The sequence below is a fragment of the Paenibacillus sp. GQ49 genome, assembly GCF_059759055.1.
Map to the genome: position 1 here is coordinate 173,015 of NZ_JCAXEL010000004.1, position 115,343 is coordinate 288,357.

At 45.8% G+C, this 115,343-nt stretch carries 97 protein-coding genes and 1 other annotated feature (2 of these 98 running past the window's edge); of the genes, 19 read left to right on the forward strand and 78 right to left on the reverse strand.

What is annotated here, in order from left to right; all coding sequences use genetic code 11:
- The 3 genes from AC6CIF_RS10130 to AC6CIF_RS10140 all read left to right on the forward strand — a co-directional run.
- Positions 1-61 carry the 3' end of an ABC transporter ATP-binding protein gene (locus AC6CIF_RS10130; protein WP_498199423.1) on the forward strand. The gene continues 845 nt to the left of window position 1, outside the view, so the window shows 61 of its 906 coding nt (coding positions 846-906); its start codon lies beyond the left edge, outside the window; it ends in the stop codon at positions 59-61.
- Complete coding sequence (locus AC6CIF_RS10135) at positions 54-887, forward strand: ABC transporter permease subunit (protein ID WP_498199425.1); 834 nt, start codon at positions 54-56, stop codon at positions 885-887. The genes AC6CIF_RS10130 and AC6CIF_RS10135 overlap by 8 nt, the downstream gene beginning before the upstream one ends.
- A 136-nt stretch (positions 888-1,023) precedes the next feature.
- Complete coding sequence (locus AC6CIF_RS10140) at positions 1,024-1,821, forward strand: MurR/RpiR family transcriptional regulator (RefSeq protein WP_498199427.1); 798 nt, start codon at positions 1,024-1,026, stop codon at positions 1,819-1,821.
- 3 nt (positions 1,822-1,824) lie between these two features.
- On the opposite strand, the gene AC6CIF_RS10145 is transcribed toward AC6CIF_RS10140, so the two are convergent.
- Entirely contained in the window at positions 1,825-2,811 is a 987-nt protein-coding gene (locus AC6CIF_RS10145; protein ID WP_498199693.1) for a Gfo/Idh/MocA family protein, read from the reverse strand.
- Positions 2,812-3,078: 267 nt separating this feature from the next.
- Between AC6CIF_RS10145 and AC6CIF_RS10150 the strand changes: the two genes are divergently transcribed.
- Both AC6CIF_RS10150 and AC6CIF_RS10155 read left to right on the forward strand, forming a co-directional pair.
- Positions 3,079-4,365 (forward strand): DUF5050 domain-containing protein, encoded by a 1,287-nt coding sequence (locus AC6CIF_RS10150; RefSeq protein WP_498199429.1) that lies wholly within the window; start codon positions 3,079-3,081, stop codon positions 4,363-4,365.
- Between the two features lie 185 nt (positions 4,366-4,550).
- On the forward strand, positions 4,551-6,182 hold the full coding sequence (locus tag AC6CIF_RS10155; protein ID WP_498199431.1) for a helix-turn-helix domain-containing protein: 1,632 nt from the start codon (positions 4,551-4,553) through the stop codon (positions 6,180-6,182).
- Between the two features lie 128 nt (positions 6,183-6,310).
- Here the strand turns inward: AC6CIF_RS10155 and AC6CIF_RS10160 are convergent, their stop codons facing one another.
- Positions 6,311-6,886 carry a GbsR/MarR family transcriptional regulator gene (locus tag AC6CIF_RS10160; RefSeq protein WP_221819156.1) on the reverse strand — a complete coding sequence of 192 codons (576 nt, stop codon included), beginning with the start codon at positions 6,884-6,886 and terminating at the stop codon, positions 6,311-6,313.
- Between the two features lie 501 nt (positions 6,887-7,387).
- Between AC6CIF_RS10160 and AC6CIF_RS10165 the strand changes: the two genes are divergently transcribed.
- Positions 7,388-8,617, forward strand: a complete 1,230-nt coding sequence (locus AC6CIF_RS10165) for a quaternary amine ABC transporter ATP-binding protein (RefSeq protein ID WP_105597692.1) — start codon at positions 7,388-7,390, stop codon at positions 8,615-8,617.
- Positions 8,583-11,171, forward strand: coding sequence for a glycine betaine ABC transporter substrate-binding protein (locus tag AC6CIF_RS10170; RefSeq protein WP_498199433.1), 2,589 nt, complete (start codon positions 8,583-8,585; stop codon positions 11,169-11,171). Before AC6CIF_RS10165 ends, AC6CIF_RS10170 begins: the two co-directional genes overlap by 35 nt.
- 253 nt (positions 11,172-11,424) lie before the next feature.
- Here AC6CIF_RS10170 and AC6CIF_RS10175 read toward each other — a convergent pair whose 3' ends face one another.
- The 8 genes from AC6CIF_RS10175 to rhaD all read right to left on the reverse strand — a co-directional run bounded on the left by AC6CIF_RS10175 (position 11,425) and on the right by rhaD (position 26,094).
- A complete protein-coding gene (locus AC6CIF_RS10175) occupies positions 11,425-11,637 on the reverse strand; it encodes an immunity 17 family protein (protein ID WP_047842001.1) in 213 nt (70 codons plus the stop codon).
- Positions 11,638-11,770: 133 nt separating this feature from the next.
- On the reverse strand, positions 11,771-17,338 hold the full coding sequence (locus AC6CIF_RS10180; RefSeq protein ID WP_498199435.1) for an S-layer homology domain-containing protein: 5,568 nt from the start codon (positions 17,336-17,338) through the stop codon (positions 11,771-11,773).
- Between the two features lie 571 nt (positions 17,339-17,909).
- Positions 17,910-19,064 (reverse strand): copper amine oxidase N-terminal domain-containing protein, encoded by a 1,155-nt coding sequence (locus AC6CIF_RS10185; protein ID WP_498199436.1) that lies wholly within the window; start codon positions 19,062-19,064, stop codon positions 17,910-17,912.
- A gap of 188 nt (positions 19,065-19,252) precedes the next feature.
- Complete coding sequence (locus AC6CIF_RS10190; RefSeq protein WP_498199438.1) at positions 19,253-20,611, reverse strand: ABC transporter substrate-binding protein; 1,359 nt, start codon at positions 20,609-20,611, stop codon at positions 19,253-19,255.
- A gap of 370 nt (positions 20,612-20,981) precedes the next feature.
- A complete protein-coding gene (locus AC6CIF_RS10195; protein ID WP_036669010.1) occupies positions 20,982-21,803 on the reverse strand; it encodes a carbohydrate ABC transporter permease in 822 nt (273 codons plus the stop codon).
- Entirely contained in the window at positions 21,800-22,762 is a 963-nt protein-coding gene (locus AC6CIF_RS10200; protein ID WP_498199440.1) for a carbohydrate ABC transporter permease, read from the reverse strand. The genes AC6CIF_RS10195 and AC6CIF_RS10200 overlap by 4 nt, the downstream gene beginning before the upstream one ends.
- 343 nt (positions 22,763-23,105) lie before the next feature.
- Entirely contained in the window at positions 23,106-24,923 is a 1,818-nt protein-coding gene (gene kimA / locus AC6CIF_RS10205) for a potassium transporter KimA (RefSeq protein WP_498199442.1), read from the reverse strand.
- A gap of 325 nt (positions 24,924-25,248) precedes the next feature.
- Positions 25,249-26,094, reverse strand: coding sequence for a rhamnulose-1-phosphate aldolase (gene rhaD, locus AC6CIF_RS10210; RefSeq protein ID WP_498199444.1), 846 nt, complete (start codon positions 26,092-26,094; stop codon positions 25,249-25,251).
- A gap of 437 nt (positions 26,095-26,531) precedes the next feature.
- Between rhaD and AC6CIF_RS10215 the strand changes: the two genes are divergently transcribed.
- Entirely contained in the window at positions 26,532-26,882 is a 351-nt protein-coding gene (locus AC6CIF_RS10215) for a hypothetical protein (RefSeq protein WP_498199445.1), read from the forward strand.
- A gap of 207 nt (positions 26,883-27,089) precedes the next feature.
- On the opposite strand, the gene AC6CIF_RS10220 is transcribed toward AC6CIF_RS10215, so the two are convergent.
- The 7 genes from AC6CIF_RS10220 to AC6CIF_RS10250 all read right to left on the reverse strand — a co-directional run bounded on the left by AC6CIF_RS10220 (position 27,090) and on the right by AC6CIF_RS10250 (position 31,899).
- A complete protein-coding gene (locus AC6CIF_RS10220) occupies positions 27,090-27,611 on the reverse strand; it encodes a GNAT family N-acetyltransferase (protein ID WP_498199447.1) in 522 nt (173 codons plus the stop codon).
- 348 nt (positions 27,612-27,959) lie between these two features.
- Complete coding sequence (locus tag AC6CIF_RS10225) at positions 27,960-28,175, reverse strand: hypothetical protein (protein ID WP_498199449.1); 216 nt, start codon at positions 28,173-28,175, stop codon at positions 27,960-27,962.
- 27 nt (positions 28,176-28,202) lie between these two features.
- Positions 28,203-28,406 (reverse strand): hypothetical protein, encoded by a 204-nt coding sequence (locus tag AC6CIF_RS10230; RefSeq protein WP_498199451.1) that lies wholly within the window; start codon positions 28,404-28,406, stop codon positions 28,203-28,205.
- Between the two features lie 491 nt (positions 28,407-28,897).
- Complete coding sequence (locus AC6CIF_RS10235) at positions 28,898-29,185, reverse strand: hypothetical protein (RefSeq protein WP_091015368.1); 288 nt, start codon at positions 29,183-29,185, stop codon at positions 28,898-28,900.
- A 188-nt stretch (positions 29,186-29,373) separates the two neighbouring features.
- On the reverse strand, positions 29,374-29,862 hold the full coding sequence (locus tag AC6CIF_RS10240) for a DinB family protein (protein WP_498199453.1): 489 nt from the start codon (positions 29,860-29,862) through the stop codon (positions 29,374-29,376).
- Positions 29,863-29,889: 27 nt separating this feature from the next.
- On the reverse strand, positions 29,890-30,825 hold the full coding sequence (locus AC6CIF_RS10245) for a helix-turn-helix domain-containing protein (protein ID WP_498199455.1): 936 nt from the start codon (positions 30,823-30,825) through the stop codon (positions 29,890-29,892).
- Positions 30,826-31,065: 240 nt separating this feature from the next.
- Positions 31,066-31,899, reverse strand: a complete 834-nt coding sequence (locus tag AC6CIF_RS10250; RefSeq protein ID WP_124117374.1) for an AraC family transcriptional regulator — start codon at positions 31,897-31,899, stop codon at positions 31,066-31,068.
- 126 nt (positions 31,900-32,025) lie between these two features.
- On the opposite strand from AC6CIF_RS10250, the gene lacZ reads away from it, so the two are divergent.
- Together lacZ and AC6CIF_RS10260 are read left to right on the forward strand one after the other, a co-directional pair.
- Positions 32,026-35,145: a beta-galactosidase, LacZ type gene (lacZ, locus tag AC6CIF_RS10255; RefSeq protein ID WP_498199457.1), complete on the forward strand. Its 3,120-nt coding sequence runs from the start codon at positions 32,026-32,028 to the stop codon at positions 35,143-35,145.
- A gap of 95 nt (positions 35,146-35,240) precedes the next feature.
- Positions 35,241-35,975: a hypothetical protein gene (locus AC6CIF_RS10260; protein WP_498199459.1), complete on the forward strand. Its 735-nt coding sequence runs from the start codon at positions 35,241-35,243 to the stop codon at positions 35,973-35,975.
- Between the two features lie 296 nt (positions 35,976-36,271).
- Here the strand turns inward: AC6CIF_RS10260 and AC6CIF_RS10265 are convergent, their stop codons facing one another.
- The 11 genes from AC6CIF_RS10265 to AC6CIF_RS10315 all read right to left on the reverse strand — a co-directional run bounded on the left by AC6CIF_RS10265 (position 36,272) and on the right by AC6CIF_RS10315 (position 44,286).
- A complete protein-coding gene (locus tag AC6CIF_RS10265) occupies positions 36,272-36,619 on the reverse strand; it encodes a hypothetical protein (protein ID WP_498199461.1) in 348 nt (115 codons plus the stop codon).
- An 87-nt stretch (positions 36,620-36,706) separates the two neighbouring features.
- Positions 36,707-37,759 (reverse strand): flavin-containing monooxygenase, encoded by a 1,053-nt coding sequence (locus tag AC6CIF_RS10270; protein ID WP_498199463.1) that lies wholly within the window; start codon positions 37,757-37,759, stop codon positions 36,707-36,709.
- A 217-nt stretch (positions 37,760-37,976) separates the two neighbouring features.
- Entirely contained in the window at positions 37,977-38,213 is a 237-nt protein-coding gene (locus tag AC6CIF_RS10275) for a hypothetical protein (protein WP_017690072.1), read from the reverse strand.
- Positions 38,214-38,248: 35 nt separating this feature from the next.
- On the reverse strand, positions 38,249-38,692 hold the full coding sequence (locus AC6CIF_RS10280) for a hypothetical protein (protein WP_498199465.1): 444 nt from the start codon (positions 38,690-38,692) through the stop codon (positions 38,249-38,251).
- A 204-nt stretch (positions 38,693-38,896) separates the two neighbouring features.
- A complete protein-coding gene (gene groL / locus AC6CIF_RS10285; protein WP_036611259.1) occupies positions 38,897-40,531 on the reverse strand; it encodes a chaperonin GroEL in 1,635 nt (544 codons plus the stop codon).
- A gap of 73 nt (positions 40,532-40,604) precedes the next feature.
- Positions 40,605-40,886, reverse strand: coding sequence for a co-chaperone GroES (gene groES / locus AC6CIF_RS10290; RefSeq protein WP_017690077.1), 282 nt, complete (start codon positions 40,884-40,886; stop codon positions 40,605-40,607).
- A gap of 401 nt (positions 40,887-41,287) precedes the next feature.
- Complete coding sequence (tatC, locus tag AC6CIF_RS10295; RefSeq protein ID WP_076209636.1) at positions 41,288-42,070, reverse strand: twin-arginine translocase subunit TatC; 783 nt, start codon at positions 42,068-42,070, stop codon at positions 41,288-41,290.
- A gap of 78 nt (positions 42,071-42,148) precedes the next feature.
- A complete protein-coding gene (gene tatA / locus AC6CIF_RS10300; RefSeq protein WP_036611264.1) occupies positions 42,149-42,397 on the reverse strand; it encodes a twin-arginine translocase TatA/TatE family subunit in 249 nt (82 codons plus the stop codon).
- Positions 42,398-42,605: 208 nt separating this feature from the next.
- Positions 42,606-43,091 (reverse strand): MogA/MoaB family molybdenum cofactor biosynthesis protein, encoded by a 486-nt coding sequence (locus AC6CIF_RS10305; protein WP_017690080.1) that lies wholly within the window; start codon positions 43,089-43,091, stop codon positions 42,606-42,608.
- 37 nt (positions 43,092-43,128) lie between these two features.
- Entirely contained in the window at positions 43,129-43,632 is a 504-nt protein-coding gene (gene moaC, locus AC6CIF_RS10310) for a cyclic pyranopterin monophosphate synthase MoaC (RefSeq protein WP_223869015.1), read from the reverse strand.
- 15 nt (positions 43,633-43,647) lie between these two features.
- Positions 43,648-44,286, reverse strand: a complete 639-nt coding sequence (locus AC6CIF_RS10315) for a 5-formyltetrahydrofolate cyclo-ligase (protein WP_498199468.1) — start codon at positions 44,284-44,286, stop codon at positions 43,648-43,650.
- Between the two features lie 280 nt (positions 44,287-44,566).
- On the opposite strand from AC6CIF_RS10315, the gene AC6CIF_RS10320 reads away from it, so the two are divergent.
- Positions 44,567-46,525 (forward strand): ABC-F family ATP-binding cassette domain-containing protein, encoded by a 1,959-nt coding sequence (locus AC6CIF_RS10320; RefSeq protein WP_498199470.1) that lies wholly within the window; start codon positions 44,567-44,569, stop codon positions 46,523-46,525.
- 650 nt (positions 46,526-47,175) lie between these two features.
- Here AC6CIF_RS10320 and AC6CIF_RS10325 read toward each other — a convergent pair.
- The 7 genes from AC6CIF_RS10325 to AC6CIF_RS10355 form a co-directional block, all read right to left on the reverse strand.
- Positions 47,176-48,735, reverse strand: coding sequence for a 2-isopropylmalate synthase (locus AC6CIF_RS10325; protein WP_498199471.1), 1,560 nt, complete (start codon positions 48,733-48,735; stop codon positions 47,176-47,178).
- Positions 48,736-49,070: 335 nt separating this feature from the next.
- Positions 49,071-49,409 (reverse strand) — a binding site (T-box leader).
- Positions 49,410-49,926: 517 nt separating this feature from the next.
- The gene (gene tsaD / locus AC6CIF_RS10330) at positions 49,927-50,982 is read right to left on the reverse strand and encodes a tRNA (adenosine(37)-N6)-threonylcarbamoyltransferase complex transferase subunit TsaD (RefSeq protein WP_076209632.1); all 1,056 of its coding nucleotides are present in this window, start codon (positions 50,980-50,982) and stop codon (positions 49,927-49,929) included.
- Entirely contained in the window at positions 50,979-51,500 is a 522-nt protein-coding gene (rimI, locus tag AC6CIF_RS10335; RefSeq protein WP_036668955.1) for a ribosomal protein S18-alanine N-acetyltransferase, read from the reverse strand. Before rimI ends, tsaD begins: the two co-directional genes overlap by 4 nt.
- 240 nt (positions 51,501-51,740) lie before the next feature.
- The gene (gene tsaB, locus AC6CIF_RS10340) at positions 51,741-52,589 is read right to left on the reverse strand and encodes a tRNA (adenosine(37)-N6)-threonylcarbamoyltransferase complex dimerization subunit type 1 TsaB (RefSeq protein WP_498199694.1); all 849 of its coding nucleotides are present in this window, start codon (positions 52,587-52,589) and stop codon (positions 51,741-51,743) included.
- 2 nt (positions 52,590-52,591) lie between these two features.
- Positions 52,592-53,074 carry a tRNA (adenosine(37)-N6)-threonylcarbamoyltransferase complex ATPase subunit type 1 TsaE gene (tsaE, locus tag AC6CIF_RS10345; protein ID WP_339299786.1) on the reverse strand — a complete coding sequence of 161 codons (483 nt, stop codon included), beginning with the start codon at positions 53,072-53,074 and terminating at the stop codon, positions 52,592-52,594.
- A 266-nt stretch (positions 53,075-53,340) separates the two neighbouring features.
- The gene (locus AC6CIF_RS10350; RefSeq protein WP_026081228.1) at positions 53,341-53,517 is read right to left on the reverse strand and encodes an H-type small acid-soluble spore protein; all 177 of its coding nucleotides are present in this window, start codon (positions 53,515-53,517) and stop codon (positions 53,341-53,343) included.
- Between the two features lie 4 nt (positions 53,518-53,521).
- A complete protein-coding gene (locus tag AC6CIF_RS10355) occupies positions 53,522-53,818 on the reverse strand; it encodes a hypothetical protein (RefSeq protein WP_076209630.1) in 297 nt (98 codons plus the stop codon).
- Between the two features lie 250 nt (positions 53,819-54,068).
- Between AC6CIF_RS10355 and ku the strand changes: the two genes are divergently transcribed.
- From ku to ligD, 4 genes are all read left to right on the forward strand, one after another.
- Complete coding sequence (gene ku, locus AC6CIF_RS10360; protein WP_498199474.1) at positions 54,069-54,983, forward strand: non-homologous end joining protein Ku; 915 nt, start codon at positions 54,069-54,071, stop codon at positions 54,981-54,983.
- 319 nt (positions 54,984-55,302) lie between these two features.
- Positions 55,303-56,172 carry a VOC family protein gene (locus AC6CIF_RS10365; protein ID WP_498199476.1) on the forward strand — a complete coding sequence of 290 codons (870 nt, stop codon included), beginning with the start codon at positions 55,303-55,305 and terminating at the stop codon, positions 56,170-56,172.
- Between the two features lie 257 nt (positions 56,173-56,429).
- A complete protein-coding gene (locus AC6CIF_RS10370) occupies positions 56,430-57,380 on the forward strand; it encodes an ATP-dependent DNA ligase (RefSeq protein WP_498199478.1) in 951 nt (316 codons plus the stop codon).
- Positions 57,381-57,418: 38 nt separating this feature from the next.
- Positions 57,419-58,309, forward strand: a complete 891-nt coding sequence (ligD, locus tag AC6CIF_RS10375; protein WP_498199480.1) for a non-homologous end-joining DNA ligase — start codon at positions 57,419-57,421, stop codon at positions 58,307-58,309.
- 57 nt (positions 58,310-58,366) lie between these two features.
- Here ligD and AC6CIF_RS10380 read toward each other — a convergent pair whose 3' ends face one another.
- Both AC6CIF_RS10380 and cls read right to left on the reverse strand, forming a co-directional pair.
- Positions 58,367-59,278, reverse strand: a complete 912-nt coding sequence (locus tag AC6CIF_RS10380) for a YitT family protein (protein WP_498199481.1) — start codon at positions 59,276-59,278, stop codon at positions 58,367-58,369.
- A gap of 349 nt (positions 59,279-59,627) precedes the next feature.
- Positions 59,628-61,067, reverse strand: a complete 1,440-nt coding sequence (cls, locus tag AC6CIF_RS10385; protein ID WP_498199483.1) for a cardiolipin synthase — start codon at positions 61,065-61,067, stop codon at positions 59,628-59,630.
- Between the two features lie 376 nt (positions 61,068-61,443).
- On the opposite strand from cls, the gene AC6CIF_RS10390 reads away from it, so the two are divergent.
- Positions 61,444-62,802 (forward strand): hemolysin family protein, encoded by a 1,359-nt coding sequence (locus AC6CIF_RS10390; protein WP_498199485.1) that lies wholly within the window; start codon positions 61,444-61,446, stop codon positions 62,800-62,802.
- A 123-nt stretch (positions 62,803-62,925) separates the two neighbouring features.
- Here AC6CIF_RS10390 and AC6CIF_RS10395 read toward each other — a convergent pair whose 3' ends face one another.
- The 28 genes from AC6CIF_RS10395 to AC6CIF_RS10530 form a co-directional block, all read right to left on the reverse strand.
- Entirely contained in the window at positions 62,926-64,515 is a 1,590-nt protein-coding gene (locus AC6CIF_RS10395) for an alpha/beta hydrolase family protein (protein ID WP_498199487.1), read from the reverse strand.
- A gap of 58 nt (positions 64,516-64,573) precedes the next feature.
- Entirely contained in the window at positions 64,574-65,674 is a 1,101-nt protein-coding gene (locus tag AC6CIF_RS10400) for a DUF1648 domain-containing protein (protein ID WP_498199488.1), read from the reverse strand.
- 23 nt (positions 65,675-65,697) lie between these two features.
- Entirely contained in the window at positions 65,698-66,093 is a 396-nt protein-coding gene (locus tag AC6CIF_RS10405) for a GntR family transcriptional regulator (protein ID WP_498199490.1), read from the reverse strand.
- Between the two features lie 215 nt (positions 66,094-66,308).
- Positions 66,309-67,382, reverse strand: coding sequence for an AI-2E family transporter (locus AC6CIF_RS10410; protein ID WP_498199492.1), 1,074 nt, complete (start codon positions 67,380-67,382; stop codon positions 66,309-66,311).
- A 167-nt stretch (positions 67,383-67,549) separates the two neighbouring features.
- On the reverse strand, positions 67,550-68,341 hold the full coding sequence (locus tag AC6CIF_RS10415; RefSeq protein ID WP_036668933.1) for an ABC transporter permease: 792 nt from the start codon (positions 68,339-68,341) through the stop codon (positions 67,550-67,552).
- Entirely contained in the window at positions 68,334-69,242 is a 909-nt protein-coding gene (locus AC6CIF_RS10420; RefSeq protein WP_498199494.1) for an ABC transporter ATP-binding protein, read from the reverse strand. The genes AC6CIF_RS10415 and AC6CIF_RS10420 overlap by 8 nt, the downstream gene beginning before the upstream one ends.
- A gap of 32 nt (positions 69,243-69,274) precedes the next feature.
- On the reverse strand, positions 69,275-69,526 hold the full coding sequence (locus AC6CIF_RS10425; protein ID WP_157116067.1) for a hypothetical protein: 252 nt from the start codon (positions 69,524-69,526) through the stop codon (positions 69,275-69,277).
- A 251-nt stretch (positions 69,527-69,777) separates the two neighbouring features.
- On the reverse strand, positions 69,778-70,299 hold the full coding sequence (locus tag AC6CIF_RS10430; protein ID WP_498199496.1) for a hypothetical protein: 522 nt from the start codon (positions 70,297-70,299) through the stop codon (positions 69,778-69,780).
- Positions 70,300-70,391: 92 nt separating this feature from the next.
- The gene (locus AC6CIF_RS10435; RefSeq protein WP_498199498.1) at positions 70,392-70,955 is read right to left on the reverse strand and encodes a VanZ family protein; all 564 of its coding nucleotides are present in this window, start codon (positions 70,953-70,955) and stop codon (positions 70,392-70,394) included.
- A 31-nt stretch (positions 70,956-70,986) separates the two neighbouring features.
- Complete coding sequence (locus tag AC6CIF_RS10440) at positions 70,987-73,146, reverse strand: WD40/YVTN/BNR-like repeat-containing protein (RefSeq protein ID WP_498199500.1); 2,160 nt, start codon at positions 73,144-73,146, stop codon at positions 70,987-70,989.
- A 21-nt stretch (positions 73,147-73,167) separates the two neighbouring features.
- Positions 73,168-74,088, reverse strand: a complete 921-nt coding sequence (locus AC6CIF_RS10445; RefSeq protein ID WP_498199502.1) for an LCP family glycopolymer transferase — start codon at positions 74,086-74,088, stop codon at positions 73,168-73,170.
- Positions 74,089-74,101: 13 nt separating this feature from the next.
- Positions 74,102-75,433 carry a UDP-glucose dehydrogenase family protein gene (locus tag AC6CIF_RS10450; RefSeq protein ID WP_047841972.1) on the reverse strand — a complete coding sequence of 444 codons (1,332 nt, stop codon included), beginning with the start codon at positions 75,431-75,433 and terminating at the stop codon, positions 74,102-74,104.
- A 32-nt stretch (positions 75,434-75,465) separates the two neighbouring features.
- Entirely contained in the window at positions 75,466-76,848 is a 1,383-nt protein-coding gene (locus AC6CIF_RS10455) for a sugar phosphate nucleotidyltransferase (protein WP_498199504.1), read from the reverse strand.
- The gene (locus tag AC6CIF_RS10460) at positions 76,845-77,873 is read right to left on the reverse strand and encodes a polysaccharide pyruvyl transferase family protein (protein WP_498199506.1); all 1,029 of its coding nucleotides are present in this window, start codon (positions 77,871-77,873) and stop codon (positions 76,845-76,847) included. The genes AC6CIF_RS10455 and AC6CIF_RS10460 overlap by 4 nt, the downstream gene beginning before the upstream one ends.
- The gene (locus AC6CIF_RS10465; protein ID WP_498199508.1) at positions 77,860-79,236 is read right to left on the reverse strand and encodes a lipopolysaccharide biosynthesis protein; all 1,377 of its coding nucleotides are present in this window, start codon (positions 79,234-79,236) and stop codon (positions 77,860-77,862) included. Before AC6CIF_RS10465 ends, AC6CIF_RS10460 begins: the two co-directional genes overlap by 14 nt.
- A gap of 8 nt (positions 79,237-79,244) precedes the next feature.
- On the reverse strand, positions 79,245-80,150 hold the full coding sequence (locus tag AC6CIF_RS10470) for a glycosyltransferase (protein WP_498199510.1): 906 nt from the start codon (positions 80,148-80,150) through the stop codon (positions 79,245-79,247).
- Positions 80,151-80,193: 43 nt separating this feature from the next.
- Positions 80,194-81,216: a glycosyltransferase gene (locus tag AC6CIF_RS10475; RefSeq protein WP_498199511.1), complete on the reverse strand. Its 1,023-nt coding sequence runs from the start codon at positions 81,214-81,216 to the stop codon at positions 80,194-80,196.
- Between the two features lie 11 nt (positions 81,217-81,227).
- Positions 81,228-82,172: a glycosyltransferase family 2 protein gene (locus tag AC6CIF_RS10480; protein ID WP_498199513.1), complete on the reverse strand. Its 945-nt coding sequence runs from the start codon at positions 82,170-82,172 to the stop codon at positions 81,228-81,230.
- A gap of 21 nt (positions 82,173-82,193) precedes the next feature.
- The gene (locus AC6CIF_RS10485; protein ID WP_340032141.1) at positions 82,194-83,261 is read right to left on the reverse strand and encodes a glycosyltransferase family 4 protein; all 1,068 of its coding nucleotides are present in this window, start codon (positions 83,259-83,261) and stop codon (positions 82,194-82,196) included.
- A 37-nt stretch (positions 83,262-83,298) separates the two neighbouring features.
- Positions 83,299-83,778, reverse strand: coding sequence for a PssE/Cps14G family polysaccharide biosynthesis glycosyltransferase (gene pssE / locus AC6CIF_RS10490; RefSeq protein ID WP_498199515.1), 480 nt, complete (start codon positions 83,776-83,778; stop codon positions 83,299-83,301).
- Entirely contained in the window at positions 83,775-84,233 is a 459-nt protein-coding gene (pssD, locus tag AC6CIF_RS10495) for a PssD/Cps14F family polysaccharide biosynthesis glycosyltransferase (protein ID WP_498199516.1), read from the reverse strand. Before pssD ends, pssE begins: the two co-directional genes overlap by 4 nt.
- Positions 84,230-85,606, reverse strand: coding sequence for an O-antigen ligase family protein (locus tag AC6CIF_RS10500; RefSeq protein ID WP_498199518.1), 1,377 nt, complete (start codon positions 85,604-85,606; stop codon positions 84,230-84,232). The genes pssD and AC6CIF_RS10500 overlap by 4 nt, the downstream gene beginning before the upstream one ends.
- Positions 85,607-85,640: 34 nt before the next feature.
- Positions 85,641-86,339 carry a sugar transferase gene (locus AC6CIF_RS10505; RefSeq protein ID WP_036611331.1) on the reverse strand — a complete coding sequence of 233 codons (699 nt, stop codon included), beginning with the start codon at positions 86,337-86,339 and terminating at the stop codon, positions 85,641-85,643.
- Entirely contained in the window at positions 86,336-87,238 is a 903-nt protein-coding gene (gene galU / locus AC6CIF_RS10510) for a UTP--glucose-1-phosphate uridylyltransferase GalU (RefSeq protein WP_498199519.1), read from the reverse strand. Before galU ends, AC6CIF_RS10505 begins: the two co-directional genes overlap by 4 nt.
- 188 nt (positions 87,239-87,426) lie before the next feature.
- The gene (locus AC6CIF_RS10515; protein WP_498199521.1) at positions 87,427-88,104 is read right to left on the reverse strand and encodes a CpsD/CapB family tyrosine-protein kinase; all 678 of its coding nucleotides are present in this window, start codon (positions 88,102-88,104) and stop codon (positions 87,427-87,429) included.
- Positions 88,085-88,834 (reverse strand): YveK family protein, encoded by a 750-nt coding sequence (locus tag AC6CIF_RS10520; protein ID WP_036611336.1) that lies wholly within the window; start codon positions 88,832-88,834, stop codon positions 88,085-88,087. The genes AC6CIF_RS10515 and AC6CIF_RS10520 overlap by 20 nt, the downstream gene beginning before the upstream one ends.
- 38 nt (positions 88,835-88,872) lie before the next feature.
- A complete protein-coding gene (locus AC6CIF_RS10525; protein ID WP_498199523.1) occupies positions 88,873-89,631 on the reverse strand; it encodes a tyrosine-protein phosphatase in 759 nt (252 codons plus the stop codon).
- Between the two features lie 155 nt (positions 89,632-89,786).
- A complete protein-coding gene (locus AC6CIF_RS10530) occupies positions 89,787-90,191 on the reverse strand; it encodes a hypothetical protein (RefSeq protein WP_498199525.1) in 405 nt (134 codons plus the stop codon).
- 378 nt (positions 90,192-90,569) lie between these two features.
- Between AC6CIF_RS10530 and AC6CIF_RS10535 the strand changes: the two genes are divergently transcribed.
- Positions 90,570-90,938, forward strand: coding sequence for a helix-turn-helix domain-containing protein (locus AC6CIF_RS10535; protein ID WP_017690127.1), 369 nt, complete (start codon positions 90,570-90,572; stop codon positions 90,936-90,938).
- A gap of 97 nt (positions 90,939-91,035) precedes the next feature.
- Here AC6CIF_RS10535 and AC6CIF_RS10540 read toward each other — a convergent pair whose 3' ends face one another.
- From AC6CIF_RS10540 to AC6CIF_RS10555, 4 genes are all read right to left on the reverse strand, one after another.
- The gene (locus AC6CIF_RS10540) at positions 91,036-91,191 is read right to left on the reverse strand and encodes a hypothetical protein (RefSeq protein ID WP_017690128.1); all 156 of its coding nucleotides are present in this window, start codon (positions 91,189-91,191) and stop codon (positions 91,036-91,038) included.
- A gap of 230 nt (positions 91,192-91,421) precedes the next feature.
- The gene (gltB, locus tag AC6CIF_RS10545) at positions 91,422-96,020 is read right to left on the reverse strand and encodes a glutamate synthase large subunit (RefSeq protein WP_498199527.1); all 4,599 of its coding nucleotides are present in this window, start codon (positions 96,018-96,020) and stop codon (positions 91,422-91,424) included.
- Between the two features lie 672 nt (positions 96,021-96,692).
- Positions 96,693-98,975 carry a YhgE/Pip family protein gene (locus AC6CIF_RS10550; protein WP_498199529.1) on the reverse strand — a complete coding sequence of 761 codons (2,283 nt, stop codon included), beginning with the start codon at positions 98,973-98,975 and terminating at the stop codon, positions 96,693-96,695.
- A gap of 206 nt (positions 98,976-99,181) precedes the next feature.
- Complete coding sequence (locus tag AC6CIF_RS10555; RefSeq protein ID WP_076209603.1) at positions 99,182-99,763, reverse strand: TetR/AcrR family transcriptional regulator; 582 nt, start codon at positions 99,761-99,763, stop codon at positions 99,182-99,184.
- 382 nt (positions 99,764-100,145) lie between these two features.
- On the opposite strand from AC6CIF_RS10555, the gene AC6CIF_RS10560 reads away from it, so the two are divergent.
- Positions 100,146-101,360, forward strand: a complete 1,215-nt coding sequence (locus tag AC6CIF_RS10560) for an MGDG synthase family glycosyltransferase (protein ID WP_076209602.1) — start codon at positions 100,146-100,148, stop codon at positions 101,358-101,360.
- A gap of 275 nt (positions 101,361-101,635) precedes the next feature.
- On the opposite strand, the gene AC6CIF_RS10565 is transcribed toward AC6CIF_RS10560, so the two are convergent.
- Positions 101,636-102,493 (reverse strand): cell wall hydrolase, encoded by an 858-nt coding sequence (locus tag AC6CIF_RS10565; RefSeq protein WP_076209601.1) that lies wholly within the window; start codon positions 102,491-102,493, stop codon positions 101,636-101,638.
- Positions 102,494-102,623: 130 nt separating this feature from the next.
- Positions 102,624-103,226: an RNA 2',3'-cyclic phosphodiesterase gene (gene thpR / locus AC6CIF_RS10570; RefSeq protein WP_076209600.1), complete on the reverse strand. Its 603-nt coding sequence runs from the start codon at positions 103,224-103,226 to the stop codon at positions 102,624-102,626.
- A 207-nt stretch (positions 103,227-103,433) separates the two neighbouring features.
- Between thpR and AC6CIF_RS10575 the strand changes: the two genes are divergently transcribed.
- The gene (locus AC6CIF_RS10575) at positions 103,434-104,390 is read left to right on the forward strand and encodes a D-2-hydroxyacid dehydrogenase (protein ID WP_498199532.1); all 957 of its coding nucleotides are present in this window, start codon (positions 103,434-103,436) and stop codon (positions 104,388-104,390) included.
- A gap of 300 nt (positions 104,391-104,690) precedes the next feature.
- Here the strand turns inward: AC6CIF_RS10575 and AC6CIF_RS10580 are convergent, their stop codons facing one another.
- The 7 genes from AC6CIF_RS10580 to AC6CIF_RS10610 form a co-directional block, all read right to left on the reverse strand.
- A complete protein-coding gene (locus tag AC6CIF_RS10580) occupies positions 104,691-105,668 on the reverse strand; it encodes a TRM11 family SAM-dependent methyltransferase (protein WP_498199534.1) in 978 nt (325 codons plus the stop codon).
- 340 nt (positions 105,669-106,008) lie between these two features.
- Positions 106,009-107,721 (reverse strand): methyl-accepting chemotaxis protein, encoded by a 1,713-nt coding sequence (locus tag AC6CIF_RS10585; protein ID WP_076209598.1) that lies wholly within the window; start codon positions 107,719-107,721, stop codon positions 106,009-106,011.
- Between the two features lie 285 nt (positions 107,722-108,006).
- Positions 108,007-109,032 (reverse strand): MsnO8 family LLM class oxidoreductase, encoded by a 1,026-nt coding sequence (locus AC6CIF_RS10590; RefSeq protein WP_498199536.1) that lies wholly within the window; start codon positions 109,030-109,032, stop codon positions 108,007-108,009.
- Between the two features lie 21 nt (positions 109,033-109,053).
- Positions 109,054-110,469, reverse strand: coding sequence for a deoxyguanosinetriphosphate triphosphohydrolase family protein (locus AC6CIF_RS10595; protein ID WP_076209597.1), 1,416 nt, complete (start codon positions 110,467-110,469; stop codon positions 109,054-109,056).
- A gap of 684 nt (positions 110,470-111,153) precedes the next feature.
- Positions 111,154-113,034 (reverse strand): molecular chaperone HtpG, encoded by a 1,881-nt coding sequence (htpG, locus tag AC6CIF_RS10600; RefSeq protein ID WP_074093900.1) that lies wholly within the window; start codon positions 113,032-113,034, stop codon positions 111,154-111,156.
- Positions 113,035-113,859: 825 nt separating this feature from the next.
- The gene (gene nikC / locus AC6CIF_RS10605) at positions 113,860-114,759 is read right to left on the reverse strand and encodes a nickel transporter permease (protein ID WP_036611363.1); all 900 of its coding nucleotides are present in this window, start codon (positions 114,757-114,759) and stop codon (positions 113,860-113,862) included.
- 37 nt (positions 114,760-114,796) lie between these two features.
- Positions 114,797-115,343, reverse strand: the 3' portion of a protein-coding gene (locus AC6CIF_RS10610) for an ABC transporter permease (RefSeq protein WP_498199538.1). It continues 458 nt past the right edge of the window; 547 of the gene's 1,005 nt are visible here — the last part of the coding sequence; its start codon lies beyond the right edge, outside the window; its stop codon occupies positions 114,797-114,799.

Sequence of the window (115,343 nt, forward strand, 5' to 3'; positions counted from 1 at the left end):
CACGGGCAGTGATCTGGAAAGTATCTATTTTGCCATAAGGGAGGCACACCACCATGAATAACCGCCAAGCCATACGTGCACTGGTACGTAAAGATATCCGGTCCGTCACCGCCAGTGTTCAGCTCTGGTTGCCCATGTTGATTGTCCCACTGATTATCGGAATCATTATGCCCTCTGCCCTCCTGTGGGCGGCCTCCAGAATGGAGCTTCGTTCTCTGGGCAACATCAGCTTTCTGCTCGAATCATTGGATGCGTTAACCCATGGTGGACAGATTCCTCAGCTTGCTTCCATGCCTACAGATAATCATCGTATTGTCTATTACTTGGCCATGTATATGTTCGCTCCCTTGTTCCTCATCATTCCGGTGATGGCCTCCAGCATTCTGACGGCCAATAGTTTCGCTGGTGAGAAAGAACGCAAGACGCTGGAAGGGTTGTTATTCACACCGATCAGTATGAGCACTCTTTTTAAAGGCAAAGTGCTAGCTGCCCTGATCCCTTCCATTCTATTATCCTGGGTTACTTTCCTGATCTATGGAATCATTGCCAATATTCTGATGTACCCCATGTTTGGAACGTTGATGTTTCCCAATCTGAACTGGATCATACTTGTGGTGTGGGTTGTTCCCGCTTGCAGTCTTATGGTCATTTTACTAAACGTGCTGATCTCGGCCAAGGTCCGTGGGTTCCAGGAAGCCTATCAGCTCGGCGGATTAATTGTCCTTCCCCTCATCGCCTTAGTCGCTGGTCAAGCCAGTGGCATGCTGCTGATTGGGCCTTGGATGTTACTCATGATTGGAGCTGTGCTCCTGCTCATAAGTGTGGTTCTTCTTCGCCTGGTCACGTCGTGGAATAGTCGTCAGCAACTGGCGGAAAGTCAGATCTGAATGATGTGGAGTGTAGCGACGAAATTCAACAGATTACACTGTCGCTCCGCTACACAGATTGAGAAATAAATATACGCGGGTTATGATGTGGAGATATATGTTATGGGATGATTTTAGAGAGGAATGGAACAACCGCATGGAATCCAAACTACTTCAAAAATTAAAATATGCTTCACAATTAACGGCACAGGAGAAACATATTGTGGACTTTATCCTGAACAATCCCGAAGTTGTATTTGATTCTACAGCCCATGAACTGGCTCAGCAGACCTATACAAGCTCATCCACCATTGTTCGCTTATGCAAAAAGCTGGGTACCAAGGGGTACCCAGACTTTCAGCTCAAGCTTGCTCTTGAATATCAACAGATACCTTCCGCGTTGCAGACGCAGGATGATCATGCAATTGCAGAACAAGGCAACGTGCTGGCTGCCATCGACTCGGTTCCTTACCTGTACCAGCAGGCGCTGGAGGATACCCGCCGGATGTTAAACGCTCCTGTTTTGTTACGAATCGCGAACTGGGTCAAAGAATCCGTACGCATTGATGTCTATGGCAGTGATATGAATTATTATCTGGCGCAACAGGCTTGTGCCAAGTGGAATGAACTCGGCATATCTGCCATTGCTCATAATAGTCCGAACATGCATTATTTGAACACGATGAATCCCAATAACCTGACGCTCTCTTTTGTTATATCACACACAGGTGAGAACCAATCCATGATTGAAGCCGCCAAAGTGCTGAGCAACAAACAGATGAAAGTCATCGCGGTCACGGGCAACAACCATTCAACCCTGTCCAGACATTGTGATGAAACGTTACTGGCTTACGGATACAATGAACAATTAAGGCTGTCCAAAATGTCTTCGATGGTCTCGGTACTCTATCTTTTCGACATGTTATACATGGGCAGCATTAGCGATACGTATTAACGATTAACGCTGGTCCGCTGCAAATACGATCCCGGCATCCTTACGTGCACTCATAAGTACACTCATCACAGACTGGCTGTGTTCGAGCAGTTCGTAACATCTTTTGTAATCCCCATTTCCATGGATGTCCCTGAACGCTTCCCACTCATAGTACAGCCAATTGGATTGGCTCTGGGCATTATACGCCTCAGCAAGCTCGTTCCCGATCTGAAGCTTGATCTCCCGGCAACCGTTTGCTCCTCCCACAACCTGAAGATAACCTTTCTCACCCTGAATGAGCACAAAGTTCATACTGTTTGTGTCTTTGGCACCTACACATTCCGCAATAAACTCCGGATACTGGAGAACCACAACACCTGACGTATCAATGCCGTTTGCATGCTTGTTCGCGGTATACGATACGGTATTCGGACTGCCAAATAGATTCATGACCAGATGCAGATTATAAATATTGATATCCATCAGCGCGCCACCAGAGAAATGTGGATTGAATACGTTCGGCGTTTCCCCTGCAAGCAGATCATTGTATTTGCGCGAGTATTGACTGTAGTTACACTGGATGAGTTTAATCGGACCAAGCTTTGGTAGGTGCTCCTGTATGACTTTAACATTGGGCAGATGAATGTTGGAGATGGCTTCAAACAACAACAGATTCTTTTCTTTTGCAAGTGCAATCAGCGTTTCTGCTTCCTGAAGCGTGGACGTGAACGGTTTTTCGCAGACAACATGTTTGCCATGTTGAAGTGCCTGATAGGCCTGTTCGTAGTGCATGCTGTTTGGTGAAGCAATATATACGAGATCTACATTTGCATCTGAAAATAGGGATTCCAGGTCCGTATAGATTGTACCGACCCCATACTTACCCGCAAGCTCCTGTGCTGTCTCTCTCTTCCGAGAGTACATCGCTGTACACGTAACATCATCCAATTCATTGATCGCAGACAAAATGGCATCCACAATGGACCCTGTACCAATCGTTGCTATATTCATCATATCGTTTCTCTCCTGTCGTTGGTTTGTCCGTTGGCCTCGCTCTGGTTGAGTGTAATGTTATCACGATCATGTCAGGCGGAGAATGCTTTGGGACGGGATTGGCAGCATCATGCGAAATTTGATTTCAGGTTTGAATGACTATGAAATTCAATTTCATCCTCTTCTTTATTCATGTTTGAGATCTAACATATCTTCCATAGTTTACCGATATAACATAAGGAATTAACGACATACATATAGAAGAATGAAGGGGACGATGAACGAATGAAAACAGGGTATACATACGTACAACGCACCATCTGTACATTGCTGTTATTTACACTCATTGCAGCAGTGACATTGGGAGGTGGAACCGCAGCCGAGGCAGCTTCACTTAGCCAATCCACAGTGTATTATGAGTCCGACGGCGTTTTGTACAAAGTATCCGCGGATGGCAGCAATACAACAGAAGTATTAATTGATTTCCAAGGTGTGGACTTACACGCGGCAGGCTCTTATCTCTACTACACGCAGACGGCTTCTTCCACAACACTGCTTCGGGTTCCGAATGACGGGTCCAGCGATGCGGCAGAGACATTTGCTACAGATGTACTCAGCTATTATACGGATAACGGATTCATCTATTATCTGGATGCTACAGGTACCATTTATCGCGCGAATGGCAATAGTGACGCTTCAGCTGTCACCAAGATTGCTGACAAGGCCGATACCGACTTCCCATTCCTCCTGGTAACCAAAGGGCGTGCCTACTATAATGCGTTGGTTAATGGAAACACGTGGATCGTGTCCAAAACGTCCAACGGTTCTGGCGCTGTGCAGCGGATTGCCGCAGGTGCAGTCGAAGGACGTTATTTTACAAATCAATCCAAAAACGAACTGCAACTGATGGTAAATACAGACCCCTACGAGGATTTCTATTCCACCAATGCTGTTGTCATGTATAAGGTGAACTACAACACTGGCAAAGCAACTGCCGTTAATCCCAAAGCCAAACTGGATGTGAATGCTGTATATTCCGGTGGTTGGGGAAACAATCTTTACGTGTATAACAAAGGAATCGTTCTCGACAGCAATAAGGATTACAATTATGCCAAAGGCAAAGCGTTTGCGTTAACGACTTCAGCCAAAACACTTCAGCTTCATAACAAAAGCGTTCGTGAAGTAAGTGCCTTAGGTACAGACAAGGTTGTCCTTATTGATGCAGACAAAAAGGCTTATGCCAAAACGGTCTCGGGCAACAAAGTGACCAAGTCCGCCAACCTGAACCTGACAAATGTAACGTATGTGGCGAATCAGTTGACCAATGGTACATCTACGGCTGCATACATCTCGGGCAACAACGGACTCTATTCGGTTAATACAGCTCTCAAGGTAACGAAACTTACCGGGGACGAATGGGATGCATTCCATATCAGAGATGATGTTGCGGGCCTCTTCTACATCAATGCCAAAGATCAATATCGCTTGTATCACGTGCAAACGGGTGGAACAGGGAAAAAAGTAATGAGTGACGTTTTCCTAGACAATATTCTATTGGTGACACCGTACTAACATATATGTTGATTCAGGCGTACAGCCCATTCAACGGACTTGTCCGTAACAAAAAGGATTACCTTGCAGCCATAATGGCTCCTGGTAGTCCTTTTTTGGTTGTCGAAAACTATTTTTCAAAAACATCTTCCATATGAGAATGATAATTGTTATCATTAAGAAAATAAGACAAAAGGATGGTCCGTATGACTGAACAGTTTCCCTTCATTGCTGAAACCTCATCTCTACCGCTCCTCTCCTCCATGTGCCGTGTGCGTCGTGGGGAGAATTTCCGTGTGCAAGGCAAGACGGTGTCACGGCCCATGCTCTGTCTTATTTTACAAGGAGACGGTGTTCTGGTCCTGAATGATACAGCCTATACGGCGCAAGCAGGCAGCTTGTTTGTACTAAAGGCAGGAACAACCATCGAGGCCGCTGCACGCTCGAATGTGACCGAATGTATATTGCTAAGCATGGATACAGTTCGTTTGCAGCAAGTGCGCGGTGAATGGAAAATGACCTCTTCACCCGCCTTCCCGCTGGATTGGCAGACAGGCAGATTGCTGGTTCGTCATGAGCAGCAGGCTGTATTACGTTTGGAACAACTGTATGAAACCTATCGCGGTCTTCAACCGGATCACTTTATCAGCATACATAGCCAGCTGCATGAGCTGCTGCAGTTTCTCTCGGAGAACAGGCTGGAAGCCAATCATGAGAAAGTGGACCCTGCCTTGGAACGCAGTATTATGTATATGCGACGTTACATGAGTGAAGGAATTAGCATGGATCAGCTTGCCAAGATCGCTGGACTGACACCTAGCTCCTATTCACGCAGTTTCAAGAAGGCCAAAGGCATGTCACCCACCGATTACCTGAATCGTTTACGTATAAACGAAGCCAAAAAACAGCTGACAGAGGAATCCTGTGTCCTCAAAGACGTCGCGGTATCTGTCGGGTATGGCAATGAGTATTATTTTAGCCGCAAATTCAAACAAACCTTGGGGATTGCTCCCAGCGTATATATGAAAAGAGATCAACTTCGCGTAGCTACGGCATCCATTATGGGATTCCATGAGAACTTGGCCTCGCTTGGACTGCGTCCGGTAGCTGTGTTGGAAGGTGAAGGTGTGTTTGACCGAGAAGCGGATGAATATGAACAAGAACGCCGGTTAACCAGACAATTCGATCAACTTCGGCAGGCGAAGCCAGACTTGATCATCGGTGACTTTTACCACAAGCCCTATTACGATCGTCTGAAAAGTATTGCACCCACCATCATCTTGGAGTCCACTGATGACTGGAAAGAGAACCATATTCGCATCGCCGAACTGGTCGCACGTGAGAAACAAGCGTTGCTGAATTTCAAAGAACTTGCGTTTCGCAAGCTTGAAGCAAGCCTGAACCTGCAACCGCATTTCGGACAAAACAGGTTGGCTCTGATGGAGGTTACGAATCAGTTCATTAGCTTACAAGGGACTGGCGAGCATCCATTAAATCACTTGTTGTATGCTGAATTGGGACTTCAGCCTGCTGAGCTTGTATCTCCCGAAAGTTCCAGAAATGAGTATGTTGCGGATAGTATCCCGGTGCTGGACACAGATTACCTGTTGATCCATCGTGCTTCGCTTCAGCCTGCCAATGAAAAGCTGTTCCGACGCATGAAACAAACGGCTTCATGGAATCGATCCCCTGCTGTATTGTATGGTAACGTTCACGATATTTCGAACTGGCAACGGTTATGCTGGACCCCGGCTGGCCGGTTGCAGATTCTGAACGAACTGGAACAGATTGCTCAGCAATCTGTAGTCTTTCCTCAGGCAGGTCTGATCGGACATTAGACGGTGAGCATAGGTCGATACGATGGACAAGATTATCTTTTACATCGTGTTCCTTCATTATAAATCAGTAAGATATTGCACAGACCAAAGGGCCCTCTCCTATAACGGAAAGGGCCCTTTGCATGTAATTATGAATGTTCCTTAATCTCTTCCTTCGGAACCAGCTTGTATATCTCTTCATCTTCCATGGTATCAATCAACCGATCCAACCATTTGTAATATGCTTCCGCTTGCAAAACCTTGTGTTTGTCTTCCATCAGGATGTGGATAAGTTCAGCATCCGCCTCTTCATCCAGATCTTCGACTAATCGATTCAGTTCATCAATTGATTTGCGTAGAACCTGAAGGTTACTCTCCACGGCTTTTCTCCACTTAATTGCAAAATAATCCGTAAACGTCTGATGCCAGTCATATTCGACTTCATATAGGTCTTTTCTGGAGCCCTTGCTCCACACTTTATTTACCATTTTCAAATCCAGCAGTGTTCGTACACCTGTACTCATACTCGTTTTGCTCATTTCCATTTCCCGTCCCATATCGTCAAGGGTCATTGGTTTGTCTGCAAAAAATAGCAATCCATATAAGTGTCCCGTTGACAGCGTAACGCCGTAAAGATCCATATTACGTCCAATGGCTTCAATGACGCGTTTACGAATCTTCAGCACGGTTGCCTGCTGTTCCTCTTGTAAATGGTCCAAGCCCATGCTTGCAACCTCCATTCTGAACATTCCACAGTCTTTGGCGAAATCATTGCAACACTTTAAAAGTCCTGCTTACATGGGAAAGCTCTCGGCCGGACATCATATATGCCAGAGGGCTTTCATTCACCCAATGTATGAAAATGGGAACTTTACCAGGCTACAATTGCCTATGACTATCTTTTAACCAAAAAATTCAGCTTCAATTCAGCTCATTTTCTATTGTAGGAAAAGCAATGTCAAATGTAAAGCTGCCTTATTAGCCAGAATAAGGAGAATGACGGAGTATTTGGACGAAAAACTTTGTACAGTTTTTACTGTACAAACATTATGTACTGTTTATTCGGTTGATATACTGGTTAAGTATTGTTAGTATTAAACTCGTTACCCAGAAAGACGGGAAGCGAAGCAACAACTACCGGATTTCGTGGCTGGGCGCATAAGTGTATGGGCTTATGGATGCTGAAAGCCGTTCGAAGTGCACAACACATCAGAAGGGGTGAAAACATGACCATACTTGAAGTGAAAAACGTAAGTAAATTGTTTGGACCCCAAACCGAGCAAGGTCTGCAATTACTGGAGCAAGGTTGGGGTAAAGAAAAGTTGGCCAAAGAAAAACAGATAACGGTTGGTGTCAACCGGGTCAACATGGACATTAAGGAAGGCGAGATTTTCGTTATTATGGGACTGTCCGGGAGTGGTAAATCCACACTGGTTCGGATGTTCAATCGTCTGATTGAACCAACATCCGGAGAAATTCTGGTCCATGGTAAGGATCTACGCAAGATGAACAAAGAACAATTGCGCGAAGTGCGCCGGAAAACGATTAGCATGGTCTTCCAGAAGTTTGCGTTATTCCCGCACCGTACCGTTCTTGATAATGTGGAGTATGGATTGGAAATACAAAAAGTAGATAAGGAAGTACGCCGGGAGAAGGCAAAAACCTCACTTGAGCTGGTTGGCCTGAAAGGCTGGGAAGACAAAATGCCAGATGAACTCAGTGGCGGGATGCAGCAACGTGTCGGCTTGGCGCGTGCACTTGCCAATGACCCGGAAGTACTACTGATGGATGAAGCCTTCAGTGCACTTGATCCATTGATTCGTCGTGATATGCAAGATGAGTTGATCGAGCTTCAGGATAAAATGAAAAAGACCATTATTTTCATTACCCATGACTTGGACGAAGCGCTGCGCATCGGCGATCGTATTGCCCTCATGAAAGACGGCGCAGTTGTGCAGATCGGTACACCGGAAGAAATCATGATTCAACCGGCCAACTCATATGTGGCCCGCTTCGTCGAAGACGTGGATCTGTCCAAGGTCCTTACAGCATCTCACGTAATGCGTCGCCCTGAAACAATCACGCTTGACCGCGGACCTCGCGTTGCCCTCGAATTAATGCGCGAAAGTGGCGTTTCCAACCTGTTTGTCATTGACCGTTCGAAGAAGCTGCTTGGTGTCATTACAGCAGAAGACGCTTCTCGTGCGATGCGTGAAAACAAAGTATTAAAAGACATTCTGATCACGGACGGGCCTACTGTGTCACCTGAGACCCTGATTCATGAATTGTTCGAAATTGTAAGTTCAGCCCATGTGCCTCTCGCTGTTGTTGGTGAGAATGGCCGTCTGCAAGGTGTTATCGTCCGCGGTGCCCTGCTGGGTGCACTTAGCGGTGAAGTTGCAGTAAAGGAGGAACTTGTGAATGATTCCCAAAATACCACTAGCGTCGTGGATTGAATCCATCGTTGACTGGATGAGCTCCTCGCTCTCCGGATTGTTTAATGTAATTTCCACCGTTATTCAAGCGGTTGTCGGATATTTCTCCGGGCTGTTCTTGCTGCCCCATCCACTCCTGTTCATTGCCATATTGGGTGTTCTTGCGTTCCTCGTAGGACGACTCCCACTGACACTATTTACGGTTATCGGGTTCTTGCTCGTAGATAACTTGGGATACTGGTCCCAATCGATGGACACACTCGGTCTGGTTATCACTTCAGGATTGGTTTCGATCCTGCTTGGTGTGCCTGTCGGAATCTGGCTTGCATACAGTAAAACTGCGGCGCGTATCATTACACCGCTGCTTGACTTCATGCAGACAATGCCTGCATTTGTCTACTTGCTGCCTGCGGTTACATTCTTTAGTCTAGGTGTCGTTCCAGGTGTTATCGCGTCTGTTATATTTGCGATTCCCCCAACGATTCGTCTGACTCACCTGGGTATCAGACAGGTATCTGGTGAATTGGTTGAAGCAGCCGATGCATTCGGCTCAACTTCCATGCAAAAGTTGTTCAAAGTACAACTTCCACTCGCTTTGCCTACCGTGATGTCCGGTATTAACCAGACCATCATGTTGTCACTATCCATGGTTGTTATTGCATCCATGATCGGTGCACAAGGTATTGGTGCGGAAGTCTATCGTGCTGTAACACAACTACAAATCGGTAAAGGTTTCGAAGCCGGTCTGGCCGTTGTTGTACTCGCGATTGTTCTGGACCGTTTTACACAAAATGTGTTTATGCCAGGTCGCAAAAAGACCTCACGTATTACAGCCAAGCAAAAAGCATGGATCACTGCTGCGGCAACATTCCTTGTGCTTGTAGCTGGTTTCTCACAATACTTCGTTGGTGGCACAACTTCGGCTGGTGGCAACAATTCAGCAGCCAATGCTGTAGGTCAAGAAGTGAACTACCAGATTATTGGTATCGATCCAGGGGCTGGTATCATGAAGTCTGCTGCAAAAGCGATCGAAGACTATAAATTGACTGACTGGACTCTGATTGAAGGATCTGGTGCAGCCATGACGGCCACACTGGACAAAGCGATCAAAAATGAAGATCCAATCATTATTACAGGTTGGACTCCACACTGGATGTTCAACAAGTATGATCTGAAATATCTGGAAGACCCTGAGAAATCTTTCGGTGATGCTGAAGAAATTCATACCATCGCCCGTAAAGGTCTGAAAGAAGATCACCCTGTTGCGTTTGAATTCCTGTCCCGTTTCCAATGGACCTCGGATGAAATGGGTGAAATGATGACTGCTATCCAGGGTGGCACATCCGCAGAAGAAGCAGCTAAAGCTTATGCGGAGAAACATGCCGATCAGATTGCTGAGTGGACCAAAGGTCTGACTCCAGTGAACGGTGATGCATTCAAACTGAGCTATGTGGCTTGGGATTCCGAAATCGCAAGTACCAACTTGCTGAAATATGTGATGGAAAACGAATTAGGTTATAAAGTTAACGCTCTGCAAGTCGAAGCCGGACCGATGTGGACGGGTGTTGCCTCAGGCGACGTAGATGCCTCTCCAGCAGCTTGGCTGCCATTGACACACGCAGACTACTGGGAACGTTACAAAGATCAGGTGGACGATCTGGGGGCCAATATGACAGGTGTACGCACAGGCCTCGTGGTTCCTAGTTACATGACTGAAGTCAATTCGATTGCAGATCTGGAGACAGGTGCCGCTTCTTCCACTCCATCGGCAAGTGCTAATGTGGGCGAAGAGGTTAATCACCAAATCGTTGGTATTGATCCAGGTGCAGGTCTGATGAAGGCCACAGCAAACGCCATTAAGCATTATGATTTGTCTAACTGGAATCTGATTGAAGGCTCTGGAGCCGCGATGACTGCATCGCTGGATAAAGCTTATAAAAATGAAGAACCAATCATCGTTACGGGTTGGACTCCGCACTGGATGTTCAATCAGTATGATCTGAAGTATTTGGATGATCCCGACTTGATTTTCGGCGATGCAGAGGAAGTTCACACGGTTGGACGTAAGGGAATCAAAGAAGATCATCCCGTTGCCTATGAGTTCTTCTCTCGTTTTAATTGGACTGCGGATCAAATGAGTGAAATCATGGTAGACATTCAAAAGGGCGTTTCGCCTGAAGAAGCTGCCAAAACTTATGCAGAAAAACATCCGGACCAAATTGAAGAGTGGACCAAAGGGTTAACCCCTGTTAAAGGTGACAATTTGCGTCTCGGTTATGTTGCATGGGACTCTGAAATTGCGAGTACCAACCTGATGAAGTATGTGCTGGAGACGGATCTGGGTTATACAGTCAAAGCACTGCAAGTCGAAGCTGGACCCATGTGGGCAGGCTTGGCAGCAGGTGATATCGATGCTTCTCCAGCCGTATGGCTCCCGCTTACACATGGAGACTACTGGAAAACATATGGAGACAAGATTGAAGATATCGCTGTCAGTATGACTGGAGTCAAACAAGGTCTGGTTGTTCCAACGTATATGGATATCAACTCTGTTGAAGACTTAAAAGATAATTAAACCAGATTGAGATGGATAAACCTGAATTTGGTAAAAAGACCACCGAAATTTTTCGGTGGTCTTTTTGTTATGGCTATGATTTTTTCAGGCATGCTATTTGATTTGATATTCTATCCTGGTCATACTGCATACTGCTACTTTAAGCATTCACACGCTTTTTCCATTTGACTCTTCTCACATATCCTCTTACTTCGCCTTCGCTCATGAACATCGTATGTAGATGATACTTGGTGAGTTCGTTTATTTCCAATATCTATCCGATCAGTAACAGTAGTACACCAATGACAATCATGACAACACCGAGAATACCATATACCACTCTTGCGCCCTGTCTTCCAATAGTCTTCACAAAAATCCCTGCTCTGAAACTCTTCATAAACCAATCCCAATTGTTGATACCACCGAGTAAACTAAAAATTCCTGCCGCTATGGCAAATAGTGCGATTAAAACGGGTTGATCTTGCATTTCGTCAACACTCCTTCAATATAATCCTGTCTACTATACCTTCACTTGGTGAAAATTAACAGGCATTAATTAGAAAAAAGAAGCATGCAGATGGGAGTCTGCATGCTGTTCTAAACCGTCTGTATCATGCGTTTTATTGCTTTTGCAACTCGCTTGCCGCCAATAGCAAGGTTACCACTTCAGCACGTGTTGCTTCAGCGAGGGGGTTAAACCTATTTTTGCCTGTCCCCTTTACCAGTCCTGCATCATATGCAGCAGCGATATATGGAACGGCCCATGCAGGTACTTTATCTGCATCCGCGAAACTTAGTGCCGGATCGGACTCCACTGGAAGGCCGAGTGCTCTGACGAGCATAACCGTCATCTCTACCCGCGATACTTTACCCGATGAACGAAACGTATCATCCGTGTACCCACTAATGATGCCTTGATCCACTGCCTGTGCAATAAAAGATTGTGCCCATGCAGGTATCCCATCAGCATCCTTGAACGTCAATGCCTTGTTGCTGGCTGGAAGTTCAAATGCTCTTCCCAACATAACAATGAATTCGGCGCGTGTCGCTGGTGCATTCGGACGGAAATGACCATCCTGATACCCGTTCACAATTCCCCGGGAAATGGCCTGTTCAATGGCAGCAGCCGCCCAGTGATTCCCGATGTCCTTCAGGTCCACAACGGGAGGGGTTGGATTAGGACTTCCTCCATTACCCGGAACGGTTGGCGTAGTTGGGTCCGTAGTATTGGTTGGTGTAGTTGGAGTTACAGGCGGGGTAGGTGTTGTAGAACCTCCTCCACTGTTACCACTACCGGGATTACTTCCATTATTACCGCCACCATTACCAGGGTTGCTTCCATTTCCATCCCCAGGAAGTGGCTTGCCCTTCAGATCCGTACTGCGTCCTTCCGTTTTTTGATCAACTGTACCTACACGGTCCAGATGTTCATGGAAGATTTCATAATCGACCAGATTTAATTCGTAGAATCGATTGTCATCTTTCGCCATTCTCATCGCACGATAGAAGTCTCCACCGTTAGCCATGAATGAATTGGTAGCAACGATATAGTATCCGTTCGGATCGATATCCGAGTACGTACCATCTGCATTCTTAATCTGAACTTTGACCACGCGTTGACCCACTTGGGTTACGGTGTTGGTCGTGGAATCGATTTTTTCCCCTGGTTTCGTGGAATCGTAGTAGAACCGCATGCCTGCCACTTGCGGGAAGCGCCCTTCTCCCGTTTCCACACCACTAACCCCATTTTCCAGTGCGGCTGTGATTTCCTTACCTGTCATTTTCAATGCAGACAGGTTATTACCGAATGGCATCACAGTCAGGAGATTGCCCAGCGTAATATCACCTGTCTGGAATGAGGCTCGAATGCCACCGCCATTCTGGATCGCCACGTATCCTTTGACGTCGTTTTCCTGCACAATGGATTTCACTTTCTCCAGCATACCGTCTGTCATCAGGTTTCCTAAATTGGTTTCCTGTTTCCGCACAGTGCCACGTTCTCCATCCAGGAAGACATTTGTTTTACCGATAACCGTTTTCTTGAACTGTTCCAACTGAGGCGCATATTCTTTCAACTTGTTCGCGGCTTCCACATCATCAGCATAGATGAATTGGTTGGCAGCATCTTTCGCATCCAGACTCAACAATTTGCCGTTCCACTTCTTCAATACGCCTGCTTCATCAAATGTAACATCCAATTGACCAAGAGAAACGTCATATTCCCCAGTTTGCACAACCAAAGTTGGGTCCGCATGGGTCTCCACCAAAACGGGTGCGTTCAGAATGGTGTGTGAATGACCACCTACCACAATATCGATCCCTGCTACGGCTTCTGCCAATTTGAGATCCTCTGAGTAGCCAAGATGAGTCAAAGCAATAATTTTATTGATACCTTCATTTTGCAGCATCTCTACAGTTGCCTGTGCACTTGCTTTGTAATCCGCAAACTTCAGGTCATCCCCCGGTGAAGAAAGAGATACCGTGTCCGGTGTTGTCAGTCCGAAAATACCGACTCGCTCACCATTCACTTCTGTAATAATCGTCGGATAGATTTCGGCTTTCTCACCCGGATTCCCGATGCTATTGTTATACAAACCACTCAAATTTGCATCTTTTGTATAATCAATATTGGCGCTCACAAACGGGAACTCCGCTTTTTCAATAAATGCTTTCAGTACGCTCGGACCTTTATCAAACTCATGGTTACCGAAGGTCATCGCATCATATCCAATCATGTTCATGAACTCCAGATCAGCCAGACCATTAAACAGATTGAAGTACAATGTGCCTGAGAAAACGTCCCCTGCATCCAGCACCAAAGTGTTATCATTGCGCGCTTCCTTAATTGCCGTCACTCGGCGCGGGATGTTATCCAGATGCGCGTGCGTATCATTCGTGTGAAGAACACGCAGGTTGAAATCCCCTTCTTCCACCGGATCTCCAATACTTAATTGTGCGAGCAGTGGATCATGGTCGCTCACCCGTCCATCCGCTGTCTCAAAATCGGCATTCACATGTACCACTTCGATGGCTGCCGTCTGCGTCAGGTTTTTACTCACCAGAATGTGATCCAGTGTCTGAGAGTTACCGTCATAGATATAGGAGTAGCGCTGATTTTCTGGCAGTTCGTTTACCAGATTATCCAATTCATTACCCTCAACAATGTTCAAGGTATTCGAGAATTGGAAATCATTGAAATCACCGAGAACAGCCACATTTACCTCAGGGTCTTTGTTCAGTAACTCTTTCGCAAAGCCATTGACCAGCGCAGCTTGCTTCGCACGTTGAACTTCACTGCTTCGAGTTGCAGGCTGTATACTTCCAAAAGGTTTCAGGTCCCCACCTTTGGAATTGAAGTGATTGGCAATCACCACTACACGTTCACCATTGAATTCAAATTCAGCGGCAAGCGGTTTGCGAGAGCTGGCGAACGCCTCATTCCCTGGTGCAATACGCCCCGGATTATTGGAGAGACTGCCGTCAGCGCCTACCTGAATTGCTGTTGTAGCACTTCCTTTAATTCCTGTCTTCAGGGACACACGTGATTCATTATACAGAAACCCTACACGAATATTGGCACCTGGTGCTCCGCCATCCTTGTTATTTTCCGGAGCGATATCTGTGTATTTATACGCAGGACCACCTTTAGTTGCAATGGCATCAATTAGGGTTTGGAAACTAGCATCTGCAGCTGTTGCTCCACTGTCTGTTGCTCCATCATTATCTTGCACTTCCATAATGCCGATAATATCTGGATTTTTCAGATTATTGACGACAATGCCGCCAATTTTAACAGCTCTAGCCGTATCCTTTTGACTGAAATTCTCTACATTGAAAGTTGCAATCGTCAATCTGTCATCGGTGGGTTGAATTTTTGTTATTGCTTGTTCAAGTGGACTCGGTGTGATTGCTGGAAGATTACCTTCAGGAATCACTTTAAAATTCCCATTGGAGTATGTCATAACCCCTTTAATGGAGCCACCTAGCTTGTCTCCCGTTTTGACGGCTTGGGATGGTTTTTTATTGATGAACAGCCGTTGCGGATTAAGTGAACTCTCAAAAGGCTCTGCACCATCCCCTGTCAGAATGACACCGCCCGCAGGAGTGCGCAACGGATTGTTCGGACCATTATCTACAACAACAGCGAGACCAGGTTCACTGGAATACGGACCGATAATGGTAGCATTATCGAGTTGCACCCTCATCCCTTCAAGACTCTCATAAAAGTCAATGGCATCCTTATCCGGATTAAACTCGCCGAATTGATCGGAATCAATTACGGTAGGAATCATTCGACCATTAGCACCCAAAACCACAGGTTCGGGCAGATCTTTATTACTGTCTTCAACCGTAATTACTGTTGCCACAATTTCTGTTATCGCCAGCTCCGTTGTTGCTGTTGCATATTCTTTCACCTGTCCAGATACGCTCACCTTGTTACCTACTGTCATTCCATGAGAAGACTTATAGACCAGAATACCTTCAGATGTTCTGTCATCGTTATCTTCCATGCCAGGAATCTCCTGCATGTAGAAGGAAGTTGCATTTACAACATGAGTCACAATGCCTTCCACATTTTGCACAGCCAAACCATCGTACAAGGAGTTATGGGTTGCCCCTTGAATATCGTGGATTCTAAGATTGTTCAGTTCCTGAAGAACCTTGTAAGTATAGGTATATACATTACTTGTATTCCCACCAGACACTGCAATAGCTTTAATAGCAGTATCTTCATCTACTTCAATCGGCCCAGTGTACCGCGTAGATGTTGGTGTAGGGTTAGTGCCATTAATCGTATAATAAATTTCTGCTCCCGCCATTGGTGAGGATAAAGTCACCGTAGATCCTTTCACAATCCCCCCTGAAGGAACACTAGCTGTAACAGAAAGCAGATTTTCGACAACATCCGCTGCTGTGCGCGGGATTAATTCGAGACCATAACTTGTGTGATAAGTCAGGACGCCTGTCACTTTTTCGTATGTTTTGCCTACTGCCAGTGCAGTGGGGCTATTTTTGGCATAGATCGTGATCTCTCGACCATCCACATCTGTCGCAAAAAAGGTGGAACTGCTACTTCTTGTCACTGTGACCCCATTAACTTCGACAAGCATCCCTTCATAGATGCCGCCCGTACCCTTGCCTCCGCCTTCAGCAGGCGCAAAGTCTTTGGATGTCAACGTAAGCGGTTCAGGAATTTCTTGTGTTTTATCCAAGATCTTAATATAACCGCCTGGAAATCCTGCTTTATCCTTCTCTACCTGGAGTAGACCGTTATAAATGGTGAGCGGACCATACGCTTCAATCCGGTCACCTGGCTCCACGGTTGAATCTGTACCACGAATGACGATTCCAGCATTCTCATCCTGAATATATAGATTCGCCATTCCTCCAGATTCCTCTCGGTAGGTTACAATCCCTTGAACGGTAACCGGAGAGTTTTCAGGCTTGTTTCTGGCATCAGATATTGAAATTGGAGTATTGTCAACAATCGTATAATTAAATAAAGCAATTGCACTATCCAGTAAGCCTTCTTTGTGTGCATAAGCTTCAATGTGCATAGCATCATTTACCGTGATGGGAACTGTGTAAGGAAGAAACGCATTTTCATCATTTAACTTGTAGTATACGGCAGCACCGACTGTAGTCGTTCCCAAAGTAACCTGTGTTCCTGACGGAACGGCCCCTGGGGACGGATTAGCTATGACATTAGCCACTTCCGTTTCCAGTGTCTCATCAATCAGTTGAAAAGTTGTTGATGTAACGGATCGTATACCTTTAGAAGTGAAATATTGAGATAACGTACCGTTGTTAATACGTACTTTGGATTGATATAAGGAGGGATTGCTTTGTAGTCCGAACGTGCTGCGAGGAGCAGTTGTGGGTACTTGAACAGGCATCATCTTACTAAGATTTGTTTCGGTTGGACTATCAGCAATTGCAAAATTAGTGTCTACAGTAAAGGGTGGATTCAAATTTACACTTGGACCGTTGCTGTAGGTCCCGACAACATAACCTTCAACCGTGGCGGTTGAATCATCCGAACCAAGAGCGAGCGCCTCTGCAACTGTTAGCGGTTCATCCGCCGCTGCAACTTTGTTGTTGAATAAGCCAGCAGGTATGGCACCCGTAATCAGCAGGACCACAGCTAAGAATAACCTGAGCCAGCTCTTTATTTGCTTACTTTGCATCTTTTTCCTACCCCCATGTTTTGAATTTCCAATCATTTGTTCAGGCAGCTTGTACATTAGTTCAAATATAAGATAACTGAATAACAGACTGGTGTAAACAATAATTCTTCGATATGAAAGAAAACAGAACACTTATATCACATTTTCTAAACAAATCTCTATAATAATGAATAAATAGTACTAAATTTTAACTAAAAACACGTTATTAAGCCAATTAAAGTTATATAAGTGTTAGATATACGGCTATTTAACGTCAATTAAATTAACATTTTAATAAATATATATACGAATTCGACATTTAGTGACAGTCCTCATTTCTTTAAACTCACTAATACCTGAGTCTTCAGACATTCATTTTGACATGATAAAACGGTATGTACGGATCACATTAAATCACCACATTAACTGAGTATAAAAGAGAACTATTAAGCGCAAAATCAGTATGAGTTAATAGAATGTTAAAAAAAACCACAAGAACATCTCCAATTACTCTCAGAGACTTTCTTGTGGGATAATATTAAATATGAAAAATGATAATGATTTCACTTTTTCGAAATGTTACAGACGGTCTTCAATATACTTCTGTGTCTGGTGTCAATGTAATATTACTTCCATAGGGTTCAATTAATCCTTGTTGCTCCAAATACTGATCAACGTATCGATCTGCATTGAGTGAAGTTGACCCGATCCAGTCTGAATATGTTTTTCCAAACATTTTATATAGTATGTCACTAGTATATTCATTGCTTAATTCCCCAAAAACAGTATACAACTGTTTTACTGTATTTGTGTGTTTTTTTCCCTCTAAATCGGTCCATGTTACTTTTTTATTCAGATCTACCTTCCTTATATCCTTAGTATATATTTGTACATTTGACCCATTGATTTTGAAGTATACACGGATGCTTTTTTCGTAAGGATGACCTTTGAGAATGCTCCACCCTTTCATATCTTCAGTAGCTGGCACAGCATAAAGTTTCCCTTTTGTTGGAGTTGTTCCTGTTACACTGTTTTGTTTTTGAGGTTGTTCAATATTAATAGTCATTTTACCTTTACCAATGGATACTTGCATCTGCTTAGCTTTAGAGTTATAAGTCACAGTTCCACCCAGAGCATCTGAGAGAACAGAAGCAGGAAACAAAGTTACGCCATTTTGAACAAGCAGCGGGGACTTGAGAGTTAATGGCTCTCCATTTAACGTTGCTTTTGTTCCCGTTTTCGGGAGAGTTAGTTTCGTAGAACCAACTTTAATCTCGAAGGCGTCCTGTTGAGCAATGTAACTAACACTCCCTCCCAGTGCCTTGAATACCTCTTTCATCGGAACAAGAGTCACACCATTTTTTATGTATCCTCCATCAATTGCTTCATCCAAGCTACCTGAAATAGTAACTGATCTTTCAACATTTTCGACTTTAACCGTAATTGTTGAAGAACCTACACCTATTACCTTTACCATCCCAGTGCTCAGCACTTGAAGTATATGAGGTTCACTGATCGTATAATCTGTTTTTGTAAGACCTGTATTTCTTCTGTAGTATGGATCGTTATCGCTATGTATTGAATTTTCGTCATCATACACAACAACTATATTAAGATTAATCTTACCACCGACCGAAACTGTAGTATTAGGGATGAGTTCAATATCTTTAACTTTAAGTTCCTCCGCATAAACACTTGAAACAAACAACAACATAAATGCCATCATTAGAACCGTTACTCTTTTCATTCACTTGTACTCCTTCTTATTTTTAATATTGTCCATTGCTTTTCATGAATCCATGTATTGGGATACCCCTTTCAGCTTCCTATTCTATTTTCGGATGCATTAACAAAAAATGTTAGTCTTTCTTTTTAGTAAAACAAAAAAAATTGAATGCAGCTTAATCACTGCATTCAACACTGATATGAATTAAATTATTTCTTCACCGTGCTGTTATATTGCGCAATCTTGTCTGTAATTTGTTTGGCTGCTGCATCCAATGCTTCCTGTGGTGTACCTTGTCCATTCAGGACCGTTTCAATCGCTCCTTCGACAAGTTGTCTCGCTTCCGGGAATACACCCATTAATGCCCCGGATGTTGCTGTCGAATCGGCGGAAGCGTGCAATTGATCGACTGCTGTCTGGAATTGCGGGTACTTCGCCATATTATCCTTTAATACTTGCTCATTGTAGGCTGCTGTCGTAATAGGGAAGTATCCTGTCGCAACACTCCAGTTCGCTTGCACCTCTGGTGTAGCCAAGTACTTGATGAATTCCCATGCCGCTTGTTGTTGTGCTTCCGATTTGTTGTTCATGATGTACAAGCTTGCTCCACCCACCACAACGCCGCCTTCTTTGGCATCCGCTGGACGAGGCAGGAAGCCTGTTCCCAGTTCAAACTTGCCACCTGAACCTTCTACGATTTTACGCAGGCCAGCAGTGGAATCGAGGGTCATACCGATTTGCTGAGCGGTAAATGCTGCTGTTGTATCGTCTGTGCTACGTCCCAGATTGGAGAGGGTTTTCTCGTCAATCATCTTTTTCCACCATGTTAATGTCTTCACTCCAGCTTCGGAGTTCAGCAGAGACTCTGTAGCTGTTTCGGTTCTTCCGTTTCCATTGTTTACATAATCTGCATTCTGGTTCGCAAAGAATTGTTCCATGAACCAGCCGTAGATCGCCATGGATGCACCTGGCTTACCGTCTTTCGCCAATGCTTTCGCCGCTTGCTCAAACTCTTCATACGTCTTCGGCGGGTTCTCCGGGTCCAAACCTGCTGCTTTGAACATATCCTTGTTGTAGTACAGAATCGGGTTCGATGTGTTAAACGGCATCGCGTTCAACTTACCATCGATGGTGTAGTATCGGATGATGTTTGGCTCCAGTTGGGACAGGTCGAACTGATCCTTGTCGATGAACTGTTGTACTGGCGTAATCATGCCCGAATCGATCATGAACTTGCTACCGATCTCATAGACCTGGATAATGTCAGGACCGCTGTCTGAGCCCATGGATGCTTTGAGTTTGTTCAGACTCTCATCGTACTTCCCTTGATAGATGGGCTTTACCTGAATGTCGGGATGGCTAGCATTAAAGTCGGAAGCGAGTTGATTAATGGCTTTCTCCCCAGCGCCAGACATGGAGTGCCACCACGTCAATTGTGTTGTTTCAGCTGCGGCCGCTTCTGCTTGTGCTCCACTTGCCGGGCTGCTTGTTTCAGCTTTTGTTCCGCAAGCGGAAATGACCAACATGAGTGCAGCCAGCATTAATGCAAATGTTCCTCTTTTTTTCAAACGAAATCGCTCTCCTTTTATATGGCTCGCTTCAACATAAGTGCTTTGGGTGCTGCGAGGTGGCCGTTCCGGATATGAATCGTTCTTTTGATCGCTGTTACCCCCGGATTTTTTTCATTCTCCCCTTAAAAGGGGAAAATCCGGGGATAAAGGCGAACGCTTCGCTTCTTCAGAATCGATTCTTCTCCTTCACTACTACCGTCGTTCATTTCAACATCTTATTTGAAGCACGAGCCTCATTTTATTCGCTCCTGGTATCCAGACCTTGAGACCTGATACATGGTTTATTCAAAACCTCTAAATCAAAAATCTTTAGATCAAAACCTTCAGAGCTTCCACTTCAATTAAATAGTTGTAAAACTTTCATTGCCTACCCCTTCAGCGCGCCTGCGGCCATTCCGCGGACAAGCTGTTTCAACCCGAAGATCAATAACAGTAAGGATGGTAGAATGACCATGGCTGTTCCGGCAAATACAAGATTCCACGCTGTGGATTCCTGGAACTCCAGCATCGAGATTCCGATCTGTGCGGTTCTCATTTCCGGTGTGTTTGTCACCAGCAGCGGCCAGAGATACGAATTGTACATGCTTAAGAATGAATAGATTGCCAGTGTTCCAAGTGCCGGACGGGACAATGGCAAGACATGCGATATGAAATAGCGAATATGACCACAACCGTCGATCCTAGCTGCCTCGAATAGTTCCTTGGGTAGCTGCATGAAGAACTGTCTCAGTAGGAATGTACCAAACGCCGTTGCCAGAAACGGCACGGTAAGCCCCTGGTAACTATCTAGCCAGCCCCAACTGCGAACTGTCAGGTAGTTGGGGATCATCGTCACTTCCCACGGAATCATCATCGTTGCGACAAACATGCTGAAGATGACGTTTTTGCCTTTGAACTGCATTTTCGCAAAAGCATAGGCTGCCATACTCGCTGTAATCAATTGACCAAGCGTTGTCAGTCCTGCGACAAGAAAGGTATTGCCGATAAATCGACCGATCGGAACAATATCAAATACTTCGCTAAAGTTGGACAGATCGATTGAATTTGGAATGATATGCGGCGGATAAGCACTCGCATCTTCCGGCGTCATCACGGCCATGAAAAAGGTGTACATCACCGGATACAGCACAAGCGCTGCACAGATCGTCAGTAATACATACAACAGCGTTTTGGTCCATGTCGCACTCATTGGTAATGCACTTTCCTTTCTACCCATTTGAACTGGATCAGGGTCAGCAACATAATCACCACGAACAGGATCAGTGCCTGTGCACTACCTGTACCAAAGCGGAAATTAACGAAGGCTTCCTGATAGATGGAATATACAAAAACATTTGTACTGTCCATCGGACCACCCCGGGTTAGAATGTTGATCTGACCGAACGATTGAAAAGCACCAATGATCGATACAACCGTGACAAAGAACAACGTTGGTGACAGTAGCGGCATCGAAATTTTGCGAAACGTCAGCAATGGTCCTGCACCGTCAATCTTGGCGCTCTCGTAGATCTCATCGGGGATGCCCGCCAAACCACTGGATAGAATAATGTAGTTGAATCCCAGGTTCATCCAAATTGTCATGATGGAAATTGAGATCAATGCCCAATCCGGGCTGGTGAGCCAGGGAATTGGATCCATACCTACTTTGCCAAGCAGATAATTCAGCATGCCCAGGGTCGGGTGGAATAGAAACTTCCAGATCACCGCTGACGAACCAACGGATAACACCACAGGCAGAGAGAATACAAATTGGAACACACGCATTCCCTTGAACCGGTTGTGAGTCAGTGCAGCCAGAATCAGAGCAGCCAACATACCTGTGGGGACTGTAAACAGCACAAATAGTAACGTCACTTTCATCCCTTGCATAAACAGTCCTGATTGGAACACAGCCTTGAAGTTATCCAGTCCTACATAAGCCGCAATCTGTCCCGTCGGATCTGTGGAATGCAGACTGAGGTACACGGACTTAAACATCGGGTAAAACAGAAACACTGCAAACAAAAGCAGCGATGGTGCCAGGAAACCATAGGCCAGCATATTCTCCCGCATTCGCTGCACACGCAGCGAGGCTGTCCGGCGCGCACTCGTACCGGATACACGCCGTTTGGCGGCGGGCAAGCTGATCCGGTTATCAAGCTCACTCATCGGATTTTCTTCCCCCTTGTTTCACGCATTCAGTGTGTGTGAAATGTTACATCAACTTCAGCACCACGTTATCTAGTGTACGAGTCGAATGTCACAGCAAAATTCATTCTGAATCAACGTAACGTTAATCATGGACAAGGGACTTTACGGAAATGTGTATCCATTCGAAAGCGGTATCCAGACCGGATTTCATGACAAAAAACCGCAAGAACTCCCCTGTTTGGAGATGTCCCTGCAGTTGGATGTGTAAATGGAATATGAACGTTTGCCTATTAATAAAAGCGACTCATTTTACAATAATCTGTAAATCTTACAAACGAGGTGAAGCGATTAACCGTTTGAGTTAACGATTAAGATGATATGGCACCGTGGTGACAATCACGTCTTTGTAATTGATCAGATAAGCACGAATCATGAAGCTGGTCTGGTTGTGCAGTACATTTTGCCACCAGTGCTTGGTGATGAATTGTGGAATCAATATGGTGATGTGATCGGTCTCAGCCGTTTTCCACTCTACGGTATCAATGAATTTCTTGAGCGGCCCCATAATGCTACGGTATCTCGATTTGATCACGACCAGACGAACACCTGGATTCCACTCCTCCCACTTATGCTCCATCTTGCGTATCGCCTCATCATCGAAGCCAATGTAGAGTGCGACCACGTGATCCGACATCGTCTGGGCGTAACTGATCGTATTCATGACGACCCGGGTAATGCCCGCAACAGGAATGACTATCGTATTGCCTTTCTTGGCTGGCTTATCTACCTGAATATCAATCCGCAGCTCATCGGCGATGTTGCAATAATGACGGTGAATACGCATGAACACATAAACAACGAGTGGCAAAAAGATAAAGATGACCCATGTCTGCGTGAACTTGGTGAAAATAAAGATCAGGGTAATCGATAATGTAGTCAGCATACCGACGGTATTGACCAGCAACTTCATCTGCCAGCCAGACGGTTTCACTTTGATCCAGCGAATCATCATACCGAGCTGTGACAGAGTAAATGGAATGAACACCCCTACCGCATAGAGCGGAATCAGGCTTTCCGTATTTCCTTTGAACCCGACCACCAGCAGCGCAGACATCACACTGAGAAAAATGATCCCGTTTGAGAAACCAAGCCGGTCTCCTCTGACCATAAATGCATGCGGCATGTATTTATCCTTTGCCATCATGAAGGATAACAGCGGAAAAGCGGAATAAGCTGTGTTGGCTGCCAGGAATAGGATCAGTGCCGTTACACCCTGGATGATAAAATACATCGTGCCCCTGCCAAATGTTGCTTCAGCAATCTGGGAAATGACCGTTGCTTTGGGGTCAGGCTTCACTCCGTACCCATAAGCCAGTAAGGTGATGCCAATGAACATGGCTCCCAATATACAACCCATGAGCAGTAATGTACCTGCGGCATTTTTCTCGGCAGGCTGCTTGAAGTTTGGGATCGCGTTACTTACCGCTTCCACACCAGTCAAGGCCGAACAACCGGAGCTGAATGCTTTTAATAACAGGAACATACTCACATGGGATAGACTTGTTCCGAATTCAGGTGCAGCTGCTTCCATCCCCCCGGCAAGAAATTTGATTCCGCCCGAGATAATCAGAACCGCAATTGAAAAGATAAATAGATAGATCGGGATCGCCAGCACAGACGCTGACTCCGTGACTCCCCGCAAATTCATAATGGTTAGAAAAACAATCATAATCAGAGCAATCACAACACTGTAGTCATGCAGCATAGGAAAAGCCGACGTAATCGCATCCGTCCCTGCGGACGAACTTACCGCAACGGTCAGTATATAATCGACCAGCAGAGATCCTCCGGCAATCAGACTGGATGTTGTACCCAGGTTATCCTTGGCTACGATATAAGCGCCGCCCCCTGTTGGATAAGCAAATATCGTCTGGCGATAGGAAAAAATTAAAATGACGAGTAATCCCAGCACGGCGATGGAAATCGGAACAGAGTACCACAGGGCGGCGAATCCGGCCGCAACGAGCACCAGCAAAATCTGTTCCGTACCGTAGGCAACGGACGATAGGGCATCCGAGGACAGGATGGCGAGTGCCTTCCATTTCCCCAATTTTTCTCCATCCAGTTCAGCCGATTTCATGGGCTTGCCTATTAAGATTCTCTTCATTTTGCCAAGCATGATCATAACTTCCTTCCGTCTCTCATCTGTGAAGCATTGTTATTATGCAAAATCGCAGAGCCATTGACAATACGTCATTTCACCCGAAATTCGCCAGCGCGTGATAATGCATTCTACGATTCAATAATCGATAACAAAGCCATTCTTGTTCAGCAATTTGAACTTTTTTGAACCAAAATGACGATTGTTCGTCAAAAAAAAAGGAAATGGCCTTTGGTTCAATGAACCAAAGGCCATTTCCTTGATCTATGCGTTAACTGTAATGCAATGCAACATCCTGTATCTAACTTGCCCAAATACGTGCAGCTTCCTTCTTCAGCTTATATTAACTGCCCAGAATTCCGGGACGAGGAGTAACACCAAACGCTTGCGCCAGTGTGGTCAGCTGCTCATCCGTAATTCTCTGCCGGATCTCGTGACCAGCAACCAGCATATACACCTGGGCTGCCTTCTCGATCGTCTCAATCAGACCAAAAGCCTCGTCAATCGTTGTGCCCGTTCCGAAGATGCCATGTTGCGGCCAGATGACCGCGTGGTATTCTTTCATTTTCTCAGCCGTTTCGCGGCCAATCTCGTTTGATCCAGGAATCATCCATGGAATAATGCCAATCCCATCCGGGAATACAACCACACACTCCGTGCACATCTGCCAGAGGGTCTTGGTGAATTTTGCTTCATCCAATTCGTGGATAAACGTCATGGCCAATACATGAGTGGCATGGTTATGCATGACAACCCGGTGGTTCGGGTCCAATTTCAAACGTTCGATATGGCTCATGAAATGCGTAGGCAACTCACTTGTTGGATTCGCCCCCGTCTTCAATCCCCAGAGTACTTCCAGCTCCTGTCCATCTTGCGATACACGTAGCAACCCCAGATTACTCTCCGGATCAGCGAGTACATTTTTGAAATATTTGCCCGATGCGGTCACGATAAAATACTTGCCTGCCAGCTCCTGCACCGAAAATGCCGGTTTGATCTTGCGAATCACATGCTGGATATCGATATATTGGGCAACTTCCTCTTCCTCCAGCAGATAGCTGACATTACCGCCATTACGCTCATCCCAGCCATTTTTCCACATATGTTGTGTAATCTCAGCCATCTCACGGACAAATGGGATATGGAAACCTGCAGCCTGCGTTGTTTCATTGGTAAGGGTCACGTTCATGATCAATCTCTCCTTATATTGAAAATCATATGGCTTGCCACGTACATAGTAAGTTCCTTATTTCACATTCATTATATCTTTGTTTATCTTTGATAGTCAATAACAAACACAGAAATAAACTTTTATTTACTTTTGTTAAGTTTTGTTTATTTGAAAATCAAACAAAAAAATACCCCACCGGCGCCCGGCGGGGTCAGTCACACATCTATTTAACACGAGAAGGGGTTTACAAGACTTATCTTACCTCTGCTACCTTAATAGAAGCTGAAAGCGAAATAAAAAAAACATGAAAACATATATCCCCTTTGGACAGAAGATTCAGTGACTTCTTTTCTTTCAGTACATATATCTCTCTGTCCAAACGCTTTCGTCAATTCTAACATATGCTATTCTAGCTTTTCTCAGGAAAAGAAATTCATAAAAAAGGAGATGGACCTATGGCAGTCCTTTCTACAGGCCCGATCGAGAACAACCTCTCCGGTGGCAGCAGGCCTACACAACAAGTCACTATCAAAATGGTCAACACCGATTCCATCAATACGTCCAATGTACTCATTGAAGGTTATTTCCTGAATGGAACCCGAACCTTATACGTGCTTCAATCCGTTGATCTGAATCCCGGGCAAGTCTTCTCTCAAACCTACTATGCCAATTTGGATGGATACGAATATGTATTCACAACGAGTGGAGACGCAGCCGCATTGACTGAAATTTCGGTGTGGGGAAAAGACAGCACCGGGCAAATCGTCACGGCACACCGCATTGTTTCAAATGAACTAGCTCTATAAAAGGGGGGAAATAAGATGGCCTCAATCTCATCTGTTCCCATTGAGAACAACATGATATTCGGATCAAGACTCACCCACTCGGTTACTGTCAAAATGGATAATAACGATCCCGTCAACGCCTCAAAGTTACACTCGCCTTGAGTGACGTCCCTCTAACAAGCATAATCGCCTAACACGCAATCCCTGTCCTTCATTGGTCGGGGTTTCTTATTTTCGCAGCATATACGATGGATGCATCTTTCCTGTTGTTTCATAGTGTTCATCACCTGTATACTCAAATCCAAGCTTGATCAAGATGTGACATGACACTTCATTATCCGGATGATGCCCGGCAAACAGTGCCTTCACGTTCATTTTGTCAAAGGCATAACCAATTACCGCCCGCGCCGCTTCCTGCGCATACCCTTTGCCCCAGTGATCCCGGGTTAGATGAAATCCCAATTCATAGATATCCTCTTCTGGAGAATACGGACGCAGGCCACAACAACCGACAAACACCTCCGACTCTTTCTCAAAAAGGGGCCAATATTGCACACCCGCTTCCTTCTGCCTTTGAATCTCCTGTGTCAATCGCGCCTCTACTTCATCCTCGCTCAAAAATCCCTTGCTGCTAATCCATTTGGCAACCTCATGATCGCCCCACAATGCAAACGCCAGCGCACGATCTCCTTCGTTCCAAGTCGCACATTCCAACCGTTCGGTTTCAAATAAGATTGTTCTGTTCATCATCCACTAACCTCCTGTATGCCAACACCAATCTGCGTGCCGCCTATACCTTAAATTAATCGAATGAACGCCAAAGTAAACAAACCTATATAAAGAGGTCACTAAAGTTTAAAGGTAATACGCATTTATTATTTACTCAACTTTCGCACTTAAAATAATGAGTCAACCCCTTGTGGGCGTTAGAAGATTTAAACAGTACTGTTTCTAGTGACAAAAAAACACCTCTCTTGTTTGGTATCATGGAAGTGTCGATCAACCATAAACAAGAAAGGTGTGTAAATGGGCTGTTTTTTGTCAACTACAAGAATGGATTTCTGGTTTACCCAGCTATATCAAGGTTTTTTTGGTGATTTAGTAATTGTCATATTGAACTAATGTAGAACCATCTGTAAAAGTTACAGAATTACTGGTTGTGCTTTCAACTAAATCTAAGAGGCTTTTGTCCACTTGTGACACTGGCAAAGAAGATGGTAAATCTACCTGATCCTGAGCAAAGGCTGGTAGTGAGATAGATGTAGAGAGCAGAACTCCTGCAAAAAATGTTTTAGAAATTTTTGATCCTATCATTTTTTATCCTTCATTCATTCTTTACTTCTATTTCTTCTTTTTCCTGAAGAAATCGAACTTGATCACATAATCAAAAAGAGACGTAATTAAAATAGCTCCAATTGGAATCAATAAATAAATCCATAACGGATTATTTGGAGCTTCACCAGGGGGGGCATCAGTTAAAAAAACATAAAGAACAACACAATAAATTATGGCCACTACAATACCTGTTATGTTTCTATTCTTCATAGTTGTTTTCCACCTCTTGTTCATAGAAATTCAAAATATTGTATTTTCCACCCAAATATACTATAACACATATTTGGAATAATTTATCTCTTTTATCTATTACTCTATAATATCGATTGTAAAAATAATAGATTTTGTGAAGCCAGGTCTCCACTCCATACGGCAACCTATGGCGGGTTATTTCTTTTATAATTTTAATTTTTTCTTATGAAAGGCTCGCTTTGTTCTGTTCGTTATAGTAATCTATAGGTTCGCATTTATGTGGTTATTAGTTGTTACTTCTACTTCCTCTTCAGAAAGAATTTACCCTTCTACGTACGCTATCGTTGTTCCAACGAATTTAACGTTTTCATCTACTGCCTCACCATAATAGGAAGGTATTAACTTTTATTATCTCAAAATACCCCTTTAAACCTATGTATATCCACAAAAAAAGAAAAACCCCTGCCGACAACATGTCCGGCAGAGGTCAATTAGACCCGCAACAACAATTAGAAATCAGATGTTGCCACTTGAATCGTACCTGTTGAAGCACCAGCTGCACTAGTCAATAAGGCAGCTACGAGCAGCAAGTGTACAGACAGTGTAAGGCTGTTGCCGGCAGGAATTAAATACGTGATGACAGGTGCATTCACGCGAGTAACAACCAATTCGACTGCAAACGGACCAAAGTTGTTAACCGTGATGCTGGCATTAGTGCCCCCAGCCAAATTCTCATAGTAGGATTTGCCCACACCTGCAGCCAAATTATAAAACTGTTGTGGTAAAAGGATGGCCATTGAAATCACCTCCTTTTGCTTTGATACGGTATTCTATGCTTGAAATCTATTAAAGCAACGGTGAATTACCAGCGTCATAATGTCCAATTTTGATAGACTCCATAGTTTGATAGACGAATGTACGCAAAAAAGCCCCACCGGACCATCCGGTGGAGCCAACTAAGCTTACTTTAATATTACAGGTTTAATTACGCATACAGCATGAAAAAGTTCAGTTCATGGCCCTGCTGCTTGAGATAGTTATACAGCTGCGAACGGTGATGGAATACATGCGTTACCGTTTCAATCTGCCATTGAACCTGCAAGTGACCATGTTCCATATAAAAAGCTTTTGTTGAACGATTCAAAAAGTCGTCTTCGCTCAATCCCGTGATATAAGCTTTGTAGGATTCGAAATTGCTCCATAACGTTGCTTCAAGCTTCTCGATATCTTCAACCCCCGACAGGCTATCCTCCACCAGCCCAACCTCAGCTTCACCTTTTTCCTGCATAATGGCAAGATCCGATGCCGTGATCTGGATAAAATGATGCACTAGCTCCACCAATGAACGCATATTCTCCTGTGGACGATAAGACCAATCCTCCGAACGGATCAAGCGAATTAACGAAGCCCCCGTCCGTACGCCTGTTTCTAATTCATTTAACAAGTGATCCCGAATCTGCAATGTTCCATTCATATATGATGTCTCCCTTATCTTTTATTCTCACGACTTCAGTATAACCGAAGGTGCTGCAGATCTATTGTACAAATCGGACAACATTCTGCCATGCTCCCTGGCTGCCGTCAACGGAGTCTCTCCATAAAACTTGCGAAATTGCCGAATCAGATGGGCTTGGTCAAAAAATCCATGATTCTGGGCAAGCATTGCCCAGTCTGCCGTGTTCCCCTGATGAATATCACTCAGCACACGATGAAAACGAACCACCTCACTGAATCGCTTGGGGCTGATTCCGACCCATTCCGAGAACTTGCGATGCAACTGCCGTTCACTGATCACTTCACGCATCGCCAGCTCTTGGACACTCATACGTCCCCCATCTACAAAGATGCGGTGCAGCACGTTTTTCATCAAATTGTTCTCCGATGTGCTTGCCTGCACGGGCAACGGACTCAAGTACGCATTCATGACCTCCACTCGCTCTGCAAAATGATTCGTTTCGGCCATCCGTTCCTGAAGCTCGTTCAGCTTCTCCGGCCAACATTCCTGAAGTGTAATTCGCTTATCCGTAAACCACTCCAGAGGCATGCCATGGAAGACATGCGCTCCACCCGGGAAGAACCGGACACCAAAGGTGTAGTCTCCAGCAGGGGAACCATCATCGGATGGCTCAGGTACAGCGAACGGCTGTGTATAATTGCCACAGTAAGCATAGGAGTGCTTTGAAAAGACCGGGTCGTATGTAATCAGCATGTCCGTGCAACCATCCGGCAATACCCGGGCAGGTACCGTCGTCATCGATCGCTCTGGACCTTCTCTCTTAGCAACATCCGCATATGTGTTCGGAAGAGATCCTGATTCCCAATAACAGGCCACATAAGCCATCAGACCGGCAGCAGGTATTTTCTCAACATAATAACTGTTAGAATACGTTCCATTCATCTGAATAGGTTTAAACAACGGGTGCAAGCTGTGATCCACAATTCCATCCTCCGGTCACTAGAGTTGGTTACACATTATGTATTCATCTATCATACCACCAACCGAAGAAATGAAGAAAAAAAGTGCCCTACCGGAGGACAATCCGATAGGGCCAGTCACACATCTATTTAACACGAGAAGGGGTTTACAAGACTTATCTTACCTTCGTAACCTTAATGGAAACTGAAATTGGGATGAATAACAGATCAAAATTCAAAATGAATATTAACATGCAGACTTTCAATTCAGCCCGTGCAGTTTGCGAAAACGCTCTGGACTCATGCCTGTATGCCTTTTGAACATCGCACAGAAATAACTGGCGTTCTCGTAACCCACCCGATCAGCCACTTCATATATTCGAAGCTCTCTCTCACTGAACATGAGTTGTTTGCTCCGATTGATCCGTTCCTGGTTCACGTAAAATACAGGTCTGGTATGGAGCGCCCTCTGAAACAGCCTGCACAAATATTGGGGAGAGACCACAGCCACATCGGCCAGTTCCTTCAGCGACAGTGAACGATCCAGATGCTCTGCGATATAACGCAGCACAGGCTTCAAGCGCTCCAGTTCATCATTATAATTAGCGGATGCGATGAGCAGTGGCTTCAGATCCAGCAGCAGGGCATATAATTGTTTGGAGCATTCCACATCGTAATCTGCGTAATCCGTATCACCGCCATTCTCTCCTCTAACCAGAAGTTGCTCCAGGCCATGCAGCAGCGTGGCTGTCCTGAGTCTGCATACGCGTGAACCGGTTATCCCCGCATAAGATAATAACTGGCTGGCCTCTCTGCCCTGAAACGAGACCCACGCCAGCTCCCAGCGGTCACTGATGGGCATATATCGATGCGGAACATCGGGATACAGAAAGAAAACGTCACCCGGTCCAACGATATACTCGTCTTCTTGTATAATCAGTCTCCCCTGACCATGAATAATCTGGTGGATCTGATAATCCGGGAATCCCTCTGGACGCTCAGTTTCATATTGGTGTTCCCAGTAACCAACCGTGGTCATATAGATCGGCAGGCGAGCAGCTTCTTCTGTTTTACCAAAAAAAATCCGGGTATCCATCCAGTACACCACTTTCTCTATCGTTAGTTTCATATTGTGATATATATGGGCAATATTCTTTATTCTCTAAGTCATCATTCAATTCTATAATGACAATATTATAACATTTCAGAAGGAGTTGCTGTTATGCGAAAGAAACTGGTACACACCCCTCCAGCAAATGGATACCCGGAATGGAACAATAATCCCGAGACTTTTCAAGTAAACCGTCTACCCGCACATGCTTCTATGGTAGCGTTTCCATCTATAACAGAAGCATTGTCCAATGATTCCAGCGCATCGCCATGGTACCAATCACTGAATGGTCAGTGGAAGTTTGCCTTTGCGGAGACACCAGAGCAACGGATTACATCCTTTTATGAGAACAACTATGATGCCAGTGAATGGGATGAGATCGCCGTTCCTTCCAACTGGCAGTTGCAAGGTTACGATTATCCCCAATATACAAATATGACGTACCCGTGGGTCGAGCGTGAGCCTGAACTGAAGCCACCATTTGCACCAACAACTTATAATCCCGTGGGTTCGTACATCCGCACGTTTACTGTTCCTGCTGACTGGAAAGACCGTCCTGTCCTGCTGCACTTCGAGGGTGTTGAATCCGCCTTTTATGTATGGGTCAACGGGGAGCTGGTCGGTTATAGTGAAGACACGTTCACGCCCGCAGAATTTGATATCACTCCTTATCTAACGGAAGGTGAGAACAAGCTGGCTGTGGAGGTATATCGCTGGTGTGATGCGAGCTGGCTGGAGAATCAGGATTTCTGGCGGTTAAGTGGAATCTTCCGTGGTGTATATTTGCATTCACCTTCACCGGTTCAGATCGCCGATTTCTTTGTTCGTACTGAACTGGATGACGCGTATCAGGATGCGGAGCTACTGCTGGACCTGAAGTTATTTAATCATAATGCTGCGCAGACCCCTACCGGATTGTCCTTTCAGGCGCAGCTCTATGATGCACAACAGCAAACTGTACTGAAGCAACCACTTACTGCGGCGGTTACTTTCCAGGGTGACGATGAACTTTCATTTAATTTGTCAGCAGAGGTTATGAAGCCGCTTCTATGGAGCGCTGAGTCCCCTCATCTGTATACACTTGTGCTGTCCATTCAGAACGAATCAGGCGAAACACTGGAAGCGGTCCGCAGCCGGATCGGATTCCGCAAGTTTGAACTGAAGGACGGCCTGATGCAAATCAATGGCAAACGCATTGTGTTCAAAGGCGTGAATCGTCATGAATTTTCCCCGGATAAGGGTCGAGCCATTGGACGGGAAGACATGATCCGTGACATCGAGTTGATGAAGTCCTATAACGTTAACGCGGTGCGTACATCCCATTATCCGAATCAGTCACTCTGGTACGAACTGTGTGATGAATATGGCCTTTATGTCATTGACGAAACGAATCTGGAAACTCACGGCACCTGGGATTATGGGCAAAAGGAAATGAATGAAAACAATATTCCCGCGAGCAAGCCGGAATGGCGTAATAACGTAATAGATCGCTGTAACTCGATGTTCCAGCGGGACAAAAACCATCCATCTGTTATTATCTGGTCTCTGGGTAACGAGTCCTTCGGCGGCGATAACTTCATCGCCATGTACGATTATCTGAAACAAGTCGATCCAACTCGTCTCGTTCATTATGAAGGGACTTTCCATTATCGCCCTTCCGATTCGGCAAGTGATATTGAATCGACAATGTATATCAGCCCACAAGATGTGGAGCAATACGCGCGTATGAAGGGTCCGAAGAAACCTTATATTATCTGCGAATACAGCCATGCCATGGGTAACTCTTGTGGAGGTCTGCATCTGTATTGGGATTTGTTCGATAAATATGATGTGTTGCAGGGTGCATTCATCTGGGACTGGGTTGATCAGTCCATTCGTACCACTACGGCAGACGGTGTAGAATATTTTGCTTATGGCGGCGATTTCGGTGAATCTCCTCATGATGGCAATTTCTGCGGGAACGGACTGATTCTGGCGGATAAGACGGTTACACCGAAGCTGGAAGAAGTGAAGAAATGTTATCAGAACGTTCGTATGGAAACTGTTGATGTCAAAGACGGCCTGATGCGCATAAAAAACCAGTTCCTGTTCACGGATCTGAGCGATTATTCACTCGTATGGACAGTAACACACGATGGCAAGTCCGTAGAGAACGGTACGTTGGATATCGCGGTACCTCCTGGCGAATCGGTTGAAGTCCGAATCCCTTATACGCCATCTTCCGATCTGTTCCAGGAAGCGGTGCTGACTGTATCTCTGGTCACCAAAGTGGCAACCAAATGGGCAGGAGTAGGTCACGAGATTGCCTGGGATCAATTCGTGGTATCTCCGCGATTGCGTCCAATCCAAGCGGTACACCAAGGACAAGGCAATGCACCGCAGGTACAGGAGCTGCAAGATGAATTGAAAGTGACTACAGGCCAAGTCACGTTGAGCTTCAATCCAGCCACTGGCGCGTTAACATCCTATCAGATTAACAATCAGGAGCAATTGCTCGCACCTGTCCGGCCGAATTTCTGGAGAGCCATGACAGACAATGATATGGGGAACCGCCTGAATGAGCGTTCTGCCTTCTGGAGAGATGCTCACGCTACCAGCAGATTAATTCGCTTCGAGCACCATGCAGACGAGCAAGGTATTCTCGTGACGACCGATTATACGTGGGATCAACATCCGGAATGTACGCTGTCCATCACATACCGAATTGATGCGGATGGTGTATTGGAAATCAGTCAAACCCTTATTCCAGGCGTAGGCTTACCTGATCTACCGGAATTTGGTATGCTGCTGCAACTGAATAACCGCTTGGATACAATCTCTTGGTACGGCAGAGGCCCGCATGACAACTACGCAGACCGTCTGACCAGTGCACGTCTCGGTTATTACACAGGTACGGTTCGAGATCAATTTGTTCCATATCTGAAACCACAAGAGTGTGGTAACAAAACGGATGTACGCTTTGCTGAAGTTACGTCAGCGGATGGTCAGCTTGGCCTTCATGTTGAAGCCACCATACCATTTGAAATCAATGCGTTGCCGTGGACACCGGAGGAACTGGAAGCAAACGACCATGTGTACAAATTACCTCAGAGCACACAGACTGTCGCACGCATCAATTACAAACAAATGGGTGTTGGCGGAGATGACAGCTGGGGCGCACGTACCCATGCCGAATACACCTTGCCAGCCAACCGCGCGTATCACTTCACCTTTACGCTAAGACCTGTATAACATCAAGCAAGCACTGCTGGCAGCATGCCGGCAGTGCTTTTTTTTGTTGGGGCAGTGAATAGTGGGAGTTTGAACTTTGTCATGGGAACATTATAATGAATGAGGTGCAAGAAAGATTTGTACCAGCTATTACTCTATTACGAGGTGAGACTTTGCAATATCTGTTTACCACTCTCTTTATTCTTGGATTTATCGCTTTTTTGGGATTTCTTATTCTCATGATCTTATCTATTCGGAAAGGCAATAGGTTGCCGATCAGATATATTTTTCTAACGACGGCCTGTTTTACGATTGCTTCAATAGGAATGTATGGCATGTTGACTTTATCTTCGAACTCTACTCAATCTGAAATAGATCAGACCCCTTCATCCCAAATCGAACTTTCGGGCCTCCATATGACTACCGATGAATTTAAAAACAAGTTTAATGGCGCCGTGGGCAAATACCGACTGAATGGGTTGAATATTACCCGCTTGAATATACAAGGCTCTCCCGAGCAGGGCATTGGCACTTTCGAGTATGTATTCAATGACGAGTTGCGTTTGGTTGGTGCAGTGAATGCAGATGAAAGTGTACATGAAGTTAGGTTATACGCAACTGGTGATACGCGTAAACCAACAGGTGGAATTTTTTTGACTGCTATCGCCACACTCATTCTCACAACTAATAGTGAGTACTCGTATAACGATGCAAAAGATGTCATCCAGGATATCGGTCTATTGGATCGCGATGTGAATCAGTCTGATTTTGATGGAGCGACTATTCGCAACGGATTGGAATATCGCTTCAGCGTACAGGATTCTGAGCACTCAACTTTTGAAATAAAATAACTGTTGCGAAGTGAGATGCGATTGTGCAAAAAGGCCGCTCCATGAAGGAACGGCCTAACCTGTGGTATGTACTTTTTTTGGATAATTTAGTAGTCACAGTCTCTGATCTAACATTTTCCTATTTTATTAATTAGTAAGCCAAAAAATTAAAGTAATCACTATACAAAAAAGCGATACAGGGTACAGTATCCATTTACTGATCTTATCTTTGTAAGTGACAATCCAACAAACAATGCATACCCAGGCGATTAATAGTTGCCATAAGTCCAATGATGAACACCTCCCGCATGCGAGAGTTACTCAAAAGTTACAATCTCGCTCTGATTGTTCCAACTCATTTTAAAGGTAATTGGATCTTTCGTATTCTCCGCCTCAGTAGCCGTTCCCGACATACTGAACGGGACCTCTTGTTCTTCCAGCGCTTTCCCCTGCTGGTCTATATTATTGCCGGTAAGGTCAAACACAAAATCCTTTATGTGCGTTTCATCACCAATGTAGGTGATACTATAGCTCCCTGTTGATCTCTGAAGAGACACATCCCAGTTATCGCTTTTTCCATGTAGCCTATCATCCGCACCACAAGCTGACAAAATAGATAAAAGTAATATAGTACAAAAAATCAATGGCAATTTAAATAATTTCATAAAATCCCTCCTTTTAGTAATATACCCAAAAATGTGAGTTGTGATATCCGCTAATCATCCCTAGCATCTATTTTAGTATAATGTGTCTTACCTTTGAATGATATGATTAACGATTTTCTGAGCATCGTATTTAACCCATCCCAACAGTGCTGAACCCCGTGATGTTTGCCAAGGTAGCCCTACAAAGTACAGTCCAGCAACCGGTGATACGCCTCTCTCGTGTATAATTACACCTTGGGCATCAAAAGCAGTATTGATATCGATCCACCTATCATTTCGCTTAAACCCAGTCGCCCATATAATATTGTCTATTCGTGTCTCACTACCATCCTCATATAGGATGCGGTCATCTATTGCATTAATGGCACGTGGGCGCATGTTAACTTTTCCCTGGGTCATCAATTCTTTTAACTCATAGCCATATACGTACTCAGGCTGACTTCTCAACCATTTTCCAACCATACGATCTGCACTTGCACGTAACACTCCGAGCTTTTCAAAATACCAGAATATACTTCTTTTCATAATATGCAAAGGCCTAAAGGTTATATTTCGAGCTATCGATGTGTATACGGTTTGTTGTTCATCTGATGTTAACTCTGCGGCGATTTGAGCACCTGAATTCCCTCCGCCTACAACTACTGTTGTTCCAGGGATCAATTGAGAGGTATTTTTATATTCTGATGAGTGAAGCTGAATCACATTCTCGGATAATGATTTCGCAAAATGAGGAACATTCTTGGTCTGGAAAGGCCCCGTCGCAACGATAATATTGCGCGCTTCAATCGTTCCATCATTGGTTTCAGCATAGTACACCTCATCTTGCTTCGAGAGACGGGAGATTTCACAGTTTAACTTTATTGGAAGCTCCATTTGTTTAGCATAGTTTTCAAAATAATCTGCAATTTCATCTTTGCTTGGCAAGCTATTTTCATTTCCACTAAGAGGCATTCCCGGTAAGCCATCATACATGCGTGGGGTAAAAAGACGCAAGGAATCGTACCGTTTACGCCAAGATTCCCCGATAGATGAGGCAGCATCAACGATTAAAAAGGTTAACCCCGACTGTTGAAGATAGTAACCTGCTGCCAAGCCTGCTTGCCCAGCTCCTATAATCAATACATCGTACATATGTATCATCCCCAATATCGTTTTATGTATTAATATATGAGTACTTATTCATATGTTTATTTTACTTAACAACTCTCTGTTTAGCAATAGAAAAACATCACTACTTCCTTTTACAAAATCATCCATTAAAAAGACTCCCTCACGGGAGCCTTTTAATCATTTCAGTGCAAGTTTCTTATACCTTCTCATGTATGCTACGTGCTAAGTATGATAGGTTGGTTGAATTCTACCTGGTGTATCTATCGATGTCATCGTTCGCAGACTGATGCTCTCTTCTATGGTAATCTTCATGCTGCCGAACGTCGTTCTTTAACTTTGCTAAGAATCCCCATCCCATAAAGGCAAGTATAAGCACGGTAATCAGTGCATAAGCAAAGCTATATAGATTCATAAAAAAGTTGATAAATATTGCAGCGAGCATCAAGCCCAGAATCCATAATGTCCACTTTGTACCCTTTCTCAAAATCGTTTCCTCCTCCTTTAGAGTAAATTCCCGAATCATTTATAAGCAGCAGTTCCCAGAGAAACATCTAATGTGCCAGACATCCCTTGCGCAGAAGAGGTACTCACATAATACCAACCCGTCGACAACGCTTTGTCAATAAAATATGTATGCTCTTCTCCATCTGCTGGGACACTGCCAGACGTTATCTCGGTTCCACTAGTAGATCCTTTGTTGATTGTAAATGTGAAGTGTTTCGAACCCGTGTTTTTAAAACTCACTTTAACATAACTAAATCCTGCCGGAATATCAAACCGATGCATATTTGTAGTACCTGCGAAATCTTCATTATTGATTACTGTTAATGTCGTTGCTGGAGTACTTCTAGGCTCATTTGCTTTTACTAATCTCTCTTCAGAATTGGAAGTGAAATTATAGATTAAGATGATAACAGCAGCAGACACTAAACCTGCCACTATCATTTTTCTAATATGTTTCATGATATATGCCCTCCATATCTCTTGATACTAACTTTGATTATAAAATACTCAATAATACAAAAACCACTCCTTAATAATTTCTAAGAAGTGGTTTTTGTATTTATTTATAATTTCTAGCAGTGGCCGCCTCACAAATTCTTGTCACATCGTAACGAGAATTCACTCTGCCAGGCACATGATGCTTTAAAGGTTTTTACACCTTTATTACATCATGCCGCCCATTCCACCCATACCGCCCATGTCAGGCATTCCGCCGCCAGCACCTGCTGGTTCTGGTTTGTCAGCGATAACTGCTTCAGTAGTCAGGAACATTGCTGCTACGGAAGCAGCGTTTTGCAATGCATAACGAGTTACTTTCGCAGGGTCAACGATACCAGCTTCGATCATGTTAACCCACTCGCCAGTTGCAGCGTTGAAGCCGATTCCTGTTTGTTCTTTTTTCAGACGTTCCACGATTACGGAACCTTCTTCGCCAGCGTTAGCTGCGATTGTGCGGATTGGTGCTTCCAGAGCACGCAGGACGATGTTTACGCCTGTTTGCTCGTCACCGGACAGAGCTACAGCCGCAACCGCGCTATATACGTTCATGAGCGCTGTACCACCACCGGATACGATACCTTCTTCAACCGCAGCGCGAGTTGCGTTCAGGGCATCTTCGATGCGAAGTTTGCGTTCTTTCAATTCTGTTTCAGTAGCCGCACCAACTTTGATTACTGCTACACCGCCGGACAATTTAGCCAGACGCTCTTGCAGTTTCTCTTTGTCGAACTCGGAAGTTGTTTCTTCCAGTTGTGTACGGATTTGGCTAACACGTGCATCGATATCGGATTTGTTACCAGCACCGTCAACGATGATTGTGTTTTCTTTGGTTACGCGGATTTGACGAGCTGTACCCAGTTGTTCCACAACAGCGGATTTCAGGTCCAGACCCAGTTCTTCCGTGATCAATTGGCCACCAGTGAGGGCAGCGATGTCTTGCAGCATTGCTTTACGACGGTCACCGAATCCTGGAGCTTTAACAGCTACAGCATTGAATGTACCACGCAATTTGTTCACAACCAGCATAGCCAGTGCTTCGCCTTCGATATCTTCAGCGATCAATACCAGCGGTTTGCCTTGTTGAACGATTTTCTCAAGCAATGGCAAGATGTCTTGCGTGCTGGAGATTTTTTTGTCTGTGATCAAGATGTACGGATTGTCCAAAACAGCTTCCATTTTGTCCGTATCAGTGATCATGTAAGGAGAGATGTATCCACGGTCGAATTGCATACCTTCAACCACTTCAAGCTCTGTAGCGAATCCTTTGGATTCTTCTACAGTGATTACGCCATCTTTACCTACTTTTTCCATAGCTTCAGCGATCAGTTCGCCTACTTCTTCGTCAGCTGCAGAGATTGCCGCAACTTGTGCGATGGATTGTTTGGAATCGATTGGTTTGGAGATGGATTGCAATTCAGCAACCGCAGCTTTAACCGCTTTGTCGATCCCTTTACGGATACCGATTGGGCTAGCGCCTGCAGTTACGTTTTTCAGACCTTCTGTGATCAGCGCTTGCGCCAATACAGTTGCTGTTGTAGTACCGTCACCGGCAACATCGTTGGTTTTCGTTGCTACTTCTTTAACCAGTTGTGCACCCATGTTCTCGAATGCATCTTCCAGTTCGATTTCTTTAGCAATGGTTACACCATCGTTAGTGATGAGCGGGCTTCCGAATTTTTTCTCCAGAACCACGTTGCGGCCTTTAGGACCGAGTGTTACTTTTACTGCATTAGCCAATGCGTCCACACCACGAAGCATGGAGCGACGAGCGTCTTCACTGAATTTAATGTCTTTAGCCATGTTAAGAAAACCTCCCTAGTTTTTGTTGGAAAATGGTCGTGCTATATGGTTCGGTTATCCGATTAAATTTGAATTAGTCGAGAATCGCGTGAATATCGCTTTCTTTCATAATCAAATATTCTTTACCTTCGAATTTGATTTCTGTACCGGCATATTTGGAGAAAATAACGCGATCTCCTTCTTTCACTTCCAGAGCTACACGTACGCCGTCTTTCAATACTCCAGCACCAACTGCAATGATTCTACCCTCTTGCGGTTTTTCTTTAGCGGAGTCCGGGAGTACGATCCCGAAAGAAGTTGTTTGTTCTTGCTCCAGTGGTTCTACCAATACGCGTTCACCTAAAGGTCTGATCATGAAAAATAGCCTCCTTTTGAAATTATATAACGTTACATTGTAGGTTGTAGCCATATGTATTAGCACTCGACAGTGTTCAGTGCTAACAACCAACTTTATGATACTCAACTTGAAGCATGATTTCAAGTCCTTTTGACGAATTCCTGCGAGAATTTACGTTGAATTTACACAAACATAGCCAAATTACACCCGCTGTGCCTGGTTCTATGTTGCAATTCACTAATCTTATTCTACGAAATTGTTTAGCCCTTCTGCAACGTTAACAGACAGTCCCTTCCCCATTGTATCCATTGTTGAACATAATATGCCTGCTTGTCCTGTCGTGTTGGTCGGCAGTCTACAGAAATAGCCCGGATAAGAACATTACCGTCTTTTCCGGGCACATTACAGCTTATCCTCATTCAGCCCACATGTTTCTTATCCTCGGCACGAACGTAACGGGATTCGATCTCTTCATCGGCTGCAAGCTGCTTGCGATATACGATTGCGGATAATAACACACTGATCTCATATAACAGGAGCAAGGGAATCATCACCAGCAGATCGGAAATAAAGTCTGGAGGTGTAATAACCACTGCAATGAAGATCAGAACAAAATAAGCAACTCTGCGCATTTTGCGAAGGCGAATTGGATTCAGAATCCGCAGTCCTGTCAGAAACATAATAAGTAAAGGAAGTTCGAATAACAGGGACACAGGCAGCACAATGCCAAACAGGAAGCTGAAGTACTGTTTCATCCCGTAGGTCTCCACAAGCCCCATCTTCTCCGTTATCGCTGTTGTGAAGGCAAGTGCCATCGGAAAAATAACATAATACGAGAAAGCCATACCTGTCAGAAATAAAAGAAACACATAGGGTACATACTTCAGCGTTGCTTTTCGTTCGCGCGGCTTTAGCCCTGGACTAACAAACTTCCAGATCTGATACACCGTAAACGGCAACGTAATAATAAGTGAAAACAACCCTGCAATCTTCATGTAGATGCCTATCCCATCCCAGAACGAGAAGGCATGTAAAACAAAACCTTTTGCCGACTCTGCCTTGGTCAGATATTGGTATACCGGGTCCGCCACAAAAAATCCTGCAATCAGGCCCAGCACAAATATACTTAATACGTAGATCAGCCGCTTCCGCAGCTCACTCAGATGTTCCGTAATCGACATTTCTTCCATTTGCTGCGCCATGCCTGCCCCCCATTATTGCCAGCTTAAAATACAAAACCCTTCCGGCAGGAAGGGATTTCTCTTTCATTGCCGTCAAGATTATTCCGGCAGGCGTTTATCAGCAGGCTTGTCTGCAGGTGTGCTCTCAGCCGCCAGCGGTTTCGCCTTCTCCTGCTCTTTGCGATTGGACGAGTCATCCTCAGAGATAATCTCGCGAGCTCCCTCTTTGAATTCACGGAAGGTACGCCCAACTGCACGTCCCAGTTCCGGAAGTTTGTTAGGTCCAAACAACAACAATGCAATCACGGCCAGCAAAATAAAACCCGTTGGTCCAATGGAACTTAACATTGATAATCCTCCTCGTCTCAAGCTTCGAAGATGCGCATACTCGGCCAGATGTTCATAGATGTCTCTGCTGCGTTCTTAATTTAAGCCCATCATACCATAGATGTAACCACTTACATAACCCGCAAAATTCACAAATAAGAGATGTCACTAGAACAATCTAACAACGGTCATGGCTAATCGGATATCTTGCCCCAGAGTCCATGCTCGATTATTGCTTGAACTGACCCGTAACCATCAGCAGCGCTTCCGGAAGCTGATCCATAATGGCAGCCAGATGTTCATGCACACCCTTTGGTGTACCTGGCAGATTAACAATCAGCGTGCGTCCACGAATGCCACATACCCCACGGAACAGCATTGCAGAACGGTTTTTGCTCATTACACTGTACCGCATGGCCTCTGCCATCCCGGGAACTTCCCGCTCAATTACGCGCCGGGTCGCTTCCGGAGTAATATCACGAATGGCCAGCTCCGTGCCACCGGTAGTCAGCACCAGATCGGCGTGAAAATAATCCGTCATCTCAATCAAAGCCGCAATAATCTCATCGGGTTCATCCGGAACGATACGGTACTCCACGATTTGACCACCCAGCTCTTCTTCCACCAGCTCCCGAATGACTTGTGCACTCGTATCCTCACGTTCCCCGCGGGCTCCTTTGTCACTGGCTGTCAGGATTGCTGTTCTCCACACCATAAAGATCACCCTTCTCCTCTATGAAAATAAATATTGCCTATCGGCTGTAATCACCGTTTTTGCCACCACTCTTGGAATTCAACATGGTTGGACCGATAATCATATCTTTTTGCATGGCCTTGCACATGTCATAAACCGTCAGTGCTGCAGCTGAGGCAGCCGTGAGCGCCTCCATCTCAACACCCGTTTTGCCTTCGGTTTTGACAGTAACTTCAATGTGTAATTCATCCACTCCGTTATCATGAAAACGAATATCCACACCCGTCAATGCCAAAGGATGGCACATCGGAATCCAGTCCGACGTTTTCTTCGCGCCTTGAATCCCGGCAATCTGAGCCACAGCCAGAACATCACCTTTGCCGATTCGGCCCTCCCGAATCGCTTCCAGTGTATCTGGATTCATCGTCACTTTGGTTACGGCCACAGCCGTACGTACGGTAATTTCCTTACCTGAAATATCAACCATCCGGGCCCGCCCCTGTTCATTAAAATGGGTCAGTTTGCCACCGGAAGCCTGGCCGTTGTTCACTTCTGAACTCAATCACATCACAACCCTTTATTCGATATGTAATATACCTTCGGTTGTTATCAACAGATCAATCCGCAGATCGAGCAGGTCCATCGGGATCTCCTCTTGTAGCTGACCCGGCAATACCATCGCAGCCATCAACGGTTTCTTGCCCGTCATCGCACATGTTGCTGCAAGCGTCTCGGCAAAACGATCATAATAACCGCCACCATAACCAATACGCCCTCCATGAAGATCATAACCAAGCCCAGGTACCAGAATGAGATCGATATCAGGCCAATCTTCAGGCGTCAGGACTTCACAGGAATCCTTAGGTTCGGGTATCCCCCATATGCCTGGCTCCAGATCCTGTTCTCCGGTCACTCGCCGTAGCTCCATTCGGGGTGGATTCGCCAACACTTTAGGTGCAAACATCATATCTCCATGATTCCAGCCCTCTTGAAACAGAAAAGCTGTGGACGCTTCACTTCCATAGGACAAATAACTGAATATGACCAGTGGTCTGTTCACAACCTTGCTCTTGGTCTGTCTAAGGCGCTCCAGCTCCCGCTTCACTCCAGCGTTAATCTTAGTCATCGCCTGCTGATGCATGCTTGCATCCATCAGATCACGGCTCTGTCTCAGTCTGGATCGAAGCTGGCTTTTCAGTTCCGCATGATCCTGCATATCCTTGAATAACCTCCTGTTGATAGGGAAGGTAGAAAAAAGCTCTCATTAAAAAACAATTTATATGTTATGACCAGTTGTCATCTTGTTGAAATGGTTAAAATGATTCATTTTCTGCAAAATCCTCATGTAATAACATGCCTTCTTTCAGTTTATCATTGATTGATCAAAAAGACTACATGCCCCATGCGTTCCCAATCGGTGCAATTGCTCTGTATTTCATGTAAACTGGGATATAGTTGTCATATCAAGAACTGGACCTATGGAGGAACTTAATTTTATGCTGCTGCAAGTATCCGGAATTATCAAACGTTTTGGTGTCGATCCAATCCTGGACGGCGTGAACTTACAAATATTAGAACGCGAGCGCATCGGCCTCGTTGGTGTAAATGGTGCAGGAAAATCCACTTTGCTCAAAATTGTAGCCGGTGAAATGTCCTATGACGGGGGACAGATTTTCAAATCCAAAGAAACAACGCTTGGCTACCTTGCTCAGAACAGCGGGCTGCAATCCGATCGCACCATCTGGGAAGAAATGATGAACGTCTTCGCTCACCTGACACAGGCTGAAGCTGATTTGCGTCAGATGGAACGCGATATTGCCGACCCTGCCCAGATGGAAGACGAGAAAAAGTATGCGGACCTGCTGGAACGTTATGCGAAACGATCCGACTGGTTCAAGGACCATGGCGGTTATGAGATGGAAACCCGCATTCGCAGCGTACTGCACGGGATGGGATTCGGCGAATTTTCGCCAGACACCCCCATTGCTACTCTGAGCGGCGGGCAGAAGACACGCCTTGCGCTTGCTCGTATTTTGCTTCAGGCACCCGATCTGCTCATGCTAGACGAGCCTACCAACTATCTCGATATCGCCACCCTTACTTGGTTGGAAGATTATCTGAGAGGTTATTCAGGCGCACTGCTCGTGGTATCCCATGACCGGTACTTCCTTGATCGACTCGTAACAACCATCGTTGAGATCGAACGTCACCGCTCCAAAAAATATACGGGCAATTACAGCCGTTATATGGAACTCAAAGCTGCCGAATATGAAACTCAGATGAAGCAATATGAGAAACAGCAAGGCGAAATCTCCAAGATGGAAGATTTTGTTCAGAAAAACATCGTACGTGCGTCGACGACCAAACGCGCTCAAAGTCGGCGCAAAGCCCTCGACAAAATGGATCGGCTTGATAAACCGATGGGAGATTTGAAAAAAGCCCATTTTTCCTTCGAAACCGCCGTTATGTCCGGCAAGGAAGTGCTTCGAGTGGATCAGCTGTCCGTCGCTTATGACGAGGCTTCTCCATTGTTCCGCAACGTATCCTTCGATCTTCGGCGTGGGGAAACGGTTGCTTTGATTGGACCAAACGGTATTGGTAAATCCACCATGCTGAAGTGTCTTACGGGAAGTTTACGTCCGGTAACCGGGGAGATCCAATGGGGAACAAAAGTGCAGATCGGCTATTACGATCAGGAACAGACGGGGCTCAATCCGTCCAACACGGTTCTGGAAGAACTGTGGAGTGCCTATCCTGGGATGGAAGAAGCACGCATTCGGACTGTACTGGGGAACTTTTTGTTCAGCGGTGACGATGTGCTCAAGAAGATCTCCTCCCTCAGCGGCGGTGAGAAAGCACGTGTCTCTCTCTCCAAGCTGATGCTGAAGGAAGCCAACATGCTCATTCTGGATGAGCCTACGAACCATCTCGACCTGTTTGCCAAAGAAGTGCTGGAAGCGGCATTAATGGATTATGAAGGCACCCTGCTGTTCATCTCCCATGACCGGTATTTCCTCAATAAAATGGCTGAACGCATTGTTGAACTTCATCCAGGCGGCACAGAACAATATCTCGGTAATTATGATGATTATGTGGAGAAAAAACAGGAGCTTGAGGACATCGCACGTGAAGCTGCTGAGGCACGTCAGGCTTCGTCCAAGAACTCGTCCAAATCCGATCTGAACACAGCCACAACCGAAAAATCCGGAGCGGCTTCATTCGAAGCGGAAAAACAGGCGAAGCGTGAAGAGCGTAACCGGCAACGCAAGCAGGAAGCTCTGGAACAACAGATTGCGGAGTTGGAAACGAAGATTACCGAACTTGAGGCACAGATGGCTCTGCCTGAAATCTATCAGGATTATATGAAGTTGCAAGAACTCCAGCAACAATCGGAGGAACACAAAGCAGAACTCACCAAGGCATACGAGGACTGGGAAGAACTAGCTATGGAATAGTACGAATAGTACAGACTCAGACCATGGCTTGATGGCGTCCATACAAGAATAGTTGTACCACCGGCTGATTCCTTATTGGGATCAGCTTTTTGTTTGTTACGTATGAGTATTGAAGGTATGCATCTTATCTTCTTTATGTTCCTTGAGATTGAACTCTAACATACGGAGGTTAGGGAACTGTTTTGACTTTTGTCGAATTTACTCGAATGAAGAGAAATATTTTTATCCCCCCGCCCCTCACACTTATCCACAAGAAAGCAAGATAGCAAGCACAATAATAAGCTTAATTATACAGCGGTAGAATAGCCTTTTACACACAAAAACCATATTTATCCACCAAGTTATCCACTTTATCCACAACTTTGTGGATAGCAGGGTATCATTCTATCCCCTAAACCCTTTTCGTTTCGAAAACTATACTGGTTTGGCTTTGGGATAGTTACCCACAAATTACACTGGATATGTGGATAACTATAATAACACCTTGACAAATGCATCCTTCCACTCCTCAATGTTCCTCCATAATAAGACAAAAGCAGACCTTTGTCGTTCAAGGCCTGCCCGTCATTTTTTACTATATGCCATGCATATTTACATCGAATTGCAATTGCTACTATTGCCGCTTTAGATGCGATCTGGAAAAAGATGTTTTAAACATGCGCTTCTTGTTCATGATGTTCGGAAGACTCGGCTTTCAGTCCAGCAGCATTACAAGCCGCTACATAAGCCAAACCGGCAGCCATGACGATATCATTATGTGTTGCTGTTCCCCGGAACTCACGTCCTGCACGCTCCACGGTAACTACAGCTTCCGCACTTGCACCCTCTCCACCACTCAAGGCATGCATCTCCATATCTACAAATGCAATATCATCGGAAATGCTCTGACCAATCGCACGGATGGTTGCATCCACGGGTCCACCGCCAACAGCGGAGTAAGATTGTTCTCCAGCGCTTGTGCGAATGCGAACGGCGGCCATTCGATCCGTCATACTGCCCGCCGTCACCTGCAATTCAACCAGTTCATAGTCCTGTGCAGGAATATTCATGGTCTGGCTAACCATCTGTAATAACTGGTCGTCACTGACCACTTTTTGCTGGTCTGCGGTTTCTTTGAACACCTCATACAACTGCTCCATCTGTTGCTCATCCGGCTCAAAACCATATTTGCGAACCCGATCCTTCAGGGCGTGACGACCGGAGTGTTTCCCCAAAATAATCATGCTGCGCGGAATACCCAGCGCTTCCGGGTCCATAATCTCATAAGTGTTCCGATTCTTCAGCAGACCATCCTGATGAATGCCAGATTCATGCTGGAATGCATTACGTCCCACCACCGGTTTGTTGTACGCAATCGGGAAATGCATCGCCCGGCTAATCTGACGTGAAGTCTCATACAGCTGGTTCAGTTTAATGTTCGTCGTTGCCCCAATTGCGTCTCCCCGAGTCTCCAACGCCATAATCAACTCTTCCAGTGCACAGTTCCCCGTCCGTTCTCCGATACCATTGATGGTCACTTCAATCTGGCTAGCTCCATTGGCAATTGCAGCCAAGCTATTGGCTACGGCCAGGCCCAGATCATTATGACAGTGGGCACTATAGCGAACCTGATCGCCGCCTCTTGCACCCTCACGCACCCGGCGGAACATCTCGCCATACTCATGTGGCAGGGCATATCCGACCGTATCCGGCAGATTGATAATGCTCGCTCCAGCTTCAATGGCGACTTCAACCATTTCAATCAAATCATCCATCTTGGTGCGGGCAGCGTCCATCGCTGTGAACTCTACGATGTCCGTAAACTGGCGTGCATAAGATACCATCTCACGAGCGGTAGCCACCACTTCACTGCGTGGACGGCGCAGTTGATGCTCGATATGAATATCCGAAGAAGAGATAAACAGGTGAATTCGGCGCCGTGCTGCATCCGCTGTTGCTTGAACAGCTGCATCAATATCACCTTTGACCGCACGCGCGAATCCGCAGATCTCCACGTTCTGCAACTGTCTCGAAATCGCCTGAACCGCCGCGAACTCACCTGGACTGGAGATCGGGAATCCAGGCTCAATGACGTCGATACCCAGAGAAGCCAGTTGGTGTGCCAGTTCAATTTTTTGCTCGGGTTGCAGACTTGCCCCTGGTGCCTGTTCTCCATCACGCAGCGTTGTATCAAAAATCTCAATCATGCGTTTGTTATTAGTTGTTGTCATATCCATCAACCTCCATCAAATTTTTATAAACATTCTCGTTGCGATCCATGAGCCACAGAACACCCGCTAATCGCCGTCACTGTTGTTATATATTTTGTTTGTAAACGCGTATGTTGTTTGCAGCTTAGTCCTTGGTGATCACTAATACCTGTTGAATGTTTCGTGCCTATACTTGTTGTTCAATGTTCATTACTCGTTCGTTGTATATCCTGCTTACCTTCATGACAGAGTGTACGTCGACTTACACCCTGACCTTCTGATTCTTCAATCTCCATATGGTTCTTCCAATGCCCACCCTGCTGCCGGCAGCAAACACAAATAACCCGCCATCTCATATAAGAGACGGCGGGTTATTATCCCCTCCGCGGTACCACTCTCGCTTGATGGGCCGGGCTTGCGCCGGACTCCATCCACCTCGTCGTCTCCGAGATCCGCTGGATGTGCGTGCAAGCACGACATCACTGGAATTCGGAGAAACACCCTATAACGGGGGTTAACCGTTGCTGTGTAACACATGTTGTTGTCTATCAGGACAACTGGACGATCGATATCGTCCCCACGCTTCCACAACTCTGTTCCCGGGCGAGATTCGAATGATTCCAGCCACTGCGTCGCACCACCCCGCAGCTCTCTGAGCGCTTTATCATTCTACTGCTCCCGTTCATCACATGTATAATATGACCTAACTTCATTCATCCTTATTTTGAAAATCAAAAAAAGCCTGCCACCTCATGCAATAATGCAAGAGACGACAGGCTGTTCACCTTCGCGGTACCACTCTTGTTGACTTCCTTCCTGTTCATTCAAGACACCCCCTGAATGCTTTCGCATATCCGGATCACTTGAAGCAGCCTGAAAGCCCCCTCAGTTATCGTCAGTTGATCCTTGTAATAACGGTCCTACCAACAACGGCCCATTCACGGAGGCAAACCGTAACCATGTACTTTCGGCCATGATCGGCCTTCGGATTCTCCCGGGGAGTCACCGTGTTCCATCGTTCCGCTTCCAGGTGAGTTTCAGGTTTCCTTCGACTGCGTTGCACCATACCGCAGCTCTCTATAACCGGGAATGACCTTACTATTCCTGTTCATCGCGTTTATCAGTTCAGGAATCTGAATTCCTGTTTAAATTTGTAACTAAATATACATTCTTTACATCCCTGCTGTCAACTCTTAATCTCAAACTGCTTGCCTATACGGACTGAACGGACCATTGCTCCAGAGAAAGTCCCGGATCTGCCTTCGCATCAAATTCAGCAATTTCTCCCCGCTGCCATTTCAGATATGCAGCTGCTCCTATCATGGCCGCGTTATCCGTACAATATTCCATTGGCGGGATTAACAGTTCAAGCCCTTCCTTCGTGCATCGCTCCTGTAAAGCCGAGCGCAATCCCCGGTTTGCTGCAACACCACCGCATAATAACAGTTGACGTGAACCATACTCACGAACTGCTCTAACAGCTTTCTCTACCAGTACTTCAACAACAGCTTCCTGGAAACCACGCGCAACCGCAGACGGCTCCACGGTTTCTCCGCGCATTTTAGCCTGGTTGAGCACATTCAGTACAGCAGACTTCAGACCACTGAGACTGAAATCGTACGAACCTGCTTCCAGCCATACCCGTGGTAATGGCACTACATCCTCCGCTTCAGACGCCATCCGGTCCACATGCGGGCCTCCCGGATAAGGACAACCCAGTGCACGTGCTACTTTGTCATACGCTTCGCCTACGGCATCATCACGTGTACGACCAATCAGTTTGAACTTACCCTCGGATTCCATATGCACGAGTTCTGTATGTCCACCAGATACGACCAGTGCCATAGCCGGATATTGCAGTTCATGAGTAAGTCGGTTGGCATAGATATGCCCCGCAATATGATGTGTACCAATGAGCGGTTTGCCCAGTGCCATCGCCATCGTTTTGGCTGCAACGATACCCACCAGTAGTGCTCCGACCAGCCCAGGTCCCTGTGTTACGGCAATTGCACTTAGATCACGTGGACGAATGCCGGACTGTTCGATCGCTTGTTCCAGCATCAACGTAATGACTTCAACGTGTTTGCGTGAAGCCACTTCAGGTACAACGCCACCAAATGCCTTATGCGTCTCAATCTGACTTGAGATCAGATTGGACAACACTTCCCGTCCATCTTTGACTACTGCTACCGATGTTTCATCACAGCTTGTCTCCACCGCCAAAATGTAGGATGGTGCAGAATTTATTTTTTCATTAAGTTCGTTCATGAATCCAGTACGCTTCCTTCCTCTTCGCCGCTCCGGCCTGCAGACGGCAAGTTCGCCCACATAATCATCGCATCTTCCCCATTATCGGAGTAATACCCTTTACGAAGACCCGCCGATTCAAACCCTTTTTTCTGATATAAACGCTGAGCAATGCTGTTCGAGACTCTGACCTCCAGCGTCATTCGTTCCATCCCGAGATAAGCCGCTGTGCTCATTAATTCATCCAGTAACTTTTCACCAAGCTTGCGTCCACGATACGCGCCTCTGACTGCAATATTGGTAATATGGGCTTCATCCATGATCGTCCACATACCTGCATAGCCAATGGCCTTGCCTTCCAATTCCATCACCATATATTTAGCAAAATGATTGTGTGTCAATTCATTTTGAAATGCTTCTTCCGTCCAGGGCAGGGTAAAGGCCTCATGTTCAATCTCCATCACATCGGGAATATCCGCGAGTGTCATGAACCTGAACTGAAGCGTTGCTTCCTGCTTATTATTCGCCACATTGTCCATCTGCTTCCCCTCCCCCTTTAGTGCGTGTTCAAAAAGACCGGTTTTCAGTACCGAGAAGATGGGATGAAGCTAGAAATGGAGTAGCGGAGCGTAGGGTAAACTACGTGAGCAACTACAATGTTTCCAAAGGAAACATACTTCGTAAGCCTCCCGCTTATTTCGGCTGAATTCCATATTCGATGCTGATGATGCCACCAGGTATCCTTCGTAATCAAAAGCAGACTTTTTGAACAACCTCTTTTAGCCTTTGCGCAGCAGATTGGCTTCCGCTTCAGACAGCTGGGTGTAGTTCGGTACCAGCGCATGCACGTCATCACGCTGACCTGCAAGCAGCGCGGCGGCGCCAAGGCGCCCAACCCAGCGGCCTTCCAGCTCATAAGGTACGAGCTGGAGCGCCGTCCCTTCGGGGCAGCGAAGCTCCGCCGCTGCCGCAGCATGAGGGCCCGTCTCGCCGACGATCCAGACGGCTACGGGCCGCTCTTCCGGCGCCGTCTCCGCCATGCGGGCGGCGAGGGCTTCCAGCCATCCGTCCATCTTGCGGATGGCATCAGGCGCCAGACGCCGGGGCGCATCGCTCCCGGCGGAGGCAAACAGCGCGGTGCACGCTTGACCGCGCCGTGCATCCACAAGCGGAACAATCCAGTGGACAGGGGCAGCACTTGTGCTGCCCTGGTCCGCGGATGGCGTTCCGCCAGCCCCTGCTGCGGCATCCTCTGCCGCAGCTTCTGCCTTAGCGGCGAGGCCGCTGTGCCAGCCGCCCCAGGCGATGGCTTGAAGGCTGGACACCCCGGCTACGGGGATGTCCCACGCCCAGGCCAGTGTCTTCGCCGCGGTCACCGCAATGCGGATGCCCGTGTACGAGCCTGGGCCAACGCCAACGGCAATGCCGTCCAGTTGCCCAGGCTGTGTGTTGCTGGCGGCCAGCAGCTGCTCCATCACCGGTACAACGTGTACCGAATGGTTACGCTCAGCCCGTTCATTGCGTTCTTCCAGAAGCGCATGATCTTCCATCATCGCAGCTGCCATCACTGCGGTGGATGTATCCAACGCCAAAAACCGCTGACGCGGCTCTTTTTGTAAATCTTCCATCATCATTTGACTCCATTCTGTCTGAACTGTCGGCATATGGCTGCATAAGTCTCGCCGTACCCATCCAGTGTAATCGTTCGATCCTCCAGGCCGGTTGTTTCAATCTGCACATGCAAATGCTCTTGCGGCAGCAATTCGGGAATGATACTCGACCATTCCACCAGACTGACTCCGGCTCCATAGAAATATTCATCAAGTCCAAGCTCATCCGCTTCTTCCAGCGATATGCGATATACATCCATGTGATATAAAGGCAGACGCCCTTCATACTCCTTGATTAGTGTGAATGTGGGACTGCTTACCACATCACGTACACCCAAATGCCAGGCAAATTTCTGTGAAAATGCCGTTTTCCCCGCGCCCAGATCACCATCCAAAGCAACCACCATGCCGGCGTTTGCCTGTCTGGCTAGTGCGGAAGCGAGTGCTTCTGTATCTGCAATGCCATGGGATTGGTACACCCACTGCTCGTGCGTCTGATTCAATATTCGCCCCACCTTTGGCGGTCCAGCCGCCTGAGTTCACTTTGAACCTTATTATATCGGTCCCTTTCTTCCCCCGCAACATCCAAGGAGGCAAGCTGAAATATAACATGCATTATTAGACGTGTCACAAAACTCGCTTCCTTCGAAGTTTCAGACACCCACTAGGAAAAACCAAAAACCGGCACCTCTCGGTACCGGCCGTGTTATGCATAAATTTCAGCTTTTATTCATTCTCGAATCCCTCAATAACTATATGCTACTTGTATCTACTCCTCCAATCGATCCACACGAACCGTCTGGGTATTTCCCGGCCTGCTGCCAACCTGAACGGTTGCCATACCATTGGCTTCATCCACATTCTCGATCCAGACTGGATCTCCCTCCAATGTAACGGCAATGGTATCCTTGGAATCATAGATCGCTTTGGCGCGCTTTGCATCCATCATCTTATTCATACTCCCCTTCTGGATCATCATGTGACTCTCGAACCATGCTATCTGTTGTACTTTCACCAATATACCCGTTATCTTCCGTAACCTGCCCCCCGCCTAACCCTTCATTCACCATCCGGTCAATGTCGAGCATGAACGACTCCCGATCAAGGGGCAATTCTTCCGAAGTGACCGCTTCCCAGTTTACAGCTGTAGCAGGTGTATAGAATTCTTCAGCACTTTCGGCTTTGGCAAGTGGATACGGAGAAAATGCATGCTTGTGTGCTTCTTCCTCATCACGTCTGTTCTTCAATATTGCACCTCCCGGCATATGTGCTGCGAGAATAACTACCTATCCCATGCTCGTCTTCCTGTCGGAATCCAAGCATGTTTCTGTTATCATCCCCGAGTCTCGCCGAACCATACGAATTCGTTCGTCTACAAGACGATTATCCCTCGCACCAGATGCCCATACTATTAAATATAAATCCGTGTTCAAAAAGTCCGGTTTTCATTACCGAGAAGATGGAATTTTTGAACAACCTTTTGAAAGGAGCCGATCTATGCATACCGTCTGGAAAGGTGCAATCAGTTTTGGCCTTGTGCACGTCCCTGTCAAAATGTTCTCGGCTACCGAAGACAAAGACATCTCCATGCGCTATATCCATAAAGTCTGCGGCAGCCCGCTCGCTTATGTTCGTCAATGCCCCTCCTGTGAAGTGGACGTAAAGTGGGAAGAGATCACCAAAGGCTATGAATATGAAAAAGGAAAGTTTGTACTCTTCGAGAAAGATGAATTGGAAGCGTTAAATGATTCCACCAGCAAAACCATTACCATACTGGATTTTGTCGACTTGACTGAGATTGATCCGATCTATTTTCAGAAAACATATTACCTATCGCCCGATCAGGCTGGGGGAAATGCCTACCAGTTGTTGATGAACGCGATGCGGGATACCGGCAAAATTGGCATCGCCAAAATCTCCATTCGCTCGAAGAGCAGCCTGGCTGCCATACGCGTGCTGGAAGATTGCCTCTCCATGGAGACGATTTTCTATCCTGACGAGATTCGTCCTGTCTCCCAGGTGCCCAACTTGCCGGAAGTGCAGAACGTGAATGAAAAGGAACTCACGATGGCAAAGTTGCTGATTGATCAATTGTCCACGCCTTTTGAACCCGGTAAATACACCGATGACTATCGCAGCAAACTGCTGGATCTTATTCAGCACAAAGTGGCAGGCGAAGAAATCAAGATTGCTCCAGCCAAACCTGAAGCCAATGTGATGGATTTGATGGCTGCCTTGCAAGCAAGTATCGAGGCCGTGAAGCCCATTCCGGCTGACCCTGGGACAACAACGGCTAAGCCTAAGAAACGTGCACCGCGAAAAACACCTGCTCAAGCGGTTGCCGGAGGAGAATCCGATACACCTGCTGCACCAGCCAAAAGAAAAAAGGACACCCCCAAACCAAAAGTTTAAATGTCACCCAAACAAGACCGATTCCGTTATGTAACTCAATGTAATGATGTTTACTCCGATCCGGCTTCACAGTCGGATTTTTTTTGGTTTTACAGAACTATTGGAACAATTCATTCCACTAAAACTCCAGCTAAAATTGCAAAATACGATTGACGAAAGCTGATTTATATTTTATATTAACTTATGAAAAGTAACTTATTTATGAATATACAGTCACCCTGTAATTTTGTTTCAACAGTATGCAATTTAATAATCCGTTTTCAACCATATACACAATCAAACGAGAACCCATATTATCTATTCTCAGGAGGAAACCATCATGAATACAACGTATCAAATCCCTGCCACAACCCATCTGGGTGAAGTGAGTCTGCGAATTATGAACCTAGACCGTTCAATTAAGTTCTATACCGATGTGGTTGGATTAAAATTACTGGAGCGTAGTGGCAAAGTGGCCACGTTGACAGCCGACGGAAAACAGTCCCTGCTGCGATTGGAAGAGCTCACGGATGGAATTACCCTGCCGGAACGCTCACACGCTGGCTTGTATCATTTCGCCATCCTGCTGCCTGACCGCAAGTCCCTGGGTCTTGCTCTTCGTAATCTGGCTGCATCCGGCATCGATATCGGCCAAGGCGATCACTTGGTCAGCGAAGCCTTCTATATCTCCGATCCCGATCAGAACGGGATTGAGATCTATGCCGACCGTGCACGTGATACCTGGAAACGGGATAGCGACAATAACTACGTGATGGCAAGTGATCCTGTTGATGTGGAAAGCTTGTTTGCCATCTCGGAGAATGAACCTTGGCAGGGTCTGCCTGCTGGCACCGTTATTGGTCATGTACATTTCCACGTCCGCAGCCTGGAAGAAGCCCGCAACTATTACACCGGCATACTTGGTTTTGATATCGTGGGCAACTTCGCCAACATGTCAGCACTATTTGTATCCGCTGGCGGTTATCATCACCATCTGGGACTTAATATCTGGGCAGGAGTGAATGCACCTGTCAATCCGGATAACGCTACAGGAATTGACTACTTCACCATTGTGTACGCCACAAAGGAACAATTGGATCAGGCACTTGAACAATTGCGTCATTCCGGTGCAGTCGTTACACAAGTGGAGGGTACCTGGTTTACGGTTGACCCACAGAACATCCGTGTACGTCTAACCGCTGCCAATTGATTTTGTTAGGACACACACGATCATTATGGATAATTTCATAACACAAGCCCGAGTACCTGATTTCTCCACATCACAGAGAGATCGGATACCCGGGCTTTTTCATTCGCTTTTTCATTCGCTTTTTATAAGACCGTCCATATTAGTGCATCCTAACGACTACTCCGACAAGTTAAATTCAAAAAATATGGAGATCGAAAAGATGCATGATGTTTAGGGCGTTCGTTTCTCTAATGCTCCGGACAAGAAAGGAGTACCCCATGTTCAAACCGTTGATTCCATTCGAACCCATCTCCAGAGATACCTTACCAACAGGACCGCAATGGATTGCCCAGGTCAAGTGGGATGGAGTCCGCATGCTTGCCTATGAGGACGGGCATGAGCTGCGCCTGGTGAATCGCAGATTACATGATCGGACCGCACAGTATCCCGAGCTGGTAACACCACGCAATTTATGTTCAGGCTCCTCTTATATTTTGGATGGAGAAGTTATTGCGCTGGACCCAGACACCGGAAAACCTTCGTTTTATCATGTTCTTCGGCGGGATCGGATGAGCAGACCCGAAGGTATCGCCCAAGCCATACATCAGATTCCGGTCACATATATGGTATTTGATATCCTGTTCTATGAGGGGAAATGGGTGACGGAGCAGCCTTTGGCAGATCGACAGCGCCTGTTGCACGAGGTCCTTAACACCGCTCCCCATGTTCAGGAGGCCACCAATACGCTTGATGCCGCTTCCCTGCTTACGGTCATGAGACAACATCAGATGGAAGGCATTGTCTGCAAGGATCTCACCAGCAGTTATGGCATACAGGGTAAGGACCAGCGCTGGCAGAAAGTCAAAATCATGCATGATGTATATGCCATGATCGGAGGAGTCACCTACCGAAGCGGTATTGTGAACGCCGTCGCGGTTGGTGTATATGATGGGCCTAACTTTGTCTATATTGGTCATGTCGGGACTGGCAAGCTGAACTCCAATACTTGGCGTGAACTCACCCACCAAGTTGAGCCTCTGATTAGACAGGACAGACCATTCCATAATATACCTGAGCGCAGTGCGGAGACCACTTGGGTCGAACCACGAATAGGTGTCAAAGTGCAATATATGGAACTGACACATCATCGCACACTACGGCATCCCAGTATTCAGACCTTCGCGGATGTAACCCGTGAGGATTGCCTGGCGAACCAGCTTCTTCAATGAGTAGGTCCACAATTGATTACGTATAGGAGGTGTTCCGTATGGCCCCCAAGATCCAGGGAACCATCATAATAGAAGGCGCAGAGCTGACGGTCACGAACCCGGACAAGCTGTTGTGGCCGGAAGCGGGTGTTACCAAAGCCATCTATCTGCAAAAGCTGGCCGCTCTGGCTCCGTATCTGCTCACATATACAAGCAATCGACTACTCACCACCATAAGATACCCCCACGGGGCTGGAGGGACATTTTTCTATCAAAAGAATGCCCCTGAACCTGTCCCGGATTATGTTCGGACTGAATTACATGACGGCATTCGTTATGTCGTTATGAACGGACTGCCTGAATTGTTGTGGCTTGGCAATCTTGCTGCCCTTGAATTTCATCCTTCTCTTCATGCTGTGGGAAGCCATCTGCCCAGTGAATGGATGATTGATCTGGACCCCTCTCAGGAGCATGAACCCCGGATTATGCAAGCTGCACTCATCGTTGGCGAAACCCTGACTTCCCTTGGTCTGAGATCCATCCCCAAAACTTCAGGGGCAACAGGAGTTCAGATTATTGTTCCGATAGTGCAAGGCGTTACCTTTGATGAACTACGGGATATCGGTTATTTTGTTGGCAAATATGTGACTCAGAAACACCCGGATCTATTCACACTGGAACGACTTAAAAAGGACCGTGGGGACCGCATTTATTTTGACTATCTTCAGCATTATGGAGGCAAGACCCTTGCCGCTCCCTATACACCACGTGCCAAAGCAGGGGCCACTGTCTCCACGCCACTTACCTGGGATGAGGTTAAAAGCAACGTCTCCATCCAGGATTACCATCTGATGAACATTATTGAACGCTTGAACCAAACCGGTGATTTAATCGCAGCTGTTGAACCCCAACCGGTAGAGCTCATTCTCAAACATTTGAAGAAAAAATAGCCGCCCCCCTTATCACAAGGGAGTCGGCTATTATCATTCATGCGTCTATATAAATCGCTAATGGATACCTTTTTTCTTGAAACGTCCGCCCTTCACGTCATGAATGTTACCGATCGCCACAAAGGCTTGCGGGTCCCAATCTTCAACGATGGTCTTCAGCTTTGCTTCTTCCAGACGGGTGATTACGACAAAGATGATCTTTTTCTCGTCCCCGCTGAATCCGCCCTCTCCATCCAGGAAAGTTACACCACGACCGAGACGGTCTGTCAGGGCAGAACCGATATCACGATACTTCTCACTAATGATCCATACCGATTTGGACTGGTCAAGTCCCTCATTCACAATATCAATCATCTTCATCGCAATATAATATGCAATCATGGAATACAGGGCGTTCGGCCAGCCGAATACAAATCCTGCACCTGCGAAAATAAACACGTTAATGAACAATACGATCTGTCCTACAGACAACGGTGATTTCTCACTCAGCAGGATGGCGACAATCTCCGTACCATCCAGTGAACCACCAGAACGGATAACGAGTCCAACCCCCACACCCAGGATCAATCCGCCGAATACGGCTCCGAGCAATGGCTCTCCTGGTGTTAATGCGGGAACATGGTGCAACAACGCAGTCCCGATGGACATCACCACGATCCCCAGCAATGTGGATAACGCAAATGTTTTACCAATCTGCTTGTATCCCAGAATCAGGAATGGCAAGTTGAGCAAGGTCAGGAATACTCCGAGTGGCAGATGCGTTAGCTCTGACACCATAATCGAAATACCTGTAATCCCACCATCAATTACGCCATTGGGCACAAGGAATATTTCAAGTGATACAGCCATTAGTGCAGCACCAATCAGAATCATCACAATACGTTGCAGCAGCTTTAATGTAAACACCGAGCTTTTGACCCCGCGGTCAGCTGGCTTGGCTGTTAGTTCTTTCACCGTTACATTGGACATGGTATCCCCCCCGTTAAATCAGTGTGTGAATCCATTTTATAAATCATTTAAATACTCAGGGTGAATCTACATCTAGAAAACAGAAAACTGCGTTCTACATGTACCCTGGCTATACAAGCACAAGCATCTAAAGGCGATATAAAATGGATTCAAAATGGTCTTCATCCCGGTTTGCACTTTCAGAAGAGAGCAAAAGGGAGCCTGTTTTCCCTCAGACTCCCTTCCTACACCAAGACATAATTTATATATCTATTATATCATAAAAGATCAAATTTGCGCAAAATACTTAGCAAAAAGAAGATAAATTCACAAAAAGTGAACTTATCTTCAGAAATCTGCCCTAAATCGGCTAAAGAAGCGGAGAAAGCATCCGAGAAAGCATTTCAGCGCCTTTTTGCCGTCGTGAACGCCTCTGAAATACCTCCCCATTGATCTGACTGCATTCCCCGAGATCACGTTCAAAGTCAGTGATCAAACGACGAATCGGAGAGGACTCGAACAGGACAGCCGTCAACTCAAAATTGCAAAAAAAACTGCGCATATCCATATTGGCCGTGCCTACCGTTGCAAGCAACTCATCCACAATCATCACTTTGGCATGTACAAAACCTTTGCGATATTGGAAGAACTCAACACCTGCTCGCAGAAGTTCCTCTACATATGAAAGGGATGCCAAATGAACAAGCTTTGAATCAGATTGATACGGAATGATAATTTTCACATCAACGCCACTGACAGCAGCTGTTTTGAGTGCCTCATACAGGGCAGGATCAGGAATAAAATAAGGTGTGGTAATGTAAATCCGGTCACAGGCTACCGAAATGGCCCCAAAACACATTTCCTGAATGGCATCCCAGTCCTGATCCGGCCCACTGGCCAGAATCTGAATTCGTTCTTCCCCGCTACAGATATGAGGTGGAAACAATTCCGCAAGCTGGGGTTCGGTAATTCGCTCACCGGAAGCCAATTTCCAGTCGTTAAGGAATGTACTTTGCAGGAAATATACGGCATCTCCCTCGATCTGCACATGTGTATCCCGCCAGAAACCCACCTCCGGATATTGTCCCAGGTAATCATCGCCTACATTAATGCCACCCACGAAGCCAACCTGTCCATCCACAACAACAATTTTACGGTGATTCCGGTAATTGACTCTTCGGTCAATTGTTGCAATCAGTGGCGGGAGAAAATAATGAAACTCCACACCTGCATCCTGCAGTTTGCGGATAAAACTCCAGCTCATCTTGTGACTGCCGAGACCATCACAAATAAACCGAACCTTCACGCCCTCCTGTGCCTTGCGAATCATGACATCCTGAAACTTCGTACTGATCACATCATCACGGAAAATATAAAATTCCACATGCAGATGGTGCTTTGCTTTTTCCATTTCCCTCAGCATTGCCGCAAATGCCTCTTCACCATTTGTGAGCACCGTACTGTGGTTACAACCTGTAATCGGGCTCTCCGACAGATGGGATAACAGGTTAAACAATCGATGCTGGTGGCTGAAACGATCGCCAGGCATATGTTCGACATCTCCAATGATATGAGCTTGTTCCCAGATCGTTTCCTTCATTTCACGGAAGATCCGCGATCCACCCTTGCGAAGTTTTTTTCGTTTGTTATAATCCTGCGCTACGAAATAGTACACTACAAAACCGATCAAAGGCACGCAGAACAAAATAAACAGCCAAGCCACAGCTTTAGCCGGATTACGAAATTCCAGCAATAGAATTGTGGCTGCCTGGAAAATAAATACGAGTAATATAATGACCAGCCAGAACATTTGGCTTCCTCCTCAAGTGGCAAGCTTCATGACCTTGCCCTTCTCTCACCTACACAGCTTTGACGATTATGTAATCAGCTAATCATAGATACCCAATGTACCCCCTATTCGTAACGTTTACTTAGATAAAACTTTACATAAGCAGACAGAATACTTGATTCTGGAAATTCAAATTTCTACTTTGTTCATTGTATATTCTGACTGTGTTACCTTCTACATATCAGTTTAATGATGGAGCAGATTCGCATTGTGACGCCAATCTGCTCATTTCACTTTCCAGACTCTTCCTCATTTCTATGTCTGGAGGTGGTCTTCTTACGTAAAATTAGATATAATAATCGTTAAAAACTTATTACTTAAAGGAGAACAGTAGTGAATGGACAGTGAGAGGTATGCGTTAAATTTAGTATTGGTTGCGATTTTGATAGGACTTTCGGCGTTTTTTGTTGCAGTGGAATTCGCTCTGGTACGGGTTAGACCGAGCCGGATCGACCAAATGATTGCAGAAGGAAACAAGCGTGCGCTGGCTGTTAAACAAGCCGTTGCCAATCTGGATGGCTATTTGTCCGCCTGCCAGCTTGGAATCACGATCACATCTCTGGGACTGGGCTGGCTGGGTGAACCAACGGTAGAGAAGATTCTCCACCCTGTGTTTGAAAGCATGCAAATTCCTGAGGCGGTTTCTTCATTCTTATCGTTTGTTATCGCGTTTGCTTCTATCACGTATCTGCATGTTGTGGTTGGTGAACTCGCTCCAAAAACGATTGCAATCCGGAAAGCCGAGACTGTTGCACTGCTGACGTCTACACCTATCATCTGGTTTAACCGAATTATGTATCCTTTTATCTGGCTGTTAAACGGCTCAGCGAACCAACTGGTGAAACTGTTCGGAATCAAACCTGCTTCCGAGCATGAAGATGCACACTCCGAAGAAGAGTTGCAGATCATTATTAATGAAAGCTTTGAAAGTGGTAAAATCAACCAAGCCGAGTTCGGTTATGTAAGCCGGATCTTTGCCTTTGATGAGATGTTAGCCAAAGAAATCATGGTACCCCGGACCGATATGGTCTGCCTTTATGTGAATAGAACAAACGAGGAAAACCTGGAGATCATTCGAGAAGAACAATATACCCGTTTTCCGGTAGTTAATGAGAGCAAAGACGATATCATCGGTATCATTAATACGAAACAATTCTTCCTGGAACTTTACGGAAACGATGAACCTGTCGATCTATCCTCCCTGATCCAGCCTGTATCGGCTGTTCACGAAACAACTCCTGTGAAGGACTTGCTCAAGAAAATGCAGAAGGATGGCGTACATATCGCCGTGCTGGTCGATGAATATGGCGGAACTTCCGGAATTGTAACCATCGAGGATGTACTTGAGCAGATTGTTGGTGAGATTCGCGACGAGTTCGACGCAGACGAAGTGGAAGATATTCAAGTCATCAACGAGAACTATGTCATTATGGATGGTAAGGTTTCCTTATCGAAGGTGAACGACATGTTTATGTCAAGCCTGGATGCAGATGAGTGGGACACCATTGGTGGATGGCTCTACAGCCATCGTCCCGAGATGAACGAACAGGAAGAATATGAGTTCGAGAATCTAATCTTTGTTTTGCTGGAAAAAGACAAAAATCGGTTCTACAAAGTGGCCGTTGTTCCCAAGGAACCACTAACCATGTCTGACTACACCGAAGAAGACGAGAAAGAGTCCAATTGGTCTAAATAAAGCCAATTTATAAATAAGAAGAGGAGCACTTGCCTATTTTGGTAAGTGCTCCTCTTACTTATATCTCGCCCCATCCGTCACTTCTCCAAGTTATCATTCAACCCAAGAATGGAACTCCCGTTTTTAGTTTGATTTTAATACCCACTTCGCAATATCATCGATAATGGCTTTGGAGACATTAGATGGCTCAGCGTACTCTTGACCGATCGAAAGTCCATCATAGCTGGATAAAAGATGATTTACCTTTGGATAGCTATTGTACGTTACATTGGAATGACCTTGAAGAGACGATTTCCAGGTTTGGAATTGATTCATAGACACTTGCACATCGTTTTCGCCTTGTATAACAAGCATAGGTGTATTTTGTGTTTTAGCCAATTCCGCAGGCACATAATCTCTCTGCTCAAACCACCAATAAGCAGGTTGAAGTGGAAACGCCTCAGGAAGATGATCTATAGAATATTTTGGATCTTTAACCATCGCAGCCACATTTTTATAAAAATCAGCTTGCCCTTGAATGACATCCGTGTCTAAACCAAGCTGCTTCATCCGCTCTACCAATTCGTCCTGCTGCTCAGTAAGCACATCCACAAAGCTACTACTTGGTGCAGCAAGTAAAATACTTCCTGCAATATCATGTTGTTTATCCTCAGCAATGATTAACGGCATTGCAAACCCGCCTTGACTATGTCCAGCTACAAAAATCGCTGTAGAATCAATATGTGTATTCTTTTTAAGCAATTCCACTGCATCGTTTACCTGATCTACACTCTCTTGTTTTAATGTGAATTTAGGCTGTGAAGCCACCTTATAGGTATGCTCATATGTGACCTTATCGTATCTTAATACAGCAACTCCTTGTGAAGCTAAACCTACCGCAAGATCGCGAAACGGCTTTGCACCACCAATGGCAGCATCTTGATTGCTAGGCCCAGATCCGTGTACCAGAATGACAACCGGGAAAGGTCCCTCTCCCTTGGGCAAAGTTAATGTCCCTGGCAAAGCTAAATCACCCTGACCAACCGTAATGTCTTGTTCTGTATAGGTAGATGGGTCGTCGTAGCTTGGTTTTTGATACACATCTGGCGTAGCGGCGGCAATATGCAAATCATCCACAAGTCCGTTATGATTCATTCTGACCGTAATATTTAAACGAGTTAGCTCTGTTTTGAACGTATAGGTAACATTGCGATGCACGGTATTATTTTCTACATGCTTAGCTATGGCTTCACTTGTAATTTTGCCATTTTGTCCTTCTAAAGCTCCCCACAGCTGACTCAACAACGTGGGTGACAATACTCCACTCACAGAGGTATGAACATACTTGGCAGCCTCCTTGCCATCGCCCTCACGAATATGGGAAATGAATATATCCTCAGGTGCTGCCTTCAGCGTCTCGGAAAGAAATGCCCCATCCATATAGGTAATTCCTTTCGTTAACTGAACAGGATTGTTTAAGGATATGGCTTGACCATTCACCATCGCCTGTTTCTCTCCTACCTTAACTACAATCGTAAGCTCACTTTTTCGTATTGTGATTTCTCCTGTCTTTTGTTGCCAAGATACCTCTGCCCCATTCTTTTCTGCAATCTCACGAATAGGAACAAGATTTTCACTACCAGTTGATTTTTCAGCAGCTTCTGAGATGGATGTTACCGGAAGGATGAGACCTACGAAAGTAAGAGAAAGTAATAGCTTTTTCCAATTGTTCATTGTAATAACTCCTCCTAATAATTAATTTCATCTATTATATGCATAGAATTATGAGCATTTATTGGCTCAGGACTATACTTATAACAACAATAGCAATGATGAATAACAACAGGACCCAAGATAGTGGACGAGCGAAGTTAATTGTCCAGCCTATTCCATAACGCTTTTCTATGGTTAAAGAAGGATCATTGGCATTGAAGTAAATAAACCCAAGCTTCCAATAATCATCGTCATTCACAGGCTGCTCCTTAGATCGTTCGTGATCCTCTTGTTGATTACGAATCTTCCCACCGCCTTGTCTGCCTGTGAGAGACAGCCATACAACACCTAACACGATCACTACAGGCGTGATGAAGCTAATAGCTGTTAACAAGACCAGATTAGGGACGAACATATTGATCTGAATGAAGGCAAATAAGATGGTAAGAAGTAAGCCTGTTACAAGCGTAAATAGGGACCATTTACGGCGGAATTGAATATTTTCAGTAGCAAATTGGCCCGGATTAGACGTAGTAAGCTGTTGTTTGCTTGATTTAATACTCCAGTTAACCATCATCATAAGTGCAATGATTCCTAGCTGTACAAGATTAATAGCCAGTACCGAGAGGTAAGTTTTAGGCACACTGGAAGTGACATGGCCTTGAAGATCATATTTTATTGGAATGACGTTAGGTAGTGCCTTATAATTCAGGATCGAAATGATCGCAATGGCAACAATAATCGCAATGTGAATGAGAAACCAATAGTTGGAATAGGTGAGTTTATTTTGGCGGAAGGTGGTATCGATTTTCACTCTTTGAGGTGTTTCTACAGTTGTAAGTGATCCTTTTATCTTTTTCATCTTGAAATGAAATAATATGTGTAGTGCTGCCCAGTACACAATGAATATCATTGTGCTAACAGCGGTAATCATTGCGGTAGAATCTTCATTAGCAGATCGGAGTAAATACAGCCAGACAAGTATAATCATCCCGTTTCCGATCAGACTTACTGTAGCAAACGTACTTCTTAGCTTACGTAAGATAGGTGTGTAGTAATTATATTGACTTACCGTAACCCCAAAGCTAATGGTTTCCCTTGTCAGATATGGTGTAAAGGATAGAAGTACGGCTAATGGAGCAAAGATTAAAATGATAGGTAATATACTAAATAGTTGCATACATAACACACTCCCTTGATTCGTTATTCTCTGTTGTGACCCATCTTCACATCATCATATATTTGGTCTAACACCGCAGATAGTTCCTCTTTGGTCATTCCACGACAGATCGCTTCGGCAATAATCGGTCTGAATTCGCTTTGCTGCTTTTTCAAAAAATCATCCGTTAAACCAGGCATTCCATCAGGGTTCACTACAACTCCCTTTTGTCTATGAACCAGAATGTATCCATCTTGCTTGAGTAATGTATAAGCCTTGTTGACGGTGTGAAGGTTAACACCGATATCTGCGGCCAAATTCCGAACCGAAGGTAACGCCTCACCTAGCTGTAACTCACCACTAGCAATACCTTCAATAATTTGATAAACAAGTTGCGAATAGATGGGAAGTTCGGATTGCATATCCAGTTGAATAATCAAGGGTTCACCTTCTTTTTGTTATCTGTTATATATCAAGTATAACAGTTATAACATGAGTGAGCAATATGTATGAAAAAAAGCCGCATACCAATGGCGAGGGCAAACTTACCTGACCCTTCACCATTGATATGCTGCTTATCCTGTTGAGCTTATCGATGTGATTCAATAACAAACATTAGTAGTGGCACATGACAGCGTTATATTTCAAACTCCATTTAAGTTTCAGTCTTATCTTCAACAATCCGATAATGGATTTTGCGAACTATAATTTTCAGAATCATATATAGGGGAATCACGATGATCATACCCAAGATATTTCCCAGGTCAGCACCCACGAGCAAAAGGATAACGGTAGTCAGTGGATGAATATCGAGCTGTTTGCCATAGACATAAGGTGAGATCAGGTTATCCTGAATTTGCTGTGCGATTACAATGATGACCAGTGACCAGATCGCCATCGAAGGTGATTCGATAAACGCAACAATGACAACCGGAATAGCTGCCAGCAAAGCACCCACATAAGGGATGAAGTTCAGAATAATGGATACAACAGTCAGCAGCAATGCGTAAGGCAAACCTAAAATGAGAAAACCGATGTACATCAGAATCCCCAAGGCTACATTAACAATAACCCGGCCAACAATATAGTTGCTTAGTGCTTCATCGATCTCATGGACGGTTTCTTCCCCATCCTTTCGATAATGCCTAGGCAACAACAACGTCAGATTCGTTCCAAATTTGCTGCCTTCCTTGAGCATGTAATACAACATAATCGGGAACGTTGCCAGAATAATAACCAGATTGGATACCACGGAGAATAACCCGGAGACATAATCGGTTACCTGAGTGATTCCTTGGCTCAGAACATCGGATAATCGTGAGAATAGATTGGAATCATCCGGCAGGTATCTGGAAACAACATTGCTCTTTTCAAGTGCATTCAACTGATCACTGAGTGAAGTAACCAACGCTGGAGCATTGTCTACAAAATTCATCAATTGTTCACGCAGGGAAGGCCATACAAGCACACTAAAACCTGCAAGGATTAATGCAATTACGACATAAATAATCAGAACTGACAATGCACGTTTGATCTTATGCCTTTCCATATAATCAACAAGCGGGCGCAGCAGATAATAGAAGAAACCAGCAATCAGCAGCGGAATGATGATGATGTGAATCAGTGAGGTCAGGGGGCTGAAAATAAAGTTCACTTTTTCCCCCAGATACACGATGAGCAGCAGCAGAATAATCGCTGTGCATATGCGGTAGAACTTGTTATTTATCAAGAAACGTGATCCCTCCTTGCGCTGCTCTGCCAAAGTGACTGCGGCGTTCATATGTATATCTAGTCATTTATAAGTACCCTTAAATGACAGTCATGCCACAGGCGATGCTCAATATACACTTTTTTTTCTTTCCAAAACAACATTGGAACAAAAAAAAGAAGCAGGCGTTAGCCTGCCACATCTCTTTTGCTGAATACAACCCAGGAAATCACCATGAAAATAACGTAATACACCGCCAGAACTGCAATGGAGAAACCCAGTGTCATTCCTGCACTCGGACCACCCATTAGCGCAAAATCCGCCCCGGAGGTCATGTATTTGCTAAGATCCATGTTGTTGAATAGAACATACTTGGCCCACTCATAACGGACCGGATTGAATATGAGTGAGAAGATACTCTGTGAGAACATAATGAACAGGGATAATCCAATCGCAAGCGCACCTGAACGAAATACGGAGGACACCATAAAGGCAATCGCAAGCGTAATGAACAGATCAACATACAAGTATCCCCATAAAGTCAGAGCATTCGTAGCTGGACTACTGCTTCCTCCCGGAGCATCATGCGAGAAAAGGATATAAGACGTTAGCATGGCCATCGCGATGATTAGCAATGTACTGACAATACTGAAGCCAACGACGGTCAGATATTTGGAAGCAAGAACTTTGCTTCGTGACCATGGACGGATCAGCAATAACTTAATGGTTCCCCAGGTAAATTCGCCCGCGACCGATTCCGCTGCAATCACAACACAGAAGATCGTGTTCAGGAAAAACGTAATCTGGATGGTCGTTACAGCCGCTTCCCAGTACAAAACCTCATTGGACCCCATGCCTTCTCGCAGTAACACTGGCATTAATAGCGAGATCAGCGCCAGAATCGATAACATGATCCAGGTACGGGGACGACGGAATATTTTCATATTCTCATTCAATATCAGATTACCAAAACTACCCAATGCCTCCACCCCCAGTTACTTGCAAGAATTGTTCTTCTAGGGTGTGAGTCACGTTACGAATACCGTATACCTGAAACCCTTCGCTAACCAGCTTGGCATTGATATCCGGAATCTGCTCACGAGACACCCGCATCACCAGGACATTGCCCTGTACGACAGCACCCTGAATCAGATCCGCAGCGCGGTCAGCATCATTCAGCTCAAAAGCAACTTCGATTAATGCATCCGAACCTGCTTCAGCCCGAAGGTTTCTTACATCGATCAACTTGCCGTTCTGGATGATGGCCACCGTATCACACATCAGCTCCATCTCCGACAATAAATGACTGGATACAAAGACCGTAATACCTTCCTCTTGGGTGAGCTGACGCAAATAATCTCTCAGTTCCCGTATACCCTGTGGGTCCAGACCATTGGTCGGCTCATCCAGTACAAGCAGCTTCGGTTTATGTAATATCGCTTGCGCGACCCCCAGACGCTGGCGCATGCCCAGTGAATAGGTTTTGACCTTATCGTGAATACGGGCCGCAAGCCCCACACGCTCAATCGTTTCCGCAATACGTTCTTTCGTAACTCCCGGCGACATGCGGGCAAAGTGAACGAGATTCTGGTACCCGGTCAGAAACTTGTACATTTCCGGATTTTCTACAATAGCTCCTACCTGGGCTACCGCCTTCTCAAATTCATTCTTCACACTGTGTCCCGAGATGAAAATGTCACCTTTACTGATGGACATCAGTCCAACCATCATCCGAATCGTTGTTGTTTTCCCCGCGCCATTAGGTCCTAAAAAACCAAAAACCTGCCCCGGAGAAATATCCAGAGTCAGGTCGCTGACCAATGATCGGGAGGATATGATTTTGCTGACGCTCTGAATCCGGACGACCGGCTCCTGCTGCATTCAATCCCCTCCTTCATGGACGAGCACATAACTCATGCCCGTTTCTCATATGAACATAGTGTATCATAATCTTTAGTATATTGTCCCGCAAACTGGGATTTCCCCTGACATTTCGCTTCAACTACACACGCTTCACAGCATCCAAGCGGCATTTCACTCCGGTAGAATCCGGTGCGAAATACGTGATTGCCTCCATTGCCCTCTTCCTTCATTTCGACAGAGCTTCTAGTGACCGACACAATCATCCCACAACTGACACAGTAAAAGCGGCCCGTTTCGATCAATGATTTTCCTTCCCCTCACAAGGAGCTTAGAAGTCCTTGTTATTTGTCGTTAGACGCTGAAAATTGATACATTTTGTATCTATCTCGTAATTTACTTGACACCGGGACTAATGTCAAGGCTTTACAGCCATAAAAACAAGCAAAACACAAAAAAAGCTCCATAAATGCGACAAAAGTCTCGCATTTACAGAGCCTCATGTTAGGTAAATGATACAATTCGGTTCAATGTATGGGTTAATATTATTTCCTGATCAGTCACTATTGTCGACCTGCGAGGTATCCTCATTTTTCTGATTTGGATAATACCAGAGTAAGGTCCACTCATCGCCATCCTCTACCAGATAACAGGTCTGCACAATATCGAATTGGCCAAAGGTACCTGAGTACTTCTGGGTGACCCGGATTCTGTAGACTTCAGAAAATGGCTTAACACCATCGATCACGGTTACATCGAACTCGTGCTCCGGCTTTTCCATCTCCAACTCAAACGTTTCCACGCCAAAGTGCTGCATAAATATATGTGCTCTGTTCTGTACGTAAGCACTCTTGGGAAACCGCTCTTTCATCAGGGGGTGAAAAAGTTCCCATGAACTGCCGAAGTCACCCGTCTGCTCATATTTGTAAAACTCTTCGGCAACAGCAGCAGCTTCATCCGATGTATCTGCCTGAAACAGATACGGAATGGTTCTGGCAATCAACCACAGCAATAATACAATGATCGCGATGAAGCCGATCTTTTTGAGCAAAGCATTCCGGTTCCTTCTTCGCATCATGTCCAGTCCTCCTTGTCCTACTCCATACTTATGATGGATAGCAGACAAGTAGAAGCTAGAAGCGGGTTCTGAAGGCAGCATTTCCTGGGAAATCACTTATCGTGAACTGAATCACACCTTCCCTTTCTGATCCTGCGGGTGATGGACAGAAGCCATGCATATACGGCAATCCCACAGCAACCACCAAGCAAGTCCAATCCAACATCACGTATCGAGCTTGTCCGATCCGGGCTGAACTGCTGAATATACTCATCAATGGATGCGATGATAAATACCACAGCCAGAGCAGCTACAATACAAGTCATGATGCGGATTCTCCTGTATCGCAGCCCGCCATACACAAGCATGGCGAGCACAGCGTATACAAATAGATGAGCACTTTTGCGAAAGATGAACTCTGCAAAATCATACGGCCTTTGCTTTAGTGAATACTCATACTCCCCATATGTGAATTGAATATCAGGAAGTACGAAGCCAATCTGCACTTTCTGGGACCATTTATGAAGCCAGGGCTGAATGTCCTGCTGCTGAGAGGATTGGGTCGACATGGACCAGATGACCAGAATCCAGATCACAATCAGCAACAGAGCTATAAGAAACCCGTACGTTCTTCGAACTTGCCTTTGTCTCGTGCGCCCGGAACCCTCCTCCATCATATGATTCATCACCACTTTCATATCTCTTTCTTTATTCTAATGAACCTACATACATTCCTCTGCCATTCGTACCTACATATACCTGACCATAGATTTGACGGTCTGCCGCCATAATTTGCGGTTCATTACCAAGCCCGATTCCAGCACCTAAAGGACCTATATTGTTCCAGGTTACCCCCATATCATCTGAACGGAAGAATCCATTCACATTATTTACGGTCCCATATACATAGACGGCTGGAACCAATTTGCCTGGCTGAGCCTTTCCAAAGGCAAATAATTTGGAATTCTGTACGCTCTGAATCTTGGAAAATGTATTTCCTGAGTTCGTCGATGCATATAGTCCATCAGTTCCCAAACTTACCCATACGGCATTCGCCACACCAGGTGCAGCCTCGACTTTAATGGAGCTTGTATTTATATCCGTATTAACAGGAAGGCGAACCGCATTGGCTTTGGACCAGTTGGCACCTGCATCCGTTGAGCGATACAGATAACCAGCAGCATACATATAAAATTTATATCCATTGATGCGATCGGCAGCCAGTGGATGATTATAGGCAAAGACCATATTCCCCCCGATGGCCTGAAAAGGGGCACCATTCATATTTTGCCATGTTGCGCCACGATTCGTGCTTCTGACCGGATTACCGGTCTGGGGGTAATAAACAATTACATTTGGATTGATGGCCGAGTAGGCGACCCTCCCCAGTTTGGAGCCAGCCGGAACATTCATTGGAGTTACGGTAACTCCGTTATTGGAAGAGACAAATAAACGTGTGGTCGTACCATACCAGTCGCTACTTCCCAGAAATATCATGTAATTCGGATTTGCTTCATGATAGTCAATACTTACAATTTCTCGCATACCCGCGAGCGGGATTTTATTGAGAGGAACATCGGATACATTCTCATGTCTAAATCCGATCTGGTCTGTTAAACCACTAAAGAATGAAACACCCTGAGGTGGTGTGGATGCCGTGAGTGCGACGACTTCTTCATGTCCATCGGTGATGGCTTCCCAAGTACTCGCTGTACTCCCAGTCAATCCATTGGTACCATTGATATTTTCAGTCTTGTACACGCCAAACCAGTCTGTAGCGTATACGGTGCCCGGATTATGCGGATCAAACTTGATACTGGATGTTGCTGAGAAAAACATGTTGGGTGTCCACCATGACGGTTTGGATACCAGTGTTTTGCTCACTGTTGTCCAACTCTGTCCGCCATTAACGGAACGATACAGTGGCAGATTATCTCCGCCTGTTCGAACGGCGGCGAGGATGTGATTATCATTATTGGGATCAATCGTAATTCCATAATAAGATGAGTAACTGGAGCTGGGTGTTATATTCGTCCACTGCACACCATTGAACTTGTAGACGCCCTGATTATCCGTGGTCACATACAACGTCCCGTTCTTCGCCACAGTCATACGTGCAGGATATTCGGGACTTCTTCCGGTAAGTTGCCAGGTGGTCTGCCCATTGCTTCTCGGTGCTTTGCTATACACACCAATACCGCGAACCCCCGCATACACAACTTGACCTTGCTTCGTCACGGGATTCAATCCATAAGCTACACTCCGAATTCCCTCACCGGACAGCCCGCTCGGTACATCCCATACCTTGCTCCACGTTGCTGCACCATCACTGGAAGTATACAATCCATCATATCGTGTACCCACGTGCAGGTAATTGGAGTTCGTGGGATTAACCGCGATGCTCTCTCCCATGGCTCGATGGATATTTCCATTTGATTCATTCCGAAGATTAAGTCCGGTTCGAATCCAGGTTTCTCCTCGGTCTGTGGATTTCAGAATATCACTCGGCCCCACGTTCCCGTACTTCCCAGCAGCGATATACACAACATTGGGGTTTTGCTGATCCAGCGCAATTCCATCCACGCCGTACAGATTGCTGTCCTCATCTCCAAAATGATCCAGTAGTGGAACCCAATCTCCTGAAGTTACATCCAGTCGGTAAGCTCCTCCAACGTCAGTTCGAGCGTAAACCAGATCAGGCTCAGTCGGATGAATGACCACCCCCGTAACGTACCCCCCACCACCAATAGGTATATTATTCCATTGATAGTTTTGAGCTGATTGAACATAATTTGTACTTGCCGGTATCATGAGCATATACATGAGTAGCACAATCAGGGACAATTTCATTAGCCTGGAGATACGCATCTGGTTCACCGCCCTATCCGATCATTTTGAATGTTCTTCAATCATCTGATGTATCCTGTCTCGTTCCGACTGTTCCACGATATAGTAATACACTCCGTCTATTTTCTTGCCCGTGCCTTTAATCTCAACGGATTCAATATGGTCCAGTACCGAACGATAATTGGAGAACATCTGCTTCATCTCATCAAAGGTAACGTCGGTTCTGACGTGAGCACTGACTTCGTCCAGCAACGTCTCCAGTTGCAACACGTTGGATACCTGGACCGTATTCTTCAGCACTTGTTTGATGATCTCCCGCTGACGGTCATTCCGCCCGAGATCTCCCTTCGGATCATCATAACGCATCCGCGAAAATCCCAAAGCCGCTTCACCATCCAGATGAATATTCCCTTGCTCGAACCGGTAACCCTCATAGTCAAATGCAAACGGGTTATTCACATTCACTCCACCCACCATGTCGATGACTTGTGCAAAGCCCTCCATATTCACTTTCATGTAGTAATGTATGGGAACGTCAAGCAATTGTTCCACCGTTTGCACAGACATGTTAACGCCCCCAAAAGCATAGGCATGGTTGATCTTATCCTCCGTGCCGTGACCAACAATATTTGTTCTGGTATCTCGGGGGATGTTAAACATAAGTGCGGATTGTTTCGCAGGATTAACACTTAATACAATCATGGTGTCGGAGCGCCCCCGATCATTGGAACGTTCATCCACACCCAGAATCAAAGCATTAAAAGGTTCTTCCTTCTCCATGTCCACAGGGAAATCTCCCCCACCCCGCTGGTCTACAATAGATACCTGCTTGATGGGTTCCCGGGGTTCATACATTTGATCCGCCGCTGATTTAACATGCGAATACAGATACACAGAATATCCAATCATAACAACTGCAACAAGGGAAATGGCACCTAATGTTATTTTGATCCCGCGTCTCATGTTATGGCCTCCGTCAGATGACTGCCGTTTTTCTTCCATCGATATTGGTTAGACCTGGACGACCAACGGAGTAGTATTGGAAGGATGTATCTTTAATCTGATCTTCTCCGTAGATGTTTCTTCCATCAATCAGGATGGGTTGATTCATATGTGCTGCCAAATCAGTCAGGTTAACCTCCATGAACTCTTTCCATTCCGTCAGAACGCAGAGTGCATCAGCACCTTCCGCCGCTTTCATGGCACGCTCTTCCCACGTAATGGATGGGGAATCCACCTCTTTGCGGAAGTTCTCGGTAGCGATGGGGTCATACGCCCGAATCACTGCTCCCTGCTCAAGCAAACGCTGAATGATCTCAATCGCCGGAGCATCACGAACGTCATCGGTATCCGGTTTGAAAGCGAGCCCCCAGATCGCAATCTCCTTCCCTTCGAGTGAGCCTAGTGCGTCTTCCAGTTTACGAATGACGTTGAAGCGTTGATCTTTGTTTACTTCCACCACGGACTTCAGCAGTTTGAAGTCATAATCCACATTACCTGCAATTTGAATCAGAGCCTGTGTATCCTTAGGGAAACAGGAACCTCCGTAACCAATGCCTGCCTTGAGAAAGGAGGCACCGATTCGTCTGTCATAGCCCATGCCTTCGGCAACACGACTGACATCTGCTCCTACTTTTTCACAGATGTTAGAGATTTCGTTGATAAATGAGATCTTGGTTGCCAGGAAAGCGTTGGATGCATATTTAATCATTTCGGCCGAGCGAATATCCGTAACAATAATCTGATCGGTTAATGGCTGATGCAGCTCTTTCAACGTGGCGACTGCCCGCTCACTATGTGTCCCAATGACTATCCGGTCAGGATAGAGCGTATCCTGGACAGCGGTACCTTCTCGCAGGAACTCCGGTACCGATGCCATGTCGAATGGATGATTCGTCAGACTGCTGATCCATTCCTGAATACGATCGTTGGTTCCGACAGGAACAGTGCTTTTAGTCATTATTATTTTATAATTATCCATATAAGAACCTATTTCTCGCGCGACAAGCTCAATAAAGCTCAGATTTGCTTCGCCATTAGGCAGGGATGGCGTACCCACCGCGATAATGATGATATCCGAACGACTGATAGCATCCTGAATGTTGGTGGTGAAGGACAGCCTTCCTGCTTTCATATTGGCATTCATGATATCCTTCAGACCCGGTTCATAGATCGGAACATGACCGTCCATTAACATATTCACTTTTTCCACATTGTTGTCGACACAGATCACGTTATTTCCCAGTTCCGAAAAACATACGCCCGATACCAAACCCACATACCCTGTGCCAATCACCGTAATATTCATTCCATAATCTCCCCCATGTTCTAATGTGTTGGTTACGCGTGCTTCACATATGTCTGAACAATGTCCTGCCATTCGGTAGACACTCTAACGATATCTTCCTCAATCAGCTGGCTGCCGATCTGTACTTCAATGATCTCCAGTTCCGTAACGGCTCTGACGGAATGAAGCATACTCCGGTCAATGATCACCGTATCTCCTTGCCCGATCATTCGGCTCTGTCCATCCAGAATCAATTCCCCTGTTCCCGATACAACCGTCCATACCTCATTGCGAAGCAAATGGTATTGATAACTCAGGTTTTTCCCGGCACTGATGCAGATTCGTTTGGTGAGAACCTCGCCGCCAGCTTCGTTTCTTGTGTAATCCAGAACCCGGTAGCACCCCCACCTGCGCTCCTCATACATGGGGCGTTGATCCTCATTCTTCAAGATTTCCTTGATCCGTGGGCTGGCTTCTTTGTCACTGACCAGAATGCCATCCGGACTCACGGCGACCACCACATCCGACAATCCCAATATGGCAACCGGAATGTTCAATTCATTGACCAGGTGCGTATTCAGGGAATCTCCCGTAATCCACCCTTTTCCTACAACCGAGCTTCCCATCTCTTCCGTGAGTGTGTTCCACGTGCCCAGATCTTTCCAGAAGCCGTTATACGGAATAGCGATAATCTGATTTGCCTTCTCGACAACCTGGTAATCAAAACTGATCTTGTTCAATCTGCCGTATTGCTTCAGCATCTCGTCATACTGGATCGGTAATTCCATCTCAATCAGCAGATTGATCAAATAACCCAGCTTAAAAGCAAAAACCCCGCAATTCCATAATGCGGACTGCTCAATCATGAGGACCGCATCGGATTCGCAGGGTTTCTCCTGGAACTTCGCTACATTCACGTATTCATTGTTATTTTCACTGGAAGATAGGGATTGCGGAATGATGTATCCATACTTCTCTGACGGGTACGTCGGCACAACTCCCATCAAGGCCAGATCAGCACCAGACTTATCAAGCATCTCCGGTAAGGTTGCCAGCACTTCGAAGAATTCTTTTTCAACAAAGGGATCTACAGGCAACACTGCAATTGTCTCATTCAGACTCACACTCTCTACGGAATACAGATAGGAGGCTGCGAGTGCAATGGCAGGAAACGTATCTCTGCGCTCAGGCTCCACAATCAGTCTGACATCGTCTCCCAGCTGAGAAGTCAGAATCTCCACCTGTGGCAAACTGGTCGCGATAAGAGCCTCTGATGCAAGTCCGGCATGATTCAGCTGTCGCCATACCCGCTGTACCATAGATTCCGGATTTCCCTCTGGCCCATGAAGAACTTTAAGAAATTGCTTGGATCTGGAATCGTTGGATAACGGCCAGAGACGCTTGCCAGAACCACCGGATAACAGAATACTTCTCATAGGACTGCACCATCCGACAGCACAACCGTACTTGCTCCCTTGCCGGTCTCGGTTGGCTTGTTATATGTGCTGGTCTGATTGGATTCCAGTCTGCCTGCCGGATTGCTCTTGGTCCAAGCTGCATAATAATTCGAATTCTTGCCGTATGAATTATCCAGCAGGATGTTCGGTTGATCCAGGAGACAGGCCAGAATATGTCCATGCAGACGGGATGTCGTGATGGTCTGGTATTGATTGAATTCCTTAATGGCCGTATGTACCATCCGATCAGAGTATTTGTACCACAACCAGCGGGCAAAAGAGCTGCCTTTCCCTGACTTTAACCGGGATGTAATCATGCGAATGATCTTCCGGTCTACCCGGTTGTACAATGTCTCCCAGTCTTTAAACGTGGCCTTGGGTCCACTGACGGATTCGTAATGCACCTGATTCTGAGTTTTCTCAATGTCTTTACGGAAGAAATACAACATCTCTGCACTAGGCTTGCTCTTGGACTTAAGAGGCCACAATTGATGCGCCATATCCGGAGATAGATACACATTGGTTTGTTGAAATTCTTTGCTGGCTATCTCATAAGATAAGGTATCCCGGACAAAAAAGTGCACATCCTTATGACGATTGAATACTTGGGCTGTCTTTTTCAATTCAATATCACTCTTGTAAAACATCGTCTGAGGCAGAATGACAATCCGGTGATTCGGATGCTGGGCAATCATACGTTCTCTCAATTTCTGATGGGCAGGGTACAGATCACCAAAGTTACCTCCCCCGTGCAACACAATCGTGATACCATCCGGTACCTTGAGAGACAAAGGGCAATCCAGAATGCTGTATCTGGCACGTACATGAATATCATTGTCCCGGAAGAAAGCCTCAGTACCTTTCATAATCAACAAGTCGCCACCGTTACTATGAACCGGGTAATCCAGATAATAAATTTCGGTACGCGGTGGAATAACCTTCAAAATCTGACGCAAATGTCCCTTCAACTCTTCCATTGGATGAATATTGTTAGTGCCCAGCATCTCCATCTCCTCCTTGGGTAACTCTTCTTCTTTTTTTATTTAACCGTTCATAGAGAAACGGCAGATCTTCCTTGTCATAGAACATGGCGGCAAACTTCACCTTAAATACAATCTTCATCGCGGCCACAGTGACTACCATTCGTACAATGGACCCGATCAATAAGGCAATTGCAATTCCGTTGAGCCCCCACAGCGGGGTGAACACAAAGAACAAAGCCACCGTCACCGAGAGTGCAATGAGCTGTCTGATCATCACAAGCCCTGGCCGACCAAGTGCATTAAATGCGGATGCCAGAATCCAGGAGCCACCACCAATGATGCATTCCACAGCCAAAATATAAAACGCTACACTCGCTTCCAGGAATTCGGAGCCAAACAGAAGTCCCATCAGGTAGTTCCCCACAAACATGGTGGGTATTACAATGATCATCATGACCATGAGCGAGATGCGGAAGGCTCTGCCAACTGTTCGAATAATCTGCTCTTGGGGCAATCCGGTCACTTTTGGAAAAACAACATTGCTAATCGCCGTCTGAACTGCATTGTAGATTCGGGATAACGCAAATACGACGGAATACAGTCCAAAATCACGCGGGGTGAGCAAAGCCAAAATAATGATTTTATCAAACTGGGTATACAGCGTTCCTAACAATTCAACACCATACACCTTGCTGCCATAACCAAAAAGTTTCTTGGCCGAACTCTGGTCCACCCGATCCTTGAACCATCTCAGTCTCAATTCATCACGGTTGGCATAGATAGCCCACGCCACCACGGAGAAGCTGGTCACAAAATAGATCGCAGCCGCGAGCTGAATGCTCAGCATGCCCAGGCCCCATAACACAAAAAGCCCGCCTACATTAAACAGGGGGATCATTAACCGGATACCATTATATACAGCGAATTTCTCCCGACTCTGCGAGAGGGCTGATATGAGATTGATGACAATAAGTACAGGAACGGTAGCAATCGTATACCATCTGGATATCTGCACGACCTCCGGCGGAAAGCTGGAGAGCCAGAAGGGTAATCCAAACCAGGCCACAATACCAATGATGATGCACACCGGAACTTGAAAAAGAAAACTTAACCGAACATACTGTGCACTCTTCTCGGTTGCGCTCTGTTTGATGTTATAAATGATAGAAGTGGGTAGTCCAAATCCGACCAATCCGGTTAAGAGCGCTGGCCAGAACAGGATGGCCGAGAATGCGCCCTTTCCCTCTACACCGAACATGCGTGACGTCAAAATGGAAGACAACATCGTCAGTGTCATGACCAGCAGATTGGTTCCACTTGTCTGAAATATGGCACTCATTAAGCCGTTTCCTCTGAATACTTTGCGAAGTGCAACTTGCGCCATAGCGATCCTCATCCCTTACTGTTTTGACGAAGCGACCCAACAATCATGCCGTTTCGGTAACATACTTTGGCAAGCTGACGTGTGAACCGATCTGCATTATAAATGTAGATCAGTGAGGTTGTGATCCCCTGTGCAAGCTTGATGCCATGTTTGGCCGTACGCACAACACCACGATCCTGATCCCGAATGGCATCACTCACACCTTGCCAATAGATTCTGCGCAGAAACCAGTTCTTCGTCGTTCGCTCTTTGGCTACTTTATGTTGTACCGCGCCATACGGCGTGTAATATACCTTGAACTTTGTCCGTATTCTTGCAATCAACTCACTCTCTTCACTGGAGAGGAGGTTGTTCCCCACTCTTCCAAGATCTTCACGGAAGGGAGCCAGTTGATCAAAGACGGATAAACGAAAGGCCACATTGGCACCAAATGGAATATAAGGACTTTTCATTTCAGTGACTTCATCTGCAAAATCCAGAATGGTGAACAGCGACCTGTTCTCCGGTGGAATCCACATTGGCTCAGGCACTTCCCAGATCGGGTCAATCTTGCCACCGACACAACCGATATTTTCATTCATTTCAAAGACGCTAACGATCTGGCGAATCCAATCCTTGCAAGCAAAGGCATCATCGTCAAGGAACAGGATATACTCGCCGCGCGCCTCGTGAATGGCCCGGTTACGGGCTACAGACAAGCCTTGCTTTTCTTCCAACACATAACGGATCGAATGGTTCTCATGCTGCAAGATGGTTTGGAGCACGATTTCCCGTGTGTTGTCTTTCGAATTGTTATCAATGAGTATGATCTCATAGTCGCTGCTTGCGTAATTCTGTTGTATTGCACTTCGTATAGCCTCTACCGCATCCTGTGCACGGTTATACGTACAGATCGCGACGGTTACTTTCATCATTTCATCCCCATATTTTTCAATTAGGTCCACTCTCTCATCTGTACTAACTGGAGTACAGGGTAAGTGTCCTTTGGGCAATCACTGGCCAATCCAGCCGCTCCAACGCTTTGACAAAACCACTGCCTTCCTGAAACTCCGATTGTTTTAACCGGATCATATTCATTGCCTTGAGTAATCCATCCGGATCGGAAGGTTCATAGAGTACCGCACAATCTTCGGGCAGGTATTCCTCCAACAAGCCAATCCGTGGTGCCACCACCGGTTTACAGAAGGTCAATGCCAGAATTGCACTGCCTGAAGTCGCAATTTGCTTGTATGGAAGAATGATCGAATCTACTGCATCAAAATAGTCCGAATATTCATCATCTTCGATGAAATGAAAATGGGTATGAATATGTCCACTCTCGAGAAATTCATCTCCAAGGTCATAATCCTTTACCTTTTTGCCAGCAATCAACAGGTGGGCTTGTTCGGAATCCAGATCCTTGAATGCCTCCAGCAAATCATCCACGCCTTTGTAAGGCGAGACCTGACCGAAGAACGCATACACATAACTATCCTCCGGGATGCCAAACCGGGAGCGGATATTCACGCCTTTCCCCTGATACACTCCCTTGTAATGTCCATGCGGAATAACCTCGATCCGGCTGGAATCAATCCCAAACGTCGAACAGATCTCAGAGATCAAGGGTTTACCCATGACAATCAGCTTGGAGCAATTTTGGACCAGTATTTTTCTCATCCAGTAATCGAACCGCGTCTTGCCGCTGTTGTGTGGCCAGATGTTGTGCACCGTCCAGAACAATTTGGCCCCTCGCAAGCGTGCAAAACAAATCATCAATACATATAGAATCGATTTGATCACTGTTGTCAGCACGGAAGAACCTCTGTAATAGAAGCTGGGCCAATGAAAATGCAGCACATCATTTTTTTTCAGTTTGAGTAGATCTCTTTTGGTAAACTGTTTCACTTCCCATCCCTTGTTCTCAATGGAATCGGATAACAGCTCATTGAATTTATTGTTCTCAATCATCTTGGGCAGCATATACACCGTCGGATTTTCCATCCAGGCACCTCTTACTTTAGTTTCATTCGCACAGGTTCCTCTGTATACGTTCCAACTGCGCGCCTTGCATGAAATCTCATTAGAAATCCTTGCACCATGATTTTGGTATTACGCTTGAGCAGCACCCAATCTTTCCACCAAGGATACAGCGATAGTGCTTTTTTCAAATAAACGTTATTACGAAGTGTATTTCTCGACCATTCGAGCATTCGATAATGGTGTAACTGACGGCGCTTCTGTTCCTTGGACATATCATTGTAGTATTTCAAAATAATCTTGCGTTGGCCCTTGTACTTGGCCGTTGTAGAGGTTGAGATTCGTGGACCACTATGGATGTTGATATCCACCAGCGGTTCTTTCACATTCACGGCGATGTAGCCTCGTTTCAATATACGCAGATAAAAGTCATAATCCTGAGCGGATGTCAGATTTTCATCGAATCGAACTTCACGGGCGAGTGAGGTAAGTACCATGATTTTGGACGTTTCCCCGATCCAGTTGAATGTAAGCAGATCCTCATACCGAATAACATCGCGAGGTTCTACCGACAATTTCCGTTTGACCACCTGATGCTGCTCATTCGTGTATGCGAGATACTTGCTGCAGAAGGTGAATGATTCCTGTTTTCGTTCCAGCACTTCCGCCTGGGTTTTTATTTTGTCAGGCATCCATTCATCATCATCATCCAGGAAGGCAATGTACTTGCCATTGGCTTGGGATATCCCTACATTCCGTGCATGGTTGGCTCCTTTGGGATATGGAACCCGGATGTATCGAATCCGTGAATCGTCCCGGGCCCAAGCCTGACAGATCTCTGGCGTCTGATCTTCTGAACCATCATCCACAATGAAAATCTCCAGATACGGATGTGTTTGCTCACGTACACTTCTCAACGCATTTTTCAATAACTCGGCCCGGTTATGGGTCGTAATGATGCAAGATACCAAGGGGTTCATTTCATCACCTTTTCCTGTTCACTAGGATACCTTCACTTGAAGTGCATCATATATTCCTGACAATCTGCCTACGAGAAGATTCATATCGAACTTATCCGATATAATCTCTCTGTTATGTGAACCCATTCTTGCTCTAACCTCTTCATCCGTGATGAGATATTCCAGCGCTGATGTCAGCCCGTGCACATCTCCCGGCTCGATTAACAGCCCATTATGACCGGATGTAATCACTTCGGGGATGCCTCCGACGGTGGTCGATATAATGGGCAAGCCACAATTCATTGCTTCAAGTATGGCCATAGGTAATCCCTCATGATAAGAAGGCAGGACCAGTAGATCCGCTTCCCGCATCAGCTTTTCCTTTTGCTCTCCGTTAATCCAGCCGAGTACATTGACACGATCCTCTATTCCATACTGCTGCACGATTGCTTTGACTTCTTCGACTTCGCCATCCCCTGCCAGATTAAAGGTAGCTGTAACGCCTAGCGCCTTCAATTGCTGAATAGACTGAAGCAGATCGTAGACTCCTTTTCGCTCACCGAGTCTGCCCATGAAGAGAGCATTAACGGCTGTTTGTTGTTCTCTTACAAACGGTTCTTTAACAAAGACCCCGTTATAGAGCACCTCAATGGCTGTTTCCGGCACAATCGTAGCAAAGTATTCTTTCCACGTCTGGGACAAGACAATCAACTTATCAGCCTGATTCAGAATGTAGTGACAATACTTGCGCTGCAGAGCAAATTGATTGTAGAAATCATCAAAGCTGGCCGCATGAATATGCAGAATAACTGACTTTCGAAACAACTTTCGTGCGGTTAGCAGAAATAGAGACTTCCGATAAAAGCTCCCGTTGTTCGCCATATGAATATGCACGATATCCGGCTTGAACGTGTACAGCTTCATCCAGAATTGCATGAATCCCCGTATAAAAATAAGCAGCCGTGAGAACACGCTGCCCGTGATATACGTTTCGACCCGCTGCATGGCATACATTTCCGAGATGGAGGAATCCTCAATGTTTTTGATGACACTCACAATTCCACCCATATCCTTCAAGGATGATCCAACAACCAATACTTTTGGTTTCATGATAGACTCCTTTTTTCATGGTTAATCTTCATATCTCTTATAGACTGTTCACGTAATTTTTAATGGATGAGATCAGATCAGACTGTTTTCTCACATAGGGCTGGAACGTCAGCTCCTCTATGCAAGGAACCAGCTTTTGCAATTCAGCCTGACTCTCCGCGACGGCCACATAGCCGTTTTCCTGAAAAACCTTGGAGATTTCAAGCTGATGGTCATCCACATGCTCGCCCCATTCTTTCCGGCGTGGAATGACAATAACCGGCTTGCCACGTTCAAGACAATTTGTAATGGAGCCCACACCCGCATGAGAAATAATGCATCTGCTGCGCTCCACATATTCATTAATCTCTTCCTGGGTAAGGAAAGGAATCGCAGTGAAATTTCGCGGCTGATACTCGGTATATCCGGATTGGGCAATAACCTCTTCTTCAATAATTCCTGCCTCAATCGCCTCATCAATAAGCTCAAACATCCGATTGAAGGAAAAACGCTGGGTTCCAACGATAGCAAATATCAAAATAAAGCCCCCCTGTATTTTGCATTGGGATAGCTATCCTGCAATGTTTCCCATTGGATGAAGAACTCATCCGAGATTTTGTACATCAATCTCCCGGTTGCGCTGGAGGAATAGATTTTGGCATAACTTTCGATATAAATCAGCTTGGCACCGAAGATTTTACCGATGAGGCAAAAAGGATATGTGGCCCCTGCCCCTGTCGTAATGATTACCTTTGGACGCTCGCGCAGATATAAAAAGAATGATTTGAAAATGTTAGCCATAAAAATCAGCAAAAACATCGCATTCTTACGCTCTTGCTGCATTAAGAAGTATACTTTGCCCTGAGACGATTCTACTTTTCTGCTTTTGTTCTTCTCGGTAATCAGGAAATAATCATGTTCTTCAACCGCAGGAATAATTTTGGTTAATTCATCAAAATGACCGCCTGTAGAACTGATCAAACAGACCTTCATGTTCTAATCTCCTTTGAAAAGGATACGTCCTTGGCTCGCTGTACCTGTATATCCACTTCTGCTTCAGCCCCTGACTTGGAATGGACTCCATTTCCCGTAGCATATAATGCATTCAGGAAGATACAGAATGGAGCAATCAGATGAACCGTGGACAGGGTATTGTCAAAAAAGGAATAGGTCAGGAAACCGATAATCATACCGGCAAAATACAACCGGATCATGCCGCTCAACCGGAAGTACACGGCCCGGAACACCAGAAGCAGTGATAGAAACAACAGGATGGCTCCAACTAACCCGCCATCGTAATAAAAACGAATGTATTCATTATGCGGAACAACGAAGCCAGAAAAGATACTTCCATCATTCGCTACAAGAGTTGAGCCGAGTCCACGTCCAAATATCGGATACTCATTTGCTTTGCCAATAAAATAATTCCAGGCTACATCCCTTCCCGACAAGCCTTTGCTCTCTGACCTCATCTCATAATTGTCCCATTGCGCAATCACCATATAGGCCACAGCGACAACAAACAGAATGAGAGGAATAATCGCACTGACTCTGCCTTTGATGAAGGCTTTTAGTTGATCAAAAAGATAGACCAGAATAATCGGAATAAGCGCAATCAGCGGCCCCCTTGTTCCCGTCTGGACCAGAATGACCAGATGTGTCAAGGTGAGCATGTAATACAGAACAACCTGATGGCCTTGCTTGATCTGAATCAGACAGACGCAGATCGAGATAAAACACAACATGGCCAGATGCGCGGCGATGTTAGCTCCCTGTAACCGGGTTACGCCCGACATCTCCAGGTTAGTAATGGACAATATGCCAGCGAGTTGCAGAATATAACCACCAGCAAGACTGAACAGTGGCAACCATGCGAGTACACGTATAATTCGTTGACTGATCTCTTTTGAAAAATGGGGCATCAGCAACAAAAAGGGAACAATTACTCCTAGAAAGGCCTTGAATGGATCGAGCGGACTAACCTTACTGGGCAGATCAGATAGAAAATAACTCTCCACAAATAAAAACCCAATCGCCAGTGCAGGATATATCAGATCTTTTCGAATACCAAAGCGTAAAAAAAGAGAAATGACAAAACCCAGAATCGCCAGCTTGTAGAAGGACAGCGAATCCAGTCCTGCCAGATGAATGCTAAATATTTTATCAATGGACAATGAAAAACTGACGATGAGAATCATAAAAATCCAGCTGGGCTGTTTAATATAAACGCCCAGCAGAATCACAGCTATAAGTGCAACAACCGAGACTAGTGGAAGATAGATTGCTGCGAAGACAATTACCAGCGAAAAAAGAATGATATTAAACGACTTCATATTCAATGTAGCAAGTATACCGGTCTTTTGCATATCCGCTATGCCACCTCAAAGCCAGAATCGTGTTTCAAAACGCATCCTTCGAACCTACCAGCACCTTGAACGTTCTGAAGATAATTTTGATATCCACCATCATGCTGCGCTCACGGGCATACGTCAGATCCAGCTCCACCATTTCCTCAAAACCAACACTATTTCGACCGCTGACTTGCCATAATCCCGTACATCCCGGGATCATCTGAAGACGTTGTCTGTCATAGGAAGTGTAGTTCTTCACTTCTCTGGGCAGAGCCGGTCTGGGTCCAACGAGACTCATCTCTCCTCTGAACACGTTCCACAACTGTGGCAACTCATCCAGACTGGTTTTCCGAATGAACTTGCCAATCCGGGTAATGCGGGGATCATTTTTCATTTTGAACATATTCCCGTTCACTTCATTCTGATCAATCAGCTGTTCCAGCAGATCTTCTGCATTCGCAACCATAGACCTGAATTTGTACATATGGAACTCTTTTCCATTCTGTCCGACCCGTACCTGACGAAAAAAAACAGACCCCTGCGGGGCCTCGATTTTGATCAGTAATCCGATGACCGCAAACAAGGGGCACAAAATGATCAAACCTATGAAAGAACCCAGCAAATCGAGCATTCTTTTCATAAATAGATACACTTTATCCGCATTTTGTCCTGACATCGTTGATGCATTGTACCCCAGACTTGGGTCCATAACAATCTCCGCTTCCTTCGATTGGGGAGATGGACTCATTCAAACTCCCCCCCGGCCGCATGTTCTACCGACTCTTTTTCCAGAATCAGTTGCAGAGCTTGCAGCATTGGAATTCTAAGTTCCTGCTTTTGCAGAGCGAAGTCGATGGTTGTCAAAATGAATCCCAGTTTCTCGCCCACGTCATAACGTACTCCCTCGAAATCGTAAGCATACACTCCTTGTGTCTCATTTAAGCGCTGAATCGCATCTGTTAATTGAATCTCTCCCCCTTGACCAATCTCTTGTTGCTCCAGATGTTCGAAAATCTCTGGACTCAGTACGTATCTCCCCATAATCGCCAGGTTGGAAGGCGCTGTGCCTTGGGCAGGTTTCTCTACGAACCTGAGAACCTCTGTCAAACGGCCATCCGATTGAAGCGGGTCTACAATGCCGTATCTGTCTGTTTGTTCAGCAAGTACGGTTTGTACGCCAACAATGGAATGTTGAACCTGATCATATTGATCAATCAATTGTTTGGTGCATGGCACTTCCGATACGACGATGTCATCTCCGAGCAACACGGCAAAAGGTTCGTCACCGATAAAGTTACGTGCACACCAGACAGCATGACCAAGTCCTTTGGCCTCTTTTTGTCTTATGTAGTGGATATCCACATTAGAGGATTTGCGAACCTCTTCAAGCAGGCCCAGCTTCCCTTTTTCCAGCAAGTTATGTTCCAATTCAAAAGCGTTGTCGAAATGATCTTCAATTGCCCGCTTCCCTTTACCCGTTACAATGATGATGTCTTCGATTCCAGAGGCAATGGCTTCCTCAACGATATACTGTATGGTTGGTTTGTCCACAATAGGGAGCATTTCTTTGGGCATCGCTTTTGTGGCTGGCAAAAATCGTGTACCTAGTCCAGCTGCAGGAATGATTGCTTTTCTCACTTTTTTCATAAATACCACCCTATCCTCTTTTTTTTTTAGTTTGATAAAAGTTGAACCAGGGCATCTAACCCGTCCTCACGTCATACCTTCGACGATTAACGTCTAAGGTTCATTGAACCCACAGCATGACCGAGTGCCTACAGTGATAAAGGTGCAGTAGACATTACCTGTTTACTTGGGAGCATTGGATGGAAGGTTTACTTCTCTCCGTAGCCCACCGGAACTGCAACGTTTTTGATATTGTTCAGGATTGCGCCCAGGATCCGTGCATTCACATGCTCCAGAGCAGCCTTGGTCTTCTTCACCAGTTCCTTCTTGACCTTGCCCGAGTTCACGACCAGCAGCACACCATCACACAGCGAACTCACAATGAGTGCATCCGTTACCGCGAGCACCGGCGGTGTATCAAACATGATGACATCATATTGATCCTCTAACTTCTCCATCAGCCTTTTCATTCGGTTGGAACCGATCATCTCGGAAGGATTGGGCGGAATTGGGCCAGAAGTGAACAACTGGAGATTGTCGATATAACTCTCTCTGAGCACTTCTTCCACACTGTACTGATTAGACAGCACACTACTAAGACCGATATGATTGGGCACGGAAAACACCTGGTGCAAGGAAGGGTTACGCAGATCCGCATCGATCAACAGAACTTTTTTGCCTTCCTGGGCATAGGTCACCGCCAGGTTGCTAATGGTTGTGGTCTTGCCTTCGCCGGATTCAGCGGAAGCTACCATGATTTTTTTGATATGACTGTCGATCGAGGAGAACTGGATGTTCGTCCGTAATTTACGGTATCCCTCCGAGATTTGAGATTTGGAGTTAAAATAGGTCACCAGACTGTTATTTTCATTGGTTAGCCGCGACATATTTGCCATCCCCCACTTTCTGTTGAGATACGTAATTTTTCGTATTTTTCAGATCGTCTTTTTTCATTTTGGATATAACCGTAAGCACAGGCAGGCCCAGCTCTTTTTCAAGTTCAGTTTCGGATTTGAATGTGTCATCCAGATAATCCATCAGGAATACAAGTGCAATCGCGAGCACAAGACCTGCGAACAGACTGACAATGATGCTTAATGTGGTTTTCATATTGATTGGAGATGCGTTACTATCCACTTTTGCTTCACTGAGGATAGCTACATTATCGATTTTCATAATCAGGGGAATTTGAGATTGGAACACGTTGGAGATGGCATTGACCGTTTTTGCGGCTTTTTCGTAGGTAGTCCCTTGTACAGTTATGCTCATCACTTGGGATTCGCTGGCTGTAGAGACGGAGGTGCTATTCATGAGCTGAGCAGAGGTTAAGCCCAGGTCTGGATACGTAGTAGCAACTTTATCCATAATGGCGGAAGATTTAATAATTTCTCTGTAAGAGTTAATGAGTTTGATATTGGTTTGAATCATGCTGAAGTCCATCATTGCCTGGCCTTGAACGTTAGAGGTCTGGTTCACAATTAGTTTGGAACTTGCTTCATAGATGGGCTGGGTGAAGAAAATGCTTTTGACCCCTGCACCCACACCGGCTATCAAAGCAATTGCAACAATCAACCACAGTTTCTTTTGTAAAAGTCGAAAATATCCTTTCAGTTCCACTTTCATTCCTCCTATACGTTGTGATCTATCCTATGTAACTACCAGATGGACAGTAGCCATTTGCGAGGTTTCCAGCGTTCTGTAACCAGACACGAATTCGATAGAATGTGCGACGCATTCTCTGCCAGCCGCTTAACGGCTTCAGCTCCAAATCGACGCTCGATGACCCGCTCTCCTTCACTTATGGCAAATGTCCTTGTGCACGTATCATGTGCATCTGATGAAATGAAATGAAACCCGTTTTCTTTGCAAAAATGAAAACACCACTGCCGAACTTTCCGTCCGAAAAGCCCAGTGAAAGATTGAGCTGTGAGCTGACATAGTCCGCCTTGACTCAAGTAATCAGCCAACAACCTTGGCTTCTTCAAAATGACACGATTGCGTTCCGGATGAGCAATAATAGGGGTAATTCCCGCTATTCGTAATTCATGCAGTATCCTGGGGAACTGTGAGGGAATATGACCAAAGGGAAGTTCCAGCAACATGTAACGACTTCCGGCGAGTGTGCAGCACTTTCCTGCATATAAGTCTCCAATCAGGTTGTCATGCACCCTGATCTCCTGTCCGGGACGGATCTCCAGGCGAATGTTGCGATTGCGAAGTTCTGCGTGAAGCAGGTTCACGGCCTGATTGACCACCATCGGTTCATTGTTGTATTGCCCGTTCAGGTGATGCGGAGTAGCAATAATGGAGGTAATTCCTGAGGCTGCCGCCTTTTCAGCCATTGCAACGGACTGCTCCATTCGAACAGGACCATCATCTAGGCCGGATAATATGTGGCAGTGCATTTCAACCATATCCAAACTTCCTGAAATAGTATGAGCCCCCTCGCCCCTTTATTCATTGCGCAAATGCTTTTGGTGTTAAAGAACTAATGCATAACGCTATGAAATATAGTAAAATGGCGTTAAGTACATGTTTTGTTCAGAAAATGTTAAGAATCGACTTGGAATTATATGGTGAAATCAATGTAATGATAGGGTTCCTGCAGAGCCTTTTGTTCTGTTGCCTTTTCATACTGAAAACGGGAAACCGCGGGAAACTGAACTTCAGTAAGCATTGTGTTTAACTGTCCAGTTATATATAGTTTCTGTTCGTGCTGAATATGCAAGTTCGAATGATACATTGTGAGCTCACCGAAGGGCTGTTTCCATTGCAACCTTGCGTGAAGTCGTACACATACATGTTGATCTTCAACATCCAAACCAATGAGCATTTCTGATGTTACTGGCAAGTTCAGGTCGCTCAGGAAGGTGATTGCTTGCGTGTCCATTCCAAGTAACAGAACAGGGCGTCTTTTGCGGTCTACCATTTTCCCATGAAACTCCTGAATGTACATATGGACATTTAATTTCATATCAGCCCATTCCTGAATTATTGAATACATGGTTTCATTCCTTTAGAATGGATTAGCCTACATGGACTGCCTCTACTTCCTTCTCACAGGTATATGGTCCAGGCAACAAGGAGATACTTAAAATATCCCAAATGATACATTTTGTAACTCCATACGTCCAATTTACGATACAAAACGTATCATGTCAAGCGGTATTTGGACATGGTTCTTTTGATTTACGACAATTTGAGATGTCCTTAGACAGACCTATTTACAAATGGAAATGGGTTAAAGGGAACCCATGAGGAGTTACTCTTTTGCAGGAAAGCTGCCCTGATCAAACACTTGGCTCAGGATTGTTTCAATATATATTTGATGTCGTTCAGGGGGAAATAGCTTATGAGCTACGGAAATCGCATTGCTGAATTACGGGAACAGCGGGGACTTACTCAAGAAGAACTTGCGAGCTCCATTCATATTACCAGAGCTGCTCTCTCCCACTACGAGAAGAACCGTCGCAAACCGGATTTCGAAGTGTTAACGAGACTTGCTGACATCTTTGAGGTGTCTATTGATTATCTTATAGGACGTACAAAGCAAAGTGATGTTGTGATGGATGAAGACGTACGTGAATTCGTGGATACCTTGGAGTTATCGGACAAAGAAGTGTTAGAACGCTTTGATCTGATGATTGATGGGAAGTCCTTAACAGAAGAAGAGGCACGTCGTTTTATTGCGTTTGTCCGAATGGAACGCAGCATGGACTAAACCCGAAAAGAGGACCCAGTTCCCGAGAGATAACATCTCTGGCTTCTGGGCTTTTTTTGTGTCTTGAATTCCCTCCATTCCATGGTTGTCTATCATGTCAAGGACGCTTGTTGTTGACGGAGGATACGAAATGGTTCCAACGCTCCGGGTCGATTCCGCATTGCAGTAAAACCTTCATGATGTCCATCTGGGTTGCTTCGACTTGTTTACCTGTCGGCCTACGATCGTCCCTGTTTGGATGCTTCATATTCATTCCGCTAACCTCTCTTATCTTTATACTTTCCCTGCCCTCCAAAACTAGCCTTATTATACTTGAGAAAGTTCCTCGATGTTGTCGTCTCATGGCGATAACGTTTTTTGATGGGGTTCTAATTTTGTCGAAAGCCAAATAGGAGCAATATGGTGCCGGAATGGCAACCATATTGCTCCTATTATTCTTAATACAACCTGTTCATGCACTTATACCTTTGAACAAGGAAGTTATTAACCTCCAGCACGTGCAAGTTCACGCATATTCGCTTCAAACGCTGCAAGCAGCGCTGCTTCTCCAGTCAAACCTGTTGCCTGAATCCGTTCGATCTGTTCTGTCATACGTTTGAAGTCCTTCGGAATAACCCGAACGAACTGATTCAGCGCATCTTGCCAGTTATCCAGAACGCGCTGACCGACAGCACTTCCTGTGTTGGCAACATGACGTTGAATCATGCCTCGCAGATCTGCACTTTCGGCCACATCTTCGATACGCTCCAAAAGAACCATTTCCAGATTACAACGTTTCAGGAATGTGCCTTCCGGATCATACACATAGGCAATACCTCCGGACATCCCTGCTGCAAAGTTACGACCTGTATCGCCCAGTACAACGACACGTCCACCTGTCATATACTCACAACCATGGTCGCCTACACCTTCAACAACTACTTTGGCGCCCGAGTTACGTACAGCAAATCGCTCACCCGCAATACCACGGATATACGCTTCACCGCTTGTTGCTCCGTAGAGAGCCGTATTACCGATAATGATGTTATCTTCCGCCTCAAACGTTGCTTTCGGAGAAGGCATCACGATCAGTTTACCTCCGGACAGTCCTTTACCTACGTAGTCATTGGAATCCCCTTCAACGGTCAAGGTCATACCTTTAGGTACAAAGGCCCCAAAGCTTTGTCCGGCAGAACCGACAAATTTGAATTTAACCGTATCTTCAGGCAATCCTGCGAGACCATATTTGCGTGTGATCTCACTACCCAAAATGGTACCTACTGCACGGTTAACGTTTGTAATTGGAAGCACCGCTTCAACCGGTTGACCGGATTCAATAGCAGACTGTGCCAGTGGCAGCAATTGTTGCATATCCAGCGTTTCTTCCAATTGGTGATTCTGATGCTGTGTGCGGTAACGTGCAGAGCCTTCCGGCATTTCAGGCACGTGCAGCAATACAGACAGATCCACACCTTTTTTCTTCCAGTGATCTACGGCTTCTACCGTTTCGAGGCAATCTGTACGTCCGACCATCTCCTGTATAGTACGGAAACCAAGATCAGCCATGATCTCACGCACATCTTCAGCAACAAATCGCATGAAGTTAACCACATGAGCCGGATCACCCATATAATTTTTACGCAATTCCGGATTCTGTGTCGCTACACCAACCGGACAGGTATCCATCTGACAGACACGCATCATGATACAGCCAAGTGCAACGAGCGGTGCTGTAGAGAAACCATACTCTTCTGCTCCAAGCAAGGCTGCAATCGCCAGGTCACGACCGTTAAGCATTTTGCCGTCTGTTTCGAGGACAACACGGTCACGCAGATTGTTCAGCATCAACGTTTGATGTGTCTCTGCAAGACCTAGTTCCCAAGGCATACCTGCGTGGCGAATCGAACCTTGCGGTGATGCACCTGTACCACCGTCATAACCGCTGACGAGGATAATATCGGCACGGCCTTTGGCTACACCAGCTGCGATGGTACCCACGCCCACTTCCGATACAAGCTTCACGTTAATCTCAGCACGCGGATTGGCATTTTTCAAGTCATAGATCAACTCTGCCAGATCTTCGATTGAGTAGATATCGTGATGCGGTGGTGGCGAGATCAGACCTACACCTGGTGTTGAACCACGAACTTCAGCAACCCAAGGATACACTTTACGTCCTGGCAGCTGTCCGCCTTCACCTGGTTTAGCCCCCTGAGCCATTTTAATCTGAATCTCGTCGGCATTAACCAAGTAGTTGGATGTAACACCAAAACGTCCGGATGCGACCTGTTTAATCGCACTGCGACGGGAATCCCCGTTGCTATCTTTAATGAAGCGAGCCGGATCTTCTCCACCTTCACCGGTATTGGATTTACCTCCAACACGGTTCATAGCAATGGCAAGATCTTCATGCGCCTCTTTACTGATCGAACCGAAGGACATTGCACCTGTTTTGAAACGACGCATGATATCTTCTACGGATTCAACTTCTTCGAGTGGAATGGAAGCTCCCACCGGTTTCAGCTTCAGCATGGAGCGAATGGTCAACAATTGATCATTCTCACCTTGTACCAGTTTGGAATATTTTTTATACAGCTTGTAATCCCCAGTGCGTACTGCATGTTGCAGGGTATGAATGGTTTGCGGATTGAACAGATGCTCTTCTCCATCGTTACGCCATTGATAATCCCCACCGGAATCCAATACTTTATCGTTACCGTCTTTTTCCGTAAAGGCACGGTTATGATGTGTCAACGCTTCGGCTGCCACTTCTTCCAACCCAATTCCGCCGATACGGGAAGGTGTCCAGGTAAAGTAACGGTCAACGAAGTCTGATTTCAGACCTACCGCTTCGAATATTTGAGCTCCACGATACGATTGAATCGTAGAAATCCCCATTTTGGACAACACTTTAGTAACGCCTTTGGTAGCTGCTTTAATGTAGTTTTTCACTGCTTTCTCATGCGAGATGCCACGCAGCAACCCTTGCTGAATCATGTCATCCAGCGTTTCAAAGGCCAGATAAGGGTTCACCGCACTTACACCGTAACCCAGCAGCAACGCGTAGTGGTGAATATCACGCGGTTCTGCCGATTCGAGCATAATGCTGACTTTTGTTCGGGTTCCCTGGCGAATCAGATGGTGATGCAGACCTGCTACAGCAAGCAATGCAGGAATGGCAGCATTCTCTGCGTCCACACCGCGGTCAGACAGGATCAGAATGTTATGACCCTTGTCAATGACACGATCCGCAGCTTCGAAGAGCAAATCCATCGCTTTGCGAAGCCCTTCTGCTCCTTCCGCAGCGGTGAAGAAGATTGGAATCGTCATGGAGCGGAAGCCTGGGCGACGCACATGGCGAATCTTCGCAAAGTCTTCATTGGACAATACCGGTGTATCCAGACGGATCTGGCGACAGCTCTCCGGTTCAGGGTTCAGCAAGTTGCGCTCAGGACCAATCGTTGTTGCCGTAGATGTTACAATCTCTTCACGGATTGCATCGATTGGCGGGTTGGTTACCTGGGCGAACATCTGTTTAAAGTAGTTGTACAGACGCTGCGGACGATCCGACAGCACAGCCAGTGGTGCATCATAACCCATCGAACCCGTAGCTTCCATACCTGTTGTTGCCATGGGCTCCAGGATTTTACGCAGTTCTTCAAATGTATAACCATATGCCAGCTGAAGCTGGGTCACGTTATCATGTTTTGGATCAGGAAGTTCCGGTGCTTCCGGCAACTCGCTCAGATCCATCAAATGCTCATCAAGCCAATCCTGGTACGGATTCTCGGCTGCAATGATTGCTTTTACTTCCTCATCCGCGATGATGCGACCTTCTTGTGTATCCACAAGCAACATCCGACCTGGGCGCAGACGATCTTTGTACAGGATCTCTTCCGGCGCGATATCAAGTACCCCAACTTCGGAGGACAGGATAATACGGTCATCTTTGGTTACATAATAACGAGCTGGACGCAAACCGTTACGGTCAAGTGTTGCACCAATTTGCAAACCATCTGTGAAGGCCATTGCTGCTGGTCCATCCCAAGGCTCCATCATTGTACTGTGATATTCATAAAATGCTTTTTTGGCAGGGTCCATGCCCTCATCTGTGCTCCATGGTTCAGGAACCATCATCATGGCCACGTGTGGCAGAGAACGGCCGCTCAGATACAGGAACTCCAGCGTGTTATCAAACATGGCTGTATCCGAACCATCCGGATTGATGACCGGTTTCACTTTGGCGATGTCGTTACCGAACAACTCACTCTCGAACAAGGACTGTCTAGCATGCATCCAGTTCACGTTACCACGCATCGTGTTGATCTCACCGTTGTGGATCATGAAGCGATACGGGTGGGCACGTTCCCAGCTTGGGAAGGTGTTCGTACTGAAACGGGAATGCACGAGTGCAATAGCCGATTCAACAAGGTCTTGCTGCAGATCCAGATAGAACTCTCCCACCTGTTCCGTAGTCAGCATGCCTTTATATACAATTTTGCGACAAGACAAGCTTGGTAGGTAGAATGAACCGCCTTCTGCTTCATCTGCCGAATAACGAATAGCCAGCTCAGCGCGTCTGCGAATAACATACAGCTTACGCTCGAATCCAAGCTCATCCTTCACATCTTCGGATCTTCCAATGAACACCTGACGCACATAAGGTTTCGCTGCAAGTGCAGAACGGCCAAGCATTTCATCAAAAGTAGGAACATCCCGGAAACCCAGGAACGTCTGTCCTTCTTCTTCAATAATCTTCTTAAGGCTCTCTTCGTGCGCACTACGGATGGCAGGGTCCTGGGAAAGGAACAACATCCCTACGCCATAGAAGCCCTGTTCAGGCAATGCAAAACCAAGACGTTCCGCTTCCTGTGCAAAATAGCGATGTGGAATCTGGATCAGGATACCTGCTCCGTCACCGGAATTTGGCTCACTTCCCTGTCCTCCACGGTGCTCCATGTTACTAAGCATGGTCAGTGCCTGACTAACGATATCGTGTGAAGGTACTCCTTTGATGTTGGCAACAAAACCCATTCCGCATGCGTCTTTTTCGAACTGCGGGTCATACAGACCCTGTTTTGGAGGTAATCCGATGTGTCTCATGGAACGCAACCTTTCTATAATGAAGTATTTCGGAAAGATCAAGAACATAGGCAACAGGCAACAATGAAACGGGAGGAGCTGGCCTTTCGCTTGCGATAGAGCCTGCTAGATAGAAGAGGTGACAGCATGAGACTGTCAAAAATAATGCCTGCTATTGGGCAGAAGCCATTAAATGAGATGAGCTGATCCGGACGATCCGGCAAACAGCCTGTATAAATCAACATGCAGCCGCTGGCACGGCTACTGAAATGGAGCGACGTTTTTTTGATATAGTTCTATTATTTTAACACCGACCTAACATCAGCGCAATTTAAACTTTTTAATACCTCTGATAAGAAATGTTTTGCAGTACAGCATTACAGTAGTGACGTTTAAATTCATCTCTTTTTCGAATAATTATACACTTTTTATGCCAGAGTACAACTGAATTAAATTGCTGACAGAAGAAAATCGTTCCATGTGCAGCCTGCGTTTATCAATAATTCCACCAAATTTTCACTGCCTAAGCCAGCGAAACTTTACTTCTCTATGCATTTGTATACAAAATAGCCTGCAACCCCTTTTTGGGGCCACAGGCTATTTGCACTATTTGACTACTATATTGCATAATTTCACTACAAGAAAATAAAGTTTTTTTTCAAAAATATGACCCTGCTGAAGATCAGGTTCGACTTATGCCGTCACAACTTGACCAGAATCAGCCTGTTCGACTTCTTTTTTCGGACGTCTGCCATTCCAGAGGAAGTAAGCAAGCGTCAGCAGAATGGATACCCCTGCATAGATGCTAAGAATACCTGCCTGATGCCACATCACATCCAGATTACCACTCGATACCACGGCTTTGAAGCCCATAATGCTGTGCGTCATTGGTAACCAAGGACTAAACACCTGAAGCCATGATGGAATCAGTTCTACCGGGAAGGTTCCTGCACTTGCCGCAAGCTGGAAGACCAGCAGCAGAATGACAACATAACGTCCAGGCAGATCCAGCCAGGTTACAAGTGCCTGAACAATCAACATGAAGGTCAGCCCCGTAATAATGGTAAACAGATAGAACAGCCCTACGCTGTGCGTCTCCAGCCCAAGACCATATAACATGAAACTTGCCACGATAACTGATTGGAAAATACTTACGGACCCAAATACCAGTGTCCGGCTGACAAAACGATTCCAGCCTGTTGCACCAGATACGGACGTTTCCCGCATTTTCAATACAATCGTGGAAATCAACGAACCCACAAACAGACCGATCGACAGGAAGAACGGTGTCAATCCTGTACCATAATTGCTCACGTTCTCTGCTGTGTTCTCCGAGGAGTTTACAGGTTCAGCGAACATGTTCACTACATCATCCGTTTTTTTAACTTCGGATGTTTTCTGTGCGGCGTCATTCAGCTTGGTTGCCAGTTCACTTGAGCCATCTTTTAGCTCGGTAAGACCGTCAGCCAGTTTGCCCGCGCCATCACCCAGTTGCTTCGAACCATCGGTTAGTGAATTAACGCCACCACTTAGTTTACCTACACCCGTTTGCAAAGCTGTTGTCCCTGAGCCCAGCTGCTTGGCACCATCTGCAAGCAATGTACCGCCACTTGCAGCATCACCCAACTTGCCGCTGAACTGCTTCAGGCCATCGGAGAGCTGTGCTCCTCCTTGACTAAGCTGCCCGGCACCAGCCAGCAATTGTTGCTGACCATCCACTAACTGGTTCGCACCAGCCAGAAGTTGCTCCTGACCTCCATGAAGCTCGGCTGCACCCGCAGCCAGTTGCTGGTTACCCTGATGCAGCTGATCTGCACCCTGCGCCAGCTTCTGCTCACTCTCATGCAGTTGTGCACTGCCATCAGCAACAGCTTCACTTGCCGCAAGCAGTTTCTGGACATCCGCATTTTCGGCCAGTTCCGGGTTTGATGCAGCAAGCTGCTTCAATCCGACGGCTACACCCTGTGCACCATCAGCAACCTTGGAACTGCCATCAACAGCCGATTGCAGGCCTGTTGCCAGTGTACCGCTGCCCTGAACGGCACTTTGCAGACCATCCGACAGCTTCGCACTGCCCTGTTCTGACGATTTCAGGCCAGCCTGCAACTTACTTGTGCCATCCAGTGAAGACTGAAGTCCGGTTTCCAACTTGGCGCTGCCATCCTTCAACTGATCTGCTCCGCTCTGAAGCTGGCTCGAAGCAGCTGCCTGAAGCTGTTGCAGACCGGATACAAGATTCGATGTTCCACTTTCAAGCTTGGTTGCCCCTGTGTGCAGCGCGTTAACACCATCACTTAATGGAGAAAGTCCTTCCTGAAGTTCAAGCGTTCCGGATGCAAGCTTCGCCAGATTATCCTTGAGCTTAACCGCACCATCATCCAGTTTGCCTGCGCCGGTATTCAGTTCACCCGCCCCATCGCCAGCCTCAGCCAAGCCATCCGATACTTCGGAGAACTTGTCGAGCAAAGTCTCTGCATAGGACTCCGTTACTTTGGCGGAAACTTTTGCTTTCAGGTCCTTAATAGCAGTCTTACCGATCTGCGCACCGACAAAGCTGTAATTGCCATTCGGTTCATAGATCAGATCAGCCGGCTCCGGCTTGTCATCGAGCAATGTTGTTGCCTGGGATGAGAAGTTCTCCGGAATCGTAATTTGCATATAATATTTGTCATTACTCATGCCTTCTTTGGCTTGACTCGCACTGACAAAATCCCATTTGAAATCGGCATTTTTCTTCAGCTCATCCACCAGATCACTACCTACATGGAGGGATTTTCCCTCCAGCTCAGCACCTTTGTCCAGATTGACAACGGCAACCGGCATCTCATCCACATGACCATACGGGTCCCAATAGGCTGCCAGATAGATGCCACTATACAGGATCGGTATAAACATAATTGCAATAACAGGGATCAACACCTTCGGGTTTCTCACGGCCGATCCCACATCCTTGAAAAACACGGATAAAGATTTCATGTCATTTTCTCCCCTTAATCTCTCTGCTCCATGAGCAGGAATAACCATAATGAAATACAATGCTTCATTCCAGAAAATATACTGAAACACGAACTGACCATTTTCCTTAAACGGTCACTTTAGGACAAAAAAACAACCTGTCTTCCGACAAGCCTCCCTGCTTGATACGCGTGAAAATCCATATATTATAGTAGATTAAATTCGGATTACGTTATAGCAGCAATTCCTTCCATTAAGAAAAGGCGAAAATAAGTCTTGATTTCCTCTTTGCTCAGCGGTTGATGTTGTTTGCTCCAGTCTGAGGTGAGTGCAATGTACAGGCGAATCATCATAAATGCGACGACTTGCGGATCACAATCTCGAATCTCTCCATTGTCTTTTGCTTTCTCAAGCTCCTTAGCCAGAAAGTCGGAGATTACTTTCTCCACCTTGTCCAAACCTTCCTTGGCCTGCAGCGTTCCAAAGTCCTTAAGCTCCTGAGATAACTTAACGAGCAGGTCGTGATCACGACGAAACTCTAACAAGGCATCCAGTACCCGAAACAGATTATCAAAAAATGCACTTTCCTGATGTACTTCACGATGCGCGATGTTCTTCATTTCCTGAATCACTTCTACCAGGATCTGATCAAACAATTGTTCCTTATTGGTGAAAAACGTATAGATCGTTCCTTTGCCAACGTTCGCAATCTTGGCGACCTGATCCATCGTCGTTGCTTTGTATCCAAACATGGCAAACGACTGGGCTGCTGCATGAATAACCTGCTGTCTCCTGTCAATCGGAGCCATCGTATCCCTCCTTTAATCACATTCATGGTTCAATCGCTCTACATAAATGACCAAAAATACAATTCGGTCATTCGGTCAAAAACTACAATACCACCTTCGAAAACAGATTGCAACCCTAACATTTTAAAAATTGTGTTAATATTTTTTAACCTAAATGCAGTGGAAACTCCTTCTGTCGTCGTCTATAGTGTAAGATGACTCAATTAATACGTATATATAATGAAGTTTAGGTTGTCTCATTGTAAGATATATGGTGTAAATATTCATAGAAGAAACATGATTTTACGCTTCAATGTATATTCATGTAGTAACGCATTCCCTAGCTAGAATAAACAATGTATATCTTCATTTTGAATTAAAACTTATGAATAAAGGTGAACTCATGCGAAAACCAAGAGTGCTCTTATTATCGGAAGGTTTCGGTACCGGTCACACTCAGGCCGCTCATGCGCTGGCACATGGCATCAAAAAAGTCAGTCCACATGTTCACAGTCGTGTCATTGAACTAGGCAAATTTTTGAACCCAACGGTAGCTCCACTAATTTTCTCTGCATATCGAAAGACACTATCGGTTCAACCCAAACTGGTCAGCCTGTTGTACCGCACACAGTACAATAAATCATTAAATGGTTTTACCAAGCTGGCGTTGCACCGAATTTTCTATACACAAACGGCACAGGTCGTATCCCAACTGAAACCCGATGCGGTCATCTGTACCCATCCTTTTCCGAATGCGGTCATCTCCCGGCTCAAACGCCAGGGTCTGAATATCCCGCTCTATACGGTCGTGACGGATTATGACGTGCACGGAACATGGATTAATCCGGAAGTGAACAAATATCTGGTCTCTACCCCTCAGGTCAAAGCATTGCTTGAGATTCGGGGTGTCGATCCCTCCCATATTCAGATCACGGGAATCCCTGTGCATCCAGACTTCTGGGAAGCAGGAGATAAGGTGAAGCTACGGGAAGAGATGGGGCTTCAGAACATGCCTACGGCGCTGCTAATGGGTGGTGGATGGGGACTTTCGTTTGATGAGGACCATATGAAAGCTCTCACGTCCTGGGCAGATCGTGTTCAATTGGTCTTCTGTCTAGGAAGCAATGAAAAAATGATCGCAAAAATGAAGGAAATGCCTTGCTTCCAGCATCCGAATATTCGTATTCTGGGATATACACGGGAAGTAAGCAAACTGATGGATGTATCCGATGTGCTGATTACGAAGCCAGGTGGCATGACATGCACTGAAGCGCTGGCCAAGGGTCTACCGATGTTGTTTATTCCTCCGATTGCAGGTCAAGAGGAAGAGAACTGTGAATACTTTGTACAAGCCGGATACGGCCAGGTCATTCATTCTGCCGACGTGATCACCAATCGTTTCAGACAACTAGTTGAGCAGGCATCTACTCAAACTGAAAGCCCGCTGAACGTAGCACATATTTCAGGTAACCAGTCGGCCTATGATCCGAAGTGCTGTGCTCAAGCTGTTCATAACTTATTGTTCCCGACTACAGCCGAAGTCACAAAAACCTCCGTGGAGCGCTTCACAGCCGGAATTGCTGCCACGTCCTTGTCAGGTACCAGAATACCATTCTGACGCCTCTAGGGTCCTATAGAACAGCTCTCACGAGGTGTTATGGGGGACAAGACAATTGCTCGCGATATACAAAGAAGGTTCCCTTCCGAATTTTTGGAAGGGAACCTTCTTTTCTTTTCACTAATTCCACCGTATGATTTGGTAGAAAAAAGGGTAATTTAGAGTATAACGATATTTTAAAATAACGAAATAAAACTACGATTCAGGCTTTTTCAAGGGCCGTGTGATGCACACACAGTTAACTACCCTGCCTGTTTGCAGAATTTACGGGTCGATTACTTGTAAAAAGTATGATGACCGATCGTTTTTACTTTTTTCTGCGAGCGGGCAACTGTCAGATCGTCGGCAAGCGTCAATGATAAGAAATAATACGTATCATCGGCAACTTCCTTCTTCCCGTTCAACGCAGCATTCACTGCTTTGATGCTGTCCTCGTTGGGAACCACACGTTTCATACGTCCGTTCGCTACAGGACTAAACTGGGATTTCTGATAGATGACCTTGTAAATGGTATCGGGAAAATTGGCTGACCGCAGCCGGTTTAAGACAACATTGGCAACTGCCACTTTGCCTTCGTACGGTTCACCTTCCGCTTCTGCCATGACGATTTTTTGCAGCAGATGCAGTTCTTTATCGGACACACTGTATGACCAGGTTGCGAGTTTCGAGTCTTCCTGGTTCAGAAGTTTGGTCCGTGTAAAGTATAGTTTTTGGGGGGGAGTTGTTACAGCAGCGACTTCTTTGGCACGTTTCACTTTGGCCAATTTCAGTGCAGCTTCTTTTTTGGCTTTGGCCGCAGCTACCGCTCTAGCTTTGTTCTTGGCCTTGGCTTCTTGCAGTTCCTGCTCTTCTTGAGCAGTCGTAAGCCAGTTCTTCGCTGGCAGAGATTCAGTCCACGCTACGGTTTGGACAGACAGATTAGAGGACAGACTTGTCCCATCTTCCATCATGCGCCTCTCTTCTTGCGTAGATGTTTGGTTATTTTGCACAGAAGCCGCAAGTTCGGTCATCTGTTTACTATCACTAGCTTCATTCCACTTCCCCGTCGCCTGAACGACATTTACCCCCACTATACATACAAGCAGCACTGATAACATCGGTGCTACCCAACGATTTTTGCTTATAATGTTCATTCGAAGATTCCTCCTGTCGAAACAATTCCCTTAACTAAGTAACCCAAAAAAAAGAATTTGAATAACGATGGCTAATATTACATAGGGATAAACGTTATGTCAATGTGATTTTATGGCATAAAAATGATTATCAGGAAAAAGTGAACGTATCCACGACCTCATACATTGGCGATTGTCCCAGCCTTGTCGCATAAAGTACAATGTCCTCCACCATCCATGAATTAGCACCTGTGGCATGTTCCGGAAGCACGCCAGATACCCCTTTATTCTCATTACCTGGAATCTGTCCCAGATATTTTCTGGCAATGGTAATGTGGGGAGCATACGGTCTTAATTCTGCTTCATACCCAAGGGGCGAAGTCGCCTGCACGATTTGTTTTTGCAATGAAAACAAGTGCTCTCTCTCTCCGCTAACACCTTTCCAAAGCACCTTAGGTGCTTCTTCAAGTCCAAATGTGCCCCAGTCGGAAAGCTGAAGTTCAAACGGCTGAAATCCGCTTGCTGCTGAGCGCAATGCTTTTCGCAGGTGCCCGATGTCACTAACTAACGTATCCCCCAGAAATTGCAAGGTTATATGATAATCTCTATGATCTGTCCATTTACGAAAATCCAGCTTGTTCTGTACAAGCCTCGCATCCATCTGAAGAGACTGCTGAACAGCAACAGGAAGACGAATTGCTACAAACAATCTTTCCCGTCGGGATGAATGATCCTGATGTGATTGGTTATTCATTGCATACACCTCTCTAAAGTTCGCTCTATTATTTCATAACTATACATATCGTTTCAAGTTGGGTAAGTATAGAGTGACACAAATATAACCATTTGCAAATAAGGCTAGATTCCTGCATTTCCCACCTTAATGCACATCCAACACCAAATCTGATACACTTTAATCATCAAACTCATCAAACTATTTATATCAGGAGGACCACACATTATGGGTAAAATTGTATGTTTTCCATCTCTATCCGAAGAACAGCAACAACGCATTCACTATGCTGCACCGGGATACACCCTGAAATTCGGAAAAGCCAAGGAATTGGACCCCGCTGAGTTGAAAGAAGCTGAGATTATTCTCGGCTGGTCCCCACTCGTCACAGAACATGCATTGAAACAGGACAGCCTGTTGAAGTGGGTTCAGGTCTGGTCTGCTGGTGTGGACAATCTCCCCTTCGCAGATTTGCAACAAAAGAACGTTCAGGTCACCAGTGCAAATGGAGTTCACGCGATTCCAATCACCGAAATTATTCTGGGCATGATGTTGTCCCACAGTCGCTGGCTAAGACAAGCTATGCTGCATCAACAGCAGGCCGAATGGAAAGCTCCTGCCAAACCACTCCCGGAACTGCATGGCAAAACAGCGGTCATCGTTGGTGTAGGTGAGATCGGTACGGAAACAGCCCGTATTCTCAAAGCACTCGGCATGCGCACGATCGGAGTTCGCCGCTCAGGTAAGGATGTCCCCAATGTGGACAAAATGTACGACATGACCGGGCTGCATGAAGCCTTGAGCCAGGGCGATTATGTAATTAACATTTTACCGCTAACCGATGAAACCAAACATATATATGATCAAACTGCATTTGAGCAGTTCCGATCTGGTGCATGCTTCGTCAATGTGGGCCGTGGCCCCAGTGTGAAAACGGAAGCCTTGCTGAATGCGCTCCAAAACGGCCAAGTTGCCTTCGCCGCACTGGACGTGTTCGAAGAAGAACCACTTCCTGCAGACCACCCGCTATGGGGCATGGATAACGTGTTAATTACGCCTCATATCGCAGGAAGTACAGAGCAATACACGAATCGAGCAGTCGATATTTTCGTCAAAAATCTAGAAGCTTACGTCGCTGGTGATACCCTGCCGGTGAACCTTGTGGATTATAGTCATAAATATTAACACAAACACCCGTTCCCATGCAATATTGTGCAAATCAGATCAACGATATACATTGAACTAAAAAGATTTAGACTTACAACTCCGATGACAGAACAACCTTCCGATCACTGTTATTCCCAGATTTTTTGATTCACTTTTATAAAGGTGAAAATCTGTGAATAAAGGCGAACGCTCCGCTTCTTCAGTTTTTTTCTGTCCTCTACGTTCTCGTCTAAACAGTTAGTTCAATGGATATTGTAAGCAATAAAAAACTCTACCTCTGGAAATTTCCTCAGAGGTAGAGTTTTTGTTTTTTTACGCTTACACACACAGCCAAATATGACGTATAAACGTGCCTTTGTGTACTTTTCGGTACTCTTTTACAGTCCATCCTGCTTCCAGCAAGTGCTCTTCTACCCACTCTGTGGAAACAATCACTGCCCGTTTTGCCAATCTGCGCAAACTCTCCAGCATGGCTCGTTGCTCAGCATCCGGAAGTACAGAGCAGAGGTTATAGGGCATGTCCAGAATTGCCGCATCATACAAATCTTGCAGTTCATTCATATCCCCCAGTGTGATTCGATCTGAATCATATCCATAATGCGGCAGATTGATTCGCGCACCTCGGACAGCCAGAGGATTGAGATCGTTACCTTTTGCATCAATTCCCATGGATAAAGCCTCAATCACAACTGTTCCCATACCACAGCATGGATCAAGCAATCGATGATTTTCTACTCTCGGAACAGCAATATTAACCAGCGCTCTCGCAAGCGTGATGCCAAATCCAGTTGAGTAATTTTGCGGCTTCTGCCGATGAATCTGCCATGATCGGTCCGCTTCTGTCCACTGGCCCAAGATCCATTTTTCTCCTGTTCGGATTAGGCCGAAAGTCACCTTAGGTTGTTTCATCTGTGCCTTGCCTTTAATGCACATGCCAACTTCTTTTTCCAGTTGACGAGACTGTGCATAATCAGGGGCTTGATCCCCTTCTTTTAGACAAACTACCTTGAATGTCTCATCTGGCAACAGGTGAATATTTTTGGCAAGAGGAAGCAGATCCATCACAGTCTCCCCTTCGCCGATCACGTCCAGTCTGCCATGGATAAAAGGACTGCGTCCAGGTGGAATACATCGTTCAGACCACACATACGACCCCATATCCATAGGGATCTCCGAACTCGGTTCAAGCAGCGTATTCAGCTCCAGCATGCATAATTCTTGCTCGTTCTCGTGGCAAGCAAAGGTATAGAGGTGTTTCCCAGAAGTAGCGTACATACCAAGTGTTTCATCAGGCAAAATTCCCCTCTCCTTCCTTCATTAATCATGTTTCTTCTATATAAATAGTAAGCTCATTGAAAACATATCAAATACGACTCATACGTTTGCTTCAGGTAGTCATTGTATACAATGTTAGACTGCTAGACAACTACCCATTTCCTTGCACGTATCTATTTGGACAGAAAAAAAATAAGGTGTTCCCATTGTTGAGGAACGCCTTACTTTATTTGAGATTATAACACTGGAAATCTAATCGTTCTTGCCAGTAAACGTTATAGGCCAACAGCTCATATATTATACTGATTTCTCACCATTAGCCGCCTGCGTGATTCCAGCTTCTTCTATTATAAGAACAAGGTTATATTTTTAATTTTTCAATGGATGTAAGCAAATCTTCCGATAATTCTTTCAGACTTTGAATGTTGCCGCTAATCGTTTCCATGGAACTTACCTGCTCTTCCGCCGATGCAGAAACTTCTTCCACACTCGCTGCCGATTGTTCCGAAACAGCGGAAATCTGCTGACTAAAATCATTCATTCGTCCGCTTGCTTCCTGCATGCCTGCCAGTCCATCTGTCATAGTGCTGATGACACCAACCATGCCTTCCACCGATTCATTAATTGTACGGAAGAGTTGACCTGAAGTAAGCACATGTTCCTGACCCAGTTCGGTCTCCTGAACGTTCGTACGTAATTCCGCAACCACCCCTTGTGACTCCTGCTGAATATCCTCGGTAATCGCCGTGATCTCTTCAACCGAAGTCTGCACAGCCTCAGATAACTTCCTCACTTCTGATGCCACTACGGCGAATCCGCGTCCACTCTCTCCCGCACGCGCTGCCTCAATGGAGGCATTTAATGCCAGCAGATTGGTTTGGCGTGCAATGTCATGAATGACCTGAACCAGCTTGGAAATATCTTCATTTTTACGATTCAACCGTTCCATCTTGTTCATGGAAGCAGAGACCGAACCGGAAATCTGTTGCATCTGCTGCACTGATTGTTCCATCGCCTTGCGACCATTCAACCCTTGCTCCAGTACAAGATCCGACATGACGCGCAACTGGCTGCCTTGTTCCGTATGATTCTGAATGTGATCATTCAACACTTCAACCGTACGGGCTGATTCCACGGCTGTCTCTGCCTGGCTCTCTGCGGCCTTGGCTGACTCTTCCATGGTCACAGCAATCTGGCGACTACCAATCTTAACCTCTTCTGAGGATATTGCCAGTTCCCCGCTTTGCAGATTCACAGCTTCCGCAATTCGTCTGACGCTCAGAACCATGGAAGTCAGGTTACCTTTCATGTCATTCACCGCTTTGGCCAGAACACCGACTTCATCCTCATGTTTGGTATGTATGTCCTGAACATTCAATTGGCCTTCTGCAATCAGTTTCACCGCACTAATGACACGTAGCAGTGGTTTCACGACCTGTGAACGAATAATCGGAATGCTGATCGCTGTAATGACAATCATGACAAGAACACCGATAATGATGATTAATCTACCATCCTGTACCGATCTGATCGTTTGGGCTGCCCCAAGATTGGATTGTTCCTGATTGTATTCCACGAGATAATCAAGATCGACTTGCATGGTGTCAAAGGAATCAGCTCCTTTATCAGCTACTTCCTTCGCCAGCTGTGTCTGACCCTCATCACTCAACTTGATCGCTTGCGTATTAATCTTGAGATATGCTTCCCATTTGTTCTTGAACGCAGTCCAGTGTTCGAGCTCATCCGCAGACTTCTCCTGCTGATCATAGATTTTAATTGCCTGCGTCGTTTCACGAATATACTTTGTACGCTCTTCTGACAAAAATGCCTTGTCTGTTTCTTCCGCGTCAAAGTGACGATAACTTAGTGACAGGACATGCTCTGTGGTATAATTTAACCGGTTAATTTGCTGGATTGATGGCATCCAATTTTTCGTAATTTCATTGGTATTGGTTTCAATTGAATTCATCCGGGTGACAATCGTGACACTCAAAACAATTAAACAGAGGATTAATAAGTAGAACGCGATGCTGATACGCAGACCGATACTCTTGATCTTAAATCTGCTGAACATATGATTTCCCCCTTGACCTCTTCGGTCATCCCGAATTCAGGTGCGTTTGTCATTGTTTTCCCCTTCTTTTGACCTCTTGTCAAAAGAACTTATCTATATTATATCGATAGGAAAATAGACGTAAAGTATTATAACATTATTTTGTCATTAAGATGCTTGATTTTGTAAAAGATTGTTGAATCTTGACAAAATCCAAACCGAAGAGCTGCAGCATACGGTAAAGTCCCGATCTGCAGCTCTTCGGTTTGTTCGGATTTCAACGGCTAACATCATAAAGCGATCAGCCTAGTTCAGGATTGCTGTCTTATGCTCAGCCAGCAATCGATATGAATCCAATCTGCGCTCATAATCTGGTCCTACCGTAACCAGAAGCAACCTTTCCGTATCCAGCCTACTACTCACCTGTAGCAATCGAGCCCATACCTGCTCAGGTGTACCTGCATAGTGCCGAACCGATTCATTTTGATCACTAACGGCCTCATCATTCGTGTCAGAGCCCGCGATACCACTTGAATTCGGCTCGGTTGAACGTTCTTTCCCATTCGGCTCGCGTCTCTCCGCCATGTCACGACTCCAGGCCATAGCATCCGTCTCTGACTCGGCACACAATACGCTCACTGCCACCATAACCTCAGGCTCCTTCATCGTTTCACTAGGAGTAAAGCCTTCTCGGTATCGCCTTACAGCTTCTGTACCATCGGCATCACTCATGAATTGACCAAAGACATATCCCATGCCAAACCGTGCCGCATATTCTGCACTCTTCACGTTAGTTCCCAACATCCAGAGTGATAACGGAAGCTTGGGAATCGGACGAGCTGTCACGGGATGATCCTCGTACATGTAGCGGTCTTCGAGCAGTTCTGTGAGTGCTGCGAGTGATTCAGGCAACTTGGACACATGCTGCAAGTAATTGCCACTGAGTGCCATCGTGGCATGAGGTCCACCGCCAGGAGCACGTCCGAGCCCAAGCTCGATGCGCCCCGGATAGAGCGCAGCCAGCAGGCGGAATGACTCCGCAACCTTGAGTGGGCTATAATGCGGCAACAAGACCGCACCAGAGCCAAGTTGGATCGTTGTTGTCCTTGCTCCGATGTGCGATAACAGTACTTCGGGAGAAGCCGATGCCAGTTCAGCCATATCATGATGCTCTGACGTCCAGTATCGGGCATATCCCCAAGCCTCGGCATGTTGCGCAAGTGTCACCGATTGTTGAAGCGCCTGCTCCGCAGTTGCATCGTTCAACCTTGGAACAAGGTCAAGAACGCCCAGACTGAACGTCTCACTCATTCGCTTAGCCAAGCGTCTCATCTCCCTTTATATCGGTTAATTTTAATCCAGATCGTAGATCGAACCCACCTTCAGACCGTAGAGTTCATTATATATTTTCTCGGCAAATGCATCCGTCATACCTGCGATATAATCGATCACCATGTGTTCCCAAGTCCAGATTGGCTGGGCTTTGGCTTGATCCTTCTCATACCGCTGCAGCCAGTCAGATGGAATAATGGATTTGGACGTTTCCGGATCGAGGAATGCATCCCATAATCGCTTAATCATCCACTCACTGCGCTTCTGTAGCCGCTGCACACGCAGGTCACGAATCATGGTCACCCAGGCAAAACTCTTGAGCACACTCACCGTACGCAGCATATCAAGGTCTTCAGCCCCTTCACGGACAAAAGTTACCTTCTTCCAGTCGCCGTCGTCAATAACGCCAAGACTGCCTACAAAAAAGCTCACCCAGTAGGCTTTCACCTCACGGCGGGTACGCGAGTAATCATGCTCGCAGAATGGCATCTTCTCATTCCAGATGCGCAGGAACGAAGCGAGGACCTCTTCTACCTTTTGCCCAATCGCTTCTCGGGTCCATCCGTTCCAGAACAGATCCTCCAGCGTTGTAATTTTATCCACAATCAGTCGATTCACATGCGGATCTTGCAGGAAATGCTCATGTACTTCAATTTTGCCTGCTTTGATGCCATCCTCCAGGTCATGTGAGGAGTACGCAATATCGTCGCAAAGGTCCATCAACTGTGCTTCCAGCGTCTTCTTGCCTGCCGGCACGTTCCAGCGATCACGGATCTCCCGAATATATTGCCACTCATGATGATACATGCCTTTCTTGCTCTCTGTCCCGGGGTACGGATACTTGTTGATTCCTAGTAATACCGCATCAGACAGGTTCAGTCCGTCGATATCTTCACGTTTCTCCAAGTGCATAATGAGACGGAAGTTGTGCGCATTGCCTTCAAAATGCTCGTATTTCCGTTTTAACTCAGCACGTACTTCAGACTCGACCTTGGGAACTTTGGCGCTGCGGCTTTTTTTCATGATTTTCTTAGCCTCGGTGTTGATGAGGTCATCCAGAATGCCATCTAATACTTCTTCACCTTTATGTCCAAAAGGCGGGTGACCAAAATCATGTGCGATTGCAGCGCACTCCACCACTTCTGAATCAATAATAAGGCCGGGGTTGTCCGCGCGGTCCCAGTCTACCTCAGGAAAACGGCGAATCAGACTTCGGGCAGCCTCTCGTGCAATCTGTGCCACCTCCAGGGAATGGGTCAAGCGAGTACGATAATAATCACCCGTTCCTGCGCCAAACACCTGCGACTTGCCCTGTAACCGACGGAAGGTCGGTGAATGAATGAGTCTTGAATAGTCCCGTTCATACGCTGCACGAGATCCATCCAATTTGGTTAATTCAGGATATTGTCTATGTTCTCTCAGATCGTTCCATTGCATGGGGATCACTCCTAGCCGACTGTCTCTATTTTGAGTGATTATACACAACATCTGTGGTTTCGAAAAGTAAAACCTGTCTGCGATTGTCATCTCTTCTTACATCAACTTGTAATGAACAGTCATCTTCTCTTATTATACCCTGCCAGACTATCATCCGTGCATCTAAATGACAATGATTCATATTGAACTCATTATTCACATATGCTCGCTCCATAGCAGAACAACCATAAGTACTAACGTGCCATCAGATGGCCGTTCCGGTTACGGATCGTTCTTCTGATCGCTGTTGTCTCCAGGTTTTCTGAATTCCCTTTACTAGGGAAAAACCCGGAGACAAAGGCGAACGCTTCGCTTCTTCAGAATCGATTCCGTCCCCTTCACTACTTTTGCTGTCTTTTAAATACAATAATCGTATTCACCAGTTCTCTCGCAAAAATCGAATGAAGATCAAGCTCAACTAATAATAATATCATCATTTACTTCAATGATAGTCTGCCCCCCCCCCCACCCTTCCCGGTATGGGTAAAAAAACAAAAACCGACAGGACGGAAATGCCCTGTCGGATGAATATGGTGGATGCAGCGTTGCGATTTAGCTACTAAACTTAATATTCACGCAGTCTACTCTTGAAGCTACATGAATTTTTGCATCAAGGATATTATCGCACCCTTGTACGCCGGATTTTTACACCATAACCTTACAGATATCGTTAGTGAACTCTACTGGATCTTGAATTGGCAATCCCTCGATCAGCAATGCCTGGTGGTACAGCAGGCTTGTGTAGAGGTTCAGTTTTTCCTGATCCTGCGCGAAAGCGTCTTTCAACGATTTGAAGACATCGTGATTCACGTTGATTTCCAGCACTTTGTCGGCTTGTACGTTTTCGCTGTTCGGCATAGCTTTCAAGATTTTCTCCATTTCAATCGTCAGCTCACCTTCGGTGGACAAACATACCGGGTGGCTTCTGAGACGTTTGGAAGCTTTAACCGCTTTGACTTTACCCGCTAATTGAGCTTGCATCGCTTCAAACAACTCTTTGTTGTCGTTGTCCTGTGCGTCCGTTTCTTCTTTGTCTGCGCTATCTTCGATGCCCAGGTCACCACTGGAGATGGATTTGAATTCTTTCTCCTTGTAGTTCGTGATCATCTTGATTGCGAACTCGTCGATGTCATCGGTAAAGTACAATACTTCGTACCCTTTCTCAAGAACACCCTCGATCTGCGGCAGCTTCTCAATACGGCTAATGGACTCACCAGATGCATAGTAGATGTACTTCTGATCTTCCGGCATTCTGGAGACGTATTCGTCCAGGCTCACAAGTTTGCTCTCTTTGGAAGACGTGAACAACAGCAGATCCTGCAATGTATCCTTGTTCACACCATAGTCGCTGTATACACCATATTTCAATTGACGACCAAACGCTTGATAGAACTTCTCGTAGTTCTCACGCTCGTCCTTCAGCAGGCTTTGCAGTTGGCTCTTGATTTTGTTCTTGATGTTCTTCGCGATCAGGCTAAGCTGACGGTCATGTTGCAACATCTCACGGGAAATGTTCAGGGACAGATCTTCGGAATCCACCATACCTTTAACAAATCCAAAGTAATCTGGCAACAGATCCCCGCACTTATCCATGATCAATACACCGTTGGAATAGAGTTCAAGGCCTTTTTCATACTCTTTGGTGTAGTAGTCAAACGGCGTGTTCTCCGGAATAAACAGGATTGCATTGTATACCACAGCGCCATCTGCGCTAATGTGCAGGTGTTTGAGCGGTTTGTCAAAACCGTAGCGTTTTTCCATATAGAAGTTATTGTAGTCTTCTTCGGTCAATTCGCTTTTATTTTTACGCCAGATCGGCACCATGCTGTTCACGGTTTGTTCTTCTTGATATTCCTCAAACTCATTCTCCGTGCCCTCTTTCGGACGTTGACCCGTTACATCCATCTTGATTGGGTAGCGAATGAAGTCAGAGTATTTCTTGATGATGGATCTCAGGCGGTACTCTTCCAAAAATTCGTCATATGAATCTTCTTCGGTATTTTCTTTGATCGTCAGGACGATCTCTGTACCTACGGAATCTTTCTCAGCTGGTGTGATTGTGTAACCATCCGCGCCTTCGGACTCCCATTTCCAAGCCTCGTCGCTGCCCAGCGTTTTACTTGTTACGGTCAGCTTGTCCGCCACCATAAATGCCGAGTAGAAACCAACCCCGAATTGTCCGATGATGTTGTGACCGTCTTTAGCTTCATTTTCCTTCTTGAACGCCAGAGAACCACTCTTAGCGATAACCCCCAGGTTGTTCTCCAGCTCTTCCTGCGTCATCCCAATTCCGGTATCCGTCAGTGTGAGCGTGCGGTTTTCCTTGTCAATCGTGAGCTTGATGAAGTAGTCCTCTTTGTTGAAAACGAGCGAATCGTCGGTAAGTGCTCTGTAGTAAATTTTATCAATGGCGTCACTGGAGTTGGAGATCAATTCTCTCAAAAAGATTTCTCTTTGGGTGTAAATGGAGTTGATCATCATATCCAGCAAACGCTTGGATTCTGCCTGGAATTCTTTTTTAGCCATGAATGGTTGGACTCCTTTCAGATTGGATATCGAATGATTGGATTGAAAATAGAAATAACTGAGATATGCCTACGGCCATTAGACTCTAGAACCTTAGATCGCTCTAGTCCACAGATACTGTGATTCACTCTAATGGCTCATTGTAAAAAAAAAGTGCATGACGTTCTGCAATGTAGCCGTTCCGGTTACGAATCGTTTTTCGGATCGCTGTTATCCCTGTATTTCTTTGATTCCCTTTTTTAAACGGGAGAAATTCGGTGATAAAGGCGAACGCTTTGCTTCCTCCAAATCGATTTCGTCCCCTGCACTACTTTCGCATTTGATCAGCGACTGATTTTTTTAGGATAGAGATCATCAATGAAGTGATATCTTTTATTAAACGTGGAATGTCGCGTCAGGTCTGTTGTGCCCCTTTGGGCTTCGCATGTCTGACTCAGGTTCAATCTCTATTTTCAAAAACAGAATCATTCCATATGTAAGCTTATAGTAAAAACATCATCTGTTAGCACTCTGATGATCGGAGTGCTAAACCCTTCCTTTTATATAACATATGGGAAAATTGGGTGTCAATACGCAGGAGGTTATTTTAACAAAAAGATCGAATAACCCTTCAACTTTTGCACATCACCAATCATTTTACCGTAATCCCGCAGGTAAAACAAAAGCCGCCTCGAACCAAAGTTCGAACCGGCATGGTGAAAGATTGTGATGTGTCTGTTGATATATCGGCTAGTATCAAAACATTCCCGTCTAATGTACATTCGAATATCCTCGGTCTTACGGTATTGAGACTGATGTTACGGTTACGGTTTGAGTTTGATAATTCTACTTTTTGACCATTTTCGGATCAAGGGTGTCGCGCAGGCCGTCGCCCATGAGGTTGAAGCCGAGAACGGTCAACATAATGGAAACTCCGGGGAAGATCAGTGTCCACGGTGCTTTTTGTATAAACTGACGGGAGTCTGACAGCATTTTTCCCCATTCCGGGTCGGGTGGCTGTGCACCCATACCCAGAAATCCGAGTGCAGCGGCCTCGATGATCGCCGTCCCAATTCCGAGTGTACCTTGCACGATCAGAGGAGTAAGGCTGTTAGGCAAGATGTGGCGAAACAAGATTCGCCCGTTGCCCGCTCCAAGTGTCCGCGCCGACGTAATGAATTCCTCCTGTCTCAAGCTGAGTACCCGTGAACGCACCAATCTTCCGTAGGTCGGGATGTTCACGATGGCGATGGCGAGCAGTGCATTTTGCAACGACGGTCCCAATATCGCCACAATGGCGATGGCCAGTAATATCCCCGGAAAGGCGAGCAAGATATCAAATAAACGCGAGATAAGCATGTCCGCCCATTTTCCATAAAATCCGGCAATTAAACCAAGCAACGTACCCGCGATAATGGAACCAATGACGGAGAAGAACCCCACCCACAAGGAAATACGCGCCCCGTGCAGCACTCTGGAAAACACGTCACGCCCCAGATCATCGGTACCAAACCAATGCTCTGCCGAAGGGGCCTGAAGCCGATCCACCAGCACCTGTTCCTTGTAATCGTAAGGTGCGATGTAGGGCGCAAGGAAGGCCAACAGGATAAAAAATACGATAATAATTAGACCTGCAAGCGCAAGCCGATTTTTCCGAAACGTTCTCCACGCTTCCCGCCATGGACCGGATGTACTCGCCGACGCAGCGTCAATGGATGGTCCGGTGTTGGTCGATAATTTGGCCATGCGGTGTCTCCTTTCTTGGATATGAATGTTGAATTCCCTATTTATAACTAATTCGTGGATCAAACACAGCGTAGAGCAAATCTACAATCAGATTGATCACCACGAAAAAAAATGCCACGATCAGAATGCCACTCTGGATCACCGGATAGTCCCGCGAACTAATCGCTTCATATATATAACGTCCCACGCCCGGCCAGGCAAAGATCGTTTCGGTCAACACCGCACCCCCGAGCAATGACCCAGTCTGGATGCCGATAACCGTAAGCACGGGTATAAACGCATTTTTAAGTGCATGTCCATATACGACAAAAAACGGACCCAGTCCCTTCGCCTTTGCTGTACGAATGTAATCGGAACTCATTACTTCCAGCATGCTGGAACGGGTCATCCGGGCAATAACGGCCATCGGAATTGTTCCCAATGCAACACTTGGTAGAATCAAATGTTTCGTTACGGTCCACAACTGATTCCATTGTCCAGCAATCATCGTATCCAGCACATACAAGCCCGTAATGGCATCCACCGGATCACGTGCATTCATTCGCCCAATGGACGGCAGCCACTGTAACTTGTTCGCAAACAGC

Coding starts and splice junctions, on each gene's coding strand:
- AC6CIF_RS10135 (WP_498199425.1), top strand. CDS start 54: ATGAATAACCGCCAAGCCATACGTGCACTGGTACGTAAAGATATCCGG.
- AC6CIF_RS10140 (WP_498199427.1), top strand. CDS start 1,024: ATGGAATCCAAACTACTTCAAAAATTAAAATATGCTTCACAATTAACG.
- AC6CIF_RS10145 (WP_498199693.1), bottom strand. CDS start 2,811: ATGAATATAGCAACGATTGGTACAGGGTCCATTGTGGATGCCATTTTG.
- AC6CIF_RS10150 (WP_498199429.1), top strand. CDS start 3,079: ATGAAAACAGGGTATACATACGTACAACGCACCATCTGTACATTGCTG.
- AC6CIF_RS10155 (WP_498199431.1), top strand. CDS start 4,551: ATGACTGAACAGTTTCCCTTCATTGCTGAAACCTCATCTCTACCGCTC.
- AC6CIF_RS10160 (WP_221819156.1), bottom strand. CDS start 6,886: ATGGGCTTGGACCATTTACAAGAGGAACAGCAGGCAACCGTGCTGAAG.
- AC6CIF_RS10165 (WP_105597692.1), top strand. CDS start 7,388: ATGACCATACTTGAAGTGAAAAACGTAAGTAAATTGTTTGGACCCCAA.
- AC6CIF_RS10170 (WP_498199433.1), top strand. CDS start 8,583: ATGATTCCCAAAATACCACTAGCGTCGTGGATTGAATCCATCGTTGAC.
- AC6CIF_RS10175 (WP_047842001.1), bottom strand. CDS start 11,637: ATGCAAGATCAACCCGTTTTAATCGCACTATTTGCCATAGCGGCAGGA.
- AC6CIF_RS10180 (WP_498199435.1), bottom strand. CDS start 17,338: ATGCAAAGTAAGCAAATAAAGAGCTGGCTCAGGTTATTCTTAGCTGTG.
- AC6CIF_RS10185 (WP_498199436.1), bottom strand. CDS start 19,064: ATGAAAAGAGTAACGGTTCTAATGATGGCATTTATGTTGTTGTTTGTT.
- AC6CIF_RS10195 (WP_036669010.1), bottom strand. CDS start 21,803: ATGAGTGCGACATGGACCAAAACGCTGTTGTATGTATTACTGACGATC.
- AC6CIF_RS10200 (WP_498199440.1), bottom strand. CDS start 22,762: ATGAGTGAGCTTGATAACCGGATCAGCTTGCCCGCCGCCAAACGGCGT.
- kimA (WP_498199442.1), bottom strand. CDS start 24,923: ATGCTTGGCAAAATGAAGAGAATCTTAATAGGCAAGCCCATGAAATCG.
- rhaD (WP_498199444.1), bottom strand. CDS start 26,094: ATGAACGTGACCCTTACCAATGAAACAACGCAGGCTGCAGGTTTCCAT.
- AC6CIF_RS10215 (WP_498199445.1), top strand. CDS start 26,532: ATGGCAGTCCTTTCTACAGGCCCGATCGAGAACAACCTCTCCGGTGGC.
- AC6CIF_RS10220 (WP_498199447.1), bottom strand. CDS start 27,611: ATGATGAACAGAACAATCTTATTTGAAACCGAACGGTTGGAATGTGCG.
- AC6CIF_RS10225 (WP_498199449.1), bottom strand. CDS start 28,175: ATGATAGGATCAAAAATTTCTAAAACATTTTTTGCAGGAGTTCTGCTC.
- AC6CIF_RS10230 (WP_498199451.1), bottom strand. CDS start 28,406: ATGAAGAATAGAAACATAACAGGTATTGTAGTGGCCATAATTTATTGT.
- AC6CIF_RS10235 (WP_091015368.1), bottom strand. CDS start 29,185: ATGGCCATCCTTTTACCACAACAGTTTTATAATTTGGCTGCAGGTGTG.
- AC6CIF_RS10240 (WP_498199453.1), bottom strand. CDS start 29,862: ATGAATGGAACATTGCAGATTCGGGATCACTTGTTAAATGAATTAGAA.
- AC6CIF_RS10250 (WP_124117374.1), bottom strand. CDS start 31,899: ATGGATACCCGGATTTTTTTTGGTAAAACAGAAGAAGCTGCTCGCCTG.
- lacZ (WP_498199457.1), top strand. CDS start 32,026: ATGCGAAAGAAACTGGTACACACCCCTCCAGCAAATGGATACCCGGAA.
- AC6CIF_RS10260 (WP_498199459.1), top strand. CDS start 35,241: ATGAATGAGGTGCAAGAAAGATTTGTACCAGCTATTACTCTATTACGA.
- AC6CIF_RS10265 (WP_498199461.1), bottom strand. CDS start 36,619: ATGAAATTATTTAAATTGCCATTGATTTTTTGTACTATATTACTTTTA.
- AC6CIF_RS10270 (WP_498199463.1), bottom strand. CDS start 37,759: ATGATACATATGTACGATGTATTGATTATAGGAGCTGGGCAAGCAGGC.
- AC6CIF_RS10280 (WP_498199465.1), bottom strand. CDS start 38,692: ATGAAACATATTAGAAAAATGATAGTGGCAGGTTTAGTGTCTGCTGCT.
- groL (WP_036611259.1), bottom strand. CDS start 40,531: ATGGCTAAAGACATTAAATTCAGTGAAGACGCTCGTCGCTCCATGCTT.
- groES (WP_017690077.1), bottom strand. CDS start 40,886: ATGATCAGACCTTTAGGTGAACGCGTATTGGTAGAACCACTGGAGCAA.
- tatC (WP_076209636.1), bottom strand. CDS start 42,070: ATGGCGCAGCAAATGGAAGAAATGTCGATTACGGAACATCTGAGTGAG.
- tatA (WP_036611264.1), bottom strand. CDS start 42,397: ATGTTAAGTTCCATTGGACCAACGGGTTTTATTTTGCTGGCCGTGATT.
- AC6CIF_RS10305 (WP_017690080.1), bottom strand. CDS start 43,091: ATGGTGTGGAGAACAGCAATCCTGACAGCCAGTGACAAAGGAGCCCGC.
- AC6CIF_RS10315 (WP_498199468.1), bottom strand. CDS start 44,286: ATGCAGGATCATGCGGAACTGAAAAGCCAGCTTCGATCCAGACTGAGA.
- AC6CIF_RS10320 (WP_498199470.1), top strand. CDS start 44,567: ATGCTGCTGCAAGTATCCGGAATTATCAAACGTTTTGGTGTCGATCCA.
- AC6CIF_RS10325 (WP_498199471.1), bottom strand. CDS start 48,735: ATGACAACAACTAATAACAAACGCATGATTGAGATTTTTGATACAACG.
- tsaD (WP_076209632.1), bottom strand. CDS start 50,982: ATGAACGAACTTAATGAAAAAATAAATTCTGCACCATCCTACATTTTG.
- rimI (WP_036668955.1), bottom strand. CDS start 51,500: ATGGACAATGTGGCGAATAATAAGCAGGAAGCAACGCTTCAGTTCAGG.
- tsaB (WP_498199694.1), bottom strand. CDS start 52,589: ATGGAAGATTTACAAAAAGAGCCGCGTCAGCGGTTTTTGGCGTTGGAT.
- AC6CIF_RS10350 (WP_026081228.1), bottom strand. CDS start 53,517: ATGGATGCAAAGCGCGCCAAAGCGATCTATGATTCCAAGGATACCATT.
- ku (WP_498199474.1), top strand. CDS start 54,069: ATGCATACCGTCTGGAAAGGTGCAATCAGTTTTGGCCTTGTGCACGTC.
- AC6CIF_RS10365 (WP_498199476.1), top strand. CDS start 55,303: ATGAATACAACGTATCAAATCCCTGCCACAACCCATCTGGGTGAAGTG.
- AC6CIF_RS10370 (WP_498199478.1), top strand. CDS start 56,430: ATGTTCAAACCGTTGATTCCATTCGAACCCATCTCCAGAGATACCTTA.
- ligD (WP_498199480.1), top strand. CDS start 57,419: ATGGCCCCCAAGATCCAGGGAACCATCATAATAGAAGGCGCAGAGCTG.
- AC6CIF_RS10380 (WP_498199481.1), bottom strand. CDS start 59,278: ATGTCCAATGTAACGGTGAAAGAACTAACAGCCAAGCCAGCTGACCGC.
- cls (WP_498199483.1), bottom strand. CDS start 61,067: ATGTTCTGGCTGGTCATTATATTACTCGTATTTATTTTCCAGGCAGCC.
- AC6CIF_RS10390 (WP_498199485.1), top strand. CDS start 61,444: ATGGACAGTGAGAGGTATGCGTTAAATTTAGTATTGGTTGCGATTTTG.
- AC6CIF_RS10395 (WP_498199487.1), bottom strand. CDS start 64,515: ATGAACAATTGGAAAAAGCTATTACTTTCTCTTACTTTCGTAGGTCTC.
- AC6CIF_RS10400 (WP_498199488.1), bottom strand. CDS start 65,674: ATGCAACTATTTAGTATATTACCTATCATTTTAATCTTTGCTCCATTA.
- AC6CIF_RS10420 (WP_498199494.1), bottom strand. CDS start 69,242: ATGCAGCAGGAGCCGGTCGTCCGGATTCAGAGCGTCAGCAAAATCATA.
- AC6CIF_RS10430 (WP_498199496.1), bottom strand. CDS start 70,299: ATGATGCGAAGAAGGAACCGGAATGCTTTGCTCAAAAAGATCGGCTTC.
- AC6CIF_RS10435 (WP_498199498.1), bottom strand. CDS start 70,955: ATGATGGAGGAGGGTTCCGGGCGCACGAGACAAAGGCAAGTTCGAAGA.
- AC6CIF_RS10440 (WP_498199500.1), bottom strand. CDS start 73,146: ATGCGTATCTCCAGGCTAATGAAATTGTCCCTGATTGTGCTACTCATG.
- AC6CIF_RS10445 (WP_498199502.1), bottom strand. CDS start 74,088: ATGAGACGCGGGATCAAAATAACATTAGGTGCCATTTCCCTTGTTGCA.
- AC6CIF_RS10450 (WP_047841972.1), bottom strand. CDS start 75,433: ATGAATATTACGGTGATTGGCACAGGGTATGTGGGTTTGGTATCGGGC.
- AC6CIF_RS10455 (WP_498199504.1), bottom strand. CDS start 76,848: ATGAGAAGTATTCTGTTATCCGGTGGTTCTGGCAAGCGTCTCTGGCCG.
- AC6CIF_RS10460 (WP_498199506.1), bottom strand. CDS start 77,873: ATGCTGGGCACTAACAATATTCATCCAATGGAAGAGTTGAAGGGACAT.
- AC6CIF_RS10465 (WP_498199508.1), bottom strand. CDS start 79,236: ATGGCGCAAGTTGCACTTCGCAAAGTATTCAGAGGAAACGGCTTAATG.
- AC6CIF_RS10470 (WP_498199510.1), bottom strand. CDS start 80,150: ATGATGAAAGTAACCGTCGCGATCTGTACGTATAACCGTGCACAGGAT.
- AC6CIF_RS10475 (WP_498199511.1), bottom strand. CDS start 81,216: ATGGAAAATCCGACGGTGTATATGCTGCCCAAGATGATTGAGAACAAT.
- AC6CIF_RS10480 (WP_498199513.1), bottom strand. CDS start 82,172: ATGAACCCCTTGGTATCTTGCATCATTACGACCCATAACCGGGCCGAG.
- AC6CIF_RS10485 (WP_340032141.1), bottom strand. CDS start 83,261: ATGAAACCAAAAGTATTGGTTGTTGGATCATCCTTGAAGGATATGGGT.
- pssD (WP_498199516.1), bottom strand. CDS start 84,233: ATGAAGGTCTGTTTGATCAGTTCTACAGGCGGTCATTTTGATGAATTA.
- AC6CIF_RS10500 (WP_498199518.1), bottom strand. CDS start 85,606: ATGCAAAAGACCGGTATACTTGCTACATTGAATATGAAGTCGTTTAAT.
- AC6CIF_RS10505 (WP_036611331.1), bottom strand. CDS start 86,339: ATGAGTCCATCTCCCCAATCGAAGGAAGCGGAGATTGTTATGGACCCA.
- galU (WP_498199519.1), bottom strand. CDS start 87,238: ATGAAAAAAGTGAGAAAAGCAATCATTCCTGCAGCTGGACTAGGTACA.
- AC6CIF_RS10515 (WP_498199521.1), bottom strand. CDS start 88,104: ATGTCGCGGCTAACCAATGAAAATAACAGTCTGGTGACCTATTTTAAC.
- AC6CIF_RS10525 (WP_498199523.1), bottom strand. CDS start 89,631: ATGGTTGAAATGCACTGCCACATATTATCCGGCCTAGATGATGGTCCT.
- AC6CIF_RS10530 (WP_498199525.1), bottom strand. CDS start 90,191: ATGAAATTAAATGTCCATATGTACATTCAGGAGTTTCATGGGAAAATG.
- AC6CIF_RS10535 (WP_017690127.1), top strand. CDS start 90,570: ATGAGCTACGGAAATCGCATTGCTGAATTACGGGAACAGCGGGGACTT.
- AC6CIF_RS10540 (WP_017690128.1), bottom strand. CDS start 91,191: ATGAATATGAAGCATCCAAACAGGGACGATCGTAGGCCGACAGGTAAA.
- gltB (WP_498199527.1), bottom strand. CDS start 96,020: ATGAGACACATCGGATTACCTCCAAAACAGGGTCTGTATGACCCGCAG.
- AC6CIF_RS10550 (WP_498199529.1), bottom strand. CDS start 98,975: ATGAAATCTTTATCCGTGTTTTTCAAGGATGTGGGATCGGCCGTGAGA.
- AC6CIF_RS10555 (WP_076209603.1), bottom strand. CDS start 99,763: ATGGCTCCGATTGACAGGAGACAGCAGGTTATTCATGCAGCAGCCCAG.
- AC6CIF_RS10560 (WP_076209602.1), top strand. CDS start 100,146: ATGCGAAAACCAAGAGTGCTCTTATTATCGGAAGGTTTCGGTACCGGT.
- AC6CIF_RS10565 (WP_076209601.1), bottom strand. CDS start 102,493: ATGAACATTATAAGCAAAAATCGTTGGGTAGCACCGATGTTATCAGTG.
- thpR (WP_076209600.1), bottom strand. CDS start 103,226: ATGAATAACCAATCACATCAGGATCATTCATCCCGACGGGAAAGATTG.
- AC6CIF_RS10575 (WP_498199532.1), top strand. CDS start 103,434: ATGGGTAAAATTGTATGTTTTCCATCTCTATCCGAAGAACAGCAACAA.
- AC6CIF_RS10585 (WP_076209598.1), bottom strand. CDS start 107,721: ATGTTCAGCAGATTTAAGATCAAGAGTATCGGTCTGCGTATCAGCATC.
- AC6CIF_RS10590 (WP_498199536.1), bottom strand. CDS start 109,032: ATGAGACGCTTGGCTAAGCGAATGAGTGAGACGTTCAGTCTGGGCGTT.
- AC6CIF_RS10595 (WP_076209597.1), bottom strand. CDS start 110,469: ATGCAATGGAACGATCTGAGAGAACATAGACAATATCCTGAATTAACC.
- htpG (WP_074093900.1), bottom strand. CDS start 113,034: ATGGCTAAAAAAGAATTCCAGGCAGAATCCAAGCGTTTGCTGGATATG.
- nikC (WP_036611363.1), bottom strand. CDS start 114,759: ATGGCCAAATTATCGACCAACACCGGACCATCCATTGACGCTGCGTCG.